This window comes from Lentzea sp. NPDC059081, assembly GCF_042738015.1.
Taxonomy (GTDB): domain Bacteria; phylum Actinomycetota; class Actinomycetes; order Mycobacteriales; family Pseudonocardiaceae; genus Lentzea.
Window position 1 is genome coordinate 158,566 of record NZ_JBHYGW010000008.1, and the last position, 115,343, is coordinate 273,908.

90 protein-coding genes and 3 pseudogenes (1 of these 93 running past the window's edge) are annotated in these 115,343 nt (G+C 66.5%); 57 read left to right on the top strand and 36 right to left on the bottom strand.

Translation table 11 applies throughout. The features are described from left to right. Positions 1-299: 299 nt before the first annotated feature. The 5 genes and pseudogenes from ACFWV3_RS20510 (at position 300) to ACFWV3_RS20530 (ending at position 3,137) form a co-directional block, all read left to right on the top strand. Positions 300-662, top strand: a complete 363-nt coding sequence (locus tag ACFWV3_RS20510; protein ID WP_382412978.1) for a nuclear transport factor 2 family protein — start codon at positions 300-302, stop codon at positions 660-662. Positions 663-702: 40 nt separating this feature from the next. After that, complete coding sequence (locus ACFWV3_RS20515; RefSeq protein WP_382412979.1) at positions 703-1,533, top strand: SDR family NAD(P)-dependent oxidoreductase; 831 nt, start codon at positions 703-705, stop codon at positions 1,531-1,533. A gap of 519 nt (positions 1,534-2,052) precedes the next feature. Continuing rightward, the gene (locus tag ACFWV3_RS20520) at positions 2,053-2,478 is read left to right on the top strand and encodes a hypothetical protein (RefSeq protein ID WP_382412980.1); all 426 of its coding nucleotides are present in this window, start codon (positions 2,053-2,055) and stop codon (positions 2,476-2,478) included. A gap of 187 nt (positions 2,479-2,665) precedes the next feature. Continuing rightward, positions 2,666-2,902 (top strand): annotated as a pseudogene (locus ACFWV3_RS20525) (AraC family transcriptional regulator); the annotation flags it as partial. Then, positions 2,829-3,137 (top strand): helix-turn-helix domain-containing protein, encoded by a 309-nt coding sequence (locus ACFWV3_RS20530; RefSeq protein ID WP_382413096.1) that lies wholly within the window; start codon positions 2,829-2,831, stop codon positions 3,135-3,137. The pseudogene ACFWV3_RS20525 and the gene ACFWV3_RS20530, both read left to right, overlap by 74 nt. A gap of 487 nt (positions 3,138-3,624) precedes the next feature. On the opposite strand, the gene ACFWV3_RS20535 is transcribed toward ACFWV3_RS20530, so the two are convergent. Next, positions 3,625-4,704 carry a hypothetical protein gene (locus ACFWV3_RS20535; RefSeq protein ID WP_382412981.1) on the bottom strand — a complete coding sequence of 360 codons (1,080 nt, stop codon included), beginning with the start codon at positions 4,702-4,704 and terminating at the stop codon, positions 3,625-3,627. Between the two features lie 226 nt (positions 4,705-4,930). On the opposite strand from ACFWV3_RS20535, the gene ACFWV3_RS20540 reads away from it, so the two are divergent. Then, positions 4,931-5,680, top strand: coding sequence for an SDR family oxidoreductase (locus tag ACFWV3_RS20540; protein WP_382412982.1), 750 nt, complete (start codon positions 4,931-4,933; stop codon positions 5,678-5,680). A gap of 419 nt (positions 5,681-6,099) precedes the next feature. Here the strand turns inward: ACFWV3_RS20540 and ACFWV3_RS20545 are convergent, their stop codons facing one another. Both ACFWV3_RS20545 and ACFWV3_RS20550 read right to left on the bottom strand, forming a co-directional pair. Next, positions 6,100-6,669: a TetR/AcrR family transcriptional regulator gene (locus ACFWV3_RS20545; protein WP_382412983.1), complete on the bottom strand. Its 570-nt coding sequence runs from the start codon at positions 6,667-6,669 to the stop codon at positions 6,100-6,102. A 138-nt stretch (positions 6,670-6,807) separates the two neighbouring features. Then, positions 6,808-6,963 carry a hypothetical protein gene (locus ACFWV3_RS20550; RefSeq protein ID WP_382412984.1) on the bottom strand — a complete coding sequence of 52 codons (156 nt, stop codon included), beginning with the start codon at positions 6,961-6,963 and terminating at the stop codon, positions 6,808-6,810. A gap of 470 nt (positions 6,964-7,433) precedes the next feature. Here ACFWV3_RS20550 and ACFWV3_RS20555 point away from each other — a divergent pair, with 470 nt between their 5' ends. Both ACFWV3_RS20555 and ACFWV3_RS20560 read left to right on the top strand, forming a co-directional pair. Continuing rightward, a complete protein-coding gene (locus ACFWV3_RS20555; RefSeq protein WP_382412985.1) occupies positions 7,434-8,153 on the top strand; it encodes an SDR family NAD(P)-dependent oxidoreductase in 720 nt (239 codons plus the stop codon). An 838-nt stretch (positions 8,154-8,991) separates the two neighbouring features. Then, complete coding sequence (locus ACFWV3_RS20560) at positions 8,992-10,407, top strand: aldehyde dehydrogenase family protein (protein WP_382412986.1); 1,416 nt, start codon at positions 8,992-8,994, stop codon at positions 10,405-10,407. Positions 10,408-10,814: 407 nt separating this feature from the next. Here the strand turns inward: ACFWV3_RS20560 and ACFWV3_RS20565 are convergent, their stop codons facing one another. The 4 genes from ACFWV3_RS20565 to ACFWV3_RS20580 form a co-directional block, all read right to left on the bottom strand. Continuing rightward, positions 10,815-11,279: a nitroreductase/quinone reductase family protein gene (locus tag ACFWV3_RS20565; protein ID WP_382412987.1), complete on the bottom strand. Its 465-nt coding sequence runs from the start codon at positions 11,277-11,279 to the stop codon at positions 10,815-10,817. Positions 11,280-11,319: 40 nt separating this feature from the next. Further along, the gene (locus ACFWV3_RS20570) at positions 11,320-12,228 is read right to left on the bottom strand and encodes an AraC family transcriptional regulator N-terminal domain-containing protein (RefSeq protein ID WP_382412988.1); all 909 of its coding nucleotides are present in this window, start codon (positions 12,226-12,228) and stop codon (positions 11,320-11,322) included. Positions 12,229-12,440: 212 nt separating this feature from the next. After that, a complete protein-coding gene (locus ACFWV3_RS20575; protein WP_382412989.1) occupies positions 12,441-13,010 on the bottom strand; it encodes a hypothetical protein in 570 nt (189 codons plus the stop codon). A gap of 606 nt (positions 13,011-13,616) precedes the next feature. After that, entirely contained in the window at positions 13,617-15,038 is a 1,422-nt protein-coding gene (locus ACFWV3_RS20580; RefSeq protein ID WP_382413097.1) for an aldehyde dehydrogenase family protein, read from the bottom strand. 65 nt (positions 15,039-15,103) lie between these two features. Here ACFWV3_RS20580 and ACFWV3_RS20585 point away from each other — a divergent pair, with 65 nt between their 5' ends. Next, positions 15,104-15,967, top strand: coding sequence for a helix-turn-helix transcriptional regulator (locus ACFWV3_RS20585; protein WP_382412990.1), 864 nt, complete (start codon positions 15,104-15,106; stop codon positions 15,965-15,967). A gap of 533 nt (positions 15,968-16,500) precedes the next feature. Here ACFWV3_RS20585 and ACFWV3_RS20590 read toward each other — a convergent pair. From ACFWV3_RS20590 to ACFWV3_RS20600, 3 genes are all read right to left on the bottom strand, one after another. After that, complete coding sequence (locus tag ACFWV3_RS20590; protein ID WP_382412991.1) at positions 16,501-17,427, bottom strand: hypothetical protein; 927 nt, start codon at positions 17,425-17,427, stop codon at positions 16,501-16,503. 397 nt (positions 17,428-17,824) lie between these two features. Further along, the gene (locus ACFWV3_RS20595; RefSeq protein WP_382412992.1) at positions 17,825-18,133 is read right to left on the bottom strand and encodes a hypothetical protein; all 309 of its coding nucleotides are present in this window, start codon (positions 18,131-18,133) and stop codon (positions 17,825-17,827) included. 244 nt (positions 18,134-18,377) lie between these two features. Further along, a complete protein-coding gene (locus ACFWV3_RS20600; RefSeq protein ID WP_382412993.1) occupies positions 18,378-19,475 on the bottom strand; it encodes a cupin domain-containing protein in 1,098 nt (365 codons plus the stop codon). A 132-nt stretch (positions 19,476-19,607) separates the two neighbouring features. Here ACFWV3_RS20600 and ACFWV3_RS20605 point away from each other — a divergent pair, with 132 nt between their 5' ends. Together ACFWV3_RS20605 and ACFWV3_RS20610 are read left to right on the top strand one after the other, a co-directional pair. After that, positions 19,608-20,009 (top strand): nuclear transport factor 2 family protein, encoded by a 402-nt coding sequence (locus tag ACFWV3_RS20605; RefSeq protein ID WP_382412994.1) that lies wholly within the window; start codon positions 19,608-19,610, stop codon positions 20,007-20,009. Positions 20,010-21,070: 1,061 nt separating this feature from the next. After that, positions 21,071-22,120: a methyltransferase gene (locus tag ACFWV3_RS20610; RefSeq protein ID WP_382412995.1), complete on the top strand. Its 1,050-nt coding sequence runs from the start codon at positions 21,071-21,073 to the stop codon at positions 22,118-22,120. Between the two features lie 454 nt (positions 22,121-22,574). On the opposite strand, the gene ACFWV3_RS20615 is transcribed toward ACFWV3_RS20610, so the two are convergent. The 3 genes and pseudogenes from ACFWV3_RS20615 to ACFWV3_RS20625 form a co-directional block, all read right to left on the bottom strand. Then, the gene (locus tag ACFWV3_RS20615; protein WP_382412996.1) at positions 22,575-23,321 is read right to left on the bottom strand and encodes a glycoside hydrolase family 3 protein; all 747 of its coding nucleotides are present in this window, start codon (positions 23,319-23,321) and stop codon (positions 22,575-22,577) included. 315 nt (positions 23,322-23,636) lie between these two features. After that, positions 23,637-23,894 (bottom strand): annotated as a pseudogene (locus tag ACFWV3_RS20620) (transposase); the annotation flags it as partial. A 90-nt stretch (positions 23,895-23,984) separates the two neighbouring features. Beyond that, on the bottom strand, positions 23,985-24,209 hold the full coding sequence (locus ACFWV3_RS20625) for a transposase (protein WP_382413098.1): 225 nt from the start codon (positions 24,207-24,209) through the stop codon (positions 23,985-23,987). A gap of 474 nt (positions 24,210-24,683) precedes the next feature. Here ACFWV3_RS20625 and ACFWV3_RS20630 point away from each other — a divergent pair, with 474 nt between their 5' ends. From ACFWV3_RS20630 to ACFWV3_RS20650, 5 genes are all read left to right on the top strand, one after another. After that, positions 24,684-25,544 carry an NmrA family NAD(P)-binding protein gene (locus tag ACFWV3_RS20630; protein ID WP_382412997.1) on the top strand — a complete coding sequence of 287 codons (861 nt, stop codon included), beginning with the start codon at positions 24,684-24,686 and terminating at the stop codon, positions 25,542-25,544. After that, positions 25,541-25,990 (top strand): nuclear transport factor 2 family protein, encoded by a 450-nt coding sequence (locus tag ACFWV3_RS20635; protein ID WP_382412998.1) that lies wholly within the window; start codon positions 25,541-25,543, stop codon positions 25,988-25,990. The genes ACFWV3_RS20630 and ACFWV3_RS20635 overlap by 4 nt, the downstream gene beginning before the upstream one ends. Positions 25,991-26,268: 278 nt before the next feature. Further along, the gene (locus ACFWV3_RS20640; protein WP_382412999.1) at positions 26,269-27,486 is read left to right on the top strand and encodes a multidrug effflux MFS transporter; all 1,218 of its coding nucleotides are present in this window, start codon (positions 26,269-26,271) and stop codon (positions 27,484-27,486) included. A gap of 145 nt (positions 27,487-27,631) precedes the next feature. Continuing rightward, positions 27,632-28,843, top strand: coding sequence for a cytochrome P450 (locus ACFWV3_RS20645; RefSeq protein ID WP_382413000.1), 1,212 nt, complete (start codon positions 27,632-27,634; stop codon positions 28,841-28,843). 332 nt (positions 28,844-29,175) lie between these two features. Beyond that, a complete protein-coding gene (locus ACFWV3_RS20650) occupies positions 29,176-30,135 on the top strand; it encodes a tyrosine-type recombinase/integrase (protein WP_382413001.1) in 960 nt (319 codons plus the stop codon). 19 nt (positions 30,136-30,154) lie between these two features. Here ACFWV3_RS20650 and ACFWV3_RS20655 read toward each other — a convergent pair whose 3' ends face one another. The 3 genes from ACFWV3_RS20655 to ACFWV3_RS20665 form a co-directional block, all read right to left on the bottom strand. After that, positions 30,155-33,820, bottom strand: coding sequence for a hypothetical protein (locus ACFWV3_RS20655; RefSeq protein ID WP_382413002.1), 3,666 nt, complete (start codon positions 33,818-33,820; stop codon positions 30,155-30,157). A gap of 182 nt (positions 33,821-34,002) precedes the next feature. Further along, positions 34,003-35,748, bottom strand: a complete 1,746-nt coding sequence (locus ACFWV3_RS20660) for a DUF6119 family protein (protein WP_382413003.1) — start codon at positions 35,746-35,748, stop codon at positions 34,003-34,005. A gap of 604 nt (positions 35,749-36,352) precedes the next feature. Next, complete coding sequence (locus ACFWV3_RS20665) at positions 36,353-40,519, bottom strand: NB-ARC domain-containing protein (protein WP_382413004.1); 4,167 nt, start codon at positions 40,517-40,519, stop codon at positions 36,353-36,355. A gap of 425 nt (positions 40,520-40,944) precedes the next feature. Between ACFWV3_RS20665 and ACFWV3_RS20670 the strand changes: the two genes are divergently transcribed. Further along, entirely contained in the window at positions 40,945-42,006 is a 1,062-nt protein-coding gene (locus ACFWV3_RS20670) for a ThiF family adenylyltransferase (RefSeq protein WP_382413005.1), read from the top strand. Here ACFWV3_RS20670 and ACFWV3_RS20675 read toward each other — a convergent pair. Further along, the gene (locus ACFWV3_RS20675) at positions 41,980-44,463 is read right to left on the bottom strand and encodes an ATP-binding protein (RefSeq protein ID WP_382413006.1); all 2,484 of its coding nucleotides are present in this window, start codon (positions 44,461-44,463) and stop codon (positions 41,980-41,982) included. The genes ACFWV3_RS20670 and ACFWV3_RS20675 overlap by 27 nt on opposite strands. On the opposite strand from ACFWV3_RS20675, the gene ACFWV3_RS20680 reads away from it, so the two are divergent. After that, positions 44,447-46,486 (top strand): ATP-binding protein, encoded by a 2,040-nt coding sequence (locus ACFWV3_RS20680; RefSeq protein ID WP_382413007.1) that lies wholly within the window; start codon positions 44,447-44,449, stop codon positions 46,484-46,486. The genes ACFWV3_RS20675 and ACFWV3_RS20680 overlap by 17 nt on opposite strands. 129 nt (positions 46,487-46,615) lie before the next feature. Here ACFWV3_RS20680 and ACFWV3_RS20685 read toward each other — a convergent pair whose 3' ends face one another. Then, entirely contained in the window at positions 46,616-47,440 is an 825-nt protein-coding gene (locus ACFWV3_RS20685; RefSeq protein WP_382413008.1) for a helix-turn-helix domain-containing GNAT family N-acetyltransferase, read from the bottom strand. Between the two features lie 99 nt (positions 47,441-47,539). Here ACFWV3_RS20685 and ACFWV3_RS20690 point away from each other — a divergent pair, with 99 nt between their 5' ends. Continuing rightward, positions 47,540-48,877 carry an NAD(P)-binding domain-containing protein gene (locus ACFWV3_RS20690; protein WP_382413009.1) on the top strand — a complete coding sequence of 446 codons (1,338 nt, stop codon included), beginning with the start codon at positions 47,540-47,542 and terminating at the stop codon, positions 48,875-48,877. Further along, positions 48,867-50,051 (top strand): MFS transporter, encoded by a 1,185-nt coding sequence (locus ACFWV3_RS20695; protein WP_382413010.1) that lies wholly within the window; start codon positions 48,867-48,869, stop codon positions 50,049-50,051. Before ACFWV3_RS20690 ends, ACFWV3_RS20695 begins: the two co-directional genes overlap by 11 nt. 1 nt (position 50,052) lies before the next feature. On the opposite strand, the gene ACFWV3_RS20700 is transcribed toward ACFWV3_RS20695, so the two are convergent. After that, positions 50,053-50,259: a heavy-metal-associated domain-containing protein gene (locus tag ACFWV3_RS20700; protein ID WP_382413011.1), complete on the bottom strand. Its 207-nt coding sequence runs from the start codon at positions 50,257-50,259 to the stop codon at positions 50,053-50,055. A gap of 25 nt (positions 50,260-50,284) precedes the next feature. Next, the gene (locus tag ACFWV3_RS20705; RefSeq protein ID WP_382413012.1) at positions 50,285-50,560 is read right to left on the bottom strand and encodes a metal-sensitive transcriptional regulator; all 276 of its coding nucleotides are present in this window, start codon (positions 50,558-50,560) and stop codon (positions 50,285-50,287) included. A gap of 373 nt (positions 50,561-50,933) precedes the next feature. Here ACFWV3_RS20705 and ACFWV3_RS20710 point away from each other — a divergent pair, with 373 nt between their 5' ends. From ACFWV3_RS20710 to ACFWV3_RS20720, 3 genes are read left to right on the top strand one after another with little or no spacing between them, the layout of a single operon-like run. Beyond that, positions 50,934-53,324: a molybdopterin-dependent oxidoreductase gene (locus ACFWV3_RS20710; protein WP_382413099.1), complete on the top strand. Its 2,391-nt coding sequence runs from the start codon at positions 50,934-50,936 to the stop codon at positions 53,322-53,324. Between the two features lie 27 nt (positions 53,325-53,351). Then, on the top strand, positions 53,352-53,702 hold the full coding sequence (locus ACFWV3_RS20715) for an ArsR/SmtB family transcription factor (protein WP_382413013.1): 351 nt from the start codon (positions 53,352-53,354) through the stop codon (positions 53,700-53,702). Positions 53,703-53,744: 42 nt separating this feature from the next. After that, positions 53,745-54,137: an ArsR/SmtB family transcription factor gene (locus ACFWV3_RS20720; RefSeq protein ID WP_382413014.1), complete on the top strand. Its 393-nt coding sequence runs from the start codon at positions 53,745-53,747 to the stop codon at positions 54,135-54,137. A gap of 17 nt (positions 54,138-54,154) precedes the next feature. Here ACFWV3_RS20720 and ACFWV3_RS20725 read toward each other — a convergent pair whose 3' ends face one another. After that, a complete protein-coding gene (locus ACFWV3_RS20725; RefSeq protein WP_382413015.1) occupies positions 54,155-55,183 on the bottom strand; it encodes a LuxR C-terminal-related transcriptional regulator in 1,029 nt (342 codons plus the stop codon). Positions 55,184-55,545: 362 nt separating this feature from the next. On the opposite strand from ACFWV3_RS20725, the gene aroA reads away from it, so the two are divergent. The 22 genes from aroA to ACFWV3_RS20835 all read left to right on the top strand — a co-directional run bounded on the left by aroA (position 55,546) and on the right by ACFWV3_RS20835 (position 78,924). Then, entirely contained in the window at positions 55,546-56,880 is a 1,335-nt protein-coding gene (gene aroA / locus ACFWV3_RS20730) for a 3-phosphoshikimate 1-carboxyvinyltransferase (RefSeq protein ID WP_382413016.1), read from the top strand. Then, the gene (gpmI, locus tag ACFWV3_RS20735; protein WP_382413017.1) at positions 56,877-58,397 is read left to right on the top strand and encodes a 2,3-bisphosphoglycerate-independent phosphoglycerate mutase; all 1,521 of its coding nucleotides are present in this window, start codon (positions 56,877-56,879) and stop codon (positions 58,395-58,397) included. The genes aroA and gpmI overlap by 4 nt, the downstream gene beginning before the upstream one ends. Positions 58,398-58,423: 26 nt before the next feature. Then, the gene (locus ACFWV3_RS20740) at positions 58,424-58,819 is read left to right on the top strand and encodes a hypothetical protein (RefSeq protein ID WP_382413018.1); all 396 of its coding nucleotides are present in this window, start codon (positions 58,424-58,426) and stop codon (positions 58,817-58,819) included. A 28-nt stretch (positions 58,820-58,847) separates the two neighbouring features. After that, positions 58,848-59,570 (top strand): hypothetical protein, encoded by a 723-nt coding sequence (locus ACFWV3_RS20745; protein ID WP_382413019.1) that lies wholly within the window; start codon positions 58,848-58,850, stop codon positions 59,568-59,570. 15 nt (positions 59,571-59,585) lie between these two features. Then, positions 59,586-60,647, top strand: coding sequence for an inorganic phosphate transporter (locus ACFWV3_RS20750; RefSeq protein WP_382413020.1), 1,062 nt, complete (start codon positions 59,586-59,588; stop codon positions 60,645-60,647). Positions 60,648-60,742: 95 nt separating this feature from the next. After that, the gene (locus ACFWV3_RS20755; protein ID WP_382413021.1) at positions 60,743-60,904 is read left to right on the top strand and encodes a hypothetical protein; all 162 of its coding nucleotides are present in this window, start codon (positions 60,743-60,745) and stop codon (positions 60,902-60,904) included. 28 nt (positions 60,905-60,932) lie between these two features. Next, positions 60,933-62,165 (top strand): M28 family metallopeptidase, encoded by a 1,233-nt coding sequence (locus tag ACFWV3_RS20760; protein ID WP_382413022.1) that lies wholly within the window; start codon positions 60,933-60,935, stop codon positions 62,163-62,165. Positions 62,166-62,186: 21 nt separating this feature from the next. Beyond that, positions 62,187-62,549, top strand: coding sequence for a carboxymuconolactone decarboxylase family protein (locus ACFWV3_RS20765; RefSeq protein ID WP_382413023.1), 363 nt, complete (start codon positions 62,187-62,189; stop codon positions 62,547-62,549). 31 nt (positions 62,550-62,580) lie between these two features. Next, on the top strand, positions 62,581-63,858 hold the full coding sequence (locus ACFWV3_RS20770) for an acetyl-CoA carboxylase biotin carboxylase subunit family protein (RefSeq protein ID WP_382413024.1): 1,278 nt from the start codon (positions 62,581-62,583) through the stop codon (positions 63,856-63,858). A gap of 9 nt (positions 63,859-63,867) precedes the next feature. Then, a complete protein-coding gene (locus tag ACFWV3_RS20775; RefSeq protein WP_382413025.1) occupies positions 63,868-64,998 on the top strand; it encodes a GNAT family N-acetyltransferase in 1,131 nt (376 codons plus the stop codon). Between the two features lie 77 nt (positions 64,999-65,075). Further along, on the top strand, positions 65,076-66,182 hold the full coding sequence (locus tag ACFWV3_RS20780) for an acetyl-CoA carboxylase biotin carboxylase subunit family protein (RefSeq protein ID WP_382413026.1): 1,107 nt from the start codon (positions 65,076-65,078) through the stop codon (positions 66,180-66,182). A 21-nt stretch (positions 66,183-66,203) separates the two neighbouring features. Beyond that, on the top strand, positions 66,204-67,466 hold the full coding sequence (locus ACFWV3_RS20785) for an acetyl-CoA carboxylase biotin carboxylase subunit family protein (RefSeq protein ID WP_382413027.1): 1,263 nt from the start codon (positions 66,204-66,206) through the stop codon (positions 67,464-67,466). Positions 67,467-67,772: 306 nt separating this feature from the next. Continuing rightward, positions 67,773-69,470 (top strand): ABC transporter ATP-binding protein, encoded by a 1,698-nt coding sequence (locus tag ACFWV3_RS20790; RefSeq protein WP_382413028.1) that lies wholly within the window; start codon positions 67,773-67,775, stop codon positions 69,468-69,470. After that, entirely contained in the window at positions 69,463-71,397 is a 1,935-nt protein-coding gene (locus tag ACFWV3_RS20795) for an ABC transporter ATP-binding protein (RefSeq protein WP_382413029.1), read from the top strand. Before ACFWV3_RS20790 ends, ACFWV3_RS20795 begins: the two co-directional genes overlap by 8 nt. Beyond that, positions 71,390-71,620, top strand: a complete 231-nt coding sequence (locus tag ACFWV3_RS20800) for a hypothetical protein (protein WP_382413030.1) — start codon at positions 71,390-71,392, stop codon at positions 71,618-71,620. Before ACFWV3_RS20795 ends, ACFWV3_RS20800 begins: the two co-directional genes overlap by 8 nt. A 26-nt stretch (positions 71,621-71,646) precedes the next feature. Next, positions 71,647-72,069, top strand: coding sequence for a FixH family protein (locus tag ACFWV3_RS20805; protein ID WP_382413031.1), 423 nt, complete (start codon positions 71,647-71,649; stop codon positions 72,067-72,069). A 9-nt stretch (positions 72,070-72,078) separates the two neighbouring features. Further along, the gene (locus ACFWV3_RS20810; protein ID WP_382413032.1) at positions 72,079-73,284 is read left to right on the top strand and encodes a pyridoxal phosphate-dependent aminotransferase; all 1,206 of its coding nucleotides are present in this window, start codon (positions 72,079-72,081) and stop codon (positions 73,282-73,284) included. After that, a complete protein-coding gene (locus tag ACFWV3_RS20815) occupies positions 73,281-73,499 on the top strand; it encodes a heavy-metal-associated domain-containing protein (RefSeq protein ID WP_382413033.1) in 219 nt (72 codons plus the stop codon). Before ACFWV3_RS20810 ends, ACFWV3_RS20815 begins: the two co-directional genes overlap by 4 nt. Before the next feature lie 124 nt (positions 73,500-73,623). Then, positions 73,624-75,960 carry a heavy metal translocating P-type ATPase gene (locus tag ACFWV3_RS20820; RefSeq protein ID WP_382413034.1) on the top strand — a complete coding sequence of 779 codons (2,337 nt, stop codon included), beginning with the start codon at positions 73,624-73,626 and terminating at the stop codon, positions 75,958-75,960. Positions 75,961-75,972: 12 nt separating this feature from the next. Further along, a complete protein-coding gene (locus tag ACFWV3_RS20825; protein ID WP_382413035.1) occupies positions 75,973-76,896 on the top strand; it encodes a GNAT family N-acetyltransferase in 924 nt (307 codons plus the stop codon). Next, positions 76,893-77,897, top strand: a complete 1,005-nt coding sequence (locus ACFWV3_RS20830; RefSeq protein ID WP_382413036.1) for a copper resistance D family protein — start codon at positions 76,893-76,895, stop codon at positions 77,895-77,897. Before ACFWV3_RS20825 ends, ACFWV3_RS20830 begins: the two co-directional genes overlap by 4 nt. Before the next feature lie 19 nt (positions 77,898-77,916). Continuing rightward, positions 77,917-78,924, top strand: a complete 1,008-nt coding sequence (locus tag ACFWV3_RS20835) for an ArsO family NAD(P)H-dependent flavin-containing monooxygenase (protein ID WP_382413037.1) — start codon at positions 77,917-77,919, stop codon at positions 78,922-78,924. Here the strand turns inward: ACFWV3_RS20835 and ACFWV3_RS20840 are convergent. Next, entirely contained in the window at positions 78,905-79,138 is a 234-nt protein-coding gene (locus ACFWV3_RS20840; protein ID WP_382413038.1) for a hypothetical protein, read from the bottom strand. The two genes, ACFWV3_RS20835 and ACFWV3_RS20840, sit on opposite strands and share 20 nt — an antisense overlap. A gap of 90 nt (positions 79,139-79,228) precedes the next feature. Then, positions 79,229-79,630 carry an arsenate reductase ArsC gene (locus ACFWV3_RS20845; protein WP_382413039.1) on the bottom strand — a complete coding sequence of 134 codons (402 nt, stop codon included), beginning with the start codon at positions 79,628-79,630 and terminating at the stop codon, positions 79,229-79,231. Between the two features lie 124 nt (positions 79,631-79,754). Between ACFWV3_RS20845 and ACFWV3_RS20850 the strand changes: the two genes are divergently transcribed. Both ACFWV3_RS20850 and arsB read left to right on the top strand, forming a co-directional pair. After that, positions 79,755-80,099, top strand: coding sequence for an ArsR/SmtB family transcription factor (locus tag ACFWV3_RS20850; RefSeq protein ID WP_382413040.1), 345 nt, complete (start codon positions 79,755-79,757; stop codon positions 80,097-80,099). Between the two features lie 20 nt (positions 80,100-80,119). Next, complete coding sequence (gene arsB, locus ACFWV3_RS20855; RefSeq protein ID WP_382413100.1) at positions 80,120-81,214, top strand: ACR3 family arsenite efflux transporter; 1,095 nt, start codon at positions 80,120-80,122, stop codon at positions 81,212-81,214. A 265-nt stretch (positions 81,215-81,479) separates the two neighbouring features. Here arsB and ACFWV3_RS20860 read toward each other — a convergent pair whose 3' ends face one another. Both ACFWV3_RS20860 and ACFWV3_RS20865 read right to left on the bottom strand, forming a co-directional pair. Beyond that, complete coding sequence (locus ACFWV3_RS20860) at positions 81,480-81,800, bottom strand: hypothetical protein (RefSeq protein WP_382413041.1); 321 nt, start codon at positions 81,798-81,800, stop codon at positions 81,480-81,482. A 316-nt stretch (positions 81,801-82,116) separates the two neighbouring features. Beyond that, positions 82,117-82,551 carry a hypothetical protein gene (locus ACFWV3_RS20865; protein ID WP_382413042.1) on the bottom strand — a complete coding sequence of 145 codons (435 nt, stop codon included), beginning with the start codon at positions 82,549-82,551 and terminating at the stop codon, positions 82,117-82,119. Positions 82,552-82,831: 280 nt separating this feature from the next. Here ACFWV3_RS20865 and ACFWV3_RS20870 point away from each other — a divergent pair, with 280 nt between their 5' ends. Beyond that, entirely contained in the window at positions 82,832-82,987 is a 156-nt protein-coding gene (locus tag ACFWV3_RS20870; protein WP_382413043.1) for a hypothetical protein, read from the top strand. A gap of 1,230 nt (positions 82,988-84,217) precedes the next feature. Here ACFWV3_RS20870 and ACFWV3_RS20875 read toward each other — a convergent pair. From ACFWV3_RS20875 to ACFWV3_RS20885, 3 genes are read right to left on the bottom strand one after another with little or no spacing between them, the layout of a single operon-like run. After that, a complete protein-coding gene (locus ACFWV3_RS20875; protein WP_382413044.1) occupies positions 84,218-85,807 on the bottom strand; it encodes an RNA polymerase sigma factor in 1,590 nt (529 codons plus the stop codon). Further along, the gene (locus tag ACFWV3_RS20880) at positions 85,804-86,433 is read right to left on the bottom strand and encodes a sigma-70 family RNA polymerase sigma factor (protein WP_382413045.1); all 630 of its coding nucleotides are present in this window, start codon (positions 86,431-86,433) and stop codon (positions 85,804-85,806) included. Before ACFWV3_RS20880 ends, ACFWV3_RS20875 begins: the two co-directional genes overlap by 4 nt. Then, positions 86,388-86,636 (bottom strand): hypothetical protein, encoded by a 249-nt coding sequence (locus ACFWV3_RS20885; protein WP_382413046.1) that lies wholly within the window; start codon positions 86,634-86,636, stop codon positions 86,388-86,390. Before ACFWV3_RS20885 ends, ACFWV3_RS20880 begins: the two co-directional genes overlap by 46 nt. 234 nt (positions 86,637-86,870) lie before the next feature. Between ACFWV3_RS20885 and ligD the strand changes: the two are divergent. Continuing rightward, a pseudogene (ligD, locus tag ACFWV3_RS20890) lies at positions 86,871-87,782 on the top strand (non-homologous end-joining DNA ligase); the annotation flags it as partial. 16 nt (positions 87,783-87,798) lie between these two features. Here the strand turns inward: ligD and ACFWV3_RS20895 are convergent. Then, entirely contained in the window at positions 87,799-88,110 is a 312-nt protein-coding gene (locus ACFWV3_RS20895) for a hypothetical protein (RefSeq protein WP_382413047.1), read from the bottom strand. A gap of 382 nt (positions 88,111-88,492) precedes the next feature. Further along, complete coding sequence (locus ACFWV3_RS20900) at positions 88,493-89,551, bottom strand: LysR family transcriptional regulator (RefSeq protein WP_382413048.1); 1,059 nt, start codon at positions 89,549-89,551, stop codon at positions 88,493-88,495. Between the two features lie 230 nt (positions 89,552-89,781). On the opposite strand from ACFWV3_RS20900, the gene ACFWV3_RS20905 reads away from it, so the two are divergent. From ACFWV3_RS20905 to ACFWV3_RS20935, 7 genes are all read left to right on the top strand, one after another. Then, positions 89,782-90,903, top strand: a complete 1,122-nt coding sequence (locus ACFWV3_RS20905; protein ID WP_382413049.1) for a radical SAM protein — start codon at positions 89,782-89,784, stop codon at positions 90,901-90,903. Then, on the top strand, positions 90,900-91,553 hold the full coding sequence (tmk, locus tag ACFWV3_RS20910) for a dTMP kinase (RefSeq protein ID WP_382413050.1): 654 nt from the start codon (positions 90,900-90,902) through the stop codon (positions 91,551-91,553). The genes ACFWV3_RS20905 and tmk overlap by 4 nt, the downstream gene beginning before the upstream one ends. Beyond that, complete coding sequence (locus ACFWV3_RS20915) at positions 91,544-92,383, top strand: endonuclease/exonuclease/phosphatase family protein (RefSeq protein ID WP_382413051.1); 840 nt, start codon at positions 91,544-91,546, stop codon at positions 92,381-92,383. The genes tmk and ACFWV3_RS20915 overlap by 10 nt, the downstream gene beginning before the upstream one ends. 62 nt (positions 92,384-92,445) lie before the next feature. Further along, the gene (locus ACFWV3_RS20920; protein WP_382413052.1) at positions 92,446-92,937 is read left to right on the top strand and encodes an NUDIX hydrolase; all 492 of its coding nucleotides are present in this window, start codon (positions 92,446-92,448) and stop codon (positions 92,935-92,937) included. Positions 92,938-93,287: 350 nt separating this feature from the next. Continuing rightward, positions 93,288-93,596 carry a hypothetical protein gene (locus ACFWV3_RS20925; RefSeq protein WP_382413053.1) on the top strand — a complete coding sequence of 103 codons (309 nt, stop codon included), beginning with the start codon at positions 93,288-93,290 and terminating at the stop codon, positions 93,594-93,596. A 507-nt stretch (positions 93,597-94,103) separates the two neighbouring features. Then, positions 94,104-94,778, top strand: coding sequence for a hypothetical protein (locus ACFWV3_RS20930; protein WP_382413054.1), 675 nt, complete (start codon positions 94,104-94,106; stop codon positions 94,776-94,778). 18 nt (positions 94,779-94,796) lie between these two features. Then, positions 94,797-95,204, top strand: a complete 408-nt coding sequence (locus ACFWV3_RS20935; protein WP_382413055.1) for an integrase core domain-containing protein — start codon at positions 94,797-94,799, stop codon at positions 95,202-95,204. Between the two features lie 121 nt (positions 95,205-95,325). Here ACFWV3_RS20935 and ACFWV3_RS20940 read toward each other — a convergent pair whose 3' ends face one another. Both ACFWV3_RS20940 and ACFWV3_RS20945 read right to left on the bottom strand, forming a co-directional pair. Then, positions 95,326-96,687, bottom strand: a complete 1,362-nt coding sequence (locus ACFWV3_RS20940; protein WP_382413056.1) for a HEAT repeat domain-containing protein — start codon at positions 96,685-96,687, stop codon at positions 95,326-95,328. Between the two features lie 399 nt (positions 96,688-97,086). Beyond that, entirely contained in the window at positions 97,087-98,094 is a 1,008-nt protein-coding gene (locus tag ACFWV3_RS20945) for an NADP-dependent oxidoreductase (protein ID WP_382413057.1), read from the bottom strand. A gap of 88 nt (positions 98,095-98,182) precedes the next feature. On the opposite strand from ACFWV3_RS20945, the gene ACFWV3_RS20950 reads away from it, so the two are divergent. Then, the gene (locus tag ACFWV3_RS20950; protein ID WP_382413058.1) at positions 98,183-98,797 is read left to right on the top strand and encodes a TetR/AcrR family transcriptional regulator; all 615 of its coding nucleotides are present in this window, start codon (positions 98,183-98,185) and stop codon (positions 98,795-98,797) included. A gap of 53 nt (positions 98,798-98,850) precedes the next feature. Here ACFWV3_RS20950 and ACFWV3_RS20955 read toward each other — a convergent pair whose 3' ends face one another. From ACFWV3_RS20955 to ACFWV3_RS20970, 4 genes are all read right to left on the bottom strand, one after another. After that, entirely contained in the window at positions 98,851-100,515 is a 1,665-nt protein-coding gene (locus ACFWV3_RS20955; RefSeq protein ID WP_382413059.1) for a hypothetical protein, read from the bottom strand. 13 nt (positions 100,516-100,528) lie between these two features. After that, positions 100,529-101,662, bottom strand: coding sequence for a hypothetical protein (locus ACFWV3_RS20960; protein ID WP_382413060.1), 1,134 nt, complete (start codon positions 101,660-101,662; stop codon positions 100,529-100,531). Positions 101,663-101,671: 9 nt separating this feature from the next. Continuing rightward, complete coding sequence (locus ACFWV3_RS20965) at positions 101,672-114,265, bottom strand: hemopexin repeat-containing protein (RefSeq protein ID WP_382413061.1); 12,594 nt, start codon at positions 114,263-114,265, stop codon at positions 101,672-101,674. A gap of 237 nt (positions 114,266-114,502) precedes the next feature. Next, a protein-coding gene (locus ACFWV3_RS20970) for an AAA family ATPase (protein WP_382413062.1) crosses the window boundary here: on the bottom strand, positions 114,503-115,343 show its final stretch. 1,952 nt of this gene lie beyond the right edge of the window; the window shows 841 of its 2,793 coding nt (coding positions 1,953-2,793); its start codon lies off the right edge, out of view; its stop codon occupies positions 114,503-114,505.

Below are 115,343 nucleotides of genomic sequence, written 5' to 3' on the forward strand. Positions count from 1 at the left end.
GCGTCAAGCCTGAGATAGGCGGCGATGTCGTCCACCCCTCGCTCTGGTCGCTTAGGCAAACAGACAGCGATAGGTGATGAGTGTTCACTCGCACACGACGGCGCTCAAGGGAGACGAAATCGACCCGCCAGCCGGCGTGGCGCCACGCCATCTTGCTGCGACATCAGGCTGTTGGCCGCCACGCGGCTAGGTTGAGCCGTGCGGATGCGTCGCCGCTGCAGGTGAACGCTAAGAACTCTCTCCCTGGGGGAGAGTTCGCGGCTTGACCCTCCCGCGCCGCGAGGTCACACGGTGGGCTCATGACACAGAACACCGAACTCCGGTCCGAGCCGCTCCCCGCCACCGTGCGCGAGTTCTTCGCCGCCCACGTCGTCCGCGACGCCGACGTTTCCTCGTCGTTGCTCACCGAGGACGCGGTGATCGTCGACCAGGACGAGACCTTCCGCGGCCGGGAGCAGACCTACGTGTTCCTGCGGGACGCCGGGACCGAGTTCGAGTACACGACCGAGCAGATCGGCGCTCGCCGCGCCGACGACTCCCACTGGGTCGTCACCGTGCGGCTCGAAGGCACCTTCCCCGGCGGAGTCGCCGAGCTCGACTACCGGTTCACGCTGCGGGACGACCGCATCGCCGAAATCGTCATCGCCAACCACGTGGCCTGACCGAACCCACGTCATCTCAATCTTCGACGGAGAAAAAATCATGAAGACTTGGTTCATCACTGGTGGGACGCCCGGGGGGTTCGGGCTGGTCTACGCCGAGGCTGCACTGGCTCAGGGCGATCGAGTCGCGGTGACCGCGCGTCGGCCCGCTGAGCTGCGGGAATGGGCTGAGGAGTACGGCGACCGCGTGCTGGTTCTCGAGCTCGACGTCACCGATGCCGAGCAGGTGCGTGCGGCGGTCAAGACGGCGGAGGAGCGGTTCGGCGGGATCGACGTGCTGGTCAACAACGCGGGCCGTGGCTGGTTCGGCTCGATCGAAGGGGCCCCTGACGAGACGATCCGCCGCACGTTCGACCTCAACCTGTTCGCCGTGGTCGAGGTGATCCGTGCGGTCCTGCCGGGTATGCGGGCACGTGGCGACGGCTGGATCGTGAACATGTCGTCGGTGGCGGGTCTGGTCACCGCACAGGGGTTCGGCTACTACTCGGCGGCGAAGTTCGCGGTCGAAGGACTGTCGGAAACGCTGCGGCTCGAGGTCGAGCCGTTCGGAGTGCGGGTGCTCGTCGTGGAGCCGGGAGCAACCCGCACCAAGGCTTTCGCCGGTTTCCAGGACCAGCCCGTCGACGAGGTGGTCGACGCTTACGTGCCGATGGTCGAGAGCGTCAAGGCGGCGTTCGTGCACCACAACGGCAAGCAGGAGGGCGACCCCGTGCGTGGTGTGCAGGCGGTGATCAGCGCGATGAACGCACCTGTTCCGCCGCATCGGCTCGTGCTCGGCAACGCCGGCTACGACGCCGTCACCGCGATGCACGAGAACGCCCTCGTGGAGCTGCGTGCCAACGAGAAGCTCTCACGCAGCACGGACTTCTAGCCAAGCAAGTCCTCACTGATCAGATCGCAGACGAGCACCAGTTGAGGGACATGATGACCGGTGACGCGGTCGTGCCAGACGGCGACGGCCGTCACCGGCCATCAAGGGGGTTTCGGTGGCGTCGTCGATCCGCGCTTCCGGATCACCCTGCACGACAACAAATGCCTGGGCAACGCCCGTCTGAGTTCGGTACCTCGCCCAGTGTATTCACGCCATCGCGAGTGGGCACTTCTCGTTGGAGACACCCGCGTACAAGTCGATCTGTCCGTTCGACTTCTACGTCATGGACTGCCACCGCCAAGTCGGCGAGGACCGCCTCGCGGGTGGTCTTGCAGAAGAGGGGATCAAGTCGAGCAACGACTTCGGCGGATTTGAGCGTGCTCCTATGCGCATCGCTGAAGCATGAGTGACCCTCGGGGTCGCAGCTGCCTGTGAAGGTGATCCAGACAGTGCAGTCGCATTTGGACGCCGTGCACCCGGTGGAGACCCTATGGGTCTGCTGCACGAGTAGGTGACAGCGTGACCTACTCGTGCAGCAGACCCAATTTCATCGAGACCGTCATGCTGACCGGCGCATGCCAGTACATCCTTGCCGCTGTCCATCACGTCGGTCGGCGCGTGCGCATTCTCGGCACAACCGCGCACCCGACACATGCTTGGGTGACACAGGCAGTCCGAAATCTCCTGATGGACCTCGAGGACGCCGGCAGCCTCGTACGAGTCAGGTTCCTCATCCGTGATCGCGACGGGAAGTACCCCGCACTGATCGACGAGATCCTCGGCGGCGCCGGGATCGCGACGATCCTGACCGGCGTCCGGGTGCCCCGCACGAACGCGATCATGGAACGCTGGGTCAAGACACTGCGCGGCGAGCTCCTGGACCGCACACTGATCTGGAACGAGGTTCATCTCCGGTACGCGCTGCAAGCGTACGAGCAGCACTAGAACCTGCACCGCGCCCACTGGTCCCTCGCCGCCGCAGCACCCTTGCGAGCCCGCCCGCAACCCCTTGGACCTGACCGGATCGAACGCTTCGCGGTACTGCGACGGGACCGTCTCGGTGGAGTCCTCCACGAGTATCGGCATGCCGCTTGACCTTGTGCGGACGTAGTTTTCGGCACGCACAACCGCGATGCGGCAGCATCTCGCCCAAGTGCTCTTCTTGCAGACCCTGCGTTTGACCTGCGAGACGGCATCGACAACTCGCGGCTGGCTGGCCGCACTCAGCGACCCGATGCTCGGACGTGCTCTGCGGGCGATCCACGCCGATCCTGCGCGCCGCTGGACCGTGCACGATCTGGCCCGAGAAGCCCGGATGTCACGCAGCCTGTTCGCCGACCGCTTCCACCGGCAGGTGGGACGCCCGCCCGCGGAGTACGTCTCCCGCTGGCGGATCGACGTGGCCGCCCACGAACTTACGCACCAGAAGCCGGCGCATCGCAGAGATCGCGGCCAGACTCGGTTTCGGGTCCTCTTCGGCGCTGAGCACGGCGTTCGCCAGGCACGTCGGCTGCTCTCCAGCGGATTACCGGAGCACACAAGCGGCAGTGTGCGCGCTCGGTACCGTGACCGGCGACGCGTCCATGCTGTCCACCCGTCGCTGATCAACGTGTCAGCGGGCAGACGCAGCTCAAGGGGCGGCTGCAGGAGACGGAGACAAGGGCCTACCGGGGACATCGACCTGGATCTGATCGACACCGTGATCTTGCGGGAGTGACGGAACGACGGTCGCCTCAACTTTTTGGTCGCCGCGGATCACAGCGCATTCAAAGTGAGACCGACGATCGCCGAACAGGCAGCGTCGTCCCCGCCGGATCTGGTCGACCGCCGGTTATCGGTGCGGGCAGGCGAACCCTGGAACTGGACTGTCGGTTGCTGGGCCATCGTGGGGTCAGGAGACAGGCCAGCCCGCACGAGTGCGGCTGGCTCGGGCGGAACCTCCTCAGCCGGTCTCCGCTACGTGCACCCTGACAATTGCTCCACGCCGTTGCCGCCCTGCCTTGTGACGCTGGTCGGGTGGCAACGGCGAGGGGCCGTCGTTCAGGGCTGCCTGCTGGTCCTGGAGTTCGTCTGGAGTCCGTGTTGGTTGGCCTATCGAATCCGGAAGGCGCGGATGATGGTTTGGGTGACGGTGTTGCCGGCGGAGTCTGCGGCGTTGGCGCGGACCGAGACGAATACGCTGGCTGGGTTGAGCACGGGCATCAGCCATGAGCCGTTGATCCTGAGAATCGGTGTGCGGCGCCGGGTCGCGCCGTCATCGGTGGACAGCTCGGCCCACCGCAAGGTGGTCTGTCCACCGGTGGCTCCTTGCTGGCGGTCCACCCGTAGGGAGACCATCTGCACGTGGCCCGCACGTGCGTAGTTCTCCAGGTCGACCTGGGGCTCAACGCCGACGGTGAGCAGCGGCAATGAGGCAGCGGTGTCGCTGCCGCCGGACGTGAACGTCCAATCCGAACTTACCTTGGTGGACAGAGGCCAGTGCGGGTTGGTGCGGTTGGCCTCGCTGGTGAGGCGGTAGTTCGCGGTGCCGGTCGGCACGGTGAACTTGCCGTAGCCGGGTTTGCCGCTGCGACCGATCTCCTTGCTGTCGCGGTACAGCACGGTGTCACCGAAGCTGTCCTTCTCCGGCATGGCGGGTCCGGGATGTCCGGCGGCGTCGGAGAACAACGGCAGCGACGTGGTGATCACATCGCCTTGGCGGTAGGCCAGGAAGGGCAGGCCCGGCTGCCGGGTGTCCTGCGACAGGCTCAGGTTCGGGCCGATCACGCTGCGGTTCCACTGCACCGAGAGTCGCTGACCGGGCTTGTAGTCCCGCCGGGCCGACAGCATCACGGACTCGTGTCCGTCGTCTGCGTCAGGGGAGGTCCGCATCATGGTCTGCCAGGTGGCGGGCGAGTAGTACTCGGTCTGCCGCAGTGGCAACGGGATGGTCAGCGAGTACAGGAAGTTGCCCATGTCGAGGTCGCCTGACCTCGTGGTGTAGTCGACGTAGCCACCTGCTGCCGGGGAATGCCGCCATGGTGCGGAAACGCGAGTTCGTAGCGGTAGGGGTTCACGGATCTCGCCCAGGCAATCGAAAACAGCGGCCCACCTACGAAGACGCCGCCACGCCCTTCGCAGGGACAAGGCGGGTGAGATCGCGCGGACGCATGCCGACGGAAACGTGCTCACCACCGACCAGCTGCCGGTCGTCGGCCAGGTTCGTGCCGCCCAATGAGCACACCCGCGTGAGCGGTCGGCGGCTTGGCCAGGCGAGTATCGCCACCCTGCCTCCAGCACCCGTCGTACTAGGCGCACTTGCATGACGGAGAGTACTCCGTCTAACGTCAGAGGTGTGACGGAGAATTCTCCGTCACACCCTATGATGTCTCATGCCACTGCCGAAGGAACACAGCTCATGAACACGAACTACTCGCGCGTCGCGGTCGTCACCGGGGGTTCGCGCGGCATCGGCGCACAGGTCGCGCAGCGCCTGGCGGCCGCCGGATATGCCGTCGCCGTCGCTTATCAGCACGGCAAGGACGCCGCGGACGCGGTCGTGGATGGAATCGGCGGGGATCAGGCACTGGCCGTACGAGCCGACGTCGCGGACGAGAACGACGTGACAGAGCTCTTCGCCGCCGCGGAGCGCACGTTCGGTGGAATCGACGTCGTCGTGCACGCGGCCGGCTCGCTGACTACCAAGCCGCTGGTCGAGTTGGAACTCGACGAGATCGACCAGATGCTGCGCACCAACCTGCGTGGCACCCTGGTCGTCAACCGGCAAGCCGCGAAGAGTGTGCGAGCGGGCGGGGCCATAGTCAACGTGTCCTCGGCCCTGACCCGGCTCTGCACACCCGGCTACACCGCATACGGTGCCACCAAATCTGGAGTCGAGGCCATCACCAAGATCCTCGCGAAGGAGCTCGCCGGCCGCGATATCACCGTCAACGCCGTCGCCCCCGGCGCCACCGAGACCGACATGCTGCGCACCGACATGGCCAGTACCGGCGACGCCGAGCAGACCCGGCGGAACATCATCGGCATCACGCCCCTGGGGCGCATCGGGACCCCTGACGACATCGCCACCGTGATCCTGTCCCTCGTCGGAGAAACACGCTGGATCCACGGGCAGACCCTGCACGTCAGCGGCGGCATCGCCATCTGAGTCACGCGCGCCGCGTCGCAGCCGGCGCGGCGCGGAGGGTCGGCCTGCGGACCGATCCGTCTCAACAGGACGGAATCGGAGCCAACCTTGTCTGCGGGGCGGAACATTCATCTGTCGCGGGCAGTCAGAGGGACCATCGCTACTGGGCCCTCCGGCCCGCTACGGCGGGTCGCTCAGCTCAGGACGCACGCCCCGCCTCGTGTCGTCGTGTTCGGAGACCGCAGTCAAGCACGTCCGAAAACGACGACACGTGAGGCTGGCGCCATTTCCATCCCACATCCCCCCAGCGCGGTACCGACCTCGACCGGACTGTCCGGGAGTTCTCGGGGGAACCTCTGGACAGGGCCGGGATCCACGTGGCGATCAGCACACGCAGCGGCTTGCACGCGTTCGGGCGCAGGCCGCTGCCGCTGTGCGGGTCAGGTGCGCGGGCGTAGCCCGTCGGCGACCAGGGTGAACAACCGCTCGGCCCGTGGCGCCCATTCACTGTGGGGGTCGAGGTTGTACAGGCCGTCGAGCGCGAGCAGCACGTCGTCGGCGGTATAGCCGGCCCGGATCGTGCCGGCTCGTTCGTTGGCCTCGATCAACCTGCCGATGGCAGCACTGACAGGGCCGTAGGCCACCTGCGCGAACTGTCCATGTGTGGACGCGGTACGCAGCGCCTGCACCAAACCGGCCTTGGTCATGACGTACTGGGCGTAGCGGTCGAACCAGCCGCGCAGGGCCGCGAACGGCTCCGCGGAGGCGAGCAGATCGTCCGCTGTGAGCGCGAGGTGGTCGACCTCGTGGCGGTACAGCTCGAAGACCAGGTCCTCGCGGGCCGGAAAGTGCCGGTAGAGCGTTCCGATGCCCACGTTCGCGGCGCGCGCGATCGCGTTCAACGAGACCGTGCCATCGGCTGCCAATGCCTCACGAGCCACCTCCACGAGCCGCTCCCTGGTGCGCTCACCTTGCGCACGTAGTTGCTCCGCTCGCTTGCCGCTCAACACTCCTCCGATCTTCCAACTACGAAACGAGCTTCCTGGGAGAGCTCTCTGTCCAATCGAGAAATTAGTTAACGGAGTGCTCTCCGTCACGCGGGAATTTTACGCCACAGGACAAGGAACCCAGCTTATGAACACGAACTGCTAGCGCGTCGCAGTCGTCACCGGTGCTCTCGCGGCATCGGCGCCCAGGTCGCGCAGCGCCTGGCAGGGTCCGGGTGTGCCGTTGCCAACGTCCTCGCCGCCGCCGAGCGCACGTTCGGCGGTCGCGACGTAGTCGTACACGCTGGCTAGCCGCACTAACCCGACCGTCAACCTGCAAGCCACGGAGAGCATGCGTTCCGGCGGGCCATCGTGAACTTCTCCTCGGCTCTGACCAAGAACTTCGCGCCTGGTTATAACGCTTACGCGGGCTGCCAATCCTCAGAGGTTCGACCTTCGTTGACACAGAAGTGCGGACCTCGTGCACGATCCTGTCGACAGTACTCCGAGCGCAGGACCTCGTGATCTGCTGGTTTCCACGTCCCTTTGAAACTGTGCACCTTGCTCCAACCGCATCTGCGTACCGACGGATCCGCCTCGATGGAGGCCTCCGCATCCGCCACGCCGATCGGAGACGGGCCCGCGCGAGTTGGGATTTCCGGCACTGTGCTTGTGACGGTGGGCAAGGACGCAAGCAGCTTGAGTTGGGCGATAAATCTTCCGGGACAGCGGCGGTCGGTAACCACGAACCGCTGAACGACGATCTCGCGATCAGGAGACAAACAAACATGAGCACCGCCACCGACCAGAAGGTCGCTGTCGTCACGGGTGCCTCGCAGGGTATCGGCGCGGCGCTCGTCAAGGCATATCGGAGGCTGGGCTTCGCGGTCGTTGCCAACTCTCGTTCGATCGCTCCAGCTCACGAGCCGGACCTCGTCACCGTCGCGGGCGACATCGCCGACCCCGCCGTGGCGAGGAACATCGTCGACACCGCTGTGCGAGAGTTCGGTCGCGTCGACACGCTCGTCAACAACGCGGGCATCTTCATTGCCAAGCCGTTCACCGACTACACCGAGGACGACTTCCGGACCGCGTTCGGCATCAACGTGGCTGGCTTTTTCGCCACCACCCAACTGGCCGTGGCCCAGATGCTGAGGCAAGGCTGGGGAGGTCACGTCGTCCAGATCACCACCAGCCTGGTTGACCACGCGAACAGCAATGTCCCCTCCGTGCTCGCTTCGCTCACCAAGGGAGGCCTCCAGTCCGCGACCAAGTCGCTGGCCATCGAGTTCGCCACGCGAGGCGTGCGGGTGAACGCCGTTTCGCCGGGCGTCATCCGCACGCCCATGCACGCGCCCGAGGCTCACGCGACCCTGGCCTCGTTGCATCCGGTGGGACGCCTCGGCGAGGTCGGCGACATTGTCGACGGCGTGTTGTACCTGGAGAGCGCCCCGTTCGTCACCGGAGAGGTACTGCACGTCGATGGCGGCCAGAGCGCGGGCCACTGACCCGGCGGGCTCGACCGGGTCAGTGGCCACTGCATGCTCTCCGAACCCGCGTCACCAGCGGCCCAGTCAGTATTCAGCTGTTCTTCCACTCCGCGTTCGAGAGCAAGTCCTTGATCAGGATCAGCGGTGACCACGAAACCGTGTGGATGTGCAAATGATTGCAAACTGTTCTGGCTGTCAGCGGATAAGGCGATCTGCGGTGAGCTTGCGAGATGCCCCGGTCAGCAAGGCACGCAGCTCATGTGCGGGCAGCGGGACGCCCTGATCCGCAGGGGCGTGGACCGAGGTTGCTGACCGGAGGCGAGCTCGTCGGCCAAAGCTGTCCAGGATGACCTCAGCGCGCCTGGATCGGCGAAGTAGGGCGTGAGGTAGGCGTCGGTCTCGGGCTCGAAGCGGGCCGGTGAACGACAGTCCGCCGCGCCGATCGGTTTCCCGGATGGTGTGAAGTCCGTCGTCCGTGCGTGACGTCTGATCAGGAGAACCGAGAGGGCCGCCGGAGTCTCCCGCTCTGGCGGCCTGCTGCCGAGCCACGCCCTGGGAGCGGGCCGGTGAGGGATGATCTTCGCCAGGTTGGGCGCGTGAAATCCGTACGGCCGAGGTGTGCCTGTCGGCTTGTTCGCTGTCGCGCCCGACCGTTCCTCCTGTTCGCCATATTTATGCAAATCATAGACAAGATTCTGCTAGCAAGAACCGTGCTTGCGGTGGTTAGCATGGAATGCGTACAGGAGTAGGCAATGTCGTCATTGAAACCCGTGGTCGGCAAGGATGTTTGCGGTTCTGTCTACTCGTTTGTGCGAGTGCGACGCGGGTTTTATGACGAGGAAAATCGGGAGAAGCAGTGGAACAGGCCGTCATTGACACGATCTACGTTGACGGAGAGTTCGTCATTCCTCACGGGACGGAACTCTTCGATCTCCACAACCCCGCCTCAGGGAAGGTCATCGGCCAGGTTCGCCTGGCTGACGAGGTCGACACGGAGTTGGCCGTCGCGGCGGCGAAGCGCGCGTTGCCGGAGTGGTCGGCGACTTCCAGGGAGGATCGGATCGACGCGTTGCGCCGACTCCGGGAGGCCGTCGTCGCCAGGAGGGAAGAGCTCTTGGAAGCCAGCCGCATCGAGTACGGCGCGCCGGTTCGCAACGAGTGGATGGTGGACAGCGCCGTCGGTGCGTTCGACGGCATGATCAGCACGCTGGAGGCGTTCGCCTTCGTCCGTGAAGTCGGTTCTGCGACTGTCGAGATGGTGCCAGTGGGGGTGTCGGGCCTCATCACGCCCTGGAACTCCAACGTCTTCTTCATCGCCGACAAGGTCGCGACCGCCCTGGCGGCCGGCTGCACGACGGTGGTCAAGCCGAGCGAGATGAGTGCCACGCAGACTCAGATCATGACCCAGGCGATTCACGAAGCGGATCTTCCTCGTGGAGTCGTCAACGTCGTTACGGGTCGAGGTGAGGTTGTCGGCACAACCCTCACGCGGCACCCCGATGTTCCTCGGATCTCCTTCACAGGGTCGACCGGTGTCGGAAAGGTCATCTTCCGTGAATCGGCCGAGCATCTGAAGAGCTTGACTCTGGAACTGGGCGGGAAGTCGCCCTCGATCATCCTTGATGACGCCGATCTGGAGGCTGCCGTTCCCGGTGCCCTCTTCTCCGGGTTCGTCAACAGTGGCCAGGCTTGCGTTGCCGGAACCCGAATCCTCGTGCCCGAGGGTCGGGTCGAGGAAGCGATCGAGATCGCGGTCAAGCACATGTCCGAGTTTCCGGTAGGTGATCCGTCCGATCCTGCGACCGTCATCGGTCCCATGGTGAGTGAGCGGCAGTGGGAGCGTGTTCAGTCCTACATTCACCGAGGTGTCGAGGAAGGTGCTCGCATCCTTGTGGGCGGTGCTGGCCGACCGGAAGGTCTCCAAGACGGCTACTTCGTCCGGCCCACGCTGTTCGCTGATGTGACCAATGACATGACGATCGCACGTGAGGAGATCTTCGGTCCGGTCCTGTCTATTTTGACCTACCGCGATGAGGACCACGCTGTCGAGATCGCAAACGACTCGGAATTCGGCCTGCACGCGTACGTCTTCTCTGCGGATTCAGAACGGGCGCACAGGGTGGCTTCCCGTCTGCAGGCGGGTCGTGTCTCGATCAACGGAGGGTATGAGCCCATCTCGCCCTTCGGGGGTTTCAAGAACTCCGGAATCGGCCGCGAGTATGGTGCCTACGGTCTGGAAGGTTTCCTTGAGGTGCGCTCCGTGATGAAGTAGGGCTTGCGGACGGTTCTCTTCCAGGAGTCCTGGGTAACGTAGACCAGCCTTGACGCGCTTTGTGAGCTGGCAAACAATTGACGCTCGAAACTTGCGGACGGGTTGTCCGGGTTCGCGAGCCAGGTCGCCGCTACTCGCCGCCGATCCTGCTGGAAAGAAGTTGTTCCCGGATCGAGGTGGGTGGTGGTGCCCCCGCGATTGGAAAATCGAGCACCGGCCCACGTGTAGTGGCGATTTGTGAAAGTTCGATGAGTGGAAATCGGCGAGGAAAGTCCGGGGGTGCCGTCAACGACGGGTTTTCACCCGCGTGCGGTGACGATCACGTCCTCGCGGTTGAACCCTGCGCGCTGCGGATCCGGGCAGGCTGGGCAGCGCGCAGGAGGTGTGCTTCCGATTGCGCCGAGCTGTCACCGGGCATTCGGTGTGGACGCCAGCCGGTCGTCGTCGAAGACGATCTCGACAAGAGGGCTGTGCTCCATCCACTCTTCGAGGCTCTGGATGCCCGCGTGCTGGTTGCCGAGGTCTGCGCGGTTCTGCAGCGTCAGGACCTGGGTGATCACCCTGCGCCGGGTCGTGGCGTCGACCGGCTTCGCGGTGGCGAGCAGATCCGCGCGCACACCGTTCTTGAGGTGGAAGACGAAACGCGGGTTCGCTTGCAGATTGGCGTACCAGCTTCGTGCGACGGGCATGCCGGTGAGGTACCAGCGGTTGTCCACGTGGTGGAACCAGATCTCGATGCGACGTGCCTCTTTGCTGCGGCGGCCGACCGTCGTGATGTCGATCGTCCGGTCAGCCCTCGACGAGTGGGGACCGAGGTCCAAGGCGCGGTTGACCGCCTCCACGTCGTACACGGGTTCGATCTCAGGTGTCACTTTCTTCTCCTGGCAAGGCGAATCAGATGATCGGTGGCTGCTACAGCAGCGCGTCGACGGGCTCGTGGAACGCGTGACCCCGCAGTCGTGCCGCGTCCACACTCGGGGGTGCGCCGAACTGACGGCGGTACTCCCGGCTGAACTGGGACAGGTTGTTGTAGCCGACGCGCAGGCTCACCCCGGTGACGTCGTCCGGTTGCTGTGCCAGCAAGAGCCGGGCTTCCTGCAGTCGCAGCTGCTTCTGGTACTGGATGGGCGTCATCGCGGTGATCTCCTGAAAACCGCGGTGAAATGCGGACACGCTCATGCCCGCGGCCTGTGCGACGTCTTCGACGCGGAACGGGCGCGTGTAGTTCTGCCGGATCCATTGCACCGCACGGCGAACGTGCGACAGCCGGCTGTTGCTGAGTCCGAGCTCGCGCACCGCGTCACCCCGTTCTCCGGTGAGCAGGAGCCAGATGATCTCCTGCTTGATCAGAGGTGCCAGCACGGCCAGGTCGCGAGGACGGTCAAGCAGACGGAGCAGGCGCACCACGGCATCGAGCAGTTCGGCCGAGGCGTCGCTCACGCCGATACCCGGCCGTGCCTGGGTCATCGGTGGGCGTGTCGGCGCCTGTTCGTCGCGGAGCAGGACTTCGGCGATGTCTGCGGGGTCGAGAGTCATGCCGAATCCCAGCGCCGGTCCCTCACCGCCGCCGTCGCAGAACTGTCCTGTCACCGGCAGGTCCACTGACGTGACCAGGTACTGGCCGACGCCGTAGCGGAAGAGATCATCGCCGAGTGCAAGCTGCTTGCGTCCTTGGCCTACCAGCGCGAGAACCGTTCCGGACATCCCGGTTCGCGCGGGCTCGCCCCGGTCCGTGCTGCAGACCCGCACGCCCTTGATCGACGTTGCTCCGTCGGGGCGCACGTGGCGTTGCAACAGCGTGCGCAGCTCCAAAAAGGACATGTCGACCAGTAGAGCAGAAGGATCTGTCCCCTGAGCCTCGTCGGCAGGATCGTGCATGAAGTTCGTACTTTCGTGTCAGAGGGAGCTGTTTCCTGCTGTTCGAGCCCGCCGACCGGTGGTGCGTTCAAGGTCGGCCGGCTCGAGCAGGTCGTCTACTGAAGGCGTAGGACTGTACTGGTGTGAAGCAGGTGTGGTCAGACCGAGGCATGCTCCTAAGCGTCGACGCGACGTGCGGACGCGGACTCGGGTTCGCTCTGGCCGATGATGCCCACGCGCGGCTTGCAGCCACAGGTGGATCCGCAGTTGCAGTCAGCGGCGGAGTTGCTGTTCTCCGAGAGCTGTTCGGCCGGAATCATCCGCATGCTTGCGGTTTCTGCGCCAAGGAAAGTCTGCTGGGGCGGCTCCTGTCCCGCCGGGTCATCACTGTCCACATTGTCCACGACCGCGGGCTCGGCAGCGCGGGTGTCCGTCGTGGCGGCCGCCGGCATCTGATCCGCGGTCCTGCCGCACAGTTCCGCCCTGCCGTTGCAGTCATCGCTGAAGGTGGTTGCGCTGTGCGCTGCCAATGGAGCAGCGTCTGCGGCAGCCGCGAACGCCTGGTTCGTGGTCAAAGTCGCCGCTCCGACCGCAATCGTCGCGATGGCAACAGAAACGATCTTCTTCATGTGCTGTCTTCCGTTCTTGTGAATGTTGGCTCGGGCAGGGGAGAGCCGGCGGTCTTCGCCGGGTGCGACGAAGATATGAGTGGTGGTGAGCGGTCGTCGAAGCCGGAGCGCGGCCACGTCGTTCCTCTGCGAGGCGACTTCGGGGACGGAACCGGTCTCGCGGGCCGGCCGCCCGCAGGCTGCGCCGGACTCGAAGTTGAACTACTGAGCCAGTCGCTCGTCGATCGCCTTGTCGACGTCCTTCACGGCCTTGCCGCTCTGCCGGGCCGTTCCCGGAGTTCGAAAGCGAAGCCTTTCTGCTCACCGCCGTGTTCCAGAACCTGATGGGCAACGCGGTGAAGGTCCGCTCCGAGCAGACACCACGCGCGCGGATCGATGCAGAGCTCGACGATGCGGCGTCGGCCTGGCGATGTGCCGCAAGATCGTCGACTACTACGGTCTGCGCTCGCGAAGCCAACCGGTGCCACTGGACACAGCATCTTATGGCAGATGCGATGCGGGCTCCTGCGGACTGGCAGTCACGTCTCGGCGACGGCGTCGGTGGTGTGTCTTGCGCTGCCGCAGCGCAAGACACTCGACGTCGATCTCCTCGGAATCCTCCGGGCCGGGCTTGGCAGACACTGACTGCCCGCGAAGCGACTCATGGTGGGCCTTCGCCCGTTACCGATCTGCGGACCGGTTGGCGGCACCACCGTGAGGCCTCTCGCAGGTCGCCAGTGATCGTCATTGCTGGATGGACTTTGTTTCCAGCTGCTCGTCCACCCCGTAGCGGCCGAACTCGCGGCCGTATCCGGATTTCTTGTAACCGCCGAACGGGGCGTTCGGGTTGAACGGTGCGCCGTTCACATCCACCTGACCGGTGCGCAGCAGGCGGGCTACGGCCAGAGCCCGTTCAGGATCACCGAACACCGCGCCGTGCAGGCCGTACGGGGAGTTGTTCGCGATGGCGACCGCGTCGGCCTCGCTGCGGTAGGCGATGACCGTGAGCACAGGGCCGAAGATTTCCTCCTGGGCGATGACGGAGTCCGGGTCGACATCGGCGAAGATCGTCGGCCGGACGAAGGCACCGTGCTGCAGGCCTTCGGGCCGACCGGCGCCTCCGTAGACCAGGCGGGCACCGTCGTCGACACCACGTCGGATGTAGGTGTCGACTCGCTGTCGCTGAGTCTCGCTCACCAGCGGTCCGAGCACAGTGGTCTCATCTCGGGGATCACCGACACGGAACTGCTCGGCCGCCGCGACCAGCACGTCCACCACCTCATCGTGCAGGTGTCGCGGGACGAGCAGGCGCGTCCACGCCGCGCACACCTGGCCTGAGTTGAACCAGGCGCTGGACAAGGTGGCCTCCGCAGCGGCGGCCAGGTCTGCGTCGTCCAGAATGATGCTCGCGGATTTACCACCCAGCTCCAGAGACACTCGCTTCACCGTGCCGGCCGCCGACGCGGCGACCAGCGCGCCGGTGGCGGTAGAACCGGTGAAAGTCACCATGTCGACGTCAGGATGCGCGGCAACGGCTTGGCCCGCCTCCGCGCCCGTGCCGTGAACGATGTTGAGCACGCCGTCGGGCACGCCGGCTCGTTGTGCGGCCTCGGCGAGGATGTTGGCCGTCGACGGTGCGGCCTCTGGCGGTTTGACCACCATCGTGTTGCCGGCGATGAGACCGGCGCCGATCTTGACCATCATCTGGTTGAGCGGGAAGTTCCACGGGGTGATCGCACCGACCACCCCCAGCGGCTCGCGGACGACCAGCGAGTGGCCGACCTCCTCGGTCCAGGGGAAGGTCCTGCCGACCTCGGCGAAGACGCGTGCCAACGCGATCGGTGCCGCGACCTGTCCGGCACGCGTCGCGGAGACCGGGGAGCCGAGCTCGGCGACGATGGTCGAAGTGATCGCCTCCGCGCTGGTGTCCAGTTCGTCGGCCAGCCGCTCCATGATCTTCGCGCGGTGCTCAGGCGACGTGGCGGCCCAGGCGGGAAACGCGCGCCGGGCGGCCAGCACAGCGTCGTCGACGTCAGCGTCGGTACCGGCGGACACGGTGGCCACGGTCAGGCCTGACGTGGGGTCGACGACGTCGATAGTGTCGGCCACTGCCACGGTGGTGCGGCCGTCGATCCAATGCCCGAGGTGATGGGTCTTCGCTGTCATGTGCCCCAGCGTCACTCGGATCCGATAGCAGATCCATGTGTGGTCTATCCATGTACGACCGGAGCATGGATCACGACTCGGGCCGCGGCGAGAATAGGCACATGGATCGAGCCGGTCTCGCCCAGTTCCTGCGTGCACGTCGCGCGGCCCTGCAGCCTGAAGACGTCGGGATGCCGCGGGGGCAGCGACGTCGTACCAGCGGACTGCGTCGCGAAGAGGTCGCAGTGGCAACAGGGATGTCGGCCGATTACTACACCCGGCTGGAACAGTTCGCGGGGCCGGTCCCGTCGGAGCCCATGCTCGCGGCGCTGGCGCAGGGCCTGCGCTTGTCGCTCGCCGAACGCGACTATCTTTTCCAGCTCGCCGGGTATGCCGTACCGGCCCGTGTCGAGCGCTTCGACCACGTGAACCCCGGCATGATGCGCATCATCGACAGCCTTGACAACACTGCGGCCATGGTGCTCAACGAGCTGACTGAAACCCTTCGTCAGACGCAGCTGCACGTTGCGATATTCGGTGATGAGATGGCGTTCACCGGGTTTGCCCGCAGCAAGGCCTACAGGTGGTTCACCGATCCAGCCAGCAGGAATCTGTATCCGGCTGATGATCATGAGAGTCACAGCAAGACCATTGCCGGCACTCTGCGGCTGGCGTACGCACGCCAGGGCGTCAACTCGCGAGCTCATGCCGTCGTGAGCGCTCTGCTGGCGTCGAGCGGAGAGTTCCATTCGCTATGGGAAAGTCACGTCGTGCCCAGCCCCTATTATGAAGCAAAGAAGATCATTCATCCCCGCGTGGGCATGCTCGAATTGCAGGGGCAGACGCTCCTTGATCCGGATCAATCGCAGAGCCTGCTTGTCATGACGGCGGTGCCTGGCAGTGAAACCTGCGAAAAGCTCCAGCTGCTGTCAGCGATCAACGTGTTCTGAGTGGATGCGGCCATCGGCAAGTTCAACGGTAGGTCCTGGATCTGTCATGCGTGCTGCCGGAACCAGTCGGAGCAGGCGAGAGGTTGTTGTCCTGACTGCGGCACTGGGCTTGACGTCGGCCCTGCACCGGTGTGGCCTTGATCCTGGGGGATCTCGAGGGTGGTCGGCAAAGATGCACCACCTCGGGGCTGCCGGTTGCAGGTGCCGAAGCCAGCGTGCTGCCCTGTCTGCTGATACCTGTACACGTCCTGGGCAGTCCGGCACCGTTACCACGGCGTGATGAGGCTGAACTTCTGTCCGGCGCAGGGTTGGCGCGCCGGGGAGTTGGTGGTGGGCAGAGGCCCTAGCCGTTACTCGTGTCAGGCCAACGAAGTACTCCTTGCCGACTCCCAGCTGCGAAGTCGAAAGCCTCACGCTGGAGGGAACCGAGTCCGCTGTTCACCATTGCGTGTACCACAAAAGCAGAGCAACGAGACGAGAACGCCGCCAGAGCATGAGGGCTCTGGCGGCGTTCTCAGGTCACCTAGTCAGGTTCATGCACGGACGTAGGACTTCACGCCGCCCGGGAAACCGATCGGTGCGGCGGACGTGTCGTTCACCGGACCGCTCACGATGGCGGACTTGCCCTTGCAGCCTGGCTCGGACCAGATCTTCACGGCACCGTCCGGGGACAGCGACTGGAATCCACCGCGGAGGTCGGCGCACTTCGCCCCGACCTTGACGCCGACCGCGAAGCTGTCGCCGAAGTCCTTCTGGTTCTTGCCGCTGAAGAAAGTCACCGAGTCGGCAGGTTTCACACCGGGTGCCGACTGGCTGCCCTGATTCGGCGACTCGCCCCCAGGCACCGCCCGCTTACCCTCAGGGTTGATCACGAACCACTTGCCACCGACGTTCTGGCCGAGGATGTCGCCCGCCTTCTTGTCCTTGTCGAAGAGGTAGATCGGTCGACCGCCGATCGTCACCTGAGTCTGGCCGTCCTGGCGCTTGATGAAACCGATGTTCTCGCGCCGGATCCCCGGGAAGAACAGCTTGCTGCCCTTGGTGACAGTGATCGCGGGCCAGGTCTTGGCGCACTCATCGTTGCACTTGGAGACGCCGCCGTTCACCGGATCATCGCTGAACCAGTAGACAGAGAGCCCCTTTCCGTTCACTACAGCAGGTTCCAGGCCACCGGCGTTGCCGACGCGAAGCTCTACCCACTTCTGCTTGACGTCGATGGAAGCGCTTTCTGGCGCGCGATCACCGGTGTTCTGGAACGCCCTGTTGGAGTACGCGGTACCTCGGAAGAAGTCCACTCCGGACTGCGCGTCCGTCTCCGCCTCATTGGGCGGCGCTTCCTGCACCTGCTCCTGAACTGGGGCAGGTGAACCGGATGTGGTGGCGCTCTGACCGCAAGCCGTCAACGCAACAACACCAACCGCGAAGACGGCAGCAACGAGCCCAACTTGCTTACGACGCATGGGGTTACTCTCATTCCTAAGTGGACTTGCCGACCTGTTCATCATCAACACGACCACGCTCAAGGAGCGGTTCAACGAACTTCGACTTGAGACCGTCGTCACACATGTCCGGGGGCTCGGGTCCACACTCTGACTGCGCGGAATTCAGTCTGAGCACCGGTTTCATGGCTGAAAGGCCATCCCGGTTGCTGAACCGGGATTCCCCATCCCCTTGGCCGCTGAGAGAGTGGTGCTCGCCCCGGCCTGGCCAGGGCTCAACCGTCGAGGTCCGTGTGTGACCAGTCGTGTTCCAGGACCTGGCCGCCGGTCCCGGTGGGCAAGGGCGCCACCATCTACCTCGAAGGCTTGGACAAGAGCATCATCGGGGTGCTTCAGCGTCAGGATGGCATTCGACAACTCACCCATCGCCGGACATCCCGCCTGCTACTACAGCGAAGACGCTCAGATCGGTGACACCAAGGGTCACGGCATCGGCGACAAGTGGTTCGGATTGCGGCCGGACGGGGAGAAGGCTCGGCCGTCCGCACCGGTGACGCGTGACGCCGACGACAACAAAGTCGAGCTCTTCGATGTCGCGAATTTTGGCAAGGGAGGCCCGGGAGTCCTTGATCGGACTTGGCTGCCGCAACGTCTCCTCGGACAACACCGCGTCGTCGGTCAAGGTCACGTTATGGTCCGAAAAGGACTGCGCGGACAAGTCGCTCACGACGACTAGGGAAGTCCCTGACCTGTCGAAGATCAATTTGGACGACACCGTGTCGTCGGTGACGTTCGGCCGGTGACGGCGATGATCCGCCGACCGCCGCTCTCCTTTGGGCATCGGCGACTACTGCGGTCTCTACCACAGGTGCACCGCTCGGTGCGGTGTGTCCACTGTGGATTGTGGATTGCCTTGCATGTGATTCTGGACAAGCAGGACCGTGCTGCCGTCGGTTGACTGTCAATTCGGCTTAGTCGTGATGTGTGGATCCATGGATGCCATCGGTGTTGGCGTGGCTTCGCGATCGCTGCACGGCGTGTCGCCGCCACTGTCCAGGTGGCAATCCGTGCTGACGGCGAAAAGCCGCCGCGAACGCATAGGGCGAGGCGTAGCCGGTGCGGGTCGCGATCTGCGTGAGTGTCAGCTCGCCATCTGTTAGGTGATCACGGGCCAGTGTCATGCGCCAGTCCGTCAGGTACTGCATGGGTGTCTGTCCAAGTGCGTTCTGGAAGTGACGGGCGAAGGTGGCACGGGACAAGCCGGCGGCAGCAGCGAGTTCAGTCACCGTCCATGCCCGCTCCGCGTGCGCGTGGATGGCGTTGAGAGCGGGGGCCAGTCGTGCGTCGGACGCGGCCCTGTACCAGCGAGGAGCATGTTCGCCACTGTGGAAGCAAGCACGCAGTGACAACACGAGCAGCACGTCCAGCAGCCGGTCGAGGACAGTCTGCTGTCCAGGCGCAGCGCCGGTGAGTTCGGAGGAAATGAGCGCAACGGCGTCGTGCAGCGGGTTGCCGTCGGTGGCTGGCAGGTGCAGTACCGGCGGCAGGGCCTCCAGCAGTCCGCGGCCAACGTCACCAGCGAGCACGTAGGCGCCACACAGGAACGTGTGCACCTCTTGTGGCGGGGCGAGCGCGTCGTCGGCGTGCTGGACGCGGAATTGCTCTGGGACCAGGCACATCGCGCCGGGCTCGTGCGCGACGAAATGATCAGGGCCGCCGCGCACCAGCGCGACGTCACCCGCCGCGAGTTCAACGGGCTCGGAACCGTCGAGCCACAGCCACATCCGGCCGCGGACCAACGCGTGCACCGCGAGCTGGATCGAGCCGGGCAGCCTCAGACCCCAGGGCGGCTGCGCCACCGACCGCGCGAATACCCCGCCCGAGGCGCGCGCCCGCATGAGGTGCTCGTGCAAGACGTCCATGGCGCGAGTGTCGTACGTATTCGATTCCGGGGTCAAGCTCATCAAGACTCTCAGCTCGCCGTGCGTGACCGAAGCGCGGCAGTTGGACGGCGTCGACATGTGGAGTGCCTCGACGGACTGGTCGCTGATCACCGGCATGAGCGCCATCGACCCGGGGATGTAGTGCGATCACGCCACTCAACGCGGCACAATGAGCGTCCAGCACAACAACTCGAGTGTTTCGCGCATTGAAACGTTCATCGGCCTGGTGGAGTCTCATGCCATGACCAACGCTTCACGGTGTTCGAGTATGTGGTGTCCGTGCCGGGCTATCCGCGGCGCGTAGAGGGGCGGCACGCCGTCGCAGAGCTCTACCGCTCGTATGGCCGGTTCATGCGACTGCGCAGCTCCGACGACCTCGATGTCCACTGGGATCCCGCGAAGTCCGTGGTCGTGCTGGAGTACCGGGTACACGGAGAAGCCGTGCACACAGGCCGTGCCTACGACAACCAGTTCGTCTCCGTGATCACGATCGAGAACCGCAAAGTCGTCCGCTGGCGCGACTACCTCGATCCCGTCGCGATCTTCAACGCGTCGGGATGGCCCACCGCCAGCGCGCAGCAGACCGGTCGGCGCCAGCGGCCGGAACATGTCGCTGTCATGGCAGATCCTGCACGACATTTTCAGGTGTTGAAGCCTTGAGCCCGGGCACTTCGAGTCTTGATCTTCTGCAGCGGCGTTCATGCTCGGGCAATTCCGCCCCCAACGCCCCCAGAACTCCGCCGCACATGACGCATGCCAAACCGAGAGGAAATCCCACATCAACTTAAGAAATCTCTGACTGCAAAACCCGGAGATAGTTCAAGCCGAGAATGCCCGGAAAAATATCGTCGAATAATTCGACGGCGTTGCACGAGGGAGAAACTGCGCCATGCTCAAAACCGCAACCAAGAAGCTCGCAATGACCGCAATTCTGGCGCTGAGCGTACTGCTCACCGCTGGCGCGGCTATCGCGAATGCTGAACCCAGCGGTTACCACCAGGCTTTCGAATGCCACAACTTCGGTGGCGGAGTTCAGTGCTCGTAATGACGGAGCTGCATCCGCAGCGAATCCGTTGATGGCGGCATTCCGCAGTATGCCCCGCCTGCGACTAATCGTCGACCTAGACCTGTCTTCTTCCGGCGGATTACTTCTTTTGAAAGTCTTGCTGGATGGCCTTCTCTGAGGTCGGGGCTAACGTTGCTGCTCGCTCGGTTATCGCGAGCGAGCGACTATCCGCTATCGCCAGGCGTCGATAGTTGTCGAATCAGCTCCATTGCGCTGACTTCGGAGCTGATTCGACACAACTATTCTGTCGTGGAAACCCCGCATGGCACTTTGCGGCAGTGCAGTTGCGGTGACTCAAGATTCAAGATTCTTGCTCGAAAACGAACCGTGAAGAGCATGAAATCGAGGTGCTGGGAGGAGTTCTTCGAGCTAAGGCCGTCCGCCGTGATTCACCTGCTGTTCATGGTGTTGTACGACTGGGATGACCGAGATGCGCCGTGCCTCCTCGAACGGATTCACTGAAGTATCGGCAGGGTCGGATTAGGTGTGCAACGCGATACCGTGCAGACGCTTGATCGACCTCGCATCTGCCGAAACGCGAATCGATGCTGTCGAGTGGCGCGTCAGGCCCCTTTTGACGCGAACACTCTGCCAGTCGCAGGCGGTTGACCATGGCAGGTCGGCCGCCTGGTCTCATAGAAAGTCTTTTGGAATCATGCCTTTCAGCACTGCTCTGGCCCCGCTCACGTCGGATGAGGCGGAATCAGCCCGTGAGGCCGAAGAACTTTACAGGATGGTGACCGCGCACCGAGTCTCGCAGACGTTACGTGCTGCGGCCGAGCTGAACGTGGCCGACCACGTCGCCGACGGCGCCGTCACCAGCGCGGTTGTGGCCGAACGTGCAGAAGCTGACCCGAACGCAACTCGCCGCCTGCTGCGAGCCTGTGTGGCACTGGGCGTGCTCTCCTACAACAAGGACAGTGGATTCGGGGTGACGCCCCTGGGACAGCGGCTGCGGGCGGGCGTGCCGGGATCACTGCGCGAAGTAGCACTCGTCCAAGGCGCCCCAGGGCACTGGCTGCCCTGGGGCCGCTTTCCGGAGGCGATCCGCACTGGCACGAGCCAGGCAGAGCGTGCGCTCGGAATGGACATCTTCGAGTACTACGCGTGCAATCCCGCCGAAGTGGCGGGATTCACGCGTGGGATGACAGCCAGGACAATCGCATCCGTTGACGACATCGTGGCACTGCTCGATCTCGACGGCGCGAAGCGGGTCGTCGACGTCGGCGGTGCGGCAGGCGCTCTGCTGATCTCTCTGCTGCACGCGCACCCAGAGATCCAGGGAGAGCTGCTTGACTTGCCACACGTCGTGGACAGCGTGCGGCTCACGGCCGACCAGAGAGAACTGGCCCACCGATTCTCCGTCACGGCCGGGGACTTCTTCGTCTCCGTTCCCGAAGCCGACTACTACCTGCTGAAATGGATCTTGCACGACTGGGACGACGACCGGTGCGTCAAGATCTTGCGCAACTGCCGGGCCTCGGCGCACGCCGGTGCACGCCTGCTTGTGGTCGAGACGCTTGTCGGTGAACTCGGTACACCGGATCCCGCAGCGCTTCTGGACATGAACATGCTCGCGCTGAGCTCTGGGAAGGAACGAGATCTGGACGAGTTCGACGCGCTATTCACAGCCAGCGGCTGGAAGCGCGTATCGGTCGCGGCAACCCACTCGAGCTGGTCGCTGATCGAACTCGAGTTGCAGTAGCCGGCGACATCGATCGAGTCCTGCTCGCCTGCTGCCGATGAAGCGCTTCAGGCAAGCGGTGTAACAGCGATTGAGGAGGTGAACGGAATGACGATTCGCCGGACCGCGCTGGCCGGCGCCGCGACCGGAATGCCCTGTTGGGTGTCATCGCGGTGGGGCCCGCCGCGACCGCTGACGATCTGCCAGGCGCCCGCCTCTACACCGATGCACAACAGACGGGCAGCATCTTCCAGTTCGACACGGTGACGACAAAGTCGGCGTGTGCCAGACCTTGCCTGAGCCAGCACTGTCGTACACAGTGCTGGCTCGACGGAGGATATTCGTCTACTTCAACCCCGGCTGCGCCCCAGGCAAGCCCGGCGCGCCGCATCCCGACGGTGTCTACATGGGTTTGAGTTCTCTCTCGGGCGGCGACTTCATCTATCCGGCCGATGGGAACGCCGTCGATCTCGCTTTAGGAGTTCATCACCGATCGCACCCTGCCGTCGCGCACGGCCATCTCGAACGGCGGCAGCACCACGTCCGCGAGCTCGCGCGCGCCGATCGCCACCGGTGCGAGGTTGCGGCCTGCTCGGGACGCCGAGTACCCGGCGAAGTGCTTGAGCGTGGCGACAATTCCTGATCCCTCCAGGCCGTGGACGTACGCCGTGCCAACGGTTCCGACCAGGTACGGATCCTCACCGATCGTCTCCTCGGTGCGGCCCCAGCGGTAGTCGCGCGTGACGTCGAGGACCGGTGCCAGCCCCTGGTGCACGCCGACCGCGCGCATCGACTCGCCGATCAGGCCCGCCATCTCCACCACCAGCGCCGGGTCGAAGGAAGCGCCCCAGGACAGCGGTGCCGGGTAGGTCGTCGCCTGCCAGGCAGCGAACCCGGTGAGGCACTCCTCGTGCACCAGCGCGGGAATCCCGAACCGGCTCGCCGCCACGATCTGCCGCTGCGACAGCGCCAACGACCGCGCGCCCGCTGCGGGAGTCACCGGCCGGGTGCCGAACGGACGGGTGAGCTGACCGAGGCCGTTGGCGATCACCTCGGGCCACGCCACGGGCTCGCCGGTCATGTCCGACTGGCGAGGCACCACGGCCCCGCCGGAGGGGTCCGCTCCCACCCACACCCCGACGAGCTGGGCGAGCTCGTCCAGGGTCATCGCGGCGACGAGCGCCTCCGCCCGTTCCGGGTTGGACGGTGAACGTCCCGCCACACGGGTATCTCGCCGTCGGCGCCCCCGGTCATCCTGTCCGTCATCGACCAGGCACCTCCGATCAAGCGTCGTGAACAAGGCGAGAGTGTCGAGATTAATTCCTAAAATTTGGTCTGCGGAGGTGACCGTATGGTGAAGACGTGGGGCGTCAACCGCTCACCTGGGCTAATTGGCAGATAAGTCCTTTTTAATCGTGTCGTTTCGCCAGGCCTGGGCGGATTCATCGGCCGCCAATCGGGTCATTTTGTTAACCATTGCCCAGAGGGCCGTCGTGCGAGAACGCTGCGGCAAAGTCTCGTAGTCGCGCACGAGTCAACGGCGCCACGTCAACCAGCCGAAGGTCCGCTCGACCGTCCAGCGGCGCGGAAGGACATGAAACCCCGTGGCGGCAACACGGTTGACAACCTCGACGCGAACCCCGTGGCGGAGAACGGAGTCGTTGCAGCCACAGTCCACCCAAGCCGTGGACACATCCGGATGCGCGGCAAGCCAGTCCAGAATCTCCTTGCCCGCAGTCGAGTCCGGGACCGACGCGGCGGTGACGACCACCCGGAACGAGTACCGGCAGGTCACCGAGTAGGTGAGCGGTGCGCGGGGTGTCGTAGCCGGCGTCCAGCACCACCAGGATTTCCGGATCGCCCTCGTGCCGGTGTCCTGCGGCGATCAGGTGTTGCATGTCGCCGCGGACCTGCGTGGTGATACCGCGACGAGATAGACGCCGGGCGGCAATCGGGTCGCGTCGAGCGTGGCCGTCCACGAGGTCCGGCCGGTCTTCAGGGCGGCCACGACGGAGTACGGCCAGTTGGGGAGCATGCGGTGTTCGCTCTTGCTGCGTCCGTAAGTGTGGCAGAACGACGGCCTCGGGGAGGTGCTGGCGTCGGGCCGCAGTCAGGGCGGCACATCCGCCGCCAGCGCGATCCGTTCGTCCGCTGCTTTCGGCAACCGTTGCGCGGCAAGGAGATTCCGCAGGCGGTCGTAGTCGACCCGGCCGTTGTTGATCGCGTGGTAGAGGTCACCGTGGCCTTATCGGTGCTCCGGCGCTAGGGATAGTCCGACCAACGTCCGGACCGGGCTGTCGGTGCAGAGCACGGCGCCGGTCAACTCGAACAACCCGTCCGCCCGCGTGGTTAGACAGCGGTCGAACTCCCGGCGATCGTCCTTCTGTCGCAAGAAGATGCTCAATCAAGGGTGCACTCACAAGCACATAGGGGTACGTCTCACCACCTGCTTCCTCAAGAGACAAGTTGAGACCCGCGCCAGCACGAAGTTCACGCCGCTCACGCTCGAAGGATGAGCGCCTAGCTTAATAATTCAAGTGTTCTGCGCATTGATACGCTCATGAGACTGCTGGAGTCTCATATCATGACCAACGCCTCACAAGGTGTTCTCGTGCTTGGCGGTACCGGCCGTTCCGGTTCTCGTATCGCCAAGACGCTGAGCACTCAGGGATTGTCCGTGCGGACCGCGTCGCGCAGCGGCAGCGATGTCGTGTTCGACTGGGACGACCCGGCAACTCACGGACCCGCCCTCCACGGGGTCGACCGCGTCTACCTGGTGACGCCGGTCGCGCGCACCACCTACGCCGGCCAGGTCACGGCATTTCTCGACATGGCGGAGAAGGCCGGAGTGAGGCATGTGACTTACCTCAGCACCTACAACGGAGATCAGGCGCCCGCCGAAGTCGACATCGGCGCCGTCGAGGCGGACCTCGCCCACCGAACCGGGTTCACGCACTCCGTCGTGCGCCCTGCGTGGGTGATGCAGAACTTCAGCGACGAGCACCTCCCGGTCATCGACGGCGCGATCACCGCACCCACCAAGGGAGGCAGGGAAGCATTCGTCGACGCAGCCGACATTGCCGCCGTCGCGGCCGCTACCCTGCTCGCCCCCGAGGCGCACGCCGGCGCGGTGTACTCCCCGACCGGTCCTGAGGCGCTCACCTTCGCCGAGGTTGCCGAGATCATCTCGTCGGTTTCAGGGAATCAGATCGTGCATCGTGACATCGACCAGGAGACCTGGATCAGCCTTCCGATCGACGCCGGATTTCTTCCGGCGGAGTATACGGTGATGCTGCGGTGGCTCACCGGCGCCATCATGTCCGGCAACGGCGCGATCCCCAACGACGACGTCGAGAAGGTCACCGGCAAACCCGCCACGAGCTTCCGCGAGTTCGCCCAGCGCAATGCCGACACCTGGCGCCCCGGCGCGAAGACGAGCGCGTGACCGTCCACGGCATCGCAAGCATCGAAGATTTCGACGCCCTCAAGCCGTTTTTTCGCATCGTCGAGCAGGGACTGCGCGATCATGCTGACGGCGACCACTTCTTCGACCTGCTCGCCGACGACACGGTGTTCGAGTATGTGGTGTCCGTGCCGGGCTATCCGCGGCGCGTAGAGGGGCGGCACGCCGTCGCAGAGCTCTACCGCTCGTATGGCCGGTTCATGCGACTGCGCAGTTCCGACGACCTCGATGTCCACTGGGATCCCGCGAAGTCCGTGGTCGTGCTGGAGTACCGGGTACACGGAGAAGCCGTGCACACAGGCCGTGCCTACGACAACCAGTTCGTCTCCGTGATCACGATCGAGAACCGCAAAGTCGTCCGCTGGCGCGACTACCTCGATCCCGTCGCGATCTTCAACGCGTCGGGATGGCCCACCGCCAGCGCGTAGCAAACCGGTTTTTGCGCGGCGTCACCCCGCGCAAAAACCGGAACGCGCCACCATGCCGCCGCGACAGTGCTTGCTGATGCGAACCTTTCTCTTCATTGCTCTGATTCAAACAGGGTCGTTTTCACACTCGGCCAGATCGTGGTATGTCAAATTCGATACGGCTGCAGACATTGAATATTCTGATCTCTCAAAGGTGCAGGGTTCAGGTCTCATGGAGACAATCCAACCGCGGACTGGATTCGTGCCTTATGGATCACCATTCCTAGTGCAGGAGAACGATGAGCGCCACGGCCGAACGTCCCCTGGTCGCGCCGGCGGTGCTGAAACTGGCCCTCGTGCTCGGCGGGCTCACCGCGTTTGGGCCGCTGTCGATCGACATGTACCTGCCTGCTATGCCGCAGATGGCCGGGGACTTGCACGCCGCGGACGCGACGGTCCAGCTCACGCTGACCTCGTTCACCATCGGCCTGGCACTCGGCCAGCTGGTCGTCGGCCCGTTGTCGGACTCCCTGGGCAGGCGCCGCCCCCTGCTCATCGGTCTCGCGCTCTACGCCGTCGGCTCCGTGCTATGCGCGATCAGTCCCACGAGCGGCGTGCTCATCGCGGCCCGCACCGTCCAGGCCATCGGCGCTGCCGCCGCCCTGGTGATCACCAGGGCGATCGTGCGCGACCGGTACTCCGGCGTGGAGATGGCCCGATTCTTCTCCACTCTCTCGCTGGTCAACGGCGTGGCCCCGGTGCTGGCACCAGTCATCGGCGCCCATCTACCGACCTTCATGTCGTGGCGAGGCGTGTTCGTCGCCCTAGCCGTGATCGGATCCTTGCTGCTGATCGTCTTGATGCTGCTACTGCCGGAGTCGCTGCCCGCCGACCTGCGCACCCCTGCGCGCCCCGGAGCCGTGGTCCGCACGTACGCCCGCCTGGTCACCCAGCGCTCGTTCGTCGGCTACGTCCTCGTGTCCGGCCTGTTGTTTGCGGCGATGTTCGCTTGCATCTCCGGCTCCTCGTTCGCCCTCCAGGGCGTCTGCGGCCTGAGCCCGCAGCAGTTCAGCCTGATGTTCGGCCTCAACGGCGCCGGCAACATCCTCGCGGGCTTCGTCAACAGGAGGCTGGTCGGCACGTTCAGTGAGCACGCCCTGCTGCACTCCGGTCTCCTGTTCGCCGCCGTGTCCGGCCTCGCTGTCCTGGCCGCGGTGGTCCTCGGTCTCGGCCTGATCGGCCTGCTGGTGCCGCTGTTCTTCCTCTACTCCGCCATCGGCCTGGCGATGCCGAACGCCACATCGCTCGCGCTGGCGGACCAAGCCCGGTCGGCCGGTTCCGCCAGCGCGCTGCTGGGCGTGCTCCAGTTCGTCATCGGCGGCGGTCTGGCCACCCCGCAGGTGGGGGTCGGCGGCCCCGGCACGGCGCTGCCGATGGCGGCCGTGATCGCCGGGTTCAGTGTCCTCGCGCTGCTCGTCTCGCTCGCGTTCAACCGGCCGCGAACGGTCGTCGTCTAGGACTGGCCGTGGCGCACACCGCCGGGTGAGTCCGACGGCGCCGAAGGCCGCCATAGCCACTCGGCTCTGGCGGCCTTCCTCAACTGCAGGTCGTCTTGCATTTCATTTGAATCGGTAGGTATCACCACGATTGCGGAGGGTGGTCATGGAGATGACTGAAGCGCTGGAACTGCCGCTGAACATGCGGCGTAACGGGTTCGACCCGGTCGCGGAACTTGCCGAGGCACGCGACAATGAGGGTGTCGTGCGCGTGATGACACCGTTCGGCAAACTCGCCTATCTGGTCTGTCGCTATGACGATGTGCGCGAAGTGCTATCGGATCCGACCAGGTTCAGCAGCGCCCGGTCACCGATTGCGCTGCCTGCAACCAGCGCATCCGGGCTCAGCGACGAGGAGCAAACGCGGATACGGGCCGGGAACTTGATCGCTCTTGACCCACCGGAACACACGCGGCTGCGACGGATGCTCACGGCCGAGTTCACCGCCCGCCGGATGCGCAGGCTCGAACCGCGGATCGTGGAGATCGTCGAGGCTGCCCTGGACGATCTGGAGCAGGCAGGCAAACCAGCCGACCTGGTGGCGCATTTCGCCCTCTCCGTGCCCTCCCTCGTGATCTGCGAGCTGCTGGGAGTGCCCTACAGCGACCTCGCCGAGTTCCAAGACCGCACCAGGCGGTTACTGGACGTGTCCCTCCCGGCCGAGGAGCAAATCGCGGCCCAGCGCGAAACTCGCAAGTACATGGCCGACCTGGTGGCGCAGGCCCAGCTGAACCCCGCCGAGGACATCCTGGGGATGCTGGTGCGCGAACATGGTGACGACCTGGACGCCGACGAACTTGTCGGCGTCGCCGGACTGCTCCTGATGGCCGGGCATGAGACGACCTCGAACATGCTCGGCCTGGGTACCCTCGCTCTGCTGCGCCACCCCGACCAGCTGGACCTGATCCGGAACGACCCGGCGAGGGTCGAGCCAGCCGTCGAGGAACTGCTGCGCTGGTTGTCGATCGTGCAGTCGATGCCGCCACGCATGACCACGACCGAGGTGACCATTGCCGGGCACACCATCCCCGCAGAGTCGCTCGTACTGGTGTCTCTGTCCGGAGCCAACCGTGACCGCGCCTTCATCGGCGACCCCGACGTCCTCGACGTCACTCGCGGAGCCGCCGGACACGTTGCCTTCGGTCACGGTCTGCACCACTGCCTCGGGGCGCCGCTGGCGCGGATGGAGATGCGACTAGCCTTTCCCGCGCTGCTACGCCGTTTTCCCGGCCTCGCCCTCGCTCAACCCTACGACGAGGTGGCGTTCAACAGCTTCAGCGTGGTGTACGGGCTGAAGTCCCTTCAAGTCACGTGGTAGGGAAGACAGGCTTCTGCATGATCGTCATGCGTCATCGCTCGGTGATGACGCATGACGGCCGATCAGCTGCCAGACGCCGCTCAATATGCGCGACCGCACTTGATCCGCAGTCAAGCGTGCCGAACTGCGTCCAAAGTTCCTGTTTTCGCAGTTCAGCGGCCTGCGAACCCTGACTGGGGGTCAAGGGGTCGCAGGTTCAAATCCTGTCGTCCCGACGGCTAAGAGGGTTCTCGCAGGTCAGATACTGCGAGGACCCTCTTTTTGTGATCTTGCCGAGTTCCGCCGGGTCAAGCACGCCGCTCATCGACCCCTTTACTCGGAGGGCTTTCACAATGCCTCTGCTGGACCTGAACAAGCTCTCAATCGGCCTCTCCAAGACGTGGACGGGCTATCTGCGTGATTGGGACCGCACGCTGCGATCCGCGAGTCATCCAGAGACCACTCGCTACAACTACCTCCTGGCTGCCGCCCAGCTCGCGCGGTACCTGGCCGAGTACTCGCCCGACCCGGACGCCGACGATGCTGCCGACGACCCGTGTGAGGTGACTCGTGCGCACATCGAGTTCTTCCAGGCGTGGATGATCGAAACCCGGTCGGGGGCCACGGCGCTGAACAAGCACAAGGGCCTGCAGCAGTTCTTCAAGTGGCTTCAGCTGGACGAGGAGGACATCGACCGCTCACCGATGGAGCGGGTGAAGCAGCCGAAGCCGCAGAAGAAGCTCATCGCCGTCATCCGCGACGACGACACCAAGAAGGTCCTCGGTACCTGCAAGGGCAAGGACTTCGTCCAGCTTCGCGACGAAGCCATCATCCGGCTCTACTACAACACCGGCGCCCGGCTATCCGAAGTCGGCAACCTCAGCCTCGACGACCTCAGTCAGGACACGGACTCGGTGCACTACCACGGCAAGGGCAACAAGGACCGTCGCGTCCGGTACGGGCCCAAGACCGCACGAGCGATCAGCCGATACCTCCGCGCCCGTGTGAAGCACAGGGGCGCCGAGCTGCCAGACCTCTGGCTCGCCGACCGGGGCGGCAAGCCGCTGAAGCCCAACGGCATCAAGATCATGATCAAACGCCGTGGACTCTCCGCGGGGCTGACCGGAGTGCACGCGCACCGGTGGCGGCATAACTTCGCCCATGAGTGGAAGCGCGCGGGCGGCGACACTGGCGATCTGATGCTGCTGCTTGGCTGGACCTCGGAAGATATGCCGCGCCACTACGGCCAGAGTGCTGCAGCAGAGCGGGCCCAGGAGACGCAGCTGCGAATGGGGATCGGTGAAAATGTCTGATCAGTAGCTTAGAAGGCCACTAAGGGACGAGCTTCACGTCAAATTTGCTGTTCCGCTTCCGTGGGAATCCGGCGACCACACGAGCCGCCTTAAGGTGGCGAAGGATCAATTGATGGTCGTCGTCCATCGGAAGATCGAACCTGAGGTTGCTGCGGTTCGCGAAGTTGCTGTAGGGCTCTCCAAGCTGTGCCAACACGTCGATGATGGCTGGTACCGGCGGCAGCGGCGATGTGGTGGCCAGCAAGCGAAGTGTGAGGGAGCGATCGCGGGTGTTGGCTGCAATCCGGCGCAGCTGGTCGACAGCGACGGTTCGCTGTCCAGCGATCGCGTAGTGGCCAGCGGTGGAGAGGACCTCCATGTCGTCGTTCGGCAGGTACTGCTGGAGTTCGTCGATGATCTTGTCACCGATGGGGCGAGGTATCACCTTGCTTCGGAGTAGTTCGCCTATGAAGCCAGCGAGCAGTTCGGGGTTCATGAACTCGGGGAACGCTTTGGATTTCACGATCGCGGACTCCACGGCCGGCCAACCCGCGCTCCGGAAGTGAGCGAACGCCACAGCTGAGTCTTCGATCAGCTCGGTCTCGAGCAGGAGCGCGAAAAGGTTGCCGGCAACAGGTTCGACCTCGTCGGGGGCGATGTCCTCCTGGAGGTTCAGGCTTACGGCCAAAGTGACCCGCTGCTGGGGGTCGGGGATCACGTCAGCGGCGTTCAACACCTTGACGGCGACGGTGGCTGCGAGGTCCGGGGTGGTGTCGTTGGTAATCTTTCCGGCCTCCACGAGCAAGCGTGCGAGGGCACCGTCGATCGTGCCGACCGAGGTGCTGTAGGCCTGCACGTTCGTTGTGGTGGATTCGAAGAGGCGGTGTGCGGCGAGGTCTGGCCAGCACTGTTCGGGAGCGGCGTCCAGCTGCTTCAGCCGGCTTTCGGGTGCGGCCATGGAGATGAAGGTCCGGAGTTCGTCGGTCTTCCAGCTGTTGACGGCGGTGGTGAGAACCTCGACGACCGCGGTTTCGGTAAGGGCGACATAGGGGGTGAGGTCATCGTGCTTGACCGCTTCGAGGAATTCCCGTTGGCTGGTCAAGCAGTAGTCGGATACCGGCGAGTTCTCACGTACGGAGTCGAAGCTGACGTCTCCGGCGGTTCCAAGGGCAGCCCGCAGGTTGTCCGCCGTGAGTGCGTAGAGATGCCAGCCGACGAGCGTGTCCCGCATCGCACTGTCCAGTCCGGCTAGGCGGGAGATGACGACGTCCGCCTTCGCGATCAGCCCCACGACCTCGTTCGTGACGTTCTGGGGCTGAGGAGCAGTGAAGGCTTCCATTTCGAGGTAGTGCTCGGCGATGTAGTCGCGGACTTCGGGCCTGAGCTCGTACTTGGTGCTGCTTTTGCACCCGCGGAGAGCGGCATCGACGAGCGATGGGCGGACGTCTGCTGGGATGCTGTCGTCGCTGACGAGATGTGTGAACACCTGCAGCCATGGGTGTCGACTCAACAGGGTTGCGAACGCCGGTCGCTGAGTGCCGGAGTTGAGGTACGCCTTCAGGAACTCTTGCGCCTCGGCGCCGAAGACAGATGCGACGGTGGCGGCGATGTCCGTGGCGCCGGGATGGTCTCGCTCGAGAAGGTCGTCGAGCACGGCGACGTTGTAGGCGCTGATGGTCTGTAGGAAATCGGGTGGCGCCTCGGTCAGCAGGTTCGCGACGGCCGAAGGGCTGGTAAACGAGTGATCGATGCTCATCTTGTTGGGCTGCACGGTCTGTACGAGGAAGTTGGCCACGTCGACGCCGGTGAAGTCGCCGTAGAACTGTGCCGCGTAGAGAGTGAAGTTGCGGTCGAGGTACCCGCGGCGTACGAGTTCGCGGGCCAGTTCTGACTGCATGGCCTCGTCCACCATCTGCGAGAAAGTGCGTTCACCGTCCTCCGTGGACGACGTGAACCGGTCCTTGCCGACGAGGTCCTGGAAGTCCGCTCCGCGGACGAGAGCGATGTCGGCGTTGAGGGTCTCGAGTAGGTCCTGGCCTGCTCGTCGGTCGAACTGGGTCCAGTCTTCGGAATCGGCGACTTCGGGAAAGACCTCTGCGATCTGATCGCGGTTGAGCCGTGTTACGTCGACCGGTTGGTACCCCTGATGGGTGGCTTGGACTGCGATCTGGCCGGTTTCGGCTACCTGCGTCCAGAACGCTCGCGAGCTCACGCGGTTCTGTTCGTAAAGATCTGAACCGACGACGAATCGAATGCCTGACCAACCCGCGCTACCGGAGGCGCCTTTGGCGGCCAGGCCAAGGGCGACGAGGCGCCTACCCAGCTTGGTGGCCGCCCTTTCCACTGCTTTGGGCATCGTGGCCCTCGAAAGGATGTCGCGCTTGTGCTTCTCTCGCACGTCGATGGCGTGGCGCACCAGGCGTTTGTGGTGTTCGTAGAGGGTGTCGAGGTTGCTCTCTCGCCGTGCGATCTTCTCGAAATCTCGCAGGTGGAAGTTCTTGTAGGCGACGAGCGCGAAGAGGTTGGTCGCCGTCAGGCCTGGGGCGGTCTTGGTCGGGGTGAGCAGGCGTTCGGCGAACACCGCGTACTCGTTGCAGATGTTCTTCAGCAAGCGCATGTCGGTGCCGTACTGGGCGACCAACGCGATGAGGGCTCGGTTGATCTTCTCCTGCACGCCGTGTTCCTTGAGCAGGCCGTCCAGCAGTTCGCGAGCGTTGCGGTGCGAGATGAACGGCACGACAGGGATGACGACGTCGAAGAACTTCGTGCGGTTGGCGCGGATGGTCTCGGCCGCGGCGGTGTCGTCGGTTGCCTTCTTCGTGTCGGATCCCAGCTCCTCGAAGAGGCTGTCCTTGATCGCGTAGACGAACCGCAGGGGCACGTCCTTCCTCTGCCGCTTGGCCGTGGCGTTGAGCAGGGTGTTCAGCTCGCGTAGTGCCTCGAAGATGTGGGGGTCGTCGAACCGGTCGAGATCCTCGAAGAGGACGACGTCGTGTGGAGCAGCGTCGAAGAAGTAGACGATCTCTTCCAAGTACTCGTCGAAGTACGTCGCGGTCTGCTGGGTCAACTTGACCGTGGCGCCGGCTGCTGAGACGTCGGAGACCGACCAACGGCCGTAGATGAGCCGGCGCAGCGTGGCCAGCACCAGCACGGCCAGGAGAGCGAAGCCAACCCATGCCAGCACACGGATTGCTGTGGGTTGATTAGCTCCCGTGGCCGCGACCTTCGGGAGCAGGTTTAGAAACGCCAGGATTCCGCCGACGACGGCGACCACCGCCACGGCTTCCGCAAGGGCGCGCTTCCAGGACAACGGGCTGATGCGCTTGAAACGGGAGAAGGGGAAGTCATGAGGTGCTGTGCGGTACAGCAGCTGCTTGACGAGCTCCTTCTGGATCCTGTTGGTGAGGGTGGTGGTCTCCGATGTCGGTCCGAGCGTGGAGATCGCCACCCGCAGAGTCTTGTCCTTCTCGCGTTTGTCAACGAACTCGTCGAGCACGCTGGACTTGCCCGTTCCGTACCTGCCGGTGAGGGCGATGTTCAGGTTTCTCTTGTTCTGCACCGCTTCCTGGAGAAGGCGAAGATACGTCCCGTGTTGCTCGGCGACGTACCGCGAGGTCAACGATTCGAGCGACGCCTGCTTGGCCGGTGCGACCGGCGTCGTCGAGGTGGAACCGTCCAGTGGCTTCCCGCCGACCGCGTTGCTCATTCTGGCTCCACCTCGACACGACCCGTCCCGACTTGCTGATCTACGAGTGTGATCCGCCGGTTCCGGTTCGGTTGTGCGACTCGCCGATACGTTTCCTGCACCGCTCGTCAGCCGGTCTGATACGAGCACGCTTCGGTCACCAGTTGTGTCACTCGCGGAAGGCCCGGTTGCCGGCTACTGGGTCATGGAATGACAGTTACGTGCACCGGGATTCCGTAGGTCGTGAGCGTTGTCCACGCGGACACCAGGGTCGACCGGGCGAACGTGAAGAGGTTGCCCGCCGTGAGTGCCTTGTCACCGTGGTGGATAGCGAAGACCAGGCTTCCTGGACGTGTTCCCAGCCGACTTGCGCGCTCAGGGTCCTGCTGAGCAACGACCTGGCGGAACTTCTCCCACGTTTCGGGGTCGGTGAAGCTCTCCGCCGCGACGAGACCCTGGGCGAAAAGGTGGCTAAGCGGGCTCGACCCGGTGGCCGTGCTCGTCTTCTTGACATGCACGAGCGAATTGTCAGGGCCTAGCAAGTCGCACGCTTCGAACCCTTTGCGGTGCGCACGGGTCTTGACGAGCTTCCTGTCCAAGCACAGAAATCTGGAGTCGACGTCCGCCACGTGCTCGTTGTACGCGCCCTCGACGACAACGCCGCCCGAGTTTTTGGGGGCGTCTGACCACGCGGGCAGTTGCCATGGCGGAGGGCTGTCGAACGCCTTGTGTACGACGCGGTCGACGTGGCGGACGTACTCGTCGCCGAGTTCGTACCAGTCGCCGTCGAGCAGGATGTACCGGCCAGACGGGTTGACCACTTCCGCCGCGATCCACTGCACGGCGGGCATTCCGTCCGTCGCGCTGTGACCGGCTTCGTCGTAACCGTCGATCTGACCGCTGCGCAGCGCTTGTAGCCGTGCCGCAGCGGGGATGTCCCGCAGCGGAGACGCGAGATGGTTCAGAGTGAGGTTGTCGGTGTCGATCGCCGTGCCGTTCAGAGTGCCTTTGTAGCGGTGCACCTCAGGGCCGTCGAAGTACTTGGCGGGGTAGGCGACGCCCACCTCGCCAAGTGAGGCGGCTGGCTCGGCGAGCATGGTGACGACCGTGCTGTCGAGTTCTTCTCGGCGCTCGTCGCGGTTGGACACCCGGCGAACCCAGCGCAGCGGGCCGAGTTCCTCGGACACGGGATGCTCGCGGAGTACACGGCTGATCTCGCGGAGATCGGAGATCAGGCCGTCGCCGTGAACGCTCAGCGGCAGCTTGAGCGACTCGCCGCACTCGAGCCGCAGGCGCGGATTGCGTCGGTACCTCGTCTTGCGCATGTGCGTCAGGTTGACCGTAATGTCGACGCGGGCCATCGCGGTGAGCTGCCGCACAAGCTCGGCATGCTCGCGCAGGCCAAAGCTCCACAACCCCTGTCCACTCGGTACAACGTTGCGGTCCACGCGGGATTTGACGCTGAGAGCCCACCTGGTGACGTGTCTGATCTCTTCGTCGTCCACGACCCGGACCGCGAAATCGATGCCGAAGCCGCGGTCGATCGTGCTCTCGCGCACCAGACGCCAGCCCTGATTGAACGTCACAGCGAATGTCTCGCCGTCGAGGTCGACGAACAGGGCTGCCGAGGCCACGGTGCTGGTGAACGGGAGTTCGACCGTCGTGAGCGTGCGGACCATGGATGTCCATTCGAGCGGCTCCTCGTCCGACCAGCCCTCGACCAGAAGCCCGTTCATATCGCCGACGCGCACGTCGTGAAGGCGGAACCTTTGCTGGTCGTCTGTCGCACGTGCGCTGAGGTGGTCGCGCAGGTTCTCGCCGCCGAGCAACCGGTACAGGTTCACTCGGCGTGTGTCGGCCGGCGGGCTGGCCAGAGGCTCACCAATTACCACAGCGAGATACTCCGTCCGCCACGACGGCATGTCGTGGTCCGAACGGGCGGTCTGCATCACTCGATGGTGTGATGGTCGTTGCTGGGCAAAGGAGTTCTCTGAGAACAGGGCACCAAAGTGGACAAAGGGCAGTCGTTCGGCTCCGCAGTTGCCTGGACTCGGCCATCCACGTCGAACAGTTGGAGACGGCCCTGCGTCAACGTGCACCCCGCTCCTCACGAGCTGACCCTCGAGCATTGTTCCTGAGCGGCCAGCAGACGCAGTCGTCGGCGCAGGCCTTGGCCTTTTGCTCGAGCCGGCCGTGGCGGAAGAACCAGAGCAGTTCGGCAAGTCCGAACAGGACTGGGGAGAGCACAAACAGACCGGTGGTGGCCACGGCGACTCCGGCCGTGCCGAGAACTCATAGCGGTATCAGCAGCGGCAGCGCGCAGCAGCCGATGCACGCGAGGGCGGCGAGGAACGCAACCAACTTGCTTTGCTTCGGCGGACCCTCTTGCGAGGCTTCAACGGTAAGCGAGATGGACTGCGGGCCGGGGGACGCGGGGGCTTGCTCATGTGGGGCTCCCGCGAGGGAGGCGAGTGAGAAGGACGGGAGCGGGTAGTCTCGGCGACTCTTGCATCGCAAGCTCGTGGGGCACCGCAGTCGCAGCGACACAGCCCGCTACCTGACCGCCGATCTCGGCGACCCAGCGGTGGTCCAAGGGGTCCAGCCGATCCGACAGCGATACAGCCCGGCGCTTCCGGCAAGCGCGACTTGGTCGCCGCCGGGTGAGATGGCGCAAGCGTTCAGGGCGGCGTCGACCCGCAGGCATGACGCGAGTCGGTCCGGTGCCCCGCTGCGTAGGTAGGCGTGACTGTCGCTGCCGATCGCGACGACCGCGTTGCCGTCGGCGCTCACGTCGCAGTCGTAGAACGTGTCCGTCGGAAGCAGGGCGTGCGGGTGGGGTCGCCAGGTTTCCCGGTCCCAGATATGTATCCGGCCTATCCGGTCGCAGGTGACGGGTCGCCCATCGACCATACGAATGGCGGCGATCGGCTCGTCGCCAGCATCGTGGTGCGCGACCTGCATCGTCGCCAGGTCCACGATGGTCAAGGCGGTGTCGGCGGTGCCAACGAAGGCATGCGTTCCGCCCGGCGCGCAGGCCATGGCGGAGATGAAGTGGCCGACATTCACCTCGCCCGCGAGCCGCGGGGTACGGTCGGTCAGTTGAACCAGCGAGATCAAGCCGCCCGTGGCGACAACGATCCCCGCTGTCGACCATACGAGCGGACCTGCCCAGTCGTTCATCGCCGCATCGGGCCCTTGGTTCGGTGTGATCGCAGCCAGCGGCGTCGGCTCAGGTCCGATCGACCAGATCAGAAGTCTTCCGTCCTCGCCGTACGTGGCAAGCAGGGTGCCGTCGGGGCTCCACGCGAGCCCACGGATCTGGCCGTCGTGCCTTTTCCGGGGCCACGAACGGCCGTCGCTGGCTTGCACGATGCGGAGTTCGCCGTCGAGGCCCCCCGTGGCGACGAGCGAGCCTGATGGGTGCCAGGCGACACAGTACAAACCGGTGTCGGTGGACGTCGCCCGATCGTCGCTCAGACCGCTCCACAGCCGGACAACGGGAGAGTGGGCTGCCACCGCCAGCTGGTCGCCGCCAGGCTGCCATGCCACATCCCGTATCTGTCGGCCGTGGTAATCGAGTGTGGTGACGAATCCCAGTCGGTCCTCCCAGGACCGCCGCAGCGGGTCGGTTGTGGCGAAATGCAGCGCGCCGTCCTCGGGGCGGCCCCAGATGTCGACGTGACCGTCTCCAGTGCTGACGGCAAGTTGGATGCCCGAGTCATTCCACGCGGCCGCAGATCGCGCCAAATCCTGGTCGGCGGATCGCGCGATGAGCTCGAGGCTGTCTGGGTCCACGAGTAGAAGCGCAGGGCCGGTCGCGAGGACCAGTACGGAATCGCCCGAGGGGTGTCTGGCCAAGCCGCGGATCACTTGAGCCGGGGTCTCCGCCTGCTGGAGTACCGCCAGAGAATCGGCTGCGACGTCAAGGGTCGACAACTGTCCGGGGCCATCGATCCCGGCGGCTAGTGCCCGCCCGTCTGCTAGGAAGATCGCTGACTTGGCCCGGAGATAAAGCTGTGCGCTTTGGCGGAGACCTTCCAGGGTGCGGGTTTCCAAACCGTCACCCGTCGTGACCAACAGGTAGTCAGAGCCGGGAGCGAACCGTACGCTGCCGACCGGACCGGATAGCGGTTCGAGCGCCAGTACGTCGCCGAGAACCGGATCGATCAGCGCCACGAACCCGTCGCCGCCGGCGGCGATGTGGAGACCGTCCGTGCTCCATGCGAGCCGACCGGGTTTGCGGTCCGCGGGGAGGCGGACACTGAGCAGTTCGCGCCCCGATCGTGGATCCCAGACTCGGACCGTGCCGTCCTCGGACGCGGTCGCCAACTGGTTGCCGTCGGCTCGCCAGGCGAGAGCCGACACCGGTCCGGCGTGCCCGTGGAGTACCTGGCGAAGGCGTTCATCGGGAAGGTCTGGGAACGGGTGCTCGGCGACCAAGGCGTCAGCTAGCAGGTCCGCCGCCAGCCTTATCTCAGATCGGAGTTCGCGGTGTCCGACCAGGCGGCTATACCAGGTCGAGGCGACGTCCTCCACACGATCGAGGCCGACAACGACGTGGCCCTCCAGCGACAAGCAGCGGGCGAGCGCGGCCAGGAACGGATCGCGCGTGAACGCGGTGGAGCAGATGAAGGTGTCGTTGGCCAGGCCAGCCGGGCCCGAGCCGACCATCCGCGCCGCGTGGTAGCGCAGGTCGGACAAGGTCGATCGAAGTTCGTCCTCCAGGTTGGCGTTGACGAGCTGGTACGCGAGCAGGTTGACGAGCGCTGGCAGTCGGCGTGGCAACTCGTGCCAGCCGTCGGTCACCATCGTGCGGGCCGCCCCGACCAGGTCGGTGTGTCCTGCGAGGACGTCCGGCCAGCGGGAGCGCCGCAGGTAGTCGTGGATGACGTCATGAAGGTGCACCCCGTCGCGGGTGATCCCCTGTACGAGCGAGCGATCGGCGAGAGCCGCGCAAGTCCGGCGGACCTCAAGGCGGTCGGCGTCCCACAGGATCTCCAGCAACGAGAAATCGATCAGCGTGCCTGCCGGGAAGCAGCACAACGTCATCATTCGCCGGACGGTGTCCGCTCCCGCCGTGGCGGCGAGCTCGTCCAGGCTGAGTTCGAGAGTGCCAGCAATGGTCCGTTCCCGCTCGTCGGCGATCGCGTCGAGGCCAGCGACACCAAGGCGATCGAGTCGGGCGAGGATGTCGTCAACGATGTCGGCGACAGGCAGCGCGAATTTGTTGGCCATGCTCAGCAGTACGCCGTTGAGAAGGCTGAGCACGATCGGCCAGCGTCCGGAGCGCTCGTACAGGCGGAAGATTGTCGGCTGTGTCGCCGGGTCGAGCCCCGCTCCGAGAAGAGCCTGTGCCTGCGTCGGCGTCATCCGGTCGACCTCGATCCGGACGGCGTCCGGGGGGAGGCTGCGCGGCTGGCGCGTAGTCACCAGGAGCTTGCAGGTCGGTTCGCCGCGCAAGAAGGGGTCGAGATCGCGAGCGTTCCACACGTCGTCGACGACGATCAGAGCTCGCCGGTCTCGGGTGGCCTCGGCAAACGCGGCACCGGCCGCGAACACAGTCGAATAGCCTCGGGGCCGTTCGCCACTCAGCATGGCGGCCAGATCCGACAAAGCTCCGACGATCGTCTCCATCGATGGATCACGACCCAGTTCGACCCAGTGAATGCCGTCCGGGAACGCCGCCTGGACTTCCGGCGAATGGCAGGCCCAAGCGGCGAGGCTTGTCTTGCCGTATCCGCCGGTGCCGTGGACGGCGGTAGCCGATCTTAGGCCGACCGTGGTCGCCGAGTCGGCGTCGATCAGGGCGGAGATCAACAGACTGCCCTCGACTGGACGTGGAACGAAGTTTGGTGGGGGCGACGGCAGGGCCATGCCGCCGGGCCGGACCTTTTCGGCGAGGTCGGGACCACCGCGCAGCGGCGTGGCCTTTGCCTCAGCCAGGCTGTCTGGCACGAGAGCCCGGCCGAACTCGTCAGCGCCGCCGTCGAGTCCACGGACCGGTGAGCTGAGACGTCGAGCCTCGGCCATTGCTTTGGGAAGCGGCGAGGCTTCCTTGATCTGATTGCAGAGCCGAGTGAACCTGTCGATCCACTGTGGAATCTCGGCGCGTCGGCCGAGCTCGGCCAGCGCCAGCGCGCCGTCGGTGAGGAACGCGTCCTCGGGGGCGTCCTCCACCAGGAGCGCGAGCTCCCGGAACACACGATCGGCCTGGCCCGCCGTGATCAGCACCTGGAAGCGTTCGTGCTGGAACTCGCGGAGCTCGGTGGTCAGGTCGTGTCGGCGGTTCGCGGCCCACTGGCCCTGGACGTCGGCCAGCGGCTCGCCCGTCCACAGCGCTGCGGCCTGGTCGAAGAGATCGGGGTTCTGTCGTCGCCGCGCCTCGGCACGAAGCGCGCCGAACCGGTGGTAGTCCACGTCCGCCGGGGCGATGTGCAAGGTGTAGCGGCGGTCTCGACTGTCGTACCGGAGTGACTCGGGTTCTCCGCCTGCCTTCCGGATCGCGTTGCCGACGAGGTTCGCGTACTTGGCCAAGGTGCCCGGTGACTTGTCCGTCTGCTTGCTGGGCAACCAGATGTAGTCCACGAGCCTGTCAGCGGGCACGGGCTTGCCGGCGTTCAAGGCGAGGGCGGCCAGGACGCATCGCGGACCAGTGGAGGGCAGAGGGTGCTCCACGCCATGGCCGTGCACACCGACCTTGCCGAGCAGCCGTACCTCCACCAAGCCCTCCTGCGGCGTGAACCGATGTCCGATTATGTCAGTCCGTTCAGGTCGTACCGATGCTGTGACCCTTGGGTCCGTCGTGTCGTTCCGCAGAAAGTCGAAAAAGTTCGATCCGGGTCTGACCTGGGCTGTCTGTCATCTGTCCAGATTTCTGTCCGGATCGCCGTCACGAACACTGTCCGGGTTGATTCGGATTGTTCTCCCCGTCAGCACCACACGGATGGGGAGACACCGCATGAACAGGCTCGGACTGCACGTACCGCCCGCCGAGGAGGAGGACCTGCACCCGTGGGTGTGCCTGTCCGCATTCCAGCGGAAGGGCAGGTGAGTGCAGATGATCATCGAGATCCTTCGCGAGGAGTCCGATCTGGTGCTCCGCTGCCACAAGAACGACGCGAACAGCTGAGCGGGGGAGCAGAGTCATGCGAAGCCCCTGCGTCAAGCCCGAGCACGTGCCGTTCCTCATCGGCGAGGACCGGGTGCAGATCGGCGGCACGGTGCCGGGAATCGCGGGAGCGATCAAGGACCCGGACGGATGGTGGTGGGCGTTGCTGGTGCTCCTCGACGGGACGCGGGCGGTGGACCAGGTTGTCGCAGCCATGGTCCACCGCTTTCCCGCACATCCGGAGTCCGACGTGCGCGACGCCCTCGACGTGCTCTACCGCGAGGGCCACCTGTACGACGCCGACGCGCCCGATTCCGATCTCGACCAGCGCCAGCGCGAGTACTACTCGCGGGCGCAGTCGTTGTGGCGGTTGATGGACCGCACCCCGAGGCGTGGCTACTGGGAGGTTCAGGACGTGTTGCGTGATGCCGCCATCCTCCAGATCGGCGTCGGTGGCGTCGGTTGTGGAGCTGCCATGGCCCTGACCCAGTCCGGGGTGGGCAGCCTGCACCTGATGGACCCGGACGTCGTCGAGCTGTCGAATCTCGCGCGACAGTGCCTGTACACCTACAGGGACATCGGCGCTCCGAAGGTCGAGGCTGCCACCCGTCGCCTCCGGGTGCACAACGAGGACGTCGAGATCACCGCCGAGCAGGCCGCCGTCGAGGGACCGGAGCAGTTGCGGCGCCTCGTGAGCGACTACGACCTGCTCGTCATGGCTGCGGACGCGCCCACGCAGATCCGCGACTGGGCGAACGGCGCGTGCCTCGTCACCGGCACGCCGTGGGTGTACGGCGGCTACCACGGGCCGCTGCTGGTGGCCGGTGCGTACCGGCCGGGCTTCGGAGCGTGCTTCCGGTGTACCAAGTCCCCCTCCGCTGAGCCGGAGATCACGGAGTGGCCGGGTGAGGTTCCCGCCTTCCAGGCGGCGAGCCCGGTGTCCTCCGCCTACGCGGGGATCACCGTCGCGCACCTGGCGATGAGCCTGCTCACCGGCGTGCCCTCGTTGCCGCACAACCACGAGTACCGGTTGAACCTGGTGAAATGGCGCAGCGAGATTCTCACGGCACCGTCAGCCGGCTGCCCTGCGTGTCTCTAATTCGTACGCCTGTTGCCTGAGCTCGGTGGCTCGTTCGTCACTGAGCAGGGTCAGCAACTCGGCCGCCTCGTGCAGACAGCGCGAGGCGGCCGATGTACGTCCGACGCGCGTCAGCGAGGCAGACATGATCTTCAGCGTAGTCACGCGGTCCGCAGTGGCGACTCCGTCGACCGCCAGCGACCGCTCGCACAACTCGATCGCGATGGTGTCGTTGCCGAGGCCCTGGTACGCGATGGCGACGTTTGTCTGCGCGTACGCCACGCCGATCTCGTCGCCGGCCTTGCCGCGCAAGGCCAGCTCCTGCTTCGAGAACGTCATCGCCAGGTCAAACCGACCCATGGCCGCGTGAAGCTGCCCAAGGTTGCACACGACCGTCGCCTCGGCCAGCAGGTCCCCGGTCTGCTGAGCCACCGGCCACGCAGCCTCGTAGAACGGCAACGCGTCGGCGGGGCGCCCGCGGTCCCTGCCGTCGGACCCGAGCCCGCACAACGCCTCGTACTGCCGCTGAGGGTCGCCGCTGAGCTCCAGCACCGATCGAAAGTCGGCGTTGGCGGCGACGTAGTCACCCACGATCCGATACGTGTTGCCCCTTCTGACCAGCAAGAACGTTTCGGCCTCCGCATTGCCCGCCGATCGCGCCGCGAGCAGCCCGTCGTACTCGGCGTCGAGTCGGTCCCGCCACAGCGATCGCCTGCCCAGCGGCAGATGCCGGGCGGCGCCGGCCAAAAGCACGACGGCCGCCGTCAGCCCCTTCTCGGCCGCGAGCCGCCGGACCGCCACCAACGTGGTGTGCTCGACGTTCAACCACTCCAACGCCTCCTCACGCGTGGTCACCGGCAGCGGCACGGCGACCGGCTCGACCGTGGTCGCCAGCCGCGCCTGTCCCGCGAACGCGATCCGGTCAGCCGCGTCCGCGGCCCACGCGTACCAGGTCAGCAAGCGCGTCAACGCCGCAGGACGTTCGTACTCGTCGGCCGTGCGGGAGGCCGCGTAGGTGTGCAGGAGGTCGTGCACGCGGTAGCGCTGCGGTCCGACCTGATCGAGGAGGTGTTCGTCGGCGAGCTTCTCCAGTAGGCCAGCCACCTTGTCGAGACCGCCGCCGTCGAGCGCTGCGGCGGCGTGCGGCCCGAACTCCACCGCCGGGTGCGAGCCGACCAGCCGGAACATCCTCGCCTGTGGCGGGGTCAGTTGCCGGTAGGACCAGTCGAACACCTGCGTGATCGCACTGCGTTCGTCGCCGGACCAGTCGAACGCACCCAAGCCGCCCCTGATCTCCCGCACTACGTCCGCCACCTCGACGAACCTGTTTGACGCCACACGCGTCGCCGCGATGCGCAACGCCAGTGGCAGCCGTGCGCAAATCTCCACCAGTTTCTCGACGGACGTGCGCTCCCGTACCGCGTGCTCCGTTCCAATGATGCCCGCGACGAACTCGAACGCCTCGTCGATCTCGAACAGCCCAACCGGGATGTCCATGGCGCCGTTTCCCACCGACAGTCCGTGCAACGTCTTGCGGCTGGTGATCAGGACGAGGCATTCAGCCGCGGCCGGCAGCAACGGCCGGACCTGCTCGGCACTGGCGGCGTTGTCCAGCAGCACCAGCGTCCTGCGGTCCGCCAGTATCGATCTGAACAGCGCGGCCTGGGCGTCAGTATCGGTGGGGACATCCGCGTTCGGCACGCCCATGGCGGCTAGAAACCCGGACAGCACAGTGCCGGGCGTGGCGGGCGAACCGGGCCCGAAGCCACGCAGGTCGGCGAAGAGCGCGCCATCGGGGAACTTGTACTTGATCTCGTGCGCCCACCAGATCGCGAGTGTCGACTTGCCGACGCCGGGCGTTCCGTGCAGCACCAGGACGGTCGCCGTTTCGACACCGTCACCACGCTCCGGTAGATGTCGTCTCAGCGCGGCGGTCTCCTGCCGACGCCCCGCGAAGTCCCGAACCCGGCCGGGAAGCTGCTGCGGGATCGGTGGTGTCGCCGGGGCGGACATCACGACTTGGCCGATTGAGCCTGCCTGCACCACTCGCCCGATGACGGTGCCGACCTCGTTGTGCACCTCGCCGATGTCCGTCATGGGTTCGAGTTTTGCCAGCGGACCGCGTTCTCTGGCATCCGGACCGGCTTCACCACCCGAATTGCGCAACGAGGCTGAGATACGCGGGTGTCGTCGTCTGCTGGCCGACGTTGGTGCAAGGTTCGGCTGCTCGGCGCCGTCGAGATCGTCGGTCATGACCCTCGTCCGACGCGAGAGAGGTTGGTAGGCACGTGCGCACTTGGAGATCTTCGTAGCTGACGTGCTTGTACACCCGACGCGCAAGCACGACCGTACGCCGTCGACCTGATCCAGTTCGACCGCCGGTTTCCGGCTCGCCGGTGAAGCCTCATGTCTGTGCAGTGCTGCGCCTATAGAGTAGGCGTCCCACAGGTTGAAAGGAGTAATGGTGGCGCTGACCACGTCTCTGGCGGGGCGGGTTCGGAACACGAGCCTACCGAAGAGCCATTCACTGCTGCCCTTGCTCGAAGCCGTAGTCAACGCACTCCAAGCGATCGACGTCCGTTTCGGCGATGATGTCAGTCAAGGGCGTCTCCGGATCAGCATCGAGCGTAGCTCGCAAGGCGAGCTCGACTTCGGATCGACCGGTCCTGGCCGTGTGCCGCTGAAGCCGATCGTGGGTTTCGTCATTGAGGACAACGGTGTAGGTTTTACGCCGGGAAATATGAGTTCGTTCGAAACTTTGGATAGCGACTACAAGTCATTGCAAGGTTGCCGAGGTATTGGGCGACTGCTTTGGCTGAAGGCATTCGATAGAGTTTCTGTGCGCAGCGCTTACGAGGACGATTCCGGAAGCCTGCGCGGACGACATTTCAAGTTTTCTGTGGCGCGTGAGGTTGAACATCTCGATGAGCCACAAGGGTTCGCCGAAACCGGTACGGTCGTGCATCTTGACGGGTTCAAGGACTCCTTCCAGAGGAGTGCGCCCAAGCGAGTTGACGCTATTGCTCGCGAGATCTTCGAACACTGCATTTGGTACTTTCTTCGTCGGGGAGGTGCGCCCGACGTCGTGGTCGTTGACGATGAGACCGTGTCTCTAAATGATCTCATGGAAGAGTTTGTATTCTCGGAGCTTCCGCAGTCGGAGATCGAGATCAAGGGCAATAAGTTCGACATGCTCAATCTCTGTCTCAAATCTTCGGCACGTAACCTGTCGCCGCGCCTGTACTGGTGCGCTGCAAATCGGGTCGTGATTGAAGAAAATATTGCGAGCAAGCTGCCTGGGCTGTATGGGCGCTTGAAAGACGACACTGGCGCAGAGTTCACATATGTCTGCTATCTTTCTTCAGGATATCTGGATACCCACGTTCGTGCTGACCGAACGGATTTTGTGGTCGACGAAAGTGTGGGCACTTTGGATGACGAAGATCTTTCGGTTGAAGAAATAAGATCGGCAGTCCTGGAAGAAGTGGAACGGCTACTTGCTGCTCCGCTGGCTGCTGCTCGCGAGGAAGGCAAGGCGCGGGTGAATGAGTTCGTGAGTCAGCGAGCTCCTCGTTATCGGCCTGTCCTAGCCAGGATCGACTCGCTTGGTGTCACGGTAGATCCAACTGTCAAGGATGCGGATCTTGAGCTTATTCTGCACCGCAATCTGCAGAAGCTAGAAGCTGCGGCCGTGGAGGAAGGGCAGGCGGTCTTCGCCGAGGTCGGGTCTGTGCCGCTGGAGGACTATCAAGAACGTTTGAAGCGGTACCTAGATACGATCAGTGATATCAATCAGTCTGATCTGGCGGCTTACGTCTCTCGTCGTAAGGTGATCTTGGATTTGTTGTCGAAGATCATCAAGAGGAACGAACAAGGACGTTACTATCGCGAGGATGCTGTTCACTCGTTGCTGATGCCGATGCGTGTCGACTCAAACGATATCGGCACGGATGCGTCCAATCTTTGGATAATAGACGAACGACTTGCTTTCCATGACTTTTTGGCTTCGGACAAGACGCTCAAAAGCATGCCCATTACTGGCTCGGACTCGACAAGAGAGCCTGACCTGCTCGCCACCAGGCTTGTTGACACGCCTGTGCTGACGGCTGAAGGTGAGACGCTGCCCCTTCCGTCGATCGTCGTCGTTGAGATCAAAAGGCCTATGCGAAACGACGCTTCGGAAGACAAGGATCCGATCCATCAGGCGCTCGACTACGTGAAACGCGTGCGTCGTGGCGGCATGATGACCGCTTCTGGTCGTCGGATTCCTGAGTCGCACGAGGCGCCAGCCTTCTGTTACATCCTGGCTGATCTGACGCAGACCATGATCGATAGATGTGAGTATGCCAACTTGCGGAAAACGCATGACGGCATGGCGTACTTCGGTTTCAATGAGTCTGCAAAAGCGTATATTGAAGTAATTTCATTCGACAGGCTCGTTAATGCTGCGAATGAGCGAAATCGGGCGTTCTTCGACAAGCTGGGATTGCCGTCAAGCTAGTACCTGTTCCTAGTTCGATTGGCAGGGGACTTCCTTGGCTTGTGTGCTCGCCTCGAAGACCGATGGTCTCTGGTGTCGACGGCACTGTAGTCTTCGGCGAATGGAGCGTTCAATAAATCCGATCGATTGTTAATTTGAGGTTCGGCGCTCGAGGAAGACGGTGTCCCGCCACACGCCGTGGTGCTGTGCAATCCGTTCGCGGACGCCGAGGGTGCGGAAGCCGGCTGAGTGGTGCAGAGCAAGGCTCGCGCGGTTCTCCGGGAAGATCGAGGTCTGCAGGGTCCACAGGTCGCCTTCATCGGCGGCAGTGACCTGCTTGTAGAGCAGAGACTTCCCAACTCCGCGTCCACGGAAGTCCGCGCCCACGTAGACCGAGGTCTCCGCCACGCCCGCGTAGCAGTTGCGGGTGGAGACTCGGGTGGCGGCGGCCCAGCCGGCCACCTCCCCATCGATCTCGGCCACCCAGCGGTGGTCGGGCAGCCATTTGGCTTCGAGGCTTTTGCGGGACGGGGTCTCGGTCTCGAACGTCGCGTCGTTGGTTGCGATGCCCTCCTCGTAGATCCGGCGTACCGCCGTCCAGTCGCTGGGCTTTAAGGCTCGGACCAAGATGTCGGTCGGTAGGTCTTCGGGGCAGCACGGTTGTGGCGCGAGCACTCCCATAACAGCGTCGGCGGCCTGGGGTAGGCCGGTACAGCAGGAGGGGTTCACCGAGACGAAGGTGGTCGTGCGCTCGCGGCGGAGCAGGACGAAGCGGACGTCTGCCAGCTTGCGCACGTGGTGTGAGCATGTGGACTGGCTGATGCCGAGCAGTTCGGCCATCTCTCCCACGGACACCGGGCGGTCGGCGGTCGCGATGGCGTGCAGGAGGCGGACGCGGGTCGGATCGGAGAGGCAGGCGAACCAGTTGGCGTAGGTGCTTGCGTCCTCGACCTGAAGGGGTCCCGTCGTCGTCATGGGCGAAGTATCGACCGACGTCGATGGTTGCGTCAATCGATTCCGGTCGATACAGTCCTGGGTAGTTGAATCGATAGCCATCTATTTAAGGAGCTTCCGGTGACCGGGTTGCCTGTGGTTGTGGTGGGGGCCGGACCTGCGGGTCTGTCCGCGGCGGCGCATCTGCTGGAGCGAGGGCTGCAGCCGTTGGTCCTTGAGGCTGGCGAGCGTGCGGGGGCGGCAGTGGAGCAGTGGCACCACGTCCGTCTGTTCTCCAGGTGGGCCGAGCTCATCGACCCGGCTGCAGGCCGGCTGCTCGACAGCGTTGGCTGGCAGCGGCCCGACGATGACGTCTACCCGACCGGTGCTGAGTGGGCCGAGGGGTACTTGCGTCCGCTGGCCGCGGCGTTGGGCGACCACGTTCGGCTTGGTGCGCGCGTTGCCGGTGTGGCTCGGCGTGGTCGCGACAGGGTCGTCACCGACGGGCGGGAGAACGAGCCGTTCACGGTGCACGTCGAGACTGCTGCGGGGGAGGAGCGGATCACGGCGGCGTCCGTGATCGACGCTTCCGGCACGTGGGGATCGCCGAACCCGCTTGGTGGAGACGGTCTGCCCGCTGCCGGCGAGCGCGCGGTGGCGGATCAGGTCAGCTACCGGGTTCCGGACCTGAGCGTGCCTGAGGTGCGGTCGCGGTATGCGGGCAAGCGCGTCGTGGTTGCGGGCAGTGGGCACTCCGCTCTGACTGCGCTCGTGGCACTTGCCGGGCTCGCGGAGGAGACCGGCACGCGGATCGTCTGGTTGCTACGGCGTGGTGCTACCGGCAACGTCTTCGGTGGCGGTGCGGCCGACCAGCTGCCTGAGCGCGGTGCGCTTGGTCTGCGCGCGAAGGAGGCTGCTGACGCGGGGCACGTGCAGACGGTCACAGGCTTCCGCACGGCGTCCGTGTCGCGGGCCGACAACGGGACGCTGGTGCTGGAGTCGTTCGAGGGCCACTCGCTGGACGAGGTCGACGAGGTCGTCGTGCTCACCGGATTCCGGCCCGACCTGTCGTGGCTGTCCGAGATTCGCCTCGAGCTCGACTCCGTGTTGCAAGCCCCGACGAAGCTCGCGCCGTTGATCGACCCGAACGTGCACTCCTGCGGCACCGTGTACCCGCACGGCGAAGCCGAACTTCGTCACCCGGAGCCGGGCTTCTACCTGGTCGGCATGAAGAGCTACGGCCGTGCGCCGACCTTCCTGTCGCTCACCGGCTACGAGCAGGTCCGGTCCGTGGTGGCGGCGATCGCCGGCGACCGGGAGGCGGCGGAACGGGTCGAGCTGGTGCTGCCCGAGACCGGTGTCTGCGGTGGCGCCGGTGTCTTCGACGAGCCCGCTCCGGCCGAGGCCGAGTCCAGCTGCTGTGGTGCGCCGTCCGGTCCGGTCGAGGTGTCGATCGGCATCGGGGCCAGTGCGCGTTGACGGAGTCGTAGCGGAGCCCAGCAGCCGCCCTGGGCTCCGTCGTGCGCTGGTCGTTTTGTGCACCACCGAGATCACGAGCTGGGGCGTGCTCTACTACGCCTTTCCGGTTCTCGCGCCGTCGATCAGCGTTTCAACGGGATGGTCACTCACCCAGCTGATGCTGGGTTTCTCGGTCGGGCAGTTCGTCGCAGCGATCGTGGGCGTCCTCATAGGACGATGGCTCGACCGGTTCGGTCCCCGGCTGATCATGACTGCCGGCTCGGTCCTGGCGGTCGCCGCGGTGATTGCCACCGCGGCGATGCGATCTCCGTCGTGGTTCTTCGTTGCTTGCGTTGTCACGGGTGTGGCGAAAGCGGGAGTCCTCTACCAGCCGGCATTTGCGGCGTTGACCCGTTGGTACGGATCGGACCGCGTGTCCGCGTTGACGATGGTCACGTTGGTGGGTGGGCTGGCCAGCACTGTTTTCGCGCCGATAACCGCTGTCCTTGACGAGAACTTCGGTTGGCGCCAGACCTACGTGATGCTCGCGGTCCTGTTGGGAGTCATCACGATTCCCCTGCACGCCTGGGGACTTCGTCTCCCATGGCCGCCAGTGGAGCCCCTCGGGGTTGACCCGCCCAGTGTAGTTGCGCGCAGTCGTGCGTTCGTCATGTTGGCGATCGCAATGACGTTGGCCGCGTTCGCGGCCTATGCGGTTGTCGTCAACCTCGTTCCGCTGCTGACTGAGCGCGGGATGTCCACGACTGCGGCCGCCTTGGCCCTCGGACTTGGTGGTGCAGGCCAGGTTCTCGGCAGGCTCGGCTACGGCAAGCTCACCGCACGCACCACTGTGCGCAGCCGTACATCGCTGGTGCTCGCGGCCTCGGCCGCCACCACAGCAGTGCTGGGACTGGCGCCAGGTCCTGCTGTTCTGCTGGTGGCGGGTGCTGTGCTGGCCGGCGTCGCCCGCGGAGTGTTCACACTCGTGCAGGCGACCGCCGTCACCGACCGGTGGGGACCGGTTCACTACGGAAGGCTCAGCGGCCTGATGGGTGTGCCGATCACCATCGCTGCCGCGGTCGCTCCATGGGCCGGCAGCGCGATGGCCTCCTGGTTCGGCGGCTATGCCCCGGGATTTCTCGTGCTGGCGGCTGTCGGCACGGTCGCGGCGCTACTGTCTCTCCGCAGCGCCTGAGTCAGGCGACGAGCACGTAGCCCGCCTCGACGATGGCCGCACGCAGGATCTCCTCGTCGACCGGGTGGGTGCTCGTCATCGCGACCTTGCCCGAGTCCAGGTCGACGTTGACCGTCTGCACGCCCTCGAGTGCGCTCACCTCCTCGGTCACGGCTGTGACGCAGTGGCCGCAGGTCATGCCCTGCACGGTGAAGGTGGTCTCGGTCATGGAGGTTCTCCTCAAACTGACGGCGTCAGGAACGGACGAGTCGGGCGATCGCGGCGCTGGCCTCGGCGAGCTTGTGGTCGGCTTCCTCGCCGCCCTCGGACAAGGCCTCGCCGACACAGCGCTGGACGTGGTCGTCGAGCAGTCCGAGGGACACGGATCGCAAGGTGGTGCAGATGTCTGCGGTCACGCGAAGGACATCGATGCAGTACGCGTCCTCGCGCACCATGCGTTCCACGTCCCGCACCTGGCCCTCGGCGCGGCGCAGTGAAGCGAGATGCTCGGCCGACGTGTCGTCGTGCATTCTCCGCCCCCCGTACCGGTCAGATGACACCGCAGGTGTCCATTCGGCCACTTGACTCGACAGATGTCAATATAGAGACATATCAAATCAGCATCGGCGGATAGTGATTTGGGAGAGTTGCGCACTTGGTGTAGTCCATTGTGGACGTTAGGCCTGATTAGATGGAATTGCGTATAGACAGCTATCTAACCAGCTCGTAGGCTTCCCCGGCGTTGACTGCGTCGAGGGGCTGAGGGGGCCGGTCATGACCGCACAAGAAGGCATGTCTCGCAGGGGTTTCGTTTCGGGAGCCGCCCTCACGAGCGCGGCTCTCATGGTCGGGGCACCGGCCGCAGCACATGCCGCACCAGAGACGTCGGCTGCCCCGGACGGGCTGGCTGCCTCGGGGGGTGGTGCAAGCGCCCCGCTCGGGTTCACCAAGGACTCGGCGGCTCTTCAGGTCGACAAGACGGTCGCCTCGGCCTGCCAGTTCTGCAACTCCAACTGCAAGTTGCACGTGGGACTGCGCGCCAATCGGATCATCAGCGTCGAGGGAGACCATGACGACCCGGTACAGCGCGGCAACATCTGCGTAAAAGCCCCGATGATGGCCGAACTGGCCTACAACCAGCTGCGCCTGACGACGCCGCTCGTGCGTACCGGTGGCGTAAAGGGTTCGGCGGACTCCACGTTCAGGCCGGCGTCATGGGACGAGGCCCTGGATATCGTCGCGAAGCGACTGCTCCGGTTGAGGGACAGCGGCAAAGCCCCCGCGATCGCCAACCGGACGACAGGCCGGCTCCCTCGCGGTACCGGTTCGCTGGTCGCCAGGTTGTTCGCGCTGCTGGGTAGTCCGAACAACACGGACGTCGGTCCGGTCTGCAACGACGCAGGCGGGAACGCGCTCAAGGCATCGTTCGGGATGGGGAACTTCACCAACGGCTACGGCGTCGACGGAGCCACGGGCAAGGACGACCTCGGCTCGGCGCGCTACTTCCTCTTCCTCGGTACCAACCAGGCCGAGACGCACCCGGTCACCTTCGACTACCTGCTGAGGGGTCGCAAGCGCACCGGCGCGAAGCTCGTCGTCATCGACCCGCGGCGCACACCCACCGGTGCCGAGGCCGATGAGTGGCTCGCGGTCAAGCCGCACACGGACCTCGCGTTCGTGCTGGGCATGCTGCACCACATCGTGACGAACGACCTCCACGACCGGAAGTTCGTCGAACGGTGGGTTCTCGGCTTCTCCGAGTTGCGCGACCACCTCAAGAAGTCCGGCTACACCGTGAACTGGGCCGCGAACGTAACGGGAATCCCGGCGAAGACGATCCGCCAGGTCGCCGAGGAGTACGCGGGCGCGAAGCCTGCCTCGATCTTCTGCAACGCCGGCATCTCGCACCAGCTCGGCGCCTTCGACACCTACCGGGTCCTCACCTTCCTGGCCGCTGTTACCGGCAACATCGGCAAGCTCGGCGGCGGGTGCAACTTCATGCACAACACCTGGCCTGGTGACCTCGTGCTGCCGCCGCTCACGGTGAAGACCCCCGATGTACCCCAGGCGCTGCCGGTCGGTCCCGACTACTTCGCCGAGTCGATCCTCAGCGGTAAGCCCTACCGTCTCGAAGCGCTCATTACCCAGGGCAACCCGCTGATCTCGTCGGCGAACACCAGCAAGGTGAAGCAGGCTTTCAAGGAGCTGGACTTCTATGTCTACACCGGCCTCTTCATGGAGGAGGCCGCGTACTACGCCGACGTCATCCTTCCCGTCTGCAGCGCATTCGAGTTCGAAGGCGTCTACATGCGGCGCGACGACCGTGCGATCAGGTGGCAGCAGCAGGTCGTGCCGAGGGTCGGCCAGTCCAGACCGGACTGGGAGATCTGGATCGACCTCGCCGCCGCGATGGCGCGCAACGACCGCAAGAACCCGGCCTCGTACTGGACGGACGCCTTCCCGCAGAAGTGGAAGGACTACTCCGTGCTGTGGCAGGAGTTCGTGGCTCGCACGCCCGCCATGGGAGGCATGACCAAGAGGCGGATGGAGGCGCGCTCCGAGCCGCTGCGGTGGCCGTGCCCGTCCGAGAAGCATCCGGGCGTCAGCGTGCTGTTCCAGGACCACCCGTCCTGGTACGAGGTCACCGAAGCCCTCGGTGCGAAGGGCAAGAGGTTCCTCACTCCCAGCGGAAAGATCGAGATCTTCACGCCTGAGCTCGACAAGGCGCTCGCGCCGTCCGGCCACACCGCGTTGCCGATCTTCTACACCCACCCGGAGGTCACCGGGGCGCTGCCGACGCTCGCTTACCAGTCCGGCTTCATCACGAACCCGGTCAACCCGCAGGCGGTGACGAAGGCCGTGAAGCTCGGGGTGCCCGGCAGCGACGCCGTCCACCGGGAGTTTCCGCTGATGGGGACGACCGGCCGGCCGAGTGTCGTCCACTTCGCTTCCGTGACGCACTGGACTCACACGGGCGAGCAGCTCAACGGCATCCGCCTGGTGCAGATCCACCCCGACACCGCGCGGCGCTACGGGATCGCGGACCGCGACAGCATCATCGTGAAGAGCCCGCGCGGTGAGGTGAGCGGCACGGCGCTGTACTGGCCGGCCATCCGCGAGGACACGATCTTCGTACCGAACACGTTCGGCCCGATGCAGCAGGTGGGCGACCAGTTCGGCGACCCGCGCTACGAAGCGGTGAACACGCTGGTCGACGACGCTCTGTACGACAACCTGTCTGGTCAGCAGGCCTACAAGGTCTTCGCGTGCAGCGTGCGGAAGGCGCCTTCATAACGAGCCGACTCACGTACGCTGTCGCTTGTGACCTCGCGGAACGCTCCAGAGCTGCCGATGATCGCGGACGAGTGCGTCCGGGTGAGTCTCATCGCCGAGCCTCTGGGGCGTCCCGAGGCGGCACGTCTGGCCAAGCTGCTGAAGGCCGTCGCTGACCCTGCACGTCTTCAGCTGCTCAGTCTGGTCCACGCCGCCGCCGAAGGCGAGGCTTGCGTCTGCGATCTGACCGAGCCGCTGGGGCTGAGCCAGCCGACGGTGAGCCACCACCTGAAGATCCTCGCCGAGGCCGGCATGCTGACCAGGGAACGTCGGGGCACCTGGGTCTACTACCGCCTGGTCCCCGAGCGCTGGAGTGAGCTTCGTGACCTCTTCGGCTGACGTTCCTTGCACCCAAATTAGATGGGTGTCAAGATAGATGGCATGGCCAAGCTGAAGTCGGTTGATGGAGCGTCGTCTTCGGAAGCGTGCTGCCCACCGGTGCTGTCGACCCCGTTGGAGCCTGAGCGTGCCGCCGACGTGGCCAAGATGTTCAAGGCGATGGGCGACCCGATCCGGTTGCGCCTGCTGTCGCTGATCGCGGCGTCCTCGGCGACTCCCGAAGGGGAGTGCTGCGTCTGCGATCTGACCGATTCGTTCGAGCTGACCGGCCCCACGATCTCCTACCACCTGAAGATCTTGCGTGAGGCGGGTCTCGTGGAGTCTGACCGCCGCGGCACCTGGGTCTATTACCGCCCGGTGCAGGAGAACTTCGCCAGGATGTCCGCTCTGCTGGCGATCCCGGGCATGCCGGCTGTAGCAGCTGCGTGTTCCTGACTACTTCGCCGTCGGTCTTACGACGCGTGATGCTCCGTCAGTCGGGCTATGGGGATCAGGTCGATTATCTCTTCGCCGCAACACTTGTCGCGTTGGTGTCCCTTCCTGCTCGGCTTTAGCCAGTTCCGCGCGACGGCGTTTGCGCCTGCCTCGAACCGGCTGCGTGCTTCGAGCTTGGTCATGAGATCCGCGACCATGCGGCGTACCGTGCGCAGTCCCAAGCCGAGCTTCTTGCACACGGCCTCGTCCGTGAGGCCCTGGCTCAGCAGGCGAAGCAGCTCACTCTCCATGTTGGACGGTCCCTCGGCAGAGCACGGTGCCGAGGACAGCGGGATGGCCGATGCCCATACCTGTTCGAAAAGCCCTACCAGCGCGGTGATGAATCCCGCTCCGGTCACCTGAAACGCACTGCAGTTGCCCAGCTCGGGATCGACGGGGAGCAGCGCGGTGGTGCGGTCGAACAGCATCATCCACGTGGGAAGCGTGGGTGTCGTGCGTACCTCTCCGCCGGCGGCTGACAGCCACTCGGCGTAGCGCATCGTCGGTCGATCGTTGCAAGCGCTTTCTTGGTACACAGTCCACACTGCAGCGCCGTTGCGAAGCAAGTCCTCGTCAATCGCTTTGCGCAAGCCCAGATTGTCCACGGATTGCAGACCGGTCGGGAGAAGAGTGAGGCACTCGATGCGAGTCTGCCGCGCGAGTACGCCCATTCGCGCTTGAACTGTGGTGACGCCGTCCAAACGCTCCCATTCGTTGCGGACGCCGGCGCCGCACACCTCGTCGTACTCGGCTATGAGGCGACCTACTGCGGCCTTCGTCGCGGCGAACTCGTGTTGCCTCCGCAGGAGATCCGCATGCTGGCGGTCAAGAAGCGACTGCAGGGCGACGCTGGGACTGCCGGGGATGAGGGAGTCGGAACTCCTTCGCAGAACTCCCAATTCGACCAATCGGTCGACGACCGCGTGAACTTCCTCTGTCGGGATGTCAAGCGTCGCAACAACTTCGTCGGCCGTGCAACCTCCGCGGCCGAGGATGAAACGGTACACGGACTGGCCTGACTGGTCCAACCCGAACGGCGGCATGTACCCCCCTAGGGTATCTGCGACAAGAAACCCTGTCGTAACCCCGAATTCCCCACCCCATGTCCTGCATTGAGAGTCATCAATGTAGCACTCCGTTGGGGACGCATGTCGTTTTCAGCGAACAGCAGGCATACGGAAGATGAATGGGTGTTACCAGGGAACTACCCCACTGGTTGACCCCAGGCAACAAGCTGCCAGGCACCTTGCTGCCTGACGAGATCGCTTCCCTGACCAGTCCTCAAAACGCAGGCTGTCACCGCCCGGCTGACCGACGCTCAAGTCGCACTCGGCAGCCGCTGAAGCAGGACGACGTCTAGGGGAGACGAATGACCACGACGGTTCAGGACACGCGCATGGAAGCCGACGAGCTGACGGTGCGCACCCTGCCCACCTTCGACCGTGTTGTGAACGTGCTGGGCTCCAAGAGCTACTCCAACCGATACCTCGCGATCGCTTCGCTCGCCGCGGTCTCCGGGCAGGAGACGACCATCGAAGGCGCACTGGTCTCCGACGACACCGTCCTGCTCGCGAAAGCGATCGAGCAGTTCGGGCACGCGACCGTCACGATCGACACGGAGAACTCCCGGTTCCACGTCGTCCCGACCGGCCAGCCGATGCGTGCGCCGCAGGAGGACATCTACGTCGGTGCCGCGGGCACTCCGCTCCGTTTCCTCATCTCCATGGCAGGCCACGCTCTGGGCACGAGCATCATCACCGGCACCAAGCGCATGCAGGAACGTCCCATGGGATCGCTCCTCGACGCGCTGCCCGCGCTCGGTGTCGACGCCACTGCCGTGCGGGGCAACGGAAGCCCGCCCATCCAGGTCGTCGGCGGCACGTTCCGCGGCGGTGCAACTCGCATCAGCGGTGCGGTCAGCAGCCAGTTCACCTCCAGCCTGCTGATCAACGCCACCCTGGCGGAGCAGGACGTCGAGGTCACGATCATCGACGACCTCATCTCCAAGCCCTACGTCAACATGACCGTTGCGGCGCTTGCGGAAATGGGTGTCCAGGTCGAGCGCGACGGCTTCACGAGCTTCACCGTCCGCGCGGGACAGAAGATCCGCGGCGGCTCGGTGACCGTCGAGCCCGACGCGTCCGGAATGTCCTACTTCCTCGCGGCCGCGGCGGTGCTCGGCGGACGGATCACGATCCCCGGCATCGGCTCCGGCTCGCACCAGGGTGACGTCGGCCTGGTCGAGGCGCTCGTGCGCATGGGCTGCACGGCCGACGTCACCAAGGACTCGATCACGCTCCAGGGCGGAGAGCTCCGCGGGATCGACATCGACATGGAGGCCATGCCGGACGTCGTGCCGACCCTCGCCGTCGTCGCCGCGTTCGCCGAGGGCACCACCCGCATCACCAACATCGCGAGCCTCCGGGTCAAGGAGTGCGATCGCATCGCCGCGGTGACGACCGAGCTCCGCAAGATGGGGATCGAGGTCGACGAGGAACCCGACGCGATGACCATCACCGGCGGAACGCCGACCGGCGCGGTGATCGACACCTACGACGACCACCGGATCGCGATGTGCTTCGCCATCGCCGGTCTGCGGACCGAAGGCGTTGTCATCCGCGACCCGGGTTGCGTGGCCAAGTCCTTCCCGACCTTCTGGCAGACCCTGGACCAGCTCGCGGCCGACGGCTCGAGCACCCTGTGAGCGAGGGCTTCCCGGGCATCCTCCTGGTTCTCGACGGGTGGGGGCACGCACCCGCCGCCGCGGACAACGCCATCACCTCCGCCGAGACGCCGGCACTCGACGAGCTGATCGCCACCTGTCCCCACCTCCTGGCCGATGCGTCCGGTACGGCGGTCGGTCTGCTGCCGGGCACGGTGGGCAACTCGGAGATCGGCCACATGGTGATCGGTGCGGGACGGCCGGTCCCGTACGACAGCGTGCTGGTGCAGCAGCAGATCGACAGCGGTGAGCTGGCGTCGAACCCCTTGCTGTGCGAAGTGTTCGGCGAGCTTGCTTCGACGGGTGCGGCGCTGCACCTCATCGGGCTGGCGTCGGACGGGGCGATCCACGCCCACGTGGATCACCTGCGCCCGATCCTGCTCGCCGCGGCCGAGCAGGGGGTCGGCCGGGTCTGGCTCCACGCGATCACCGATGGCAGGGACGTGTCCGACGGCACCGCGGCCGACTACCTGGGAAAGATCGAGAAGTTCGTCGCGGAGGCCGGGGTCGGCACGCTCGTCACCGTGATCGGACGCGGCTACGCGCTCGACAAGGCCGGGAACCTCGACCTCACTCGCGAGGCCGGCCTCGCCATCGCTGACGGGGTCGGCGCGTCGGTGACCCGGTTGCTGGACGCCGTCGAGGCCTCCGAACGAGGCGACGAGTGGGTGGTGCCCAGCATCCTGGTCGACGGCGGTGCCCCTGTCGGCCGGATCAGCGAGGGCGACGCAGTGCTGTTCACCAACTTCCGCAGTGACCGCATCCAGCAGCTGGCGGACTTCCTGGTCGATCACACGGCTGGTCGCTCGGTCAGGACGGTGAGCCTCGCCCAGTACGACACAACGGCAGAGATCCCGCCGCTCGTGAGCCGCGCGGAAACCGGTGGCGGCCTCGCTGATGTGCTGCAGGAGCACGGGCTTCGTTCGGTCCGGATAGCGGAGACGGAGAAGTTCGAACACGTCACCTACTACGTCAACGGCCGCGACTCGACTGCTCGTGAGGTCGAGGAGCACGTGCGGGTCACCGCCGAGACCAAGCCGGACTACCGGACTCGGCCGGAGATGACCCTCGACAAGGTGGTCGAGGAGATCGAGTCGGCGGCTCGGAGGTCCGATGTGGATCTCGTGGTCGCCAACCTCGCGAACATCGACGTCGTCGGGCACACCGGCGACTTCGACGCCACCGTGCTGGCGACCGCGCACACCGACAAGGCGGTCGCACGCATCGCCGAGGTGGCACGGGAGACGTCGCGCTGGGTGCTGTTGGTCGGTGACCACGGCAACGCCGAGCAGATGAAGAAGAACGGACCCGATGGCTCGCCTCGACCGTACGGCGGCCACACGACGAATCCGGTTCCGGTGGTGCTCGTACCCGCACCTGGCCAAGAGGTGGCGAGCGGCGACCACGACGCGGTCTCACTGGCCGACATCGCACCGACGGTTCTCGGTCTTCTGGGCCGCCCCTCGGGTGCGGTCATGACGGGGAAGAGGTTGTGGTGACAGGACAACTGAAGCAACACCCGCTAGTGCAGTGCACTGACGACTTCTTCGACTCGGTACGGCTGTCGCTGTCCGGCATCTCGCCTGGTGCCGAGCTCAAACGCGACTGCCTGCGCAAGTCGGCTGTGGCCTCCGCCTTCGAGGAAGGGTCCACCGCCGTGGCGGTGGACCTCGGGCCGGGGCTGTGGACAATCCTGCGTTCGAGTGCGGACGGGCTCAACCGCGTGTTGTGCGTGCACAACGCGACACAGGAACGCCAGGTCTTCGAACCTGCCACCCACCTGGGAGACGGCGCACCGGTCTTCCTCGGTGGTGAAACCACCTCCAGCGCGAACGAGGGGCGCCTGGAGTGCGAGCTCGGCCCGCACGGGTTCGTGTGGATCGGCCGGCTCGGCAGCAGCACAGCACGAACAAGTGAGTAGACGCGCGTTCACAGGGGAGGACCACGTAATGACACGATCCGCAGCGGCTCGGGGGGACCGGGCACGACTCGCTCTGGTGGGTGACCGCAGCGATCGTCAGGCGGCGCACGGGCGGCTGGACGCCCTGATCCCGCACCTGGACGTTCAGGTCGACTGGGTGCCCAGCACCTCGGTCACGGCGGAGATCGCCGACTACGACGGCATCTGGGTGATCCCCGGATCGCCCTACGCGGACAAGGAAGCGGTGCTCCTGGCGATCCGGCTCGCCAGGGAGACCGGCATTCCCTACCTGGGCACGTGTGGAGGGTTCCAGCACGCGCTCATGGAGTACGGCCAGTCGGTTCTCGGCTTCGCCGATGCCGACGACGTGCAGTACGACCCGGATGCGAGCACGCCGTTCATCGTGCCGCTGGAGTGTTCGCTGGCGGGTGAGCAGGCATCGCTCTACCTCGCCGAGAACAGCGGTCTCGCAGCGATCTACGACAACGTCGAGAGCACCACCGAGACCTACCACTGCAAGTACGGCCTCAACCCCGACTACGTCGACACGTTCATGCACAGCCAGCTCCGCATCTGCGCATGGGACTCGGAGAAGGCGCCACGAGCGGTGGAGCTTCCTGACCACCCGTTCTTCGTCGGGACGCTCTACCAGCCCGAGCTCTCGTCGACGCCCGGCAACGTCCACCCCCTGATCAAGGCCTTCCTGGCCGCAGTGGCACTGCGGGCACAGACCGTGGCAGCTGAGTACTGAGAAGGAGATCCGCCAATGGAAGTTCTGGTACTGGTGCTGGTGTTGGCGCTAGCCGCGGCGAACGGCGCGAACGACGTTCCCAAGGGCGTGGCCACCCTGTCCGCAGCAGGCGTCGCGAAGATCCGCACCGCCGTCATCTGGGGAACGATCACCACTGCCATCGGCTGCCTGGTCTCACTGACCTTCGCCGCGAAGATGACCGCGTTGTTCTCCAAGGGAATCGTGTCGGCCGCGCCGACGCCGGCCTTCGCGGTCGCGGTCCTGACCGGAACTTCGGCGTGGGTCGCGTTCGCCACCTGGCGGAGGCTGCCCGTCTCTACCACGCACGCCCTCGTCGGCTCGCTCCTCGGTGCCGGCGTGCTGTTCGCCAGCAGTTCGGTGAACTGGGGAGTGCTGCTCAACAAGGTCGTGGGCCCGCTGCTGCTCAGCGTGCTCGGCGCCTACATCGTGTCGATCACCCTGACCTTCGTCGGCCGCTACACCGCCCGTCAGGCGGCGAAGCGCTCGGCAGTGAGACCGGGTGAGCAGCCCAAGACCGTCGACGCCAGCGGCGGCGCGAGCAGTGCGGCCACCGTCGTGGAGACCGAGAGCGCATCGGCTGAGCAGGCCAAGTCGAAGATGTCTCCGGTCATCCTGCTGCACTGGGCCACCAGCGGGTTCACCAGCTTCGCCCGCGGCATGAACGACGCTCCGAAGATCGTGGCCATCGGGTCCTTCGCCCTCATCGGCGGGATGACCACGACGGGTCTTCTCTTCGGCGTCACTCTCGCCATGGCCATCGGCGGTCTCGTCGCCGGTGCCCGCATCGCCAAGAGGCTCTCGGTCTGCGTCGACAACATGACCCACGTCGAAGGCTTCACCGCGAACCTGACGACCGCCGCACTGGTCGGCCTCGGCGCCTTCCAGGGGCTTCCGATGTCCACGACCCAGGTCTCGGTGGGCGCCATCGCCGGTACCGCGGGCACCGATTTCAAGCGCATCAAGGGCAAGTCGTTCCGCGACTTCGGTATCGCCTGGCTCGTCACTCCTCCGTTCGCCGCAGGCGTGGCCGCGCTGACCTACCTCATCGCGGGCTGAACCTGTTGACAGCCCGCCTTGGATCGATAGGCTTGTATCTAGAAGAACTTCGAAACAAGGCGGGCTGAGCTTCCGCTCGAAAGGGGTTGGGGTACATGGCCGGCGAAGAGACGACCCAGCAGGCCGGAGGGTTCATCACCCTGCCGGTCACCACCGGTACCGCCACGAGCGGCGGCTGCTGCGGTGAGCCGGCGGACAAGTCGGGTGCCGTGGTCGGAGGCCAGGGCGACGGCTGCTGCGGCGAACCGAACTCCTGATCTCTCAACTGTTTCTCCGGGGGGTGGAATGACGGGGTCCGAACAGGTCGTCGCTGAGGACGACCTGCTGGCGCTGGCCGACGCGATCGACGCGACGCGCATGCTGTCCGATCTGGAATCGTTGTGCGCACCGGAGTTCGCCGGTCGCGGTGTAGGTAGTGCCGGTCATGATCTCGCCACCGACTGGCTGACGGAGAAACTCACGGACTTCGGCCTCAGGCCGGAGAAGCAAGTGTTCGACATCGCGGCGACGTTCAGGCTCACCGCGGCCCCCGTGTTCAGCGTGGCCGGCCCCGATCCGGCCACGCTGGAACACCGTGTGGACTACGCCGAGCACCCGCGCTCGGGTCCGATGCCCACTCCGGCCGAGGGAGTCGCACGATCGCTGGGCTCCGCGCCTCGCGCGGGTGAATGGGTCGTGCTGGACAAGGTCCCCCAGGGCGAGGCCTTCACCGAACTCGCCGCACAGGTGCGCGCCGCAGGCGGAATCGGACTGCTGACACCCCAGAACCCGGACGGGTCCGGCTTCCTGACCAAGAGGGTGATGGGCGGCAAGCCCGTCGACGTTCCCGTGATCGCTGTACGGGCGGACCTCCTGGCGCAGATCGACGGCAAGGTCGTGCGTGCCCAGGTCCAGCTTGGCCGCGGTCCTGTGGCCGGCACCAACGTCGTGGCCGGTATCGCCGGGACCGATCCTGATCTCGCTGACCGCCCTGTGCTGATCAGCGCGCACTACGACGGCGTCGGAGCCGACCCCGAGCGGCACTTCCAGTGCGCCGGGGACAACGGCAGCGGCGTCGCGGTACTGCTGGAGATCGTTCGCGTCATCACGGAACGTGGACTCGCACTGCCGCGCCCCTTTCTGTTCGCCGTGCTCGACGCCGAGGAGATCGGCGCGCTCGGGTCGCGACACCACGCCGGTGCGCTGGTGGACGCGGGCATCCGTCCCGACGTGATCAACGTCGACATGGCCGGCAAGTTCAACGGAGCTGTCGCCGCCGAGGTGGGCAAGGACACCGAGGCGCTCATCAGTGCGCTGGACCGAGCCGGCCGCGCGCTGCGCATTCCGCTGGCCGGCGGTGCCGTCGCATCGGACAACCGCAGCTATGCCGGGCGAGACCTGCCCGCGGTCGGACTCGGTCTGGGCGCCGCGCACTACCACTCACCACTCGACTCGCTCGACCGGATCGACCCCGAGGCCCTGCGCATGGCCGGGCGACTGGTCGTGCTGAGTGCCGCCTACCTGGCACAGAACATCTAGAACATCTCCGAGGAGTAGACCATGGCCTCCGCAGCGCTTTCCGTGTCGGCACAGCTCATCCAACTGGCGCCGGAGATCCGGGACAGCCACGCGAACCTCGCGTCGGCCAAGCAGGACTTCTTCAAGGCCGCGTTCGACGGCGGCGCACTCGAGCCCAAGACCCGCGGTGCCGTCGCGCTCGCGGCCGCACTGGTGCAGGGCAACGAGGAGACCGTCCGGTCCTTCCTCGCCGTCGCCAAGCAGCTCGGCCTCAACAACGAGGAGGTCGGCCAGGTCGCGGGCATCGTCGCCGCACTCACCGGGGACGAGGCGCAGCGACCGTCCGCTCAAGCACCCGCCGCGACGACGGCCGCGCCGGTGAAGAAGACCAACACCTGCTGCTAGTCCGGCGAACGCGGACGGGAAAGGAACGCCGGTGACTGAGCACGGCACATCCCCGACGGGGACGGTCGTCCTGATCGGTGGACGAGCGGAGCGCGAGTTCGAGGTGTTGCGCGATCTCGGCTACCGGATCCTCTACCTCGACAAGCGCGTGCCGCTGCAGATCATGGGCTGGGTCGACGTCCCGATCGACGTGGACGTCGACAACTGGGACGCCGTGGCCTCGACGGTCTCCGCCCACCTCGGGACGGAGACGCCGGCGGCGGTGCTGACCCACGTCGAGCCGCGCATCCCGTTGATGACACACCTGGCAGAGCGACTGCTGCCGAAGCCCGTGGGGCTGACGGCGGACGCGGCCAGGAACTGCCGGGACAAGTGGCGCACGCGGTCCGTTCTCGAAGAGGCAGGACTTCCCGTGCCGCGCTTCGGGCTGGCGGCCGACACCCGCGACGCGTCCCGGATAGCCAGGGAGCTCGGCTTCCCGGTGGTGGTCAAACCGCGTGACGGCGCCGGCGGATTCGGTGTCCGCCGCTGTGAGTCGGTCGAGGAAGTGCGCTCGGCGGCAAAGGCGATCCTCGAGGAAGCGAGTCCTGAGGCGTTGCCAGGTGTTTTGGTGGAGGAATACCTGGACGGGCCGGAGTACGCCGTCCAGACGCTCTCTCAGAGCGGTGTGACGCAGGTGTTGAGCGTCCTGCGCCAGCACATGACCGAGCCTCCCGTCTTCGTCGAGTTGGGTTACGACTACCCGTCAGGACTTCCCGATGCCGAGGTCGAGCAGCTGGGGGCGATGGTTTCCTCTGCGCTGGCCGTCCTGGGCATCCACGACTGGATCAGTCACACCCAGGTCCGCAAGTGTGCGGACGGGTTCCGCATCGTCGAGGTCAACGCCCGCCGCCCTGGTGGCCGGCTCGTCGAGATGACCGAGGCGGTGTCCGGCGTGGACATGATCGAGGCGGTCACCGCGATCGCGCTCGGTCTGCCGGTCGGTGTCCGCGAGCCGTTCGCGAGCCGGGCCAAGTACCGGAGCGTCGTGTTCGACCAGGCAGGAACTCTGCTCTACCGCGTGCCCTCGTCAGTTCCCGCCACGGTTCCTCCGATCGTCGAGATCGAGGTTCCATCCGGGGACACGGTTCACCCCGTCGACCACCCCGAGGGCGGTGTGTACGGCCGCATCGTCGTGTTCGGCGATACCGCGGAGGAGCTCAACTCGATCGAGAGTGCCGTGCGCACGGAGCTGGACATCCAGGTGATCCAGGTCGACGAGCTCAAACTCGTGGGAGCGGACAGCCGCGAGTTCAAGTCGTGCTGCTGAGGTGACCGGATGACGATGGTGACTGAGCCCGCCGAGGCAGTCGGCGGGTATCGCGTCGAAGTGGTGCGTGGTGTCGCTGATGTCGACCGGGGCGAGTGGAACGAGGTGGTGCGCGCAGGTGGCGGCACCATCTTCCACACCTGGGAGTGGTTGGCGGCCTTCGAGGAAGCGCCGCCTGGTGTCTTCGACCCGCTGCACGTGCTCGCCTACGATGGCGACCGCCTGGCCGGCGTCTGTCCCGCCTATCTCGTGCACCAGTGTCCTCGCTTGGACCACGTGGCCGGGCTCGCGGAGATCGACTTCGGCGGACCTGTGCTGCTCGCGCACAGCCTGGCCGCCTTCGCCGGCGGACCGTTGGCGCCACCGGCGAACCACGGCGCGCTCGACGCTTTGGTCAGCGCGGTGGAACAGACCGCTCAGCTCCACGACGCCTGGGCTTGGGGATTCGCGAACCTGCCGGCCGGACCACTCGTCGGGAGGCTCATGGGCAAGGGCTACGCGACCGGTCAGCTGAGCACCACCTACGTCGTCGACACCCGGCGTGCCTCAGCGCAGGACTACTGGAGCACCATCCGGGGCCGGCACAGACGTGAACTCACACGGGAGCGCAAGGGCCTGGTGCAGCGTGGTTTCACGATCTCCCGCGCGACGCCTGCAGCCGAAGACCACGTTCGACTCGTGCAGGCACTGGTCGCCGATCACGGCACACCCCTGGAGTTGCTGCCCCAGCACTTCCTGCAAGCTCTGCACCGCAACCTCGCGCCGTACGACCGGACCTTCGTGACCGCGGACCAGACCGGTGCCGTCGCCGCCGTGTTCGGTGGTTACGAGTTCGGGACTGAGCAGTCCATGTGGCTGGCCGGGCTCGACGTAGGCAAGTACAGCTCGTTCGAGTTCTACCGGCCGATGCTCGCCGAGGTGATCGAGGCGGCCATCGACTCGGGGACCGGCATGGTGAACCTGGGACGTGCCAACCCGGCACCGAAGCGCCGTGTTGGTGCGGTGGCTGTCCCGCTGTACCTGGCACTGAGCTCGTCAGACCGGAAACGCACGGCGATGCTGCATGCCGCGTGCGCCCTTCTTGAGTCGCGGATCCACCATGGAACCGATGGCCTCGACGTCGTGAGCAGGTGCTGTTGATGACCTCTGCGGGAATCGACGAACGAGACAGCGTCGCGTGCATCTCAGGCCGCCGTGTGGTGGACGTGCTCGCAAGCATGGACGTACGCACAGTGCTGCTGGGTGACCCGAACCCACTGGATCTGGCGTGCATCGCGGACGTGCCACTGGACGTCGACCTCGACGACTGGAAGTCCACCGAGGCGGTGCTGCGGGCACTGCACGGCGCACGCCCCTTGACCGCCGTCTTCAGCGTTTACGACGCCTATCTGCCGCTGGCGTCCTACCTCGCCATGCGGCTGGGGATCCGCGGTCTGTCGATGCCCGCCGCACTGAGTGCCGGCAACAAGGCACGGATGCGCCTGACACTCGAAGGCGCGGGCATTTCAGGTCCGGACTACCTCGTCATCGCCGACCCGGATGACGTCGAACCGGCGGCACGACGGCTCGGGTATCCCGTGGTGCTGAAGAAGATGGTCAACGCGCGGGGCCGCGGTGCGTTGCTGTGCTACGACGACCAGGAACTGGCCTGGGCAGTGGCCACCTTGGGCCGGTCCGCCTTCGTGGTCGAGAAGTACGTGCCGGGTCCCGAGTACGCGATCCAGACCATCACGGTCGATGGCGTGACCGAGGTGGTCAACGTGCTCGCGCAGCAGACGGCACCCGGTCCGCGGCAGGCTGAGACGGGGTACGACTTCCCGAGTGGGCTCGGTGAGACTGGAGACCGAGCGCTCGGGCAGTTCGTCGCAGAAGCCTTGAGCGCACTGGGTTTCGACAATGGCGTCGCACACGTACAAGTCCGCATCGGCCCATCAGGACCGGCGCTGATCAACGTCGCCGCGCGTCCACCGGGCGGTCAGCTGTGCGACCTCACCGAACGCGTGTCCGGGGTCGACATGACTCGGGCCGCGGTCGACGTCGCCCTCGGTCGTCCCGTCACCCGCGCCACACCCGTTGCGGCTCGTGCCCTGTACAGGTGCGTCTCTTTCGGACAGGCCGGCGTCCTCGACTACGACATGTCCGCGCTCGACCGTCCTGGAGTTTTCCTTGACGTCGAGCCGGGAGAACGGGTGCACGCCGCCACGGACCTGCGCGGCGGAAGCTACGGCCGCATCGTCGTTTACGGCGACGAACCCGGCCAGATGGAAGCGGACTACGAACAGATCCTGGACTCCCTTCGCCCGACGGTGAAGCCCGAGCCCTGAAACCGGATGTGGTGATCACTGATGCCCAACGACACGCGCCCGCCCAGAGTGCTGGTGCTGAGCGGACAGCGCACGGTCAGGATGCTCAAGGAGCGCACCGACTACGAGGTCGTGTACGCCGACGAGGCGATGACTCTCGAACAGCTCCTCCTCGCCGACTTCCCGCTCGAGGTCGACTTCGACGACTGGAACGCCGTCGCGGCCAAGGTCGGCCAGGTGCACGCGAGCAAGCCCATCGACGCGGTGGTGACGGGCGTCGACCGTCTGGTGCCGCTGGCCGGCCGTTTGGCCGAGAGCCTGGGTCTGAGCACCGGCATCACCGAAGAGGCGGCCCACAACTGCAACGACAAGGCCGCTACCGAGCGGCTGCTGCAGCAAGGCGGTGTACCTGTTCCGGAGCACAGGGTCGTCCGCTCGACAACGGAAGGCATCGCCGCGGCCGGCGAGATCGGCCTGCCGGTGATCGTCAAACCCCGTGACGGCACGAGCGCTTCGGGGCTCATGTACTGCGAAACGCCGGACGACGTGGCCGATGCCGTCGCCGACGTGCTGGACGACGGCAAGGACTCCGCTCTGATCGAGGAGTTCATGGTCGGCGCCGAGTTCGGAGTCTTCGCCAGCAGGGTGAACGGCCAGACCACCGTGATGTACGTGGTGGAAGGCGATGTCGGTCCGCCACCGAAGTTCGTCAAGGTCGGCGCGTGGTTCCCGAGCACGTTGGGGGAGGAGCAACTCGCCGAGCTGGAACGGCTCACCGATGCCGCCCTCGCCGCGGTCGGGCTCGACAACTGGGTCGCCTCACTGCAGTTCTGGATCACCGAGGCGGGACCGAAGGCCGGCGAGATCAACCCCAGGGTGGCTGGCGGACAGGGCGTCGAGCTGATCGCGGCGACCTCGGGCTACGAGCCGACGCTGGTGGCGGTGGAAGCGGCACTGGGACGCCGGGTGGAACCCGAGACGCCCCGCGCCGCAGCAGGTCTGTACCGCAGCATCGTCTTCTCCGACACCGGACGCCTGCGCTACCGCGAGGAGGCTCTTGCCGGTGTGGAGGGGCTCGAATCCCCGATTCCGCCGCTCATCGAGCTCGACGTCAAGCCGGGCGACCCGGTGGTGCCCATCAACCACCCGCGCGGTGGCGCGTTCGGCCGCGTAGTCCTCGTGGGCCGGAATGCCGAGGAGCTGGACCGCGACTACCAGCGGATTCTGGACAAACTCGACCTTCGGGTCGAGTCGGCGGCGGCTGCTGAGTCGCAGGTCGAGCGCGCCCACACCTCTTGCTGCTGAACGCAACCGGCAATTGAGCTCCACTGTCTTGACGTCCATCGAAGCAGCTGTTTAGATAACTTTGAAATCATCTAATCAAGGAATCCTGGGGAGGTGAACATGGCTGATGACATGATCGGATCCGGCTGCTGCGAGACCAGTGGCATGGAGGATGTCGCGGAGGATGGCACCGAGTGCGGGTGCGCATGTGCCTGCTGCGACTAGGAAACCGAGATTTCAGATGATCTCAAGCGGTCCGCGTCCATCGGGCGCGGCCCGCCCTCGCTGGTCACAAGTCGTGCAATCCCAAGAAGAAGAGGGCTCGACGTGAAGGAGTCGCTCCGCGCGCTGCGCTTCATGTACAGCTACCCGTTGCGCTACCGCGGCGCGATGACGCTGGCCACCGCGGTCATGCTCGTCGGTCTGCTCGGCAACATCGCCATCCCGCTGCTCATGCGCATCGCGATCGACGCCGGCGTGCTCGGCGGTGACACCCAGCTGCTCCTCGTGATCGCGCTGGGAGTGCTGGCCGCGGGTGGCGTCACCACTGCTTTGCTGCACTGGGGAAAGAGGATCAGGTTCGGCATCGCGAGTCGCGCGGTGACCGACCTGAGGCACGATCTGTTCAGTCAGTTGATGCGGCTCGGCCCGGCTGACACCGCCGAAGCGTCCGGTGGCCGTGCGCTCACCCGCCTCATCTCCGACGCGGTCGCTGTGCGCGGCCTCACCAACGGCGGTCTGCTCGAACTGTTCAACCAGATCATGGTGACCGGCGCGATGCTCGTGGCAGCGCTGGTGATCGACTGGCGGGTCACCCTGATCTCGGTCATCCCGATGGCTTTCGTGATCCTCGGCAACATGACGGTGCAGCTGCGGCTGCAGAAGTCCTTTGTGGAGCTGAAGGGTCAGTTCACCAAGCTGCTCGCCGGAGTCGGCGAGTCGCTGTCGAACATCAACATGGTCAAGTCGTTCGGTCGTGAGGGCGCCGCGTCGGGCAAGCTGCACAAGATCAACGAGGATCACGCAGCCCGTGACGGCAAGATGAAGAAGACTTACAGCCGCTGGGAGGCGTTCCTCAACGTCATCGGCGGACTGCCGACGCCGATCGCGCTGTGGGTCGGTGGCAACGCCGTCGTCGACGGCACCCTGACCGTTGGCAGCCTGGTCGCGATCGTCGCGCTGGTCATGATGTTCCAGATGAGCATCCACATGCTCTCGATGAACGTGAACGGAGCCTTCCGCTCCACCGTGACCGCACAGCGGCTGCTGCACGTGATGGACGCGCAGTCGGTCATCGACGAGCGGACCGACACGCGACCCATGCCCGAGCTGCGTGGCGCGGTCAGCACGGAAGGCGTCGTGGTCGAGATCGGCGGCCGTCGAGTTCTCGACGGTGTCGACCTCACCATCGAACCGGGTGAGAGCGTTGCGCTGGTCGGCCCGACCGGCAGCGGCAAGAGCACCCTGCTGCACGTGCTGGCGCGGTTGCGCGACCCGGAAGCGGGCACTGTCCGCTACGACGGGGTCGACGCCCGGGACTACAGCTCCCACGACGTGCGCAAGCGCGTGGTGTGCCTCCCTCAGCGCCAATGGGTCTTCGAGGGAACGCTGGCGGAGAACGTGGCCTTCGCCCGACCGGGCGCCTCCGAGAAGGAAGTCGCTGCCGCGGTGTCGGCTGCCGGCCTCGGACACATCCCGCTGACCCGCGAGTTCGGAGCGACCACCATGGACCTCTCCGCAGGCGAGCGGCAGCGCATCGGCCTCGCCCGCGCGCTGCTGGTCGACCCGGACATCCTCCTCCTCGACAACCCGACTGCGAACCTCGACGCGGAGACGGAAGTCGCCTTGCTGGAGACCATCGTCTCGGTGCGCGGGAAGCGCACGCTGATCATCGCGACCCAGCAGGACTCCGTGGCCCGGTACGCCGAGCGTGCGATCACCCTGCGCGCCGGCGCCGTCGAGACCAGCGAAGCCGCGCGGCTCGCTCACGCCGGAACGTCCGAAGGAGCCAAGGTCAATGGCTGACACGACCACGGCCGTTCCGGCCAAGACCAGCGTCGAGGACATGGACGCCCGCGCCGCGCGCAAGATCCTCTGGAACGCCGTCAAGCGCTTCCTGCCCTACATGAGGCCCCATCTGGGCTGGATGTCCATCGCGACCACCATGGCCGTGCTGTCGTCCATCACCACGATCGCCGTGATGTACACGGTGATGGCGGGTATTGGTCACATCGTGCTCGGTGACACGGAGGCGGTCCGCAGCACCGCTATCAACCTGATGGTGCTGGTGGTCGTCGAGAACGTCATCCGAATCATCTACAACTCCGCGATGATCCGGGTCAACGAGCGCCTGACCGTGACGATCCGGAACGACCTCGTGGAGCGACTGCACAAGGTCCAGCTGTCCAGGCACGTCGCCCAGGCCAGCGGTGAGTGGGTCACCCGCGTCCTGTTCGAGGCCAACAGGTTCCGCAGCTTCCTCACGAAGTCGGTGATGGAGGTCGTCAACAGCGTCGTCTGGTTCATCGCCTTCGCGATCTTCCTGCTCGCGCTGAGCCCGGCTGTCGCGTTCCCGACGCTGATCGCGATCCCGTTGATGGTCTACATCGCGTTGTGGTGGACGAACCGGCTTCGCGGCGACACCCGGCGGCAGCGCCGGGAGTGGGACAAGATGGTCGGCTACCTCAACCAGCGCATCGATGGCATCGGCGACATCCGCTCGTTCGGCCAGGAGCAGGCGCTGCTCGACGATCTGAGCGCGCGGTCGGAGCGGTACAACGTCGTCCACAACCGACTGTCGCGCAAGCGTCTCTGGCTCTCGTCGCACCTGGCGTTCAGCGTCCACTTCGCACTTGCCCTGCTGATCTTCTTCGGTGGCCTCCAGATCATCCAGGGCCACGCTCTCGGCTCCGGGTTCTTCTTCTCGCTGGCCTCCGGCATGATGCCGATGACCTGGATGCTGCTCGGCACCGACTCGATGATGGCCTCCATGGGCATGGCCCAGGGTGCGGCTCTCGCCGCAGGCACGCTGGCTGCGTTCGCGCTGTTCGTGAAGAAGATGCTCAACCCGGTGCGCGATCTCGCCCACCAGCTGGGCGAGGCGTCGGATGTGGCTGTGTCCGCCCAGCGCGTGCTCGAGGTGCTCGATCTGCCGGAAGAAGACGACTCCGGTGAGGCGTTGCCTCCGGTTCGCGGTGAGCTCGTGGTGGACGACGTGCGCTTCGGCTACCCCGGTGGCGAGGAGGTCCTGCACGGACTGAGCTTCTCGGCTCAACCTGGCGAGCACGTCGGCGTCATCGGTTCCAGCGGTGCCGGCAAGAGCACGTTGATGCAGCTGCTCGTGCGGCTCTACACGCCGACCTCGGGCTCCATCAGCGTTGACGGTCATGACCTCGCCGGGGTGAGCAAGTCCTCGGTGCGTGACCAGATCCTGCTCGTCACGCAGGAAGCGCAGCTCTTCGACGGCACCGTCACGGAGAACATCCGCTTCGGCCGTCCGGATGCCACCGACGAGGAAGTCGTCGCGGCCGCCGAGTCGGTGGGTGCGGACGAGGTCATCCGCCAGCTCGGCCAGGGCTACAGCACCCGAGTCGGTGAACGCGGCTCTCGGCTGTCCGTGGGCGAGCGGCAGCTCGTCGCCCTTGCCCGCGCGATGCTCGCCGACCCCAGGGTGATCATCCTGGACGAGGCGGTGTCCAGCGTGGACCCGGAGAGGCAGCGCATCGTGCTGGCCGCGATCCGGCGGCTGCTCGAAGGACGTACCGCGGTCGTCGTGGCCCACTGGCTCGCTCTCGTCGAGGACCTCGACAAGGTGTTCGTGCTGGAGGAAGGCCGGATCGTTGAGTCCGGCAGCCCCGTCGAACTGCTCACCGCGCACGGTCGTCTCGCCGAGCTGCTGAACGTGCAGACCAGTCAGAACAAGGAAAAGACCGGAAGGAACGTCAATGTCTAGCGACACGAACGTCAGCGACATGTTCTCCGCCGCGCTCGGTGGTGACGCACCCGCGGCCAAGCCCGCCGCGAAGAGCTCGTGCTGCGGTCCCAAGACCGAGGTCAAGATCGAGCCGACCGAAGCGGCCGCTGTCGCGGCCGCGCCGAAGGCGTCGTCCTGCTGCGGCCCGAAGCCGGCGGCGACCGAAACCGCCCCGAAGGCCAAGAGCTCCTGCTGCGGCTAGAAGTCCGGTACGACTGAGGAGATTCCATGACCAGGACGCGAGTCGCCTCGCTCGTCGCGGTGGCGGCGCTTGCCGCCGTCACCACGGGGTGCGGGGCACGCCCGGCAGATGCGGGTGCTCCTACGGAGACCTGCACCGAAACCAAGACCGGCTCTGGTCTCTCGATCGACCTCACGACCCCATGCCCTCTACGAGGGGGGAAGTCGGCGGACGCGCGCATCACGGTCAAGAACGACAAGGGCGAGAAGATCACCAACGCTACGGTGAAGCTCACGCCCGACATGCCGTCAATGAACATGCACAGCGGTGAGCAGAACGCGACTCCGAACGGCGACGGCTACGACGCCAAGCTCGTCCTGGGCATGGGCGGTGAGTGGATCGTCAAGGTCCAGGTGACTCCCAGCTCCGGATCTCCTGCCGACGTGAGCTTCACGCTCAACGCCAAGTAGGAGGCCGAGATGCTGAACCGCCGCGCTGCCATGGTGCCGCCGTCGAGCACGGCGTCACTGGACGCTTACGTGAAGCAGCTCGTGGCTGATGGGGTCGATGTCGTCAACCTGACGGGTGGCGAGGTCGATTTTCCGACGCCCGACGAGGCGTGTCGCGGCGGTATCGACGCGATCGAGCACGGTTTGACCCGTTACACGGCGGTCGCGGGGATACCCGCTTTGCGCGCCGCCATCGCCACACGCCTCGACTCGGCGTGGAGCTGCCCGTACCCGGCGGATCAGATCGTGGTGACCAACGGGGCGAAGCAGGCGTTGGCCAACGCCTTCGCGGTGTTGCTGGACCCCGGTGACGAGGTGCTGATCCAGGCTCCGCACTGGGTCAGCTTCCCGCACATGGTCACCCTGGCCGGCGGTGAACCGGTGGTGATTCCCACCGGGGAGAACACCGGTTTCAAGCTCACGCCGGCCATGGTCGAGGACAGGATCACCAGCCGCACCAAGGTGTTGCTGATCAACAGCCCTTCGAACCCGACCGGCGTCGTCTACGACCGCGACGAGCTCGAAGCGCTTGCGGCGGTGGCGGTCGAGAACGACCTCGTCATCCTCAGCGACGAGATCTACGGCGACCTCGTCTATGCCGAGGCGAAGTTCACCAGCGTGGCGTCACTCGGCGAGGAGATCAGAGAGCGGACGATCACGGTCGCGGGTTTCTCGAAGACCTTCGCCATGACCGGCTGGCGAGTCGGCTTCGCCGCCGGACCCGAGCCGGTGATCTCCGCGATGACGGCGGTGCAGGGGCACACCACCTCCGCACCCTCGACGATCTCCCAGTACGCGGCGCTCGCAGCCGTGGCCGACGAACCGGTGGCGGAGCTGGCTCGGCGTAAAGACGACCTGGACTTCCGCCGCGGAATGATGCGCGGCGGCCTGAGCGCCATTCCCGGCATGAGGCTGGCGGTCGAGCCACGCGGCGCGTTCTTCGCGTTCGCCGACGTGACCGGCTTCTACGGCCACCACGGAATCGCCGATGCCGCGACCTTCGCCGAACGACTGCTCGCAGACGCCCAGGTCGCGGTCATGCCCGGAGCCGACTTCGGAGCGCCCGACCACGTCCGGCTGTCCTACGCCGTGAGCGAGGACTCGATCACCACCGCACTCCAGCGGATCCGCGATTTCGCCCGAGAGACCCTGTCAGAGAAAGAGACAACGCGATGACCACGACTGCCTACTCCGTCACGGGAATGACCTGCGGCGGCTGCGCGAAGCGCGTCCGGACCGCCATCGAGGAGAACGTCCCCGGGCTGTCGGAGATCAAGATCGACCCGGCCGCGGGCCGCGTGGAGATCACCTCCGAAGGTCCCATCTCCGACGACGCCGTTCAGGCCGCCGTCGAGACCACGAAGTACAAGTACGTCGGCGTGCTCGCGTGAGCGTCCCGGTCAAGCTCGTCGGCTTCGCGGCCATCCTCGTCGCGGTCTTCGCGCTGGCGTACGTGGCCGGCACGCACGCGCCGATCTTGTGGTGAAGGAAATCCGGTAGGGGAGGGCAGGGGAGATGGCTGGATCGGCCACGACGGCCGCACCACAAGCGGTGGTCACGCTCAACATCGGCGGCATGACCTGCGGGTCCTGTTCGGCCCGCATCGAGCGCAAGCTCAACCGCATGGAAGGCGTCCAAGCGGAGGTCAACTTCGCGCTGGAGCAGGCGCACGTCGCGCACGATCCCAGCGTGAAGGTCGAGGACCTGATCGCTCTCGTGGAGTCCATCGGTTACACCGCCGCACTCCCGGTCGAAGAGGTCGTGGAGAGCGCCGACGGGGCGCCGAACGCCGAGGACCTGGCCGAGGAACAGGCTCTCGCGGCGATGCGGCGCAAGCTCCTGCTGTGCCTCGCCTTGACGGTCCCGGTCGTCGCGATGGCGATGATCCCGCCCCTGCAGTTCACGTACTGGCAGTGGTTGTCCTTGACTCTCGCGGCACCGGTCGCGACCTGGGGTGCGGCGCAGTTCCACGTGGCGGCGTGGAAGAACCTGCGACACGCCTCGGGCACCATGGACACGCTGATCTCCCTGGGCGTCCTCGCCGCCTTCGGCTGGTCCCTCTACACACTGTTCTTCGGCTACGCCGGCGTCCCCGACATGAAGATGCCGTTCGTCATGCTGCCGGTGTCCGGCCAGGGCCTGCACCACATCTACCTCGAGGTCGCCGCCACCCTGACGGTCTTCATCCTCGCCGGCCGCTACGCCGAGCACCGCTCCAAGCGTCGTGCGGGCGCCGCGGTTCGCGCCTTGCTCGAGCTCGGCGCCAAGGACGTCACAGTGCTGCGGGCCGGACAAGAGATCATCATCCCGATCAAGCAGCTGAAGGTCGGCGAGCACTTCGTCGTTCGTCCTGGCGAGAAGGTCGCCACCGACGGGATCGTGGTCGAGGGCAGCTCGGCGGTGGACGCGTCGATGCTCACCGGCGAGAGCGTTCCCGTCGAGGTGTCGCCCGGTGATCCCGTCACCGGAGCGACCGTCAACGCCAATGGTCGTCTGGTGGTGCGAGCCGAGCGCGTCGGTGCGGACACGCAGCTCGCTCACATGGCGAAGCTCGTGAGCGAAGCCCAGGCGGGCAAGGCGTCAGTCCAGCGCTTGGCAGATCGTGTGGCGGCGGTGTTCGTGCCGGTGGTCATCGGCCTGGCGGTCGCGGCGTTCGGGTTCTGGCTCGGCAACGGCGCGGACGTCGCCACCGCTCTCGTGGCGGCGGTCTCGGTCCTGGTCGTCGCCTGCCCGTGTTCGCTGGGCCTGGCCACTCCGACAGCTTTGCTGGTGGGCACGGGCCGGGGTGCCCAGCTCGGCATCTTGATCCGCGGTCCCGAGGTGCTCGAGTCGACTCGACGGATCGACACGATCGTGCTCGACAAGACCGGCACGGTGACCACGGGCGCCATGCGCCTCGTGGAGATCGTTCCCGCCGAAGGTGAGGACGAGGAGGAAATTCTCCGCCTCGCCGGTGCGCTGGAGAACGCCTCGGAGCACCCGATCGCCAAGGCGATTGCCACAGCTGCCAAAGAACGCTTGCAGTCCTTGGGCTCGGTCACGGACTTCGAGGCCACCGCCGGCCTCGGCGTGAGCGGTGTGGTCGACGGCAAGTCAGTTCTCGTCGGCAGGGCCACGTGGCTAGGTGACAGGCTGTCGACACCCGACGCGCTCAGCGATGCGCTCACCCGCGCGCAGGAATGTGGGCAGACGCCGGTGCTGATCGGCTGGGGCGGCCAGGTGCGCGGCGTGCTGACGGTCTCCGACACCACCAAGCCGTCCAGCGCGGAAGCAGTGGCACAGCTCAAGCGCCTCGGACTGCACCCCGTCCTGCTCACGGGCGATAATGAGCGAGCCGCGCGCACCATCGCCAAGCAGGTGGGTATCGACGACGTCGAGGCCGAAGTCCTTCCCGAGGACAAGGTCGCAGTGGTCAAGCGCCTGCAGTCCGAAGGACGCACGGTCGCGATGGTCGGCGACGGTGTCAACGACGCCGCCGCGCTTGCCCAGGCCGATCTCGGCATCGCTATGGGTACGGGAACCGACGCCGCGATCGAGGCCAGCGACATCACGCTAGTGCGCGGCGATCTGCGCAGCGCACCGGACGCGGTCCGGCTGGCGCGTCGCACGCTCGGCACGATCAAGGGCAACCTGTTCTGGGCGTTCGCGTACAACATCGCGGCGATCCCGCTCGCTGCAATGGGCTGGCTCAACCCGATGATCGCGGGCCTCGCAATGGCGCTGTCGAGCATCTTCGTCCTGTCGAACAGCCTGCGGCTGCGCACGTTCCGCGGTGAGACCAGTCCTGCGGACCTGACGGGGCCTTCGGGACCGACCGCGACCAGGTCGGCAGAGCTGACCTCGGTGGGCTGACCGTTGAGAACGGTGGCACTGGGCGTGCCGATGGCGGTAGTCGACGCCGCCGACGCGTTGTCCGGCGCTTGGCGCGCCTTCAGCGCCGACGTCGACGTCGTGCGGGTCCAAGACCCGCCCGCGCACCTCTGGCGTGAGCTGGCCTCTGCCGGCTTCCACCCCAAGCCCCAGGTGCTCACGTGGCGAGCCGCGCCGCTGGGCAGCGAAGAGGAGTTCGTCGCGCGTCTGTCCGGCAAGGACAGGCAGAACCTCCGCACGGCACGGCGTCACGCCGATGGGCTCTTGGTGCGGACCGAGGTGGTCGACGCCGAGCTGCTCGACGAGTTCCTGCCGATCTACGAGGCCGGCATCGCCCGGATGAAGCACGGTTGGGCGGTCGCCAAGGAGCAGAAGGACAAGGTGCTCGCCGACGCCGATCGCTACTTCGCCGTCTGCATGCGATCGAACGGCACTTTGGTCGGCGCGAGCATCAACGAGGAGTCGCACGTCCGCAGCGAGGTCCGTGCGCGGTTCTCGGCGACGTTGCCCGACCAGAGGCAGTCGAGCCTCGCGAAGGTGCTCTACCTCGAAGTGATCGAGGTGGCGAGGCAGCGCGGGTTCTCGTGGGTGAGCCTGGGCAGCGACCCGAACCTCTACGGCCACCTCGCCAAACCAGGCCTGTTCGGGTTCAAGAACCGGCTCGGCTTCGCCGCGGTGCCGTCCCACGTCGTCGACCCCGGGTCCGGCTCGGATCAGGCCGACCGCGTCGTCGGGCTCAGCGCCCTGTCCGATCCCACCTTTTTCCTCGCATACGCGCACGAAGAGAACGGGATCCCGAAGCGGGATTCGCTGCTGCGCCTGGAGATGTTCACCAGCGAGCCCGATGTCGACGTCCGTCCGTACACCGCCGACTATCTCGGCGGTGTACGGATCAACCAGGTGGGAACCTCGTCATGACGGTGACCCGCCTGTCCGGGCGCGCGCCGTCTTCGTTCCTGGGACTCGTCATCGCCGCCGGATGTGTGTCCGGTGTGCTGGTTGGACTCGGGATGAGCGTCGTGTCCGCGGCTCCAGGTTTGGTCGAGCCCGCCACGGCAGTCCGGATCGGGCTGCCTCTCGCCCGGATGGCGATCATGCTTGCGGCCGTGGTCGTGGTCGGTGCCGCTCTGCTGCCATTTCTGGTGGGGACGCGGCGCCGAGCTGCGTCCCGCGTCGCGGTCGTCGGCTCGGCGGTGTGGGTGGTGGCCGCTCTCGCATGTCTGGTCCTCGACATCGCGACGGTCCACGTGGGACACCAGATCACGGGTGAGATGATCGTCTGGCACATCACGGGTTTCCGCACCGGAACCGCACTCGCGCTCGTCATGGCCGGCGCCGTTGTCAACCTCGTCGTTGCTGCTGTGGCTGTACGTCGCGATGTTCCGGTGTTGCTGCCACTGGTGATCGCGACGTTCACCGTGTTGCCGTTGCCGCCCAGCGGTCACTCCTTCGACGCCCCCGACGGTGTTCTCGCGCTCGGTGTGCTGGGGCTGGAACTGCACGTGCTCGCGGTGACGGCATGGACAGGAGGACTGCTCGCGGTGGCCATCGCGGCCGGTGCGCAGCGGGAACTCCTGGCGGACGCCTTGCCGAGGTTCTCGCGACTGGCCACCGTCTGCATCTTCGTCGCCGCGATCGCCGGTGTGGTGTCGGGTGTGTTGCACCTCGTCGTGTCACCGGACGTGCAGTGGTTCTCAGCTCTCTTCACGACCACGTACGGACGGATCCTCGTGCTCAAGGGCGTGCTGCTGACAGCGGCGGGGTTGCTGGGTGCCCACATCCGCTTCCGCCTGCTGTCATCGATCCGTGCGCAGCGCCCGACCGCTTTCGTACGCTGGGCGGCACTGGAACTGGCGGTGATGGGCTTGGCCTTCGGGTTGGCAGCCGTGCTCGCGCGCAGTCCCGTGGACGCGATCTGATCGGAATGCCGGAGGACGAGTGACCGACGTCGTTGTGATCGGTGGGGGCCAGTCCGGCCTCGCCGCAGGGTTCTACCTGCGCAGAGCCGGGCTGAGCTTCGTCATCCTCGACTCCCAGCCCGAGCCGGGAGGTGCCTGGCAGCACGGGTGGGACTCGTTGAGGCTCTTCTCGATCGCGCGGCACAGTTCGCTGCCCGGCTGGCCTATGCCGCCCTTCCTCGACGGTTACCCGACCGCCGAGCACGTGATCGACTACCTCACCGCCTACGAGAAGCGCTACGCCCTGCCGATCCACCGGCCGGTCGACGTGCAGGCTGTCCGGCGAGACGGCTCGGGGCTGGTCGTGGAGACCGACACCGGCGAGTGGGAGGCCAAAGCCGTCATCAGCGCCACCGGGACGTGGTCGAGGCCGTTCGTACCGACGGTCCCCGGCCGATTCACGGGAACGCAGCTGCACACCACGGGTTACCGCAACGCCGCGCAGTTCTCCGGTCAGCGGGTTGTCGTGGTGGGCGGGGGCAACTCCGGGGCCCAGATCGCCGCCGATCTGATCGAGCACGTCGAGCTCACCTGGGTGACCCTCAGGCCGCCGCGCTACCTGCCGGACGAGATCGACGGCAAAGCGCTGTTCGACATCGCCAGCACCCAGGTCGGCGGTATCGGCAACCTCGGTGACATCGTCGCCGTTCCTCCTGTGCGCGAGGCACGCGATGCCGGGCGTCTCGTCGCCCGACCGATGTTCGACCACTTCGACGGAAGCGAAGTGGTGTGGCCGGACGGATCCCGGCAGGAGGCGGACGTGGTCATCTGGTGCACCGGCTTCCGGCCTGTCCTGAACCACCTGGCCCCGCTCGGCCTGCGCACCAAGGACGGCAGGATTGAAGTGATCGGAACGCGCGCGGCGGACGAGCCCCGCCTGCACCTGCTCGGCTACGGAAGCTGGACCGGTCCGGCGTCGGCGACGTTGATCGGTGTCGGCCGCACCGCGCGAGCGGCAGTCTCCGAGATCAAGAGTCTCGTCGAGTAACCGGCGGTATCAGCAGCACGGCCACGATGCCGAGCATGAAGCCGCACAGCGCCGCGACCCACCACTCCTCACCGACGAGCCGGACCACCACCACTCCCACCGCACCCGCGGCACCTCCCCATTCCACCGGCTGGGTCGAAGCCCAGCCCCGGAAGCGCAGGTACTGCACGAGCAGGAGAAGTCGGAACGGCAGGTCGTCGGTGGTGCGATCCATGATCGTGTCCTCACGACGCTTGCATCGGGCACGGGTGCCAGAAGTCAAACAAGCTGCATTGATACTCGTCAATATACGCTGCTAGGAACACTAGTCGAACAGTTCGTGAACGAGCTGGCGCACTCGGCGGTCGATCTCGTCCCGGATCGGCCGGACTGCCTCGACGCTCTGACCCGCGGGGTCGTCGAGCTTCCAGTCGAGGTAACGCTTGCCGGGGAACACGGGGCAGGTGTCACCGCAGCCCATGGTGATGACGACGTCCGATGCTTCGACATCGTCGTAGGTCAGCTTGGTCGGCACCTCGGCGGTGATGTCGAGTCCCCACTCGGCGAGCGCTTGCGCAGCTGCCGGGTTGACCTTCTCCGCGGGCTCGGAACCGGCAGACCGCACAGCGACCCGGCCGAGTCCGTAGTGCTGGAGAAGGGCGGCCGCCATCTGAGAACGTCCCGCGTTGTGAACGCAGACGAACAGCACCTCGGGGGTCTTGGCCACGGTCGTACTCCTTACGGGTGATGCCTTCATCCTGCATCACCGGCGGGCGTGGAGCGGAATTTGTCGATGCAGATCACACCTCCTGTATCGACGGATGTCAATCCAAGGCCCTATGCTGGCTGTCATGTCGACAAGCCGGGACGCGCTGCTGGAGGCCGTTGAGCCTGATGCGGAGGCCGCCGCGCGCCTGTTCAAGGCTCTCGGCGACCCGGTCAGGGTCAAGCTGGTCAACCTCATCCGCCGCACGAAGGGTGAGGAAGCCTGCTTCTGCGACCTCGCCGGCCAGTTCGACATGCCGCAGTCCTCGCTCAGTCACCACGTGAAGATCCTCGTCAACGCGGGCCTCCTGACCCGCGAACGGCGTGGCACGTGGAGCTGGTACCGGATCAACGCCGAAGCGCTGGACGCGATGGCCGACCTGCTCGCTCCCGGCGGTCCGCTGCGCGAAGCCAGCGTCTGCTGCGACTGAACAACGCTCCACAGGAGGAACTGGTGACCAGCCGCGCACTCGAACGTCTGTCCTTTTTGGATCGGATGCTGCCGGTGTGGATCGGCCTCGCGATGGTGCTCGGACTCGCGCTGGGCCGGTTCGTGCCGAATCTCCAGGGTGTCCTGGAAGCGGTGAAGATCGGCGAGGTGTCCCTGCCGATCGCGTTGGGTCTTCTTCTGATGATGTACCCGGTTCTCGCGAAGGTCCGCTACGACAAGCTCGACTCCGTCGCCCGCGACACCCGCACGATGGTCATCTCGCTAGTCCTGAACTGGGTGCTCGGCCCAGCGCTGATGTTCGCCCTCGCCTGGACCTTCCTGGCGGAACTGCCCGAGTACCGCACCGGCCTGATCATCGTCGGTCTCGCCAGGTGCATCGCCATGGTCATCATCTGGAACGACCTCGCATGCGGTGACCGCGAGGCTGCGGCGGTGCTCGTGGCGCTCAACTCGGTGTTCCAGGTGGTCATGTTCGGCGTGCTCGCCTGGTTCTACCTCGACTTGCTGCCGGGCTGGCTTGGGCTGACCACCGCGGCGGTGGACTTCTCCGCATGGTCGATCGCCAAATCGGTGCTGATCTTCCTCGGCATCCCGCTGCTCGCCGGCTACTTCACCCGGACACTCGGCGAACGCGCCCGCGGACGTGACTGGTACGAGTCGACGTTCCTGCCTCGCATCGGCCCGATCGCCCTGTACGGACTGCTGTTCACCATCGTCATCTTGTTCGCGCTGCAGGGTGAAGCGATCACGAACCGCCCGCTCGACGTCGCCCGCATCGCCCTGCCGCTGCTCGTGTACTTCGCCGCGATGTGGGCCGGTTCGTACGCGATCGGCAAGGCATCCGGCCTGAACTACGAGCGCACCACGACGCTCGCTTTCACTGCGGCCGGCAATAACTTCGAACTCGCCATCGCGGTGGCGATCGGTGTGTTCGGCGTGACCTCGGGCCAGGCGCTCGCTGGCGTGGTCGGACCGCTGATCGAGGTGCCGGTGCTGGTGGGCTTGGTCTACGTCAGCCTGTGGCTCCGAGGTCGGTGGACAGCGCGGGAGCAGCGAGGTGACTTGAAGGCAAAGGCGCTTGGGCCCAACCGCTGATGTGTTGCCGACTTTCGCCCATCGGCGGAGACGTCCGACGACGTGTCACATCCCGGCTGTCAGTGGAAGGTAAATCTCCCAAGGACCGACCCTCTCTGACGGCTGCCCTGGCCGAGCCCGAACGTGCCACTGCTGGTCCTGAGCTCGGCCTGATGGGCGTATCCGTCGTCAGCCAGCTCGAGTGTCGCCGTTGAACACCTGAGGGGTGGGCATCAGCAGATGCCCACCCCTCGCGCTTGGAACCTGACGTTGGCAAAGACGCAGGTCAGTGAGGCAGGATCCGAATCGGTCCCAGCTCGATGTCCGCAGGCACCAACAGCAGAAGGCCACCCAAGAGCACGACGAACACGATGAGCAAGGTCACCATTCGCCAGGTGGCGGGCCAACTTGACGTGATCCGGCCGATCAGTCTGACCGAACTTCCCTGCTGTTCGGCGACGCTCGATGGCTGCTCGCCGCGCGCCGCAAGGTCATCGTTGATCGGTGCAAGCGACTCCGGTCGCCCTTCGTCGCTGGCCGGCTGCTCATCAGCGCAGCAGTGCGTGTGCGGGGGTGGCGCGTTGGTCCCATCGATACCTAGTCTCATTCCGGTGTTGTCCTTCTGGGTTGAGGAGCGGAGTGACCGGCCAGCCGACCAAGCGATCGGCCACTCCACACGACGTGAACTTCTTGGCGCGGCAGGGGAGCACTTGATCACTTCTCTGAGGTGATCGGTGAAGGGCGGCCCTGGTCTGGGCCGCCCTTTGCGTTCGTGCCGCGCTGTCGAATCTATGCGCGGCCGTTGCCCCGCAGAACCCCAACTCGATGAGTGGTTGACTCGGCGCGTTGTAGTGACCGCGCGGGTCAGCGCGGCCGAAATCGGAGCCGGGGCCGCGGCCCGGCACTAGGCCGAACGGCGTCTCTCAAGCCGTGCTGGAGCGCGAAAGCGTTGTCCTACAACACTTTTCTCGAAGTTCGGTGTGGCGGAAGTCGGTCTTGGCGTTCTTGCCGCTGGCCGGACGCTTCCAACCGCTGGCCACAATCAACGAGTTCTCGGCGTAAGGGAACGCTTGTCGCACGTCTCCTCTGCGGATGGACCCGAAGACAGGGCGATCACCACCTCGCCGACGTGCGCATGCCGCTTCGCTGAAGGCGCGATGGGGCCATCGCCGGTGCATGCTGTGCTGAGCCTGGTCGGCGAGCAGCCCGTCCTCCCAGGCGTCGCGCACGTTGTCGGCCTGGTGCGACGAACTCAGCGAGTTGACTGTCTTGTGTTCGAAGAACGAGTTGGTGCAGAGGTCGATTCCAACCGCTTGGTTCCGCCGATAGTGGGCGAATTCGGCACCGGCAGCGACCATCCTCAGTTCCGTCCGTGAAGTGCCACGAGACACTGCCGCGGTTCGAGGTGAACGACCGCCACCTGGGGACTTGAGCGGGGGAACCTAGCCACATGTGGGGAAGATGCCCACAGATGGCCTCGTGGCTTCGAGACGCGGTCAGCTGCGGCGGATAAGGTCATGTCGTGACGCAGCAACCGGTTGCGGCATTCAACCGCTTGGCAACTCCACCCTTCCCGGCTCCGATCGGGCTGGGAAGACCGACACCCGCCCGCTGAGGACGAGTCGGCGGAGGCACCAAGTGGAAGAGGAGAACGACGCGAGGGACGACGGTCCTGAGCGTGAAGAGCAACGACGGCCCAACCGGAGCTCGAACTCCGAAAGGACCGCCGTCGTTCTCACCGTCCTGGTGCAGGTCGTCACGTTGATCGGCCAGATCAGCGACCTGTTCAGGTAGCGCCAGACGGGTGGCGCGTACGACCTGTGCGTCACCCGTTCTGGTCGTCTGGAAGCGGATATCCACTTTCAGACCTGACGCAACCTTACACATCTCGACTACCCGGTGCGACTGTTGCACCGCAGGTCAGGTGGCTTTTCGTGCAGATTCGACCTAGTTTGCTTCTATCAGGTCTGACGGAAATCAGCCGCACGAGTCGCGGACCTGAACGGAGCCACAACGAACCGGTGTCTCAAACTCCGGCTGCAGCAAACGCATGATCAACCTTTTGGGTATCCGCACGGTCCCGCGCGGCTGGATGACATCGCCGTTCGTCGTGTCGCTTGGTCTGATGACCGGATGGCAAGATCGGACGAGTGCAGATCACCGTCTTGGACCGTTTCAGGTCCGCGAGGGTGACGTCGCCGACGTGCCGGGTGCCGGACTGCACGGACTGCTGATCGCCTCTGCTCTGCGGCTGGCGTTCTTGCAGAACAACCCGACGGGTGGTCGTCGAAGCGTTGACGGACGGGCACCCACTGATGATCGAGCGTCAGCGCGGGCACGGCGGTCTCTACGTCGTGCCAGCTGCTCTATCACACGATCGGTGTACTCGACCGGTGCAAGGCAGTGCTGGGTGACAAGACTGATGCCCGGCGCGAGTGGCACTGGTTCATGTCGCGACCTCGGGAATTCTCACCGACCATGACTAGGTGGAAGGGATGCGGAGGAGGGCGGCGAGATAGGAAACGCAGCACCAGCTGGCTGGCCGCTGGACCTTGTTCGCCCCATGCTTGCCACACCGGGAAGCCCGCCGTTGGACGACGGCTGGACCGTGGAGTTCAAGTGGAACGGAGGTACGCGGGTTCGCGGAATCCTGCAGCTCTGAGAAGACCAACCCGCACGTCGGGTGCGGCCTCCAGGAGGTGGGGGCGTGGGTTCGCGCTGCTGAATGTCGCGGGCGGATCGTCAGTGGCTGTGGTGCGCGAGGAGGTGCGATGAGATCGACACCGTTACGACGCGCGATCTGATCAATCCGGACGCCAAACTGTACTACGCAAGATCGCGGTCAACCGGCCGGCCATCGAGCCAACGCTTCGGCAGGGTCGGCTCGTCGGCCGGCAACAAGACTGCGGGATAGCGACCGCGTCGTCGAGCTTGACATCACTTACTGCACAACGTCCTCGATTGACCCGATGGGGCGACGCGAACGGTCGACCAGTTGATGACCAGGTTCTGTCCGACGTGGACTTAGCCGTGCGCAGCCGCGACGGTGGTGGGGATGCTCACCGCGAATCGACCCGCCGTGCCGGTGATGGCTCTGGCGCCTGTCTTCCTTTCAGCTTGCAGACGAACCCGGAACGTTTGGGTCTGGCCTGGGGCGAGCGCCTGCCCTCCCTCACAGGTCACAATCCTGCTGCCTGCGGGGCATCCGACGACGCCAACCGGAGTTTTGCCTGGGCCGACTGCCTCGATCTCTTCAGGCAACGTCAGCGTCAGCGTCGGCAAGGTGGTGGGTGAGTTGCCGTTGTTGGTGATGCTGATGTTCAACTCGTTGGGGGAGCCGCCGATGGCCATGCTGATCTCAGTCGGCGCAGTCAACGTCAGATTGGTCGACTCCGGAGGTACGGCGGGCGTTGGGCCGGTCGCTGAACGGCTGACCGTGCTCGCTCCGGTCGTCGGCGCAGAGCCCGATGTGACTGTTGAGGCCACACTAGGATTGTAGGACGGGCCTCCGGAACTGATTACACCCGACGCGCCGAGGACCGCTGCGGCTACGGCCACGGCGGCCACGCGGAATCCGGACGATGCGCTGATTCTCATGGCCGCACTATCGCCAGCACATGCGGCAAGGTAGCCGGCAGTTCCTGTACCGAGGACCATCGGTGCGACGAGACCGCGCAGCGTGCCGTTGACATCGGACAGTTCGCCAGCAAGCTTGCGGCACTCCGCACAGTCGTCCATGTGCGCGTTGAGCTGGACAACCTTGCGTTTTTTGAGGCTGCCACGCGTCCAGGCGCCGAGCTTGGTCACTGTCGCACGGCACGTCTCCGCAGGTTCGTTGACGACGTGCGCTTGCAACAACGCTTTGCGCAGTCCTTCACGCGCACGGAACGTCATCACGGAGACGCCGTTCGCGGTCAGCCCCACCAACGGCGCGATATCGCGAGGCGACTGGCCCTCGATCGCGGTGTGCCACAACACCGTCTGCCAGCGTTCGGGCAACGTGGCGAACGCCGTGGCGACCATCGTCTGATCGAGGTCCTCCTGCGCCTTGTCGCCGAACGGCATACTGCTCGCCCTGGCGGCACCGGGAACGTCGCCGATGTCTCCGGCTAGTTTGAGCCGCTTCTCCCTACGTGTCCGGTCATACGCTGCGAGGCGCACCGCCGTCAGCAGGAACGGCCGGAACGCCGCCCCGGGCCCGCCGCCAGAGCGCAGTGCGGCGAGGACTTTGGCGAACGCCTCCGCGACCAGGTCGTCGGCGTCCGCGGTGGAGGTGGAGAACTGCATCGCCAGGATGTTCGCGGATCGGACATGACGTTCGTACAACTTGCCGTAGGTCTCGACGTTGCCGGCACGAACGCCATCGATCAGATCGGCGTCCGACGCGTCTACTCGCCTGGCCAGACGTGGCAGCGTTCGGACCACCGCCGGTCGCATGACAGCGTTCAAATCGGCGTTCCGGGCTTGCTCGGCCTCGGAATACAGAGCGTCCAGTTGAGGTTGGCCGAGCTGCTCGAAGCGTCTCATCAGCATGTCGAACTCGGTATCGACCGCTCGGGCGTCCGGCCGGAGAGGTGGCACATTGCCGTCGTCGTGCCGGCCACCTGTGTTCACCCGCCTACCTCCTTGCTGCTGTCGCGTCCGTAATTTCTGAGATGCTCCGAGACTTTGAGCCGTGCCAGCGCTTTGCTCAGTATTTGGTGGACACGTTGCTGACTGACGCCGAGCGCGACGCCAACCTCGCTGTTGGTGAGCCCGTCGACGTAGGTCAGGCTAAGCACAAGTCGGTCCCGCGGTGCGAGTTCGCTCAGTGCTTTCGAGAGATCGAGGCGTAGCTCGACTTCTTGCGGTCCCTGGGGAAGCTGTCTGATGAGCAGTTCGCACTCTCTGCGCGCCAAAGGATCGCCCGAGCAGCTCGTACCGATGGCGTCGGACGCGATCTCGCGTTTGACGGAACGGCCGTACCAGACCTTGACCTGCACGACCGCCAGCCTCATGAGGAACCCGCCGGCGTTGTCCACCGGCGTTCGTTGCGCGTATGCCAGAAAGCCCAACCACACGTTTTGAAACACTTCATCACGCGCGCCACTGTCGTCGATCCGCGGGCGGATGTACCGCTTAATCACTGGCGCGTGCTCGTGGAACAACTCCCTGAGCGTCTGCTCGGGGAGTTGTTCCACGGATCTGATCGATGTCACGCCGTTGCAGGCTTTGCGCCGCCCCCGAAGGAGATCGTCCATTCAACTCCACCCGGCTCGCGAGCCGTAACGGTCGCCTGCTGGTTCCCAGCGACGAGCGTCGCCGCAAGTATGGTCATCGTCTCGTTGCGCTGCTCGGCCAGAGCGACCTCAGCCCGCACGCGCACCACTGTGTCGACCAGCTTCACCAGCCGATACGGTTCGTACAGAGGATCTGTCACCTGCGGAACAGTCAGCTCGATCATCGGCGGTCCTTCCTCGTCGACGCCCTTCGTCGAGCCTGTACGTCTCCCCGCGCCACGTTTTAACAAGGGCTCGCCGCAACTTTCACGGTCCACCGCGCCGCCAGCCGCGACACGGTGCTCGACGGCGAGATTGTGGCTATCGACCGCGCCGGGCAGCCCAACTTCGCGAGCGGATCATTCCAGTCCCTGCTCTCCGCGCCCAGCACCTCGCACTCATGAGCTCCGCCGCAGGACGACGGATGGGCCGCCGAGTTCAAGTGGGGTGGTTACCGGGGCGTGGCGCACTGCCAGGGCCGTGATGTCCGGCCGATCAGCCGGAACGACCTCGGCTTCATGCCACGTTTTCCCGAACTGGCCATCCTGCCCGATCTGCGCAACCGGACCGCGGTGCTCGATGGGGAGATCGTGGCGCTCGACGAGCACGGGCGCCCGAACTTCGGGCTGCTGCAGCAGCGCAACAAGCTCGCCTCCGGCGTGCGGGAACTGCGTCCGGCGCGACCTCGCATCGCGTACTTCGTTTTCGACCTGCTGCACCTGGATGGCCGGTCGCTGGTGTCGAAGCCGTACGACGTGCGCCGGGCGATGCTGGTCGAGCTCGGCTTGCCTGGTGAGCACGCGGTGCAAGTGCCGCCGAGCTTTCCGGACACCGAGCCAGAGGACGTGCTGCGCGTCGCCAGCCAGTACGGGTTCGAAGGGATCGTCTCCAAGCGGTCCAAATCGCGGTGTGAGCCCGGCCGACGGTCGCCTTCCTGGTTGAAAACGCCACTCCGGTACACCCAGGCGGTTGTGATCGGTGGCTGGCGCAGGCGACAGGGCAACCGCACGGGCAGGATCGGATCCCTCCTGCTCGGCGCCCACGACGCCGAAGGGCGGCTGCTCTACATCGGACACGTCGGCACCGGCTTCAGCCAGGAAATGCTCGCCGATCTGCAACGGCAGCTCAAGCGGCGAGCAAGGTCCACCAGCCCGTTCGACGTCGAGGTGCCCCGCGAGCACGCGCGCGACGCGCTGTGGGGCAAACCAGGGCTGGTGGGTGAGGTCGAGTTCCGGCAGTGGACCTCGGACGGCCGCCTCCGGCATCCTGCATGGCGCGGTCTGCGACCTGACCGCGACCCGGACAGCGTGGTGCTGCCGCCTGGCAGATGAACGCTACGTCGGTCGTTCAATCGCGCTTGCGAAGTACGTGGAACGGGACCAACTGGTCGACCAGGTACAGCTTGTCGCGTCGACCGTCGGCGTAGCCGATCTCGTAGTTGACGACGCCGAGCCAGTCACCTTCCACGCTCGGGAACCGCCCGTGCAGGCGTCCCTGCACCTCACCGGTCAGATCGAGCCCGGTCTCGATGACGTGCCGACGGGCACCTGGAGGGCGTGCGAACAATCGGTCCAGCCGGACCGAGACGCCGGTGAGCACGGCTCTGTGGCCGTGAACGTCGTCGCCCTCCCAGACGGTGAAGGGACTGCGGAGCGTCATGAGCGTCCCACCGCGGACAACGCTCGCTGCGTCCTGCCGCGCGCGAGCTCGTTGTAACGTTCCTCCGACAGCTCTGCACTGGCTGGAACGGGGGCAGAGGTCGCGAGCCGCCAGGAGTGATCGGCGCCGTCGGTCGCGCAGGCCAGACAGCTGATGTTGGCCTCACCGTCGTGCACGACCGCCCGGAACTGCCAGTGCCCAAGAGTGTGCCGGCCGAGCTTGCACCGCGCCGGCAAGAGGGCGACCGGCCTGCCAGTCGAGTCGTACCTGTATGTGAGATTGCCGTCCATTTGGGACGGTTCAAGAAGCTGCCGATCCATGACGCGAGAACCTGTCACTGCAATCGCACATATGTTCGATCGCATGTGTGTGGCGGTGAAGATCAACCTGGAAGGGTTGCGGGAACCGTGTTGGTGGGGCTCGCTGCCGCGAAGGCCGTCCACAGCAGGTTGAGGGGGTGGTCGGCGGCGTAGCGGATTCGCTCGCCTTTGCGGGCGAAGATGCCGGTGACGATCTCGAGTGCGGGGGTGTAGTCGTCGGCGAGGTCGATCTTGCGCAGGCCGCGGCCTGGTAGTCGTCCTTCGAGGACGGCGTCGGCGACGCGTTCGGTGGTGAGCATGCAGCCGTGGGTCAGTTCGGCGTCGAGGAGGTTGAGTCCGTAGTTGAGCGAGTCGATGTCGGCGATGATGGTGAGTTTGCCGCGGTAGTCGGGTCCGTACCAGCGGCCGAGGAACTGGGCGAGCAGGCCGGCGGTCGGTGAGAGTAGTGGAAGCGTCGGCAGCTTCGTGGCGGCCACTGGTGTGTCGGGTAGCTCGCGGGTGGTGAGGTTGGTGAGCAGTGCGACCCGTTCGCGGTGCCATTCCAGGAAGTCGTAGTCGAGCTCGGGTGGTTGGCCGACGTGGGCGGCGAAGCTGCCGCAGGCCATGTCGACCTTCTTGGCGTCGAGTTTGCGCCACAGGTCGCGGGTGCGGACGTGTTCGATGTTGAGGCGGATGTCGCGGCGCTCGAAGTCCTCGCGCAACGCCGGCCACACCGCGCCGAGGAACTCGACGGTGAACTCGGTGGTGCCGAAGGTGACGGTGGAGCCGAGCCGCCTGCGACTGCGGTGCAGGCTGTCGGTCCACGACGCCAGGGTCCGGATCGCCAGTTCGACGACCTCTTCACCGGATGGGGTGAAGAGGAAGTCCTTGCCGCGGCCCTGTTTCAGGACCAGCGCCTCGCCGACGAGGCGGGTCGCGGTGCGGTTGAGGTTGTCGAGCTGCTTCTGCACGCTGGACTGTTCACGGCCCAGGACGCGGGCTGCGCGTTGCGCCGTGCCGGTGGTGTGCACGACGGCGAGGGTGCGGAGCTGGTCGAGGCTGACGTCGAGCATTTCCGGCGGGCACGCCAGCAGCGTTGCCAGCAGTTCTTCCGCGCCGACCTCGTCCGCGATGTCGGACACCGTCGCCTCCTGATCTTTGTTGGCTGCTGGACCGGCTCCGAAGTGCTTGTTGTCCGTGCAGACAGTTGGGTTGTCGCTGTTCGCAGTTGTACTCGTACTGGCCCAAAGATGTCCACTTGGACATCTAAAGGAACGCTACTGTTCTTCCGAACATCTATCTGGAGGCCTGATCGGGCACTTGATCACCGACGGCGTCGGCGATCCGCAGCCGCAGATGGGGGAGGGTGACGATGACTGCTACTCGGAGCATCGCAGGAGAGGCGTTTGCCACGACCTGTTACTTCCGGACCACAGTGGACAGTCCTTATCGCAAGGCGTTGTTGCAGATGAACGAGGACTGCAACCTTCGTTGCGCGCATTGCTTCGTGTCGGCAACTCGTGTCGGAAGGCAGATGCGCTTGGCCGACATCGTCGAGAAGGTGATCCCGCAACTGAGTGAGGCACGGGTCAGGCGAGTGACTCTGACCGGCGGGGAGCCCACGATCCACCCCGACTTTCTCGCGATCGTGCGGGAGTTCCGGATGGCCGGCATGGAGGTCGGAGTGTGCACGAACGCGACCATGCTGAGCGACGATCAGATCACCGAGCTCGCCAGCCTCGGAACGCACTGCAACGTCTCACTCGACGGATTCGCCGCGGACTCGCACGGCAAGTTCCGCGGTGACCGGGCCAGCTTCGACGTCACCGTGGAAACCGTGCGCAAGCTCGGTGCCGTCGGGATCCTGCAGGGCTTGCTGTGCACTCCGAACTCGTTGGCGCAGAACGAGGAGTACGTCGAGCTGTGCGAGTTCGCCCGCACCAACGGGGCACGCTACGTGCTGCTCAATCCGCTAGGCAGCATGGGCCGCGGCGTCAAGTCGCAGGCCCGGCTCGCGAAGACCACTCTGCACATGCAGGAGATCCACGCCTTGACCGAGCCCTTCGACAGCCCGGACCTCGACATCGCCCACATCCGCTTCCCCAACACCGCCGGGAAGCCCCTGTCGGGCTGCGAAGCCGGAACGATCATCTACGTGTTCACACCCGGCGAGGTCACCGTCTGCCCGTACCTGGTGTTCGCCGCGAGAACACCAGCCTCCCAGCACACCGACACCGAGTTCATCGTTGGGAACATCCTCACCGACACGGACATCGCGCAACGGCTGGACGACTACCGGTTCCACGACCGCTACCAGGTCGGCACCAACGACACCTGCACGTCGTGTGCGATGAACGCCGGATGCGGCAAGGGTTGCCCGGCGGCAGTGGTTGCCTCCGGTGGACGGATCGGCGACGTGGACGCCGAGCAGTGCCCGATCACGAACATGGACCACGGTCGAGAGCGCCGGCTGCTGCCACTGATGCCGGTATGACCACCGTCTTCGACGAGCCACGCCGCCTCCCGGGAACGCTGATCACGCTGGACGGGCCCGGCGGTGTCGGCAAGTCCACCGCCGCAAGACTGATCGCAGATGCGTTGACCGCGGCGGGCCACCCGGTGCACTCCACGGCACAACCGTCCCGCGCGCCGCTGGGCGAGCTGGCCCGGCACGGCACCGACACCTACCGGGGAATGGCCTTGGCGTGCCTGTGCGCGGCTGACCGGCACCACCAGCTCGACGCCGAGATCAAGCCCGCGCTGCGCGCCGGTCACGTGGTCGTGTGCGACCGCTATGTCGCCTCGTCGCTCGTCCTGCAAGGCCTCGACGGCCTTTCCGTGGAGACGGTATGGCAGCTCAACCACGGTGTCTACCGCCCTGACCTCTCGGTCGTCCTCAACGGCGACCCTGTAGTAATCGACCACCGCCTGCGTACCCGTGGCGGACACAGCCGCTTCGAACGCGCCGAGGACAGCAGCGACATGGAATCCGGCCTCTACGTCCATGCCGTCGTGGACCTGCAAGGCAAGGGCTGGCCGGTCGAAACACTGGACTGCACCACCGACGACGCCGCCACGATCGCTGCGAGGATCGTGTCGCTGATTCATCGAGTGCTCGAGGAGAAGATCGCGGTATGCCGCTGAGCCTGCTGACCGTCAACGTCGGAGCGCCATCCCTCGACCGTGCACAACGACAGCTCCGGTGGCTCGCTGCCCGGCCCGAGGAGGTCCTGGTCCTGACCGAGACCAAAGCCACCGCCGGGAGCGAGTTCCTGGCCCAGGCCTTTTCTTCGGCTGGCTACTCGGTCACCTTCCCGGAACACTCGAAGGGCGAGCTCGGCGTGATGATCGTCAGCAAGCTCGCCACAGAGCTGGATCCGCTCGGAGCTGCCCTGGACTACCTGCCAGCCAGGGCGGCAGGGGTTGTCGTCGACACCGACAGCGGCCCACTGCGCATCGTCGGCGCTTACGTGCCGTCTCGAGACGCCAGCGTGGAGAAGACCGAGCGCAAGAAGACATGGATCGACCGGTTTCACACCGCGCTGGACAGGACGGCATCGAACGCTCCGCTGCTGCTGCTCGGCGACCTCAACGTACTCGAACCCGGCCATCAGCCAGCGCACCGCGGCCAATTCGCGCAGTTCGAGTACGCCTTCTACGACGCCCTGACCGAACGGCACCGGCTGACGGACCTGTTCCGGACCCTGCACCCCCAGCTGGTCGAACACAGCTGGGCACGCCGCCCGGAGCTGGGGTACCGCTATGACCACGCCCACGGTTCCCCGGCACTCGTCGAACACCTTCTGAACTGCGATTACGTGCACGAGACCAGGAAGAACGCGGACGGCTCACGCTTGACCGATCACTCGGGACTCACCGTCCGGTTGTCGCTGAGCCCGAAGCGGACGCTGCTAACGTCTGACCCTGCCACGGCGGTCGACGCGCTCACCGAGCCGGAGCCCACTCTGTTCTGAACTCCGGCACCCACCCGCGGAGGCTGCCGCCCAGCCAGCCGACCGCGAGGAACGCCCGCCGCATGTCCACCACCGCCACCAGCCCACGCATCGGCGCTCGGGTACTGCTGCTCGACACCCACGACCGTGTGCTGCTTGTCCATGCCTGCGACCCGCACGACCGCAGCCACCACTGGTGGGAACTCCCCGGCGGAGGCCTCGACGACGGCGAGAAACCGGAAGACGCGGCTCTTCGTGAAGTCGCCGAGGAGACTGGGCTCATCATCCCCTCGCTGGGTCGCAAACTATGGGTTCGCGAGTCCCGTTTCCACTACAAGGGGCGCGATCACCACCGTGAGGATCACGTCTTCCTCGGCCGCGTCACCGACACGGCACCACAGGTGCCCCTCAAACCGACCGAGAACGAAAAGGCCGGACTGATCGAACGACGCTGGTGGACAGCAGCCGAACTGCGCGAGTGCTCGGACAAACTCCTGCCAGGGCGTCTGCCCGTTCTACTTGACGACCTGTTGGCCGGTGTCTTCAGCACGACACCCCTGAGCCTGATCGACTGACGCTGGCATGACGCCCGGCGCCACAGCGGACGGCGTAACTGCTTTCAATCACGATCTTGAAAAGGGTTCTTGTCGTTCGCTTCGTGCGTCTCTCCGCCTTGCTGGACACGCACGCATCGGCGAGCGATCAGATCCAACGACCTGTCGGCGCTCAAGCTGGCTTCGTCAAGTGACCTGATGACCGCCTCGTACCCCTCGACGGCGAGCTACTCCTCGATGAAGAGGCTGGAGTTCTCGGTCGTCGACCACACCAGCGGCGAAGCCGGAAGCCGGATCAGTTGACTTCACAACTGCCGCGCCGGCGCCGAGGGCCGCCAGGTGGAACATCTCCTCGTACTCGGCCGGAGGAGATGTTCCCGCACGCTCAATTCCAGTTCTCCTCCACCAGCAGTAGCCAGTGCGTGCTGATGTCGCGCGTCACCGAAAGGCCGTGCTACCTGGACGGCGCCGTGGTGCGGAAGGACGTCACCGACGGAAAGTCCGGCACCCGTGAAGAACTCCGCGGTTCCCAGCACGAGCTCGCCGGTCGGGATGCCCGCCTGCACGACGAGCAGGCGATGAACCCGTGCGCCAATGGTTGCTCAAGCTGGCACCGGCGCCACGCCGCCGAAGTGGCAACATCCTCAGGCGGCGCATTCAGCCAACTGTTCAGTGGGTGAGCAGGTCCTTGTGCGGAGGCCAGAGGTGGCGGTATTTCCGCCTGCGTCCGGTGACCTCGGTATGCGCCACCCCGGCTGGACTTCGGGCAGGGCACCACCCTGCTTCCACAGCCCGCGATCTCACCACCAGATCTGAGTCTTGTCACCGGCTGGAACAACCGCTGCCACACCTTCGCATGGACCGAAGCACCGGTCAGATCCGGACGCACGGCGTCAGCGCAGGAGGGTGAAGTCCCCACTTGACCCTGTGAGCGTTGACGCCGTGGCGGTCCCGTTGCATGTCAACGGGACCGGTTGGTCCGAAGTCAGATGCCGCTCTGCTGGCCAGGTCGTGCGAAGTCGTCGCGCCCCGCGCCGGTTTCGGTGCTCTGGTCCACGACCACCTCGTGGTGGGTGAAGCTCCAGCAGCCCCCGCGCCGGACCAGCCGTGTGCGTGCCGAAAAGTACGTCCGTGCAGCGTGCAGGTCTCGGCGTGTGGCTGGCGGTCGTCGGGCATGATCGCGTCCCGTGCTGGTCCGCTTCGCTTACCTTTCCGTCACCCACGCCTTCGCCGCGCTGCGGCTATTGCCACTGACTGATCGCGAGAAGGACATCGAGATTCTCGCTCTTCGCCACCAGCTCGCCGTCTTGCAACGACAACTCGGCGACCGACGCCCACCACTCCGACCTGAGGACAGGGCGTTCCTCGCCGCGCTCCTGGCGCCGCTGGCCCGCACCACTCTGCGCCGACTCCGCCTGCTGGTCAGCGCGGACACGGTGCTGCGGTGGCATCGTGACCAGGCGAAGCGTCGCCACGCCCAGGCGAGCCGGCGTCGAAAGCCTGGGCGCCCGCGCACCGTGGTGTCGGTTCGCCACCTTGTCCTGCGTCTGGCGGCCGAGAACTCCTCATGGGGCTATCGGCGCATCCACGGAGAACTCGCCCTCCTCGGTGTCACGGTTGCTGCTTCGACTGTGTGGGAGATCCTCAAAGCTGCCGGCGTCGACCAGGCGCCACACCGAGTGACCGTCACGTGGGCCGAGTTCCTGCGCTCCCAGGCCGAGGTTTTCCTGGCGATGGATTTCATCGAGACCGTCACGCTGACCGGCGCACGCCAGTACATCCTTGCCGCTGTCCATCACGCCGGTCGGCGCGTGCGCATTCTCGGCACCACCGCACACCCGGCACATGCTTGGGTGACATAGGCCGTCCGAAATCTCCTGATGGACCTCGAGGACGCCGGCAGCCTCGCACGGGTCAAGTTCCTCATCCGTGATCGCGACGGTGAGTACCCCGCACTGATCGACGAGATCCTCGGCGGCGCCGGGATCACGACGATCCTGACCGGCGTCCGGGTGCCCCGCATGAACGCGATCATGGAACGCTGGGTCAAGACGCTGCGCGGCGAGCTCCTGGACCGCACACTGATCTGGAACGAGATTCATCTCCGGCACGCGCTGCAAGCGTACGAGCAGCACTACAACCTGAACCGCACCCACCGGTCCCTCGCCGCCGCAGCACCCTTGCGAGCCCAACCGCAACCCCTTGGACCTGACCGGATCGAACGCCTCGCGATACTGCGACGGGACCGTCTCGGTGGAGTCCTCCACGAGTATCGGCATGCCGCTTGACCTGTGCGGACGTAGTTTTCGGCACGCACAGGGTTCTCGCGCTCAACCGCACACGTCGGCTCGCTGGAGTGCGCGGCCGTTAGAATCTCTTGCGGAGAATGTGTTCGGGCCAGGGACGAGGTCAACTCTCGGCTTCGGGGCCCAGCCGGTCGAGTGCGTGCCTCGCGGCAGTGCGCACCCGCGGGTCGGGGTCGTCGAGCAGGGCGCGGACATCCTCAGCCGCAGCGGGATCGGCGAGGCGGCCGCAGGTCTCCGCAGCGCGGGCTCGCACCAGCGCGTCGGTGTGCTCGATCGCCCGCCGCAGCGCGTGGCGCGGCCAGCCCGGCTTGTGCCCGAGCAGCCACACGTACGCGCGTACGGCTTGCGGATCAGTCGACCAGCACCCCCGATCGGCGCCGTCGATGCGGGCCAGCCCGCGGCCTGCCGCATGTCTCGCGGCCTTGTCGGGGTGGTGGAAGAACAGGTGCCACAACATCGGCAGGGCTCGGGGGTCGCCGATCCGGGCCAACGCGTCCGCTGCCTGGGCAGCGTGCGCGGTCTCGCACAGATGGAGGAGCAACGGCACGGCACGGGCATCGGCGTGCCGGACGAGCACCCGCGCGGCCTGCTGCCTCACCAGGACGTCCGTGTCGTCGCAGGCCGCCATGGCCACAACGGTGAGCTCGGCACCACCCAGCTTTCCCAGCACCTGCAACACCGCGGCTCGCACCTTCGGATCGGCGTGCTCGAACAGCCGGACCAGCGTCGGTACCGCGTCGGCGGAACCGATCTTGCCGAGCGCCTCGATCATCGGAAGGGGTTGGCTGGCGGTCAGCACTGCCTCGCACAGCGGGCCCACCGCTTCGGCGGCCCGGAGCTCGCCCAGTGCGAAAGGTGCCTCGTAGTACCACCACGCGGTGGGCAACGCCTCAATCATCCTGGGGACCACCTGCGCCGCGTTCCGGTGCAACCACGACCGGTCGAAGCGCCACGGCGCCTCCGCCGGGCGGAACGTCCACTCCTGGAAGACGGCTTCCGCGTCTAGTCCACCGATCGCGACCAGTCTCTTCGTCGCGGCGACGCGAGCCCCTTCCCACATCTGGTCCGGGTTCCGCAGCACCGAGTGCAGCGCCGCGATCTCCTCCGGGGTGCCGTCGCCAGTCAGGCTCTCGATCGCGGTCCAGGCAACAACGGAGGAGTCACCGGTCACCTTGCGCAACAGGCGTTCCCGGTCCAGCAGGCCCGTACCGCGCGCCGCCAGCACGGCGACGTTCGCCTCCCAGTCGTCGTCCGAGTCCCACCACCGCTCGGCCAGCTCTGCCGCCACCGGAGTGTTCAGGCCGTCGAGGAGCAGGAAGGAGATCTTCGACATGATCCGGGGAGCACGTGAGGTCTGGTACGCGGCGAGCAGCTCCTGCAGCGTGCTCGGGCCCGCGGACACCGCGCCTTTCTCGGGTGCCATCAACACCTCGTACACCGCCAGCGCGTCCTCGACCTGCCGCACGTGATCAGGGTCGGGCCCGGATCTGCCGGGGGACGGCTGCAACGCCTCCACAGCCCGGAGAACCCGCCGTGGCAGGTTCTGTCGTGTCAGGTCCAGTCCGGTAGAGGGAACGACGTGCAACCAGGCGGCCTGCTGGGCCGCCCAGCTCCCGCCCCGTTCCTCGACAGCGCGGGCAAGCCGTTCGAGTTCGTCCGTGACCAGATCACCGTGCTGTGTGAGCTGCCCCCGGTGTGCGCGCAAAGCGATTCGCCGTGCCTTCGCGATCCCCATCACCTCAGTGAACCGCAAAGGCACCGGACAGTCCGGCGATCAGGGAAGGGGCGTCGGCCGGATTACCGGCTCCGGTTGCCTTGGAACCGCACAGGGACCCAGGAGCGGACCTTCGTGGTGATAGGCCGATCAACTCGTGGCGTCGGCGGTGACGAGGAGCTTTCCGCGGACATGGCTGTGCATGAGATCGCCATATGCCCGTGCGCCCTCGTCGAGTGCGTACCGCCGGCTGACCGTGGATGGCAGGGTGCCGGCCAAGGCCTGCGCCGCCAGGTGATCCAGGTCGCCGGCGCGCGCGGTGCTGTACACGGTGCGCACGGTGAGATCGGCGCGGTCGAACGCGGATGGGTCGGGACTGGGGAAGGCGACGTTGAGCAGGTGGCCTCCTGGCCTGATGGCGTGACTTGCCTCGACCAGAGCGGGGCCTGGTAGGACGAGGTTGACCATGGCGTCGACGCCGCCCGGATGACGCCGCAGGGTCTCGGTGATGGTGTTGGTTGTCCGGTAGTCGATGACCTCGGTCGCGCCGAGGTCGCGGACGTGGTCGTCGTCCTCGGGTAGCGCGGTGGCGATCACGTGCACCCGGCTCGCGGCCAGCAGTGGGACCACCGCGCCGCCGACGCCGCCCGCGGCTCCTGTCACCAGAACTCGTTGCCCGGCCTCGAACCCACCCTCGCGCAGCACGGCCAGCGAGGTCAGGCCCGGTATGGGCAGGGTGGCCGCGTGGTCGGCGGACAGGCCGTCCGGGCGCCGCGTGATCGCGGGGGTGTCCGCCTCGAAGACCGCGTACTCGGCCATGGCACCGGTCGTCAGGGAGGGCGGGTCGGACAGCACCGTGGCCATTTTCTTCGCCGCGCGCGGAAGCGCGGTCCCGAACACCTCGTCGCCCTGGACGAACCGGGTGACGCCCGGGCCGACCTCGGTGACCGTGCCCGCGAAATCGCTGCCCGGCACGTGGGGGAAGGTCAAGGGGGACAGGTCACGCCACACCCCGCTGAGAGTGCGCAGGTCCGCGGGGTTGATCGCGGCGGCGCGGATGCGGACCTGGATCTGACCGGGGCCCGGCAGCGGGACGGGAACGTCCTCGACCGCCAAGACCTCGGCCTGGCCGTACCGCTTCGCGACGACAGCTCTCATCAACGCCCTCCTAAGTTGACCGCTCGGTCATTTTGTCGGACGCTAGCGAAATATGACCGAGCGGTCAACTTGCGTTAGGCTCGGTCGCATGCCCCGAGCCGACGCCGCCCGAAACCGGAGCCTCGTCATCGACGCGGCCGCGGCGGAACTGGCCGAGCACGGCCTCGACGTCTCCATGGCCCGGATCGCCGCGCTCGCCGGCGTGGCCAAGGGAACCGTCTTCAACCACTTCCCGAGCAAGGAAGAACTGGTCGCCGCGGTCTTCTGCGCACAACTCGGCGCGCTGGCCGCCACCGGTGAATCCCTGCTGGAGCACACCGATCCGCGATCCGCCCTGCTGGAGTTCATGACCGTCGGTGCCGAACTCCACTCCCGTGACCGCTCGTTCTGCGAAGCCGCCACCGCGACCTCGCGTGCACACCCCGCGGTCCGCGCCGCCAGTCATCGCCTGGCACAGGTGGCCGAGGCGCTGACCGCACGCGCCCGGCAGGCCGGCGTCCTCCGGGCTGACGTGACCGGGCACGACATCGTGCTGCTGCTCGGCGCTCCCACCCAGATCGCCGCACCGGTGGTCACGGCACGACCCGACCTGTGGCGGCGCTACCTGCATCTCATCCTCGACGGACTACGACCGGAAGCCGCGCACGACCTCCCCGTTGCGGCGCCGACGGGTCAGGACTTCACGACCGCCACCACTCGCTGACTTCGTCCGTCCCCGGCGTGGCCTGGAATTGCGGGCCTTCGACCTGAACGGGGTCACTTCCGGTTGGCCGAGCTCTGGCCCCGTGACCAGTCCTGGTTCTCGCTCTCCGCGGTGAGCCAGACCAGCGGCCACCTGCTCACGTGCTGGCCGCCCAGCAGGGCTTGACCCTGTTCCGAGGTGACCTTCTCCTTGATCGCGTTGATGTCGGCGGTCACGCCCATGAGCAGGGTTGGCCCGCTGACGCCCGCCACCTGCCCCCCGGCCGTCCTCCAGGCGTCGGCGTCCATCGACTTGGTCTTCTCCGTGATCTTGTTGATCATCGGGTCGACGTACATCGACCCGGTTTGCAGGGCGATGAAGTTGCTGTTGATGACGCCAAGGCTGATCTGGGCGTCGATCGCCTGGCGGATGTGCTCGGTGGTCACCGGCGCGTTCCTGGCCATGCCGAGAACCTCGCGGACCGTGCCGAGGTCACGCAGCCCTGGCGCGTAAAGGGGAAGGGACAACTGGCTCGCCTTGTGGGAGAGCGTCCGGAAGTCGATGTCGCCAGGCGCGATGTCGACGTCGACGTACACTCCGCCGGTCTTCTTGAACAACGACCACCTGAAGAGGTCCGAACAGGCGGCCAGGTTGTGCTCCGCGGCCAGGGCGTACGCCGAGTCGAGCCTGCTGTCGATCTCCGGCCTGGCGTCCTTGAAGGCGACACCGGCCCGCTTCAGCTTCGCGCGGGCGTTCCCGGCGTCCCAGTCGGAGATCTTCAGGTCACTCCACATGGTGACGGTCCAGTCCGTGCCGGCCGCAGCCGTTGCCCACGCGATCACGTTGTCCAGCGCGTTCTTGGAGATCGCGCGGCCTGACCAGAAGAAGTTCACGTTGTGCGGGATCTCCCGCACAGTCGCGTCGTGGTAGTTGCCCTCGGCCAGATCCAACCGGTCGACCACGAGCATCCTCACCTTGGCCACCACGTCCAAGCACGCCCGCGACTGCTCGTAAGGGGTGTCGGCCTCGAACATGTCCCCCAGCAGCGTGTCGGAGATCAACCAGTCGAGCGGACCGGTCGCGACTTTGAAGATGCCGTCGAGGATTCCCTGGAGATCTTCCGCCATGGTTCCGGGGAAGTGGTTCTTCTCGTCGAGGAACGGCCGGACCACCGGGTCGAGGATGGAGTCCGGGGTGATCCCCTCCTCGGACAGCCTTTCCAGGATCGCGGAGCTCAGCAGGCCGGGTTGCTTGGTCCACTGAGTGCGCAACGCTTTTCCGCGGTCAGCCCTGCTCACCGTGCGGAACGACCGTGCCCACCGGTCGAAGGCATCGGACGGGGTGTCGGCCGTGTCGGCGAGGAACTCGGCTCGCTGTGCGAGGGTCCTGACCGCCTCCGTCGACAGGCCGGGTTTCTTCAGCCTGGTGCGGACTTCGTCGAGGAACTTCTTCCTGTCCTCCTCGCCGAGACCGATGTCGTCGTCGAACACTCCCTTCGCGACGGTCTGGAGGCTCGCTGTGTCCGGCGGTCTTGCCGAGGGGCTGGCCTGGTCGGCGATCTCGCGCTTGGTGGCGAAGGCGGGGATCATCGGGTTCGCGGTGATGGCAGTCGGCAGTGGCCGTGAGGTGGTGTCCGGGTCGAGTGACCGGGACCGGCTCCTGGTCGTCGTCGTGGTCGTCCGGTCGGGCCTGCCGGCCGGAGAAAGCGAGCGGCCGCGCTTCTTTCTTTCGGGAGACATTTACGTTCCCTTGCTACGAGAGGAGGGTCAGCGGGGTGTTCTGAGGTTGGTGAAGCGCGCCGTGCTGGTCGGCTCGCACCTTCTTGGGCGCGGTGTCGGGAACGGCGTAGGAGACGCATCCCCGGTTGAACGTGTTGTTGACCTTGTCCGTCGCGTAGACCCCGTCGTAGCCCCGTTCGCCCATCAGGAGGAAGTTGATCGGCTGTGCCACAGGGCTCCTGGCGTTCTTGGCGCGGTTGTACTCGCTGACGAAGTTGCCGAGGGCGGACTTGACGTGGGTGGTCGCCTCGTCTGCCGTCAGGTGGACGCCTGTCCTCGCCAGCACCTGCACGAACTCGTCGGCCAGTTCGCCCGGCTCCGGCTGGTCGCTCAGCCATTTTTGGATCGATCGTTCCTGCTGTTCGGGAAGCGTCGTCAACGTGGTCGCCACCTTTTGCAACCGCCGCGACAGCGCGCTCAGCATCGCCCCGTGGTCGCTGTCCTGCAGGTACAGGGGATTCTTCAGTAGAACGTTGTACTGAGTGCTCGGATCGGCGTCCCGCAGTTGCTCGCGAGTGGGACCGGCGATTCCGTAGATGCCGCTGCCCAGCCCGTGGCTGGTGATCTCGATGTTGTCTTTGCCTCCGTTCGGGTCGATGAACTCGGACGCGGTCATCGGGCCCTGGTAGAAGTGCGTGATGTGGACCCCCTCCGCGGGGATCGTCTTGATCTCGCGGGCGGCATCCTCTCGCCGCAGGCCGCCGAAGTGCACCTGGGCCGGCGGGTAGAACTCGGCGGTTTCCGGTGTCACCTCGTCACCGTCGACATGGGTGATCGTGATGGTTGCCTTGCCGTCTTTGACGCTCTTGATGACGCCGCGATACGTTCCCACCTCCCACGTGACGACGTCTCCCACCTTGTACGTGTCGCGGTTCTCGGAGTCCTTCGCGGTGTTCGACTCGCTGTCGGAGGTGCTGTCCAGCTTCCGGAACTTGAGCTCCGGCGATGGCGACCGCGATGAGTACGTCTCGCGCTTGGTCTTGCTCGGCAGCTCCGGCGACGGGGAGCGGCTGCTGGAACTGCGTGATGAGCCGGGCGAGCCGGACCGCCGTACCTCGGTGCGCGTCGGCGATGTGGACTTCTGCTTCTTGTCCTTGCTCTTCGGCATGGCGGCCTCTCACCGCGCGCCGGCGCGGTAGGTCAGGATCAGGGCGAGACCGGTGACCGGGCCGCCTTCGTGCACGAGGGTCCACTCGCCGGTGGCCAGGCCGGGGGTGGCCAGCAGCTTCCCGTTGTCGAGCGCGAGGCGCGTGTCGCCGTTCAGCAGGAACCTGGCAGGGGTGTCGGTGGCGAGGCCGTAGACGGCGTGCACGCCGGTGATCCGGTGCCCGGTGATGCCCGGCAGGTGGTCCGCGGTGATCGGCAACGACAAGCGGCCGGTGGCGCCCTCGGTGAACGCGGCCCACTCGTCCGGGAACTCGGTGGCGACGTCGAGGTACCGTGCCGCCGGACGTGGCCGGAGCATGCCCGACACCGCTGTGCCGAAGGTCTCGCCGCCCTGTTCGGCCGTGTACCTCACCGTGATCGTCACGTCCAGCAGGCCGGCCGGGACCCGCCGGGCCGTCAGCCGCCAGCGGGACACCGCGCCAGTGCCCTCGAACGGCAGGTACAGCTCGTCGTCGTAGCGCAGCTCGAACATGCCGTTGTTCTCACGGCCGTCCTCGACGTCCGACAACGCGATCTGCCGGCTCGGACGCCAGTCGCCGCGCAGCGACTCCGGTGGCGTCCCCTTGGGATCGAGCAGGTACCTGACCGCCTTCGGGTCCGGTGCGAGCACGATCTTGTTGTCCAGCTGGGTGAGCGTGGCGGGAACGCCGACCGGACCGTCCGCGGTCTCGAACGTGACGCTGACCGTGCGGATCTGCCGGCGGTAGTGGCCGGGGAAGTCCCGGTCGTAGAGGTCCTCCGAGAGCGCGAACTCGCACGCGCCGGTTCCGTTGCCCCGCAACGCCAGCAGCGCCATCGGGTCGAGCTGCACCAGGCTCAGCCGCTTGGTGATCTCCAGGCTCCGGCCGGCGCCGGCGGTGTGGGCCTGGCCGAGCCTGCCCAGGTCGGCGGCCAGGGCGTCGGCCGCGAGCAGACCGTTGCGCTGGGAGTCCCAGTGCGTCGGCTGCACGAACGCGTCCGCGGTGCCGCGCTCGAAGTGGTACGCCTTCTCCGCCGACCGGGCCAGCTCGTACGCCAGGTGGTAGGTCTGGAAGTACAGCCCGGACAACCGCGTGGCCATCCAGCCGTAGAGCTGCTGGCTGGCGAACTTGCCGGTGAGGAAGGTCGTGACCTCGCCGAGGTGCGCGGCCTGCCGGTCGAGCACCGCCAGCTCCTGCTGGGCGATCCCGACCTGGAGCTCCGCACCGAGGACCTGGTGGCCGATCTGCTCGGCGTCGGCCCGCGAGGTGGCCAGCTGCAGCCGCCAGTCCTCCTCCTGGCGCAGCTGTTCGGCGCGGGCACCGAACACCTCGCCGAGCATGCTGAGCCCCTCGCCCAGCGACTCCGCGACCTCGGAGCCCTTGTCGAGCGCCTCACCGAGCTGGTCGCTGCCCCACGACATGCCGGCGATGAACGGGCCGATGTAGTTCTGCGGACCGGCCGAGGCGGCCGCAGCGGCGATCTTCAGGCCGCTGGCGGCGAAGTGCGAGGCCGCTCCCGCCGACATGGTGGTGAGCTGCGCGATCTGCAGCGGCGACGCCCCGACGTCGATCAGGTGCTCGTAGTGCCGCACCCGCTCACCCGCACCCGCCTGGGCGGCCTGCAGCTCGCGCAGGGTCTCCCGCGCCGCCTCGATCTGGTTCAGCTTCACCTCCCGCGTCAGTGCCAGGACAGCGGCCTCCTGCCGGTTCTGCAGCAGGGCGAGCTCCTCGGTGTCACGCCGGTCGAAGGCGGCGAGCAGGTCGCTGCCGAGCTGACGGCACCGGTCGGTCAGGTCGAGCGCCGCACGGTGCAGGAACGCGAACCGGTAGGCCGGAACGGACGTGACCACGGCGGCCACCACCTGCTCGGCGGACGCCCCGGACGCGGCACCGCGGACCAGCGCGGCCACGTCGGCCGGCGGGTCGAACAACGGCAGCGGGCGGCTGATGCCCAGGATGTCCATGGACGCGCGGATCTTGCCGAGCCGGTCCTCGACCCGGTTCCAGTACTCCAGGAACACGCTGTTGCCGGGCACGTGGAAGTACGGGTCAGCCACGCCGGCGTGCACCGCGCCGGAACCTTCCAGCAAGGCGCCGTCCAACGTGATCCGGGCGACCGCGTCGAGCTCGTCGTAGGAGGACGTCCCCGGCAGCAGCCGGGGCCCGAGGTCGTACGGCCGCTTGCCGAGCAGGTCGTAGGCGAAGATGTAGAGCATCCTGGCCTCGTCCACGCTTTCCGCCGTGTACTGGCGGAAGAGCATGTCACCCCAGTCGAGCAGGTTGTCCACATAGGACATCACGGTGGCCCGTCGGTACGACTCCGGCCGCAGCTGCGCGATCGCGTGCGGGTCGAACGGGTCGTCGCGGTAGGCCTCCAGCAGGGCGGCCCGGTCGGAGGCGGCCTCGACGGCGTCGCGGTCCGGCCTCTCGTGGAACGGCAGGAAGCGCCAGGGCCGTTCGCGCACGGTCGGGTCGAAGACGTGCTCGAGCCACCGCCTGGCCTCCTCGAAGCGCTGGGCGCCGTTGAGCGACTGGGCGATCAGCAGCGGGGCGTGGAAGAAGATCTCCCAGTAGTACAGGCCGTTCGCGCTGTCGAAGTCCAGGTGCGCGCCGACCGGTACACCGGCCTTCGCCGTCTCCGGCTGGACCCGGATCGTGGTCGCGTCCGACCTGTCGGCGCTGAACGCGGGCAGCTCGTCGAGCTCCTGGGTGTCCGGGGCCAGCAGGGCGTCGACGCCACCGACCAGCAGGCGGCGGTTGAGCTCGAAGGCGGTGCTCGACGTCAGCCGGATGACCTCGTGCGCCACCGCGATCGTCTCCCGCGGCGCGGGGGAGTCCTTCGGATAGGCCAGGTAGCCGTCGCCCGTGAACAGGTACAGCGTCGAGGCGGTCTCGAGCGTTCCGGTGCGGTCGCCGGGGAAACCCGCCGGCAGCCCCTCCCAGTTGCCCGCGACCGGCCGCCGCGTCACCACGGCGTCCGGTTCCGCGCCGGCCGGCAGCATGCCGAACTCGGCACCGTCGAAGACGTACCTGTGGTGGCCGCGGTCGAGGACGGCCGAGACGGGCCCGCCGAGGAGCTTGGGGTACCCGGCGTCGTGGCCTTCCGGGACGGCGCCGTTCTCGTCGAGGGTGTACCGCAGGTACTCGCTGCCGCAGACGAGGTACAGCTTGCCGTCCTCGACGTAGGCCGCGTCCACCCGCCCGGTCCTCGCCGGCAGGGAGGAGTTGAAGAACGTGCGGGTCGGATAGGTCGTGTCCGGGTTTCCACTGGCGCGCAACAGGAACGTGCGCTGGGCGTTGTCGAACCAGTAGGACACCCCGTTGAGGACGAACGACGGCCCGGCGGCGGCCTGCTGCGGCAGACCGTCGGGGTTGCCCGCCAGCGCCCTGGGGTAGTTCGCGCCCACGGCACCGGTCTTGTCGATCTTCGCGTACTGCGCCCCGAAGACCAGGTAGAGCTCGCCCTTGTCCTGCAGCAGCTGGACGTCGACATCGGCGGGGGCCTTCCCGCGCTCACCGACCTGCCACGTCTTGCCGAGGTCGGCGTCGGACACCACGCCGTGGTGCTCGCGGGAGTAGTAGGCCACCGTGCCGTCGGTCAGCACGACCGCGGCGTCGATCCTGGACCAGCGGGGCAGCTTGTCGTCGTTGGTCGCCAGCTTCTTCGGGTAACCCTCGTCCAGCCGGGGGAAGCTGTTCTTGTGGGCGCGGTAGTACTCGTCGCCGGTGAACAGGAACATGTGGTCGCCGCGCCTGATGACGGCGTCGATCCGGCCGGTCCGGCTCAGCACGGTGCCGGACAGCCCGAACCGCTCGGCGGTCGGCCGCTTGGTCAGCCGGGTGGCGTTCTTGCCCGGCGGCACCACCACGTACACCGAGTCCGCGTTGTCGAAGTAGTACCGGGTCCCGTCCGGGAGCTCGAACGCGGCGTCGATGCCGGTCAGTGAGGTCGGCAGGTTGTCGGGGTTGTTCTTGAGCGGCCGGACGTCCGGCAGCAGGGCCGGTGCGACGATCGGCCGGCACAGGAAGCTGCCGCCCTTGTGGTCGATGCTCAGCCACGGGCCGTCGGTGCTGTCGACGGGCGCGTTGAACTGCACGATCGCCGCCGGGTCCGGCACCGGCGAACCGGCGGGGACACCGATCGGCTCGGCGAAGATGTAGCTCGGGTCGACCACGCGGGGCGGCGTGACGACCGCGCCGGTCGCGGGCATCCCGTAGAGCTCAGGCGTCAGCGTGGTGGCCCAGTTCTCCCGGACGTCACCGTCCCGGTAGGAGCACTGGACCAGGATCGAGTCGTGCGAGTCGCCGCCGGGGACCGTCCGGGACGCCTTGACGTGCAGGCGCAGCTCGCTGACGGACGAGCTCTCCCCGGTGCTGACCGCGAGCAGCTGCGCGGGCACCCACTCCTGGTTGAGGTTGCGGAACGAGTAGCAGATCTTGATCCGGTACCTCGGGGGTGGCGCGGTGACCTTCTGGCCGCCGCCCTTCACGGGTTCGGTGAGCACCGTGGTCGCGGTCGTGTCCGGGGTGACCGCCTCGACGACCGGCCAGAACACGAACACGCGGCCGAAGGCGTGCACCGGGTCGACCCGGTCCGCGTCGATCGCCAGGTCGACCCGCTCCCACGGCTCCCAGGCGGTGGACAGCGTCTCGCCGTCGCGGAACTGGGCCGCGCGGTAGTAGTAGCGGTGCGGCTGCGTCCTGGTCCGTCCGAACAGGACCAGCTTGCGCGCACCCGCGGCGGCGTTGTCCTCGGTGTAGACGTAACCGCCCGCGATCGTCAGCCGGGACACCTCGGTGTACTCGTCCAGATAGCGCTTGTAGGCGGCCCGCGCCGACTCGGCGGTGACCTCCTTCTGCAGCAGGTCGTCCTCCAACGCAGCGAACGCGGGCGTCTTGCGGTCGCGCAGCTCCGGCCGCAGGTAGTTCTCCGGGTAGAGGAAGACCTTCCGGTTCGCCTCCCAGGTGCGGTAGTTGCGCATCCACGTCCACCAGGACTTGAGCCTCGCCCGCACGTCGTCCGGATCCGCCTGGCCCTCCTGCGGCCGCGGTCGCGGGACCACGTCCTCCAGGTCCAGCAGGTACCGGTGCACGAACAGCTGCGCGGCCGCGATGGCCTCGCGGACGCGGGACGTGGTGGCGGTGGCCCCCGTCCCGACGTCGATCAGGAACTGCCGGAACAACTTCTGGGCACCGTCGGGGCCGGGCGCGACCGCGGCCACCAGCGCGTCCCGCTTCAGCACGTTGACCTGGTTGTGCAGGTGCGACTCGAGCGCGGTCCACTCCTGCGCAGCGGTCCGCGCCTCGACCAGGCGCAGCAGGGCCGAGGCGGCCGCGGCCGGGTCACCCTGCCCGTGGACCTGGGACCAGACCTCGTCGTACAGGCGGCGCGGGCCGGTGCCGAACCTCCCGGCCACGGCGAACACGTCGACGAGCGCCAGCAGGAACTCGATGCCGGGTGCGATCTCCTCGGTCGTCCCGCAGACCAGCAGACCGCTGTTGCGCTGCGCCCACCGCACGTCCGCCACGTCCCACCCGAACAGACCGGCCAGGTACTCGTACGGGTCGTCCGCGCCGTCGACCAGCAGCGACGCCAGTCCTTCCGGCCGGGACCGGACCAGCTCGGTGAACCGGACGATCGTGTGCACGTCGGTGAGCCGGTAGTCGGCCGTGCCGGCCCAGCGGTGCCGGAACTCCTGCGGGAAGGTCCGGTCGACCCCGTCGTACCCGCCGGAGTAGCGGACGTACCGGTCGGCCTTGGTCAGGTAGGTGCGGCCCTCGAAGCAGAAGGCACCGTCCGGCCCAGCCTCGAACTCCGCCGGGAGGTCACCCCAGTCGTCCCGGACGGTCCGCGGGAAACCCGGTTCGACGAACTCGAACGGCTCCCCGGCCGGGTAGCGGACGTACTGCCCGCCCGCGAAGGCGTACAGGTGACCCGTCGGCGCGACCACGGCCGCGTCCAGCCGCCCGGTGCCGAAGTCGTTGCGCACCTTGCCCCACACGTCCCCGACGGGGTGCACCTCCCCGTCGACGAGGAACTGCCTGCCCCGGAACAGCCGGGTCCGGCCGTCCGGTCCGCGGAACGCCGCGTCGACACCGTCCTGGAACGCCACCGGCAGCGCGGGGAGGTCCAGCTCGGCGGCGATCTCCTCGATCGGCCGCGGGTAGCCGTCGTCGACGTGGGTGAAGTCGGCCGTGGAGTAGCGGACGTACTGGTCGCCGCCGAACAGGTAGACGCGGTCGTCGGCCACCAGTGCCGCGTCGACCACACCGGACTCGGCGATCGTGTTGCGCGTCCGTCCGATCCGGTCGATCGGGAACGTCGCCGTGAGCGCCGCCGACACGGTGTGGCACACGCCGCCGGTGATCACGTGGATGGTGCGGTCGTTGCCGACGACCGCGTCCACCCGCCGGTCGAACTCGTCGGCGAAGGACTCCGGCAGTGCCGCGAACGGCTCCTCGAGCCGCAGCTCGTCGGCGATCCGGCGCGGGTAACCCTGATCGATCGCCCGGTAGCCGGAACCCGTGTAGCGGACGAAGCGGTCACCGGAGAACAGGTAGGTGACCTCGCCGCGCCAGACGAAGGCGGCGTCGATCCCGCCGTCGCCGGTGATGAACGGGTTGCCCGACAGGCCCCAGTGGTCCCGGGTGGGGGAGAGCGGACCGAAAGCGCCGTCGTCGAAACGGGAGAAGGTCTCGTCGAAGAAGAAGTAGGTGGCGCCGTCGAGCGCGGTGAAGGCCGCCCGCAGGCCGTCCGGCGCGTCCAGGCCGCGGCCGAACCCCGGGAACAGCCGCTCGATCGGCCGCGCCGGCGACCAGCGTCCGGTGCGCTCGTCGCGGGAGACGAAGCTCTCCCCGGCGAGCAGGATCAGCGTGTCGCCCTCGACGAGCACCGCGTCCGGGAACGGGAAGCCGCCGGGCAGGCCGGGGAAACTCTCCTCCACGACCGGATAGCCGTGGTCCGGGACCAGGTAGTCGGTGCCGGAGTACTCGACCCGCCGGGCGCGGCCGTCCTCGCCGGGGTGTTCGACCAGGACGGTCCTGTCGCCCACCACGTAGGCGATTGCCACGCTGGTCAGACCGGCCCAGTGCGCGCTGATCGGGCGCGGGTCGCCCTCGATGGCGGAGTCCGGTCCGGCGCACACCACGAACTGGTCGTCGCTGAACAGGTAGGTCTTGCCGTCCCGGCCGACGAACGCCGCGTCGACCCGGCTGTTCTCGTGGATGGCGTTGCGCGGGCGGCCCCACTCCGCGGCGAGCGGATACGCGCGGTCGAGCCGGGTGTCGAAGCAGCTGCCGCCCTTGAACACGTAGACGTTGCCGTCGGTGCCCGTCAGCACACTGTCCACACCGGACTGGAACTCGGGCGGAACGGTGCGCAGCGTCCTCGGCCGGAACGGGGTGGCGTGGGCTTGCGGGGCCTCGATGGCGGACCGCTTCACCCAGCCCCGCTCGCCCTGGGCGGCGATGACGCTGCCGCCTTCGACGAAGGCGCAGGACACGTCGGCCAGGTCGAGGTCGTCGTAGCGGCGGTAGGCCGAAGCGGAAACCGCGTGACACCGCCCGTCCCGGAACAGGTAGGTGGTGCGGCGGTCCGCGAACGCGGCGTCGACACCGTCCAACGCGACGTCCAACGCGGAGAGCCCCGGTTCGGCCGCCAGGTCCGCCACGAGCCTGGGATATCCGGCCTCGACGTGCTCGAACTCGTCGTCGCGGTAGCGGAAGTACTGGTCACCGGAGAACAGGTAGGTGTGGGTGCGGTGCACGTCGACGCCGTCGACCTGCTCCACGACCCGCGTGACCAGGGTCGCGTCTACCTGGCCGGAGCGTGCGATGGTGTTGCGCACCTTGCCCCAGTGCGCGCTGACGGTGGCCGGGTAGCCGTCGTCGACGCGGGTGTAGTCGTCGGTCGAGTAGCGGACGTACCGGTCGCCCGAGAACAGGTAGGTCCGGCCGTCGTGGCCGACGAACGCGGCGTCGACCGAGTCGAACGGCACGCTGTCCCACTGCTCGCGCAACGACATCGGCGGCGACCACCAGCGGTGCCGGGCGTCGAACCGGATGAACCGGTCGCCGGCGAACAGGTAGGTGTGGTGGTCGCGCCCGGTGAAGACGGCGTCGACAGGGCCGGGGTCCAGCCCCTCTGGCATGTTCCACCAGTTGTCGGACAACAGCTTCGGGAAACCGGGGTCGGGCACGCGGTAGTCGTTGGTGCTGTAGCGCACGTAGTAGCGCGCACCGCCGCCGCGGACCTTCATCCGCAGGCCTTCGAGCGCGACCGTCAGGGTGACGCCCTGCTCCGTCATGAGAGTCCATTGTGGAGCGGAACCGGCGATCCCGGTCAGGACGAGGCCGTGCTCGGCGAACCGGGTGCGCAGCGCGGGCGTCAGTCGTGCACCGGCCACGTCGTCGTGCAGGTCCAGCGGCAGGTCGAACAACACCCCGCCGGCACCGAACAGGTACGTCCTGTTGTCCATCACGAACGCCGCGTCGACCTCGCCGATGCCACCCCAGTCCGCCTCGACCGGCCGCGGGTACCCGACGTCCACGGTGGAGTAGCTCGCGGACGAGTAACGCAGGTAGCTCCCGCCGCTGAAGAGGTACGTCCTGCCGTCCAGACCGGCCAGGGCGGCGTCGACCCGGCCGCTCGGCAGCACCGGCGCGAGCACACCCCACCGCTGGGCGGTCGGCACGACCGAGGCGCCCTCGGCGGTGACCGCGGCGGTCATGCCGGCCTTGAACAGGTGCAGCACACCGCCGGCGTCGGTGAAGGCCGCTTCGACACCGCTGTCGAACCGCGCCGGAACGTCGTGGACGCGGCGCGGGTACCCCTCGTCGGCGCGCACGCCGTCGTTCTCGATGCTGTCGGAGTACCGGACGACCTGGTCGCCCGCGTACAGCTGGACGGCGGACCCAGCCACGTGCGCCGCGCCGACCCGCTCCAGCCGCTCGAATGCATTGCGCAGGACGCCCCAGCCGGTCGCGCCGGTGAGCACGTGGACGCGCCCGTCCGGTGCCTGGAACGCGTCGAGCGGCCCGGCACCTCCCTCGACGCCCTCGCGCTCCTGCCACTCCGTGATCGGCCGCGGGTAGCCCTCGTCGACGTGCGTGTAGTCCGGCGTCGAGTACCGGATGTACTGGTCGCCGCTGAACAGGTGGGTGCGGCCGTCCGTGTCGACGAACGCGCCGTCGATCCGGTCCGGATCGGTGAAGGTGTTCCTGACCTTGCCCCAGACCTGGTCGCGCGGCACCCATCGGGTGCTGCCGGGCTGACGGGTGAAGGCGCGCGAGGTCCCGTCCGCGGTGTGCCCCGCGACCCACTCCACGCCGGACGGCAGGGTGAAGGCGGCGTCGACCCCGGTCAGCCCGGTGAAAGCGGGTGACAGGTCGGACAGCGGCGCCGCGACCGGGGTGACCAGCGCGCGGGATTCGGCGGCGTAGGTCCAGTAACCCGCTCCAGCGAAGATCAGCACAGTGCCGTCCTGCGCCTCCAGCAGGGCGTCGAACTGCCGCACCCCCGGTGGCAGCACGAGGTTCTCCGGGAACTTGCCGACCAGGTCCTGGTCGGCGAACACGGCCGTGACCTCGGCGGGGCTCAGCCCGAGCTTGGCGGCCAGGACCGCGAACCGGCGGATCCGCCGGTGCGCCAACCGGAACCGCGGGTCCTCCGGCGGGCCTCCCGCCGCCAGCACCGGAGCGACCAGGAGGTCCACCGCCTCGGCGGGCCCGCCGGTCACGGCCTCGCAGATCGCCGCGGCCGTCGCCGCCGCGATGCCGAACGCGTCGGCCACCACCCCGTGCAGCACCAGTTCCTGCTCGCCCGCACGCCGGACGAGCAGGTCGGCGATCTCGGACACGGCCGCGGTGGTCTCGACGGCGGCCGCGTGCAGCAGGAAGAAGACGTCCCTGCTGTAGTCGGTCAGCCCGGGAAGCTCGAAGTCGTAGGCGCTGGTGATCTCGCCGAAGTACGGCAGGCGCTCCTGGGCGACCGCGAACCCGTCGGTGAGGTGACCGGCCGCGACCAGGTGTGCCAGCAGCCGGTCGCGCTCCTCGCCGGTGAAGCCCAGCGCGGCCACGGCGGCCGGGTCGACCCGGTACGGCCGCTGGTCGTCCAGGACGGCACCGATCCGGTGGAAGACCATCTCCTGGTCCGCGCGCAGGAAACCGGTGCCGAGGTCGAGGCCGTCGAAGGGCCGGGCGAACACGGCCTCGTCCACGATCCGCCGCTCACGCGTGTAGCCGCCGTCCAGGGCGGCGACCACCCGCAGACAGACGGTCTCGTCGGCGATCACGGCGAAGTCGTCGGCGGTGAAGGTGTGCAGCTCGGCCCGCAGCCGCCGCAGGCTCGTCTGGATCGCGTCCAGGACCGCCCGGCGCTTCGGGTAGAACTCCAGCGCGAGACCGAAGTCCGCGGCGGGCAGGTCGACCAGCGCCGTCTTGTCCCGCACCTCGCCGTTCTCGTTGAGATGGCCGTTGAAGACCAGGCTCTCCACCAGCGCCGTCACCCCGGCAGGGCTCAGCCCGAGACCGGCGAAGACGCCGGTGTCCAGGGTGAACGGCTCCTCGGCGAACCGGACGGTCCGCGCGGCCAGTTCGGCTCGCACGGCCGCTTGCGCGTCAGTCAGGTCGACACTGGGGTCGAAGAGGTCGATGTTGGCCGGGTCGGCGAAGAAACCGGGATCGGCGAGCTCGCCGCTGTCCGCGACATGTCCGTGGTAGACCAGGTTGTCGTAGAGCTCGGCGCTCTGCTGCGGCGTCAACGTCCCGAACACCGCGAGGTCGGCAGGGAAGAACGCGGCCGAGGTGTCGGCGACCGCGCTGATCGCCTTGAACAGCTGCTCGCGGTGGTCGTCGAAGTCGGTGGCCAGCCGCAGGTCCTCCGGCACCTCGCCGGCGAGGGTGCCGTCGGCCCGCAGATGTCCCAGCAGCACCAGGTTGCCGAAGATCTTCGCCTGCATCCGGTCGCCCAGGCCGAGCCCGGCGAAGTCCTCCGGCACGACCACGCCGAGATCCGTCACGGCGTCGTAGGCGGCGGCGACCACCACCTCCCGGTCGAGCCGCAGCAGCCGGTCGTCCGCAGGGGAGACCACGCCGTCGTCGTACGCGGCCAGCACGTCGCTGACGACCGTGGCGGCGCGCCCCTCGAACCGGCTGCCGGCGAACATCTCCGCACCGAAGGCGACCGCGCCGAACGCCTGGCCGATCGCGCCGGCCAGCGCCCGCCCGCCGTCCTCGCCGGAGTCCGGGCCACCACCGAGCACCAGGGCCAGCTCCGCACCGCCGAACCCGGCGGCCTGCATCCAGCCGACCACCTCGAACAGGGTCTGCACCAGCCACAGGCTCTCGGCCGGCGCCCCGCCCGCGAGGATCGCGAAGACGTCGCGCCGGCCGGGATCGATCTCGCCCAGCACCGGGAACGTCGTGTACCGCCGGGACGACGGATCGCTGTCCAGCGCCGTCAGCACGTCGAACAGCTCGTCCACCCCGATGCCGAGCGCACCGGCGACCAGGCCCGTCCGGTGCAGCAGGCCGATCTCGGGCAGGCCGATCCCGCCTCGGTCGAACGGGCTGGGCTCGTCGGCCCGGTAGCGCTCGCGGTAGCGGCGGACGATGGTGCCGATGTCGGTCTCCGCCACCTCGATCCAGCCCGACAGCCGCGACAGGTAGTCCTTGTTGCGCACCGCGAGGAGGTCGCCCGAACAGCCCTGAACTTCCGCCGGTTCGATCGGCACGGCCATCCGGCAGATGTCGGTGACGGCGAGCCCGTGCACGCGGTGCAGCCGCAGCACGACCGCCAGCGTGCGCAGGCCGGCCTCGTCGATCCGGCCGCCGCAGCACGAGTTCACGGCCAGACCGAGGTCCGGCAGGGCCAGCCCGGTGGCCCGGGACATCCGCACCAGCTTGCGGGCCCGCGTGAGCCACTCCCCACCGTTCCCGCCCCAGTCCACTGTGGACCCATCGGGGCTGATGGACGCCGGCGGGGTGACGGCCACCAACGCGCGCAGCTCCTCGCCGGTGAGCCCGAGAGCCTCCGCGAGTCGTTCCGCGCTCTTCAACACGGACAGCTTCTGCCCGCTCAGACCGAAGTCCGCGGCGACGGCCTCGTCGTCACGCAGCACCTCCGCGACCTCCGCGGGCGACATGCCGAGGTACTCGCGGGCGGCGACGTCGTGGCTGGGCCGCGGGGCGAACAGCCGGTACAGCTCCAGCGGCGTGACCTCCAGGTGACGCAGGTAGGTCGCGATCCGCGCGTGGGACAAGGAGAAGGGCAGCACGAACGGGTACTTCCGCAGCAGCAGCTGCTCGTACGGGTCACCGCCCTCGAAGGTGCCTTCGAGCACCGAGTTGACGATGTCGAGGTACGGCGTCTCGGTGAGCGTGTTCGCCTCGTCCAGCGGCACCTGCTTCAGGTCGGGCCTGCGCGCGGGTTCCAGCAGGGACGGCGCGGCGAAGTCGGTCTCCAGCATCGCCAGCAGGTCGACCAGGTAGGCGGCGGGGGAGTAGACCGACCGCGCGTCGTCCGGCCTGTTCTCCGCCTCGCCGAACAGGTCCTCGTAGTCGGGAGCCGACTCCTCGCGCAGCACTGGTCCTCCAAAGGTTCCGGGACGGGACGATTCGCCGGACGGCGCGCCGCGGCCCCCGCCTGAGGCGGACACACCGCGGGAGACCTCGGAGACGAGCCGGACGCGGGCTGCGCGTCCTGTGCCTGACCGGTTGCCGGAACGCTATGGCGGGGAGACCCCGCGCGTCGTCCGGGGAACCCCTGACGAATCCCCTGACGTTGCCGCCCGTACGGGTCGCGGGCAGCGCCGCCGCCGGACTCAGCGGTGGGACATGCGCACCGCGAGCTGGGTGCGCGACCGCACGCCGAGCTTGCGGTAGGCCCTGCCGAGGTGCGTCTCCACGGTCTTCTCGGTGACGAAAAGGTTCTCGGCGATCTGCCGGTTGGTCAGCGCGTCGGCCGCCAGCTCCGCCACCCGCAGCTCCGACGGGGTCAGCGCCGCCACTCCCGTCACCTCGATGCGCGGCGGCCGGCCTCCGCCCACGGTCAGACCCGCGGTCAGCCGTGCGGCCAGAGCTTCCGCGCCGCACCCCACGGCGATCTCGGCCGCTTCCTTCGTGGTGGCGCGTGCGCCGGCACGGTCGCCGCCCCGCTGGCGCGCTTCGCCCAGGTCGGCGAGCGCCTCGGCCAGCTCCAGCCGTGCCGGGCCCTCCCGCAGCAGCTGCACCGCCTCCGCCAGCACTCCCAGGTCACCGTCCGCGCCCGCGCGAAGGGCCATCGCCACGTGCCTCGGCACACCGAACAACCGTGCCAGGCGCAGCTGTTCCGCGACCAGCACCGCCGCCTGGTCCCGCCGGCCCGCCCTGCGGTGGGCGGCCGCCGCGTGCAGGCGCCACTGCACGTCCCACAGCCCGGTCACGCCCCACCTCGCGTACACCGTGCCGCATGCCATCGCATCGGTGAGCAACGCCTCGTCGTCGCCCGACGCCGCGTGCAGCCGCATCCGCGACTCCAGCAGCCACGTGTGCAACGACGCGCTCGGCATCGCACCATCGGCCAGCACTCCGTCGTCGAGCACCGCGCGTGCCTCGTCCAGCCGGCCGCGTTCGACGAGCAGGTGCACCCGTGCGGCGTCCAGCGCGGGCAGCGCGACGTTCGGC

What these genes read in the sequence shown, in the direction of transcription:
- ACFWV3_RS20510 (WP_382412978.1), top strand. Translation starts at nt 300, where the DNA reads ATGACACAGAACACCGAACTCCGGTCCGAGCCGCTCCCCGCCACCGTG.
- ACFWV3_RS20515 (WP_382412979.1), top strand. Translation starts at nt 703, where the DNA reads ATGAAGACTTGGTTCATCACTGGTGGGACGCCCGGGGGGTTCGGGCTG.
- ACFWV3_RS20540 (WP_382412982.1), top strand. Translation starts at nt 4,931, where the DNA reads ATGAACACGAACTACTCGCGCGTCGCGGTCGTCACCGGGGGTTCGCGC.
- ACFWV3_RS20555 (WP_382412985.1), top strand. Translation starts at nt 7,434, where the DNA reads ATGAGCACCGCCACCGACCAGAAGGTCGCTGTCGTCACGGGTGCCTCG.
- ACFWV3_RS20570 (WP_382412988.1), bottom strand. Translation starts at nt 12,228, where the DNA reads ATGTCCTTTTTGGAGCTGCGCACGCTGTTGCAACGCCACGTGCGCCCC.
- ACFWV3_RS20580 (WP_382413097.1), bottom strand. Translation starts at nt 15,038, where the DNA reads ATGACAGCGAAGACCCATCACCTCGGGCATTGGATCGACGGCCGCACC.
- ACFWV3_RS20585 (WP_382412990.1), top strand. Translation starts at nt 15,104, where the DNA reads ATGGATCACGACTCGGGCCGCGGCGAGAATAGGCACATGGATCGAGCC.
- ACFWV3_RS20590 (WP_382412991.1), bottom strand. Translation starts at nt 17,427, where the DNA reads ATGCGTCGTAAGCAAGTTGGGCTCGTTGCTGCCGTCTTCGCGGTTGGT.
- ACFWV3_RS20600 (WP_382412993.1), bottom strand. Translation starts at nt 19,475, where the DNA reads ATGGCGCTCATGCCGGTGATCAGCGACCAGTCCGTCGAGGCACTCCAC.
- ACFWV3_RS20610 (WP_382412995.1), top strand. Translation starts at nt 21,071, where the DNA reads ATGCCTTTCAGCACTGCTCTGGCCCCGCTCACGTCGGATGAGGCGGAA.
- ACFWV3_RS20630 (WP_382412997.1), top strand. Translation starts at nt 24,684, where the DNA reads ATGACCAACGCCTCACAAGGTGTTCTCGTGCTTGGCGGTACCGGCCGT.
- ACFWV3_RS20640 (WP_382412999.1), top strand. Translation starts at nt 26,269, where the DNA reads ATGAGCGCCACGGCCGAACGTCCCCTGGTCGCGCCGGCGGTGCTGAAA.
- ACFWV3_RS20645 (WP_382413000.1), top strand. Translation starts at nt 27,632, where the DNA reads ATGGAGATGACTGAAGCGCTGGAACTGCCGCTGAACATGCGGCGTAAC.
- ACFWV3_RS20650 (WP_382413001.1), top strand. Translation starts at nt 29,176, where the DNA reads ATGCCTCTGCTGGACCTGAACAAGCTCTCAATCGGCCTCTCCAAGACG.
- ACFWV3_RS20655 (WP_382413002.1), bottom strand. Translation starts at nt 33,820, where the DNA reads ATGAGCAACGCGGTCGGCGGGAAGCCACTGGACGGTTCCACCTCGACG.
- ACFWV3_RS20660 (WP_382413003.1), bottom strand. Translation starts at nt 35,748, where the DNA reads ATGCAGACCGCCCGTTCGGACCACGACATGCCGTCGTGGCGGACGGAG.
- ACFWV3_RS20670 (WP_382413005.1), top strand. Translation starts at nt 40,945, where the DNA reads ATGCGAAGCCCCTGCGTCAAGCCCGAGCACGTGCCGTTCCTCATCGGC.
- ACFWV3_RS20680 (WP_382413007.1), top strand. Translation starts at nt 44,447, where the DNA reads ATGGTGGCGCTGACCACGTCTCTGGCGGGGCGGGTTCGGAACACGAGC.
- ACFWV3_RS20685 (WP_382413008.1), bottom strand. Translation starts at nt 47,440, where the DNA reads ATGACGACGACGGGACCCCTTCAGGTCGAGGACGCAAGCACCTACGCC.
- ACFWV3_RS20700 (WP_382413011.1), bottom strand. Translation starts at nt 50,259, where the DNA reads ATGACCGAGACCACCTTCACCGTGCAGGGCATGACCTGCGGCCACTGC.
- ACFWV3_RS20705 (WP_382413012.1), bottom strand. Translation starts at nt 50,560, where the DNA reads ATGCACGACGACACGTCGGCCGAGCATCTCGCTTCACTGCGCCGCGCC.
- ACFWV3_RS20720 (WP_382413014.1), top strand. Translation starts at nt 53,745, where the DNA reads ATGGCCAAGCTGAAGTCGGTTGATGGAGCGTCGTCTTCGGAAGCGTGC.
- aroA (WP_382413016.1), top strand. Translation starts at nt 55,546, where the DNA reads ATGACCACGACGGTTCAGGACACGCGCATGGAAGCCGACGAGCTGACG.
- ACFWV3_RS20745 (WP_382413019.1), top strand. Translation starts at nt 58,848, where the DNA reads ATGACACGATCCGCAGCGGCTCGGGGGGACCGGGCACGACTCGCTCTG.
- ACFWV3_RS20750 (WP_382413020.1), top strand. Translation starts at nt 59,586, where the DNA reads ATGGAAGTTCTGGTACTGGTGCTGGTGTTGGCGCTAGCCGCGGCGAAC.
- ACFWV3_RS20755 (WP_382413021.1), top strand. Translation starts at nt 60,743, where the DNA reads ATGGCCGGCGAAGAGACGACCCAGCAGGCCGGAGGGTTCATCACCCTG.
- ACFWV3_RS20760 (WP_382413022.1), top strand. Translation starts at nt 60,933, where the DNA reads ATGACGGGGTCCGAACAGGTCGTCGCTGAGGACGACCTGCTGGCGCTG.
- ACFWV3_RS20765 (WP_382413023.1), top strand. Translation starts at nt 62,187, where the DNA reads ATGGCCTCCGCAGCGCTTTCCGTGTCGGCACAGCTCATCCAACTGGCG.
- ACFWV3_RS20775 (WP_382413025.1), top strand. Translation starts at nt 63,868, where the DNA reads ATGACGATGGTGACTGAGCCCGCCGAGGCAGTCGGCGGGTATCGCGTC.
- ACFWV3_RS20780 (WP_382413026.1), top strand. Translation starts at nt 65,076, where the DNA reads ATGGACGTACGCACAGTGCTGCTGGGTGACCCGAACCCACTGGATCTG.
- ACFWV3_RS20785 (WP_382413027.1), top strand. Translation starts at nt 66,204, where the DNA reads ATGCCCAACGACACGCGCCCGCCCAGAGTGCTGGTGCTGAGCGGACAG.
- ACFWV3_RS20795 (WP_382413029.1), top strand. Translation starts at nt 69,463, where the DNA reads ATGGCTGACACGACCACGGCCGTTCCGGCCAAGACCAGCGTCGAGGAC.
- ACFWV3_RS20800 (WP_382413030.1), top strand. Translation starts at nt 71,390, where the DNA reads ATGTCTAGCGACACGAACGTCAGCGACATGTTCTCCGCCGCGCTCGGT.
- ACFWV3_RS20805 (WP_382413031.1), top strand. Translation starts at nt 71,647, where the DNA reads ATGACCAGGACGCGAGTCGCCTCGCTCGTCGCGGTGGCGGCGCTTGCC.
- ACFWV3_RS20810 (WP_382413032.1), top strand. Translation starts at nt 72,079, where the DNA reads ATGCTGAACCGCCGCGCTGCCATGGTGCCGCCGTCGAGCACGGCGTCA.
- ACFWV3_RS20815 (WP_382413033.1), top strand. Translation starts at nt 73,281, where the DNA reads ATGACCACGACTGCCTACTCCGTCACGGGAATGACCTGCGGCGGCTGC.
- ACFWV3_RS20820 (WP_382413034.1), top strand. Translation starts at nt 73,624, where the DNA reads ATGGCTGGATCGGCCACGACGGCCGCACCACAAGCGGTGGTCACGCTC.
- ACFWV3_RS20830 (WP_382413036.1), top strand. Translation starts at nt 76,893, where the DNA reads ATGACGGTGACCCGCCTGTCCGGGCGCGCGCCGTCTTCGTTCCTGGGA.
- ACFWV3_RS20840 (WP_382413038.1), bottom strand. Translation starts at nt 79,138, where the DNA reads ATGGATCGCACCACCGACGACCTGCCGTTCCGACTTCTCCTGCTCGTG.
- ACFWV3_RS20850 (WP_382413040.1), top strand. Translation starts at nt 79,755, where the DNA reads ATGTCGACAAGCCGGGACGCGCTGCTGGAGGCCGTTGAGCCTGATGCG.
- ACFWV3_RS20860 (WP_382413041.1), bottom strand. Translation starts at nt 81,800, where the DNA reads ATGAGACTAGGTATCGATGGGACCAACGCGCCACCCCCGCACACGCAC.
- ACFWV3_RS20865 (WP_382413042.1), bottom strand. Translation starts at nt 82,551, where the DNA reads ATGGTCGCTGCCGGTGCCGAATTCGCCCACTATCGGCGGAACCAAGCG.
- ACFWV3_RS20880 (WP_382413045.1), bottom strand. Translation starts at nt 86,433, where the DNA reads ATGGACGATCTCCTTCGGGGGCGGCGCAAAGCCTGCAACGGCGTGACA.
- ACFWV3_RS20885 (WP_382413046.1), bottom strand. Translation starts at nt 86,636, where the DNA reads ATGATCGAGCTGACTGTTCCGCAGGTGACAGATCCTCTGTACGAACCG.
- ACFWV3_RS20895 (WP_382413047.1), bottom strand. Translation starts at nt 88,110, where the DNA reads ATGACGCTCCGCAGTCCCTTCACCGTCTGGGAGGGCGACGACGTTCAC.
- ACFWV3_RS20905 (WP_382413049.1), top strand. Translation starts at nt 89,782, where the DNA reads ATGACTGCTACTCGGAGCATCGCAGGAGAGGCGTTTGCCACGACCTGT.
- tmk (WP_382413050.1), top strand. Translation starts at nt 90,900, where the DNA reads ATGACCACCGTCTTCGACGAGCCACGCCGCCTCCCGGGAACGCTGATC.
- ACFWV3_RS20915 (WP_382413051.1), top strand. Translation starts at nt 91,544, where the DNA reads ATGCCGCTGAGCCTGCTGACCGTCAACGTCGGAGCGCCATCCCTCGAC.
- ACFWV3_RS20920 (WP_382413052.1), top strand. Translation starts at nt 92,446, where the DNA reads ATGTCCACCACCGCCACCAGCCCACGCATCGGCGCTCGGGTACTGCTG.
- ACFWV3_RS20925 (WP_382413053.1), top strand. Translation starts at nt 93,288, where the DNA reads ATGTTCCCGCACGCTCAATTCCAGTTCTCCTCCACCAGCAGTAGCCAG.
- ACFWV3_RS20935 (WP_382413055.1), top strand. Translation starts at nt 94,797, where the DNA reads ATGGACCTCGAGGACGCCGGCAGCCTCGCACGGGTCAAGTTCCTCATC.
- ACFWV3_RS20945 (WP_382413057.1), bottom strand. Translation starts at nt 98,094, where the DNA reads ATGAGAGCTGTCGTCGCGAAGCGGTACGGCCAGGCCGAGGTCTTGGCG.
- ACFWV3_RS20950 (WP_382413058.1), top strand. Translation starts at nt 98,183, where the DNA reads ATGCCCCGAGCCGACGCCGCCCGAAACCGGAGCCTCGTCATCGACGCG.
- ACFWV3_RS20955 (WP_382413059.1), bottom strand. Translation starts at nt 100,515, where the DNA reads ATGTCTCCCGAAAGAAAGAAGCGCGGCCGCTCGCTTTCTCCGGCCGGC.
- ACFWV3_RS20960 (WP_382413060.1), bottom strand. Translation starts at nt 101,662, where the DNA reads ATGCCGAAGAGCAAGGACAAGAAGCAGAAGTCCACATCGCCGACGCGC.